The sequence below is a fragment of the Duganella aquatilis genome (genome assembly GCF_009674565.1).
Lineage (GTDB): Bacteria > Pseudomonadota > Gammaproteobacteria > Burkholderiales > Burkholderiaceae_D > Rugamonas > Rugamonas aquatilis.
Genome location: NZ_WKJL01000020.1, coordinates 1 through 106,514, shown reverse-complemented (window position 1 = coordinate 106,514; position 106,514 = coordinate 1). Strand labels below are relative to the sequence as shown.

Annotated in this window: 88 protein-coding genes, 2 tRNA genes and 3 pseudogenes; 43 read left to right on the top strand and 50 right to left on the bottom strand. The window is 64.0% G+C overall.

Features of this window, described 5'->3' with window-relative positions; translation table 11 throughout:
* Positions 1-338: 338 nt before the first annotated feature.
* Positions 339-1,115, bottom strand: a complete 777-nt coding sequence (locus GJ698_RS22825) for an enoyl-CoA hydratase (RefSeq protein ID WP_154360158.1) — start codon at positions 1,113-1,115, stop codon at positions 339-341.
* Between the two features lie 69 nt (positions 1,116-1,184).
* Here GJ698_RS22825 and GJ698_RS22820 point away from each other — a divergent pair, with 69 nt between their 5' ends.
* Complete coding sequence (locus GJ698_RS22820; RefSeq protein WP_154360157.1) at positions 1,185-2,477, top strand: MFS transporter; 1,293 nt, start codon at positions 1,185-1,187, stop codon at positions 2,475-2,477.
* 69 nt (positions 2,478-2,546) lie between these two features.
* A complete protein-coding gene (locus GJ698_RS22815; protein WP_154360156.1) occupies positions 2,547-2,984 on the top strand; it encodes a universal stress protein in 438 nt (145 codons plus the stop codon).
* Here GJ698_RS22815 and mltA read toward each other — a convergent pair.
* Complete coding sequence (gene mltA, locus GJ698_RS22810; protein WP_154360155.1) at positions 2,981-4,201, bottom strand: murein transglycosylase A; 1,221 nt, start codon at positions 4,199-4,201, stop codon at positions 2,981-2,983. The two genes, GJ698_RS22815 and mltA, sit on opposite strands and share 4 nt — an antisense overlap.
* A gap of 95 nt (positions 4,202-4,296) precedes the next feature.
* Complete coding sequence (apaG, locus tag GJ698_RS22805) at positions 4,297-4,671, bottom strand: Co2+/Mg2+ efflux facilitator ApaG/CorD (RefSeq protein WP_154360154.1); 375 nt, start codon at positions 4,669-4,671, stop codon at positions 4,297-4,299.
* 170 nt (positions 4,672-4,841) lie between these two features.
* Between apaG and rpe the strand changes: the two genes are divergently transcribed.
* The 7 genes from rpe to trpC all read left to right on the top strand — a co-directional run bounded on the left by rpe (position 4,842) and on the right by trpC (position 10,963).
* Positions 4,842-5,507 carry a ribulose-phosphate 3-epimerase gene (gene rpe / locus GJ698_RS22800; RefSeq protein ID WP_154360153.1) on the top strand — a complete coding sequence of 222 codons (666 nt, stop codon included), beginning with the start codon at positions 4,842-4,844 and terminating at the stop codon, positions 5,505-5,507.
* A 4-nt stretch (positions 5,508-5,511) separates the two neighbouring features.
* Positions 5,512-6,201, top strand: a complete 690-nt coding sequence (locus GJ698_RS22795; protein WP_154360152.1) for a phosphoglycolate phosphatase — start codon at positions 5,512-5,514, stop codon at positions 6,199-6,201.
* 204 nt (positions 6,202-6,405) lie between these two features.
* Positions 6,406-7,902: an anthranilate synthase component I gene (gene trpE, locus GJ698_RS22790; RefSeq protein WP_154360151.1), complete on the top strand. Its 1,497-nt coding sequence runs from the start codon at positions 6,406-6,408 to the stop codon at positions 7,900-7,902.
* 1 nt (position 7,903) lies between these two features.
* Positions 7,904-8,467 carry an anthranilate synthase component II gene (locus GJ698_RS22785; RefSeq protein ID WP_154360168.1) on the top strand — a complete coding sequence of 188 codons (564 nt, stop codon included), beginning with the start codon at positions 7,904-7,906 and terminating at the stop codon, positions 8,465-8,467.
* Between the two features lie 17 nt (positions 8,468-8,484).
* Positions 8,485-9,522: an anthranilate phosphoribosyltransferase gene (trpD, locus tag GJ698_RS22780; RefSeq protein ID WP_154360150.1), complete on the top strand. Its 1,038-nt coding sequence runs from the start codon at positions 8,485-8,487 to the stop codon at positions 9,520-9,522.
* A 2-nt stretch (positions 9,523-9,524) separates the two neighbouring features.
* Positions 9,525-10,160: a LysE family translocator gene (locus GJ698_RS22775; protein WP_154360149.1), complete on the top strand. Its 636-nt coding sequence runs from the start codon at positions 9,525-9,527 to the stop codon at positions 10,158-10,160.
* A 2-nt stretch (positions 10,161-10,162) separates the two neighbouring features.
* Positions 10,163-10,963, top strand: coding sequence for an indole-3-glycerol phosphate synthase TrpC (gene trpC / locus GJ698_RS22770; protein WP_154360148.1), 801 nt, complete (start codon positions 10,163-10,165; stop codon positions 10,961-10,963).
* On the opposite strand, the gene GJ698_RS22765 is transcribed toward trpC, so the two are convergent.
* The 7 genes from GJ698_RS22765 to GJ698_RS22735 all read right to left on the bottom strand — a co-directional run bounded on the left by GJ698_RS22765 (position 10,960) and on the right by GJ698_RS22735 (position 19,362).
* Positions 10,960-12,120, bottom strand: a complete 1,161-nt coding sequence (locus tag GJ698_RS22765; RefSeq protein WP_229260128.1) for a GGDEF domain-containing protein — start codon at positions 12,118-12,120, stop codon at positions 10,960-10,962. The genes trpC and GJ698_RS22765 overlap by 4 nt on opposite strands.
* A 151-nt stretch (positions 12,121-12,271) precedes the next feature.
* On the bottom strand, positions 12,272-14,092 hold the full coding sequence (locus GJ698_RS22760) for a M61 family metallopeptidase (protein WP_154360147.1): 1,821 nt from the start codon (positions 14,090-14,092) through the stop codon (positions 12,272-12,274).
* Complete coding sequence (locus tag GJ698_RS22755; protein ID WP_154360146.1) at positions 14,089-14,658, bottom strand: nucleotidyltransferase family protein; 570 nt, start codon at positions 14,656-14,658, stop codon at positions 14,089-14,091. The genes GJ698_RS22760 and GJ698_RS22755 overlap by 4 nt, the downstream gene beginning before the upstream one ends.
* Before the next feature lie 5 nt (positions 14,659-14,663).
* Positions 14,664-16,886: a xanthine dehydrogenase family protein molybdopterin-binding subunit gene (locus GJ698_RS22750; RefSeq protein WP_154360145.1), complete on the bottom strand. Its 2,223-nt coding sequence runs from the start codon at positions 16,884-16,886 to the stop codon at positions 14,664-14,666.
* A gap of 10 nt (positions 16,887-16,896) precedes the next feature.
* The gene (locus GJ698_RS22745) at positions 16,897-17,355 is read right to left on the bottom strand and encodes a (2Fe-2S)-binding protein (RefSeq protein WP_154360144.1); all 459 of its coding nucleotides are present in this window, start codon (positions 17,353-17,355) and stop codon (positions 16,897-16,899) included.
* Between the two features lie 28 nt (positions 17,356-17,383).
* A complete protein-coding gene (locus tag GJ698_RS22740; protein WP_154360143.1) occupies positions 17,384-18,112 on the bottom strand; it encodes a DsbC family protein in 729 nt (242 codons plus the stop codon).
* A gap of 29 nt (positions 18,113-18,141) precedes the next feature.
* Positions 18,142-19,362 carry an FAD-dependent monooxygenase gene (locus GJ698_RS22735; RefSeq protein ID WP_154360142.1) on the bottom strand — a complete coding sequence of 407 codons (1,221 nt, stop codon included), beginning with the start codon at positions 19,360-19,362 and terminating at the stop codon, positions 18,142-18,144.
* Between the two features lie 77 nt (positions 19,363-19,439).
* On the opposite strand from GJ698_RS22735, the gene GJ698_RS22730 reads away from it, so the two are divergent.
* Together GJ698_RS22730 and GJ698_RS22725 are read left to right on the top strand one after the other, a co-directional pair.
* Positions 19,440-19,515 (top strand) — tRNA-Phe (locus tag GJ698_RS22730).
* A gap of 63 nt (positions 19,516-19,578) precedes the next feature.
* Positions 19,579-19,797, top strand: coding sequence for a hypothetical protein (locus tag GJ698_RS22725; protein ID WP_154360141.1), 219 nt, complete (start codon positions 19,579-19,581; stop codon positions 19,795-19,797).
* Positions 19,798-19,848: 51 nt separating this feature from the next.
* Here GJ698_RS22725 and GJ698_RS22720 read toward each other — a convergent pair whose 3' ends face one another.
* From GJ698_RS22720 to GJ698_RS22710, 3 genes are all read right to left on the bottom strand, one after another.
* The gene (locus tag GJ698_RS22720; protein WP_154360140.1) at positions 19,849-20,388 is read right to left on the bottom strand and encodes an FxDxF family PEP-CTERM protein; all 540 of its coding nucleotides are present in this window, start codon (positions 20,386-20,388) and stop codon (positions 19,849-19,851) included.
* Between the two features lie 40 nt (positions 20,389-20,428).
* Positions 20,429-22,309 (bottom strand): S53 family peptidase, encoded by a 1,881-nt coding sequence (locus GJ698_RS22715; RefSeq protein WP_154360139.1) that lies wholly within the window; start codon positions 22,307-22,309, stop codon positions 20,429-20,431.
* A gap of 455 nt (positions 22,310-22,764) precedes the next feature.
* Positions 22,765-25,224, bottom strand: a complete 2,460-nt coding sequence (locus GJ698_RS22710; RefSeq protein WP_166454932.1) for a PD40 domain-containing protein — start codon at positions 25,222-25,224, stop codon at positions 22,765-22,767.
* Positions 25,225-25,633: 409 nt separating this feature from the next.
* Between GJ698_RS22710 and trhP the strand changes: the two genes are divergently transcribed.
* A complete protein-coding gene (trhP, locus tag GJ698_RS22705) occupies positions 25,634-26,989 on the top strand; it encodes a prephenate-dependent tRNA uridine(34) hydroxylase TrhP (RefSeq protein WP_154360137.1) in 1,356 nt (451 codons plus the stop codon).
* A gap of 15 nt (positions 26,990-27,004) precedes the next feature.
* Here trhP and GJ698_RS22700 read toward each other — a convergent pair whose 3' ends face one another.
* The gene (locus GJ698_RS22700; protein ID WP_154360136.1) at positions 27,005-27,277 is read right to left on the bottom strand and encodes a DUF2164 domain-containing protein; all 273 of its coding nucleotides are present in this window, start codon (positions 27,275-27,277) and stop codon (positions 27,005-27,007) included.
* A gap of 86 nt (positions 27,278-27,363) precedes the next feature.
* Between GJ698_RS22700 and GJ698_RS22695 the strand changes: the two genes are divergently transcribed.
* Entirely contained in the window at positions 27,364-28,227 is an 864-nt protein-coding gene (locus GJ698_RS22695; RefSeq protein WP_229260127.1) for a CAP domain-containing protein, read from the top strand.
* A 4-nt stretch (positions 28,228-28,231) separates the two neighbouring features.
* On the opposite strand, the gene GJ698_RS22690 is transcribed toward GJ698_RS22695, so the two are convergent.
* From GJ698_RS22690 to GJ698_RS22655, 8 genes are all read right to left on the bottom strand, one after another.
* On the bottom strand, positions 28,232-28,768 hold the full coding sequence (locus GJ698_RS22690) for a DUF2058 domain-containing protein (protein WP_154360134.1): 537 nt from the start codon (positions 28,766-28,768) through the stop codon (positions 28,232-28,234).
* 41 nt (positions 28,769-28,809) lie between these two features.
* Complete coding sequence (locus GJ698_RS22685; RefSeq protein ID WP_154360133.1) at positions 28,810-30,234, bottom strand: efflux transporter outer membrane subunit; 1,425 nt, start codon at positions 30,232-30,234, stop codon at positions 28,810-28,812.
* A 13-nt stretch (positions 30,235-30,247) separates the two neighbouring features.
* Positions 30,248-31,123 (bottom strand): efflux RND transporter periplasmic adaptor subunit, encoded by an 876-nt coding sequence (locus GJ698_RS22680; protein ID WP_154360132.1) that lies wholly within the window; start codon positions 31,121-31,123, stop codon positions 30,248-30,250.
* 2 nt (positions 31,124-31,125) lie between these two features.
* On the bottom strand, positions 31,126-31,332 hold the full coding sequence (locus GJ698_RS22675) for a DUF1656 domain-containing protein (protein ID WP_166455295.1): 207 nt from the start codon (positions 31,330-31,332) through the stop codon (positions 31,126-31,128).
* On the bottom strand, positions 31,329-33,386 hold the full coding sequence (locus tag GJ698_RS22670; RefSeq protein ID WP_154360131.1) for an FUSC family protein: 2,058 nt from the start codon (positions 33,384-33,386) through the stop codon (positions 31,329-31,331). The genes GJ698_RS22675 and GJ698_RS22670 overlap by 4 nt, the downstream gene beginning before the upstream one ends.
* Before the next feature lie 13 nt (positions 33,387-33,399).
* Positions 33,400-33,849, bottom strand: a complete 450-nt coding sequence (locus tag GJ698_RS22665) for a MarR family winged helix-turn-helix transcriptional regulator (RefSeq protein ID WP_166454931.1) — start codon at positions 33,847-33,849, stop codon at positions 33,400-33,402.
* A gap of 114 nt (positions 33,850-33,963) precedes the next feature.
* Positions 33,964-36,738 carry a M16 family metallopeptidase gene (locus GJ698_RS22660; RefSeq protein WP_208023870.1) on the bottom strand — a complete coding sequence of 925 codons (2,775 nt, stop codon included), beginning with the start codon at positions 36,736-36,738 and terminating at the stop codon, positions 33,964-33,966.
* Between the two features lie 96 nt (positions 36,739-36,834).
* Positions 36,835-38,472, bottom strand: a complete 1,638-nt coding sequence (locus GJ698_RS22655; protein WP_208023869.1) for a M28 family metallopeptidase — start codon at positions 38,470-38,472, stop codon at positions 36,835-36,837.
* 143 nt (positions 38,473-38,615) lie between these two features.
* Between GJ698_RS22655 and GJ698_RS22650 the strand changes: the two genes are divergently transcribed.
* From GJ698_RS22650 to GJ698_RS22640, 3 genes are all read left to right on the top strand, one after another.
* Complete coding sequence (locus GJ698_RS22650; protein ID WP_154360129.1) at positions 38,616-39,539, top strand: DUF2167 domain-containing protein; 924 nt, start codon at positions 38,616-38,618, stop codon at positions 39,537-39,539.
* A 4-nt stretch (positions 39,540-39,543) separates the two neighbouring features.
* Positions 39,544-40,260 carry a site-2 protease family protein gene (locus GJ698_RS22645; protein WP_154360128.1) on the top strand — a complete coding sequence of 239 codons (717 nt, stop codon included), beginning with the start codon at positions 39,544-39,546 and terminating at the stop codon, positions 40,258-40,260.
* 61 nt (positions 40,261-40,321) lie between these two features.
* A complete protein-coding gene (locus GJ698_RS22640; protein ID WP_154360127.1) occupies positions 40,322-41,122 on the top strand; it encodes a DNA-formamidopyrimidine glycosylase family protein in 801 nt (266 codons plus the stop codon).
* Here GJ698_RS22640 and GJ698_RS22635 read toward each other — a convergent pair.
* The 4 genes from GJ698_RS22635 to GJ698_RS22620 all read right to left on the bottom strand — a co-directional run bounded on the left by GJ698_RS22635 (position 41,064) and on the right by GJ698_RS22620 (position 45,654).
* A complete protein-coding gene (locus tag GJ698_RS22635; RefSeq protein WP_154360126.1) occupies positions 41,064-42,473 on the bottom strand; it encodes a GntP family permease in 1,410 nt (469 codons plus the stop codon). The genes GJ698_RS22640 and GJ698_RS22635 overlap by 59 nt on opposite strands.
* A gap of 69 nt (positions 42,474-42,542) precedes the next feature.
* Positions 42,543-44,324, bottom strand: a complete 1,782-nt coding sequence (locus tag GJ698_RS22630; protein ID WP_154360125.1) for a hypothetical protein — start codon at positions 44,322-44,324, stop codon at positions 42,543-42,545.
* A 3-nt stretch (positions 44,325-44,327) separates the two neighbouring features.
* Positions 44,328-44,714, bottom strand: coding sequence for a GtrA family protein (locus tag GJ698_RS22625; protein ID WP_154360124.1), 387 nt, complete (start codon positions 44,712-44,714; stop codon positions 44,328-44,330).
* The gene (locus GJ698_RS22620; protein WP_154360123.1) at positions 44,707-45,654 is read right to left on the bottom strand and encodes a glycosyltransferase; all 948 of its coding nucleotides are present in this window, start codon (positions 45,652-45,654) and stop codon (positions 44,707-44,709) included. The genes GJ698_RS22625 and GJ698_RS22620 overlap by 8 nt, the downstream gene beginning before the upstream one ends.
* An 88-nt stretch (positions 45,655-45,742) precedes the next feature.
* On the opposite strand from GJ698_RS22620, the gene GJ698_RS22615 reads away from it, so the two are divergent.
* Genes GJ698_RS22615 through GJ698_RS22605 form a run of 3 tightly spaced genes read left to right on the top strand, consistent with a single transcriptional unit; the run spans position 45,743 to position 48,368 of the window.
* Positions 45,743-46,891 carry a TIGR04552 family protein gene (locus GJ698_RS22615; protein WP_154360122.1) on the top strand — a complete coding sequence of 383 codons (1,149 nt, stop codon included), beginning with the start codon at positions 45,743-45,745 and terminating at the stop codon, positions 46,889-46,891.
* A 50-nt stretch (positions 46,892-46,941) separates the two neighbouring features.
* Positions 46,942-47,934 (top strand): hypothetical protein, encoded by a 993-nt coding sequence (locus tag GJ698_RS22610; RefSeq protein ID WP_229260126.1) that lies wholly within the window; start codon positions 46,942-46,944, stop codon positions 47,932-47,934.
* Positions 47,935-47,951: 17 nt separating this feature from the next.
* Positions 47,952-48,368, top strand: coding sequence for a hypothetical protein (locus GJ698_RS22605; protein WP_154360121.1), 417 nt, complete (start codon positions 47,952-47,954; stop codon positions 48,366-48,368).
* A gap of 127 nt (positions 48,369-48,495) precedes the next feature.
* On the opposite strand, the gene pepN is transcribed toward GJ698_RS22605, so the two are convergent.
* The 3 genes from pepN to GJ698_RS22590 all read right to left on the bottom strand — a co-directional run bounded on the left by pepN (position 48,496) and on the right by GJ698_RS22590 (position 53,551).
* Complete coding sequence (gene pepN, locus GJ698_RS22600) at positions 48,496-51,117, bottom strand: aminopeptidase N (protein ID WP_154360120.1); 2,622 nt, start codon at positions 51,115-51,117, stop codon at positions 48,496-48,498.
* Positions 51,118-51,130: 13 nt separating this feature from the next.
* On the bottom strand, positions 51,131-53,188 hold the full coding sequence (locus GJ698_RS22595) for a S9 family peptidase (RefSeq protein WP_154360119.1): 2,058 nt from the start codon (positions 53,186-53,188) through the stop codon (positions 51,131-51,133).
* Between the two features lie 111 nt (positions 53,189-53,299).
* Entirely contained in the window at positions 53,300-53,551 is a 252-nt protein-coding gene (locus GJ698_RS22590; RefSeq protein WP_154360118.1) for a hypothetical protein, read from the bottom strand.
* Positions 53,552-53,649: 98 nt separating this feature from the next.
* On the opposite strand from GJ698_RS22590, the gene GJ698_RS22585 reads away from it, so the two are divergent.
* The 6 genes from GJ698_RS22585 to GJ698_RS22560 all read left to right on the top strand — a co-directional run bounded on the left by GJ698_RS22585 (position 53,650) and on the right by GJ698_RS22560 (position 61,140).
* Positions 53,650-54,228 (top strand): TetR/AcrR family transcriptional regulator, encoded by a 579-nt coding sequence (locus GJ698_RS22585; RefSeq protein ID WP_154360117.1) that lies wholly within the window; start codon positions 53,650-53,652, stop codon positions 54,226-54,228.
* Positions 54,229-54,297: 69 nt separating this feature from the next.
* Positions 54,298-55,005, top strand: coding sequence for an SDR family oxidoreductase (locus GJ698_RS22580; protein ID WP_154360116.1), 708 nt, complete (start codon positions 54,298-54,300; stop codon positions 55,003-55,005).
* Between the two features lie 348 nt (positions 55,006-55,353).
* On the top strand, positions 55,354-55,905 hold the full coding sequence (locus GJ698_RS22575) for a hypothetical protein (protein ID WP_154360115.1): 552 nt from the start codon (positions 55,354-55,356) through the stop codon (positions 55,903-55,905).
* 91 nt (positions 55,906-55,996) lie between these two features.
* Entirely contained in the window at positions 55,997-57,400 is a 1,404-nt protein-coding gene (locus GJ698_RS22570; protein ID WP_154360114.1) for an MFS transporter, read from the top strand.
* 72 nt (positions 57,401-57,472) lie between these two features.
* Positions 57,473-59,842 (top strand): S9 family peptidase, encoded by a 2,370-nt coding sequence (locus GJ698_RS22565; protein ID WP_154360113.1) that lies wholly within the window; start codon positions 57,473-57,475, stop codon positions 59,840-59,842.
* An 8-nt stretch (positions 59,843-59,850) separates the two neighbouring features.
* Positions 59,851-61,140 carry an alpha-amylase family glycosyl hydrolase gene (locus tag GJ698_RS22560; protein WP_154360112.1) on the top strand — a complete coding sequence of 430 codons (1,290 nt, stop codon included), beginning with the start codon at positions 59,851-59,853 and terminating at the stop codon, positions 61,138-61,140.
* 96 nt (positions 61,141-61,236) lie between these two features.
* On the opposite strand, the gene GJ698_RS22555 is transcribed toward GJ698_RS22560, so the two are convergent.
* The gene (locus GJ698_RS22555; RefSeq protein ID WP_154360111.1) at positions 61,237-62,637 is read right to left on the bottom strand and encodes a M20/M25/M40 family metallo-hydrolase; all 1,401 of its coding nucleotides are present in this window, start codon (positions 62,635-62,637) and stop codon (positions 61,237-61,239) included.
* A gap of 122 nt (positions 62,638-62,759) precedes the next feature.
* Here GJ698_RS22555 and GJ698_RS22550 point away from each other — a divergent pair.
* Positions 62,760-62,835, top strand: a tRNA-Phe gene (locus GJ698_RS22550).
* Between the two features lie 39 nt (positions 62,836-62,874).
* On the opposite strand, the gene GJ698_RS22545 is transcribed toward GJ698_RS22550, so the two are convergent.
* Entirely contained in the window at positions 62,875-63,507 is a 633-nt protein-coding gene (locus tag GJ698_RS22545; RefSeq protein ID WP_229260125.1) for a hypothetical protein, read from the bottom strand.
* Positions 63,508-63,646: 139 nt separating this feature from the next.
* Between GJ698_RS22545 and GJ698_RS22540 the strand changes: the two genes are divergently transcribed.
* The gene (locus tag GJ698_RS22540; RefSeq protein WP_371865418.1) at positions 63,647-64,453 is read left to right on the top strand and encodes an FkbM family methyltransferase; all 807 of its coding nucleotides are present in this window, start codon (positions 63,647-63,649) and stop codon (positions 64,451-64,453) included.
* Here GJ698_RS22540 and GJ698_RS22535 read toward each other — a convergent pair.
* Complete coding sequence (locus tag GJ698_RS22535) at positions 64,450-65,322, bottom strand: substrate-binding periplasmic protein (protein ID WP_154360109.1); 873 nt, start codon at positions 65,320-65,322, stop codon at positions 64,450-64,452. The two genes, GJ698_RS22540 and GJ698_RS22535, sit on opposite strands and share 4 nt — an antisense overlap.
* Positions 65,323-65,343: 21 nt before the next feature.
* Complete coding sequence (locus GJ698_RS22530; protein WP_208023868.1) at positions 65,344-65,781, bottom strand: hypothetical protein; 438 nt, start codon at positions 65,779-65,781, stop codon at positions 65,344-65,346.
* Positions 65,782-65,967: 186 nt separating this feature from the next.
* On the opposite strand from GJ698_RS22530, the gene GJ698_RS22525 reads away from it, so the two are divergent.
* Positions 65,968-67,977 (top strand): alpha/beta hydrolase family protein, encoded by a 2,010-nt coding sequence (locus GJ698_RS22525; RefSeq protein ID WP_154360108.1) that lies wholly within the window; start codon positions 65,968-65,970, stop codon positions 67,975-67,977.
* Between the two features lie 9 nt (positions 67,978-67,986).
* Here the strand turns inward: GJ698_RS22525 and GJ698_RS22520 are convergent, their stop codons facing one another.
* Positions 67,987-69,000, bottom strand: a complete 1,014-nt coding sequence (locus GJ698_RS22520; RefSeq protein ID WP_371865417.1) for a LacI family DNA-binding transcriptional regulator — start codon at positions 68,998-69,000, stop codon at positions 67,987-67,989.
* Positions 68,987-69,802 (bottom strand): polysaccharide deacetylase family protein, encoded by an 816-nt coding sequence (locus GJ698_RS22515; RefSeq protein WP_154360107.1) that lies wholly within the window; start codon positions 69,800-69,802, stop codon positions 68,987-68,989. Before GJ698_RS22515 ends, GJ698_RS22520 begins: the two co-directional genes overlap by 14 nt.
* Before the next feature lie 249 nt (positions 69,803-70,051).
* Here GJ698_RS22515 and GJ698_RS22510 point away from each other — a divergent pair, with 249 nt between their 5' ends.
* From GJ698_RS22510 to GJ698_RS22490, 5 genes are all read left to right on the top strand, one after another.
* Positions 70,052-72,958, top strand: coding sequence for a TonB-dependent receptor (locus GJ698_RS22510; protein ID WP_229260124.1), 2,907 nt, complete (start codon positions 70,052-70,054; stop codon positions 72,956-72,958).
* A 96-nt stretch (positions 72,959-73,054) separates the two neighbouring features.
* Positions 73,055-74,587 (top strand): tryptophan halogenase family protein, encoded by a 1,533-nt coding sequence (locus GJ698_RS22505; protein ID WP_154360105.1) that lies wholly within the window; start codon positions 73,055-73,057, stop codon positions 74,585-74,587.
* A 14-nt stretch (positions 74,588-74,601) separates the two neighbouring features.
* Positions 74,602-75,303: a SapC family protein gene (locus GJ698_RS22500; protein WP_154360104.1), complete on the top strand. Its 702-nt coding sequence runs from the start codon at positions 74,602-74,604 to the stop codon at positions 75,301-75,303.
* Entirely contained in the window at positions 75,287-76,300 is a 1,014-nt protein-coding gene (locus GJ698_RS22495; protein WP_154360103.1) for a cupin-like domain-containing protein, read from the top strand. Before GJ698_RS22500 ends, GJ698_RS22495 begins: the two co-directional genes overlap by 17 nt.
* 10 nt (positions 76,301-76,310) lie before the next feature.
* Complete coding sequence (locus GJ698_RS22490) at positions 76,311-77,825, top strand: tryptophan halogenase family protein (protein ID WP_154360102.1); 1,515 nt, start codon at positions 76,311-76,313, stop codon at positions 77,823-77,825.
* Positions 77,826-77,938: 113 nt separating this feature from the next.
* Here GJ698_RS22490 and GJ698_RS22485 read toward each other — a convergent pair whose 3' ends face one another.
* Entirely contained in the window at positions 77,939-78,829 is an 891-nt protein-coding gene (locus GJ698_RS22485; protein ID WP_154360101.1) for a LysR family transcriptional regulator, read from the bottom strand.
* 107 nt (positions 78,830-78,936) lie between these two features.
* Between GJ698_RS22485 and GJ698_RS22480 the strand changes: the two genes are divergently transcribed.
* Positions 78,937-79,680 carry an SDR family oxidoreductase gene (locus GJ698_RS22480; protein ID WP_154360100.1) on the top strand — a complete coding sequence of 248 codons (744 nt, stop codon included), beginning with the start codon at positions 78,937-78,939 and terminating at the stop codon, positions 79,678-79,680.
* On the opposite strand, the gene GJ698_RS22475 is transcribed toward GJ698_RS22480, so the two are convergent.
* Together GJ698_RS22475 and GJ698_RS22470 are read right to left on the bottom strand one after the other, a co-directional pair.
* Entirely contained in the window at positions 79,677-80,348 is a 672-nt protein-coding gene (locus GJ698_RS22475; RefSeq protein WP_208023867.1) for an MOSC domain-containing protein, read from the bottom strand. The two genes, GJ698_RS22480 and GJ698_RS22475, sit on opposite strands and share 4 nt — an antisense overlap.
* 85 nt (positions 80,349-80,433) lie before the next feature.
* Entirely contained in the window at positions 80,434-80,970 is a 537-nt protein-coding gene (locus GJ698_RS22470) for a superoxide dismutase family protein (protein ID WP_229260123.1), read from the bottom strand.
* Between the two features lie 171 nt (positions 80,971-81,141).
* Here GJ698_RS22470 and pulA point away from each other — a divergent pair, with 171 nt between their 5' ends.
* The 3 genes from pulA (at position 81,142) to GJ698_RS22455 (ending at position 87,310) form a co-directional block, all read left to right on the top strand.
* Positions 81,142-84,279 carry a pullulanase-type alpha-1,6-glucosidase gene (gene pulA / locus GJ698_RS22465; RefSeq protein ID WP_154360099.1) on the top strand — a complete coding sequence of 1,046 codons (3,138 nt, stop codon included), beginning with the start codon at positions 81,142-81,144 and terminating at the stop codon, positions 84,277-84,279.
* Between the two features lie 75 nt (positions 84,280-84,354).
* Positions 84,355-84,645: a PsiF family protein gene (locus GJ698_RS22460; RefSeq protein WP_154360098.1), complete on the top strand. Its 291-nt coding sequence runs from the start codon at positions 84,355-84,357 to the stop codon at positions 84,643-84,645.
* A 214-nt stretch (positions 84,646-84,859) separates the two neighbouring features.
* On the top strand, positions 84,860-87,310 hold the full coding sequence (locus GJ698_RS22455) for a chemotaxis protein CheW (RefSeq protein ID WP_229260122.1): 2,451 nt from the start codon (positions 84,860-84,862) through the stop codon (positions 87,308-87,310).
* Positions 87,311-87,317: 7 nt separating this feature from the next.
* Here GJ698_RS22455 and GJ698_RS22450 read toward each other — a convergent pair whose 3' ends face one another.
* The gene (locus tag GJ698_RS22450; protein ID WP_371865419.1) at positions 87,318-88,547 is read right to left on the bottom strand and encodes an MFS transporter; all 1,230 of its coding nucleotides are present in this window, start codon (positions 88,545-88,547) and stop codon (positions 87,318-87,320) included.
* Between the two features lie 205 nt (positions 88,548-88,752).
* Between GJ698_RS22450 and GJ698_RS22445 the strand changes: the two genes are divergently transcribed.
* The 4 genes and pseudogenes from GJ698_RS22445 to GJ698_RS31505 form a co-directional block, all read left to right on the top strand.
* Complete coding sequence (locus tag GJ698_RS22445) at positions 88,753-89,394, top strand: head GIN domain-containing protein (RefSeq protein ID WP_154360095.1); 642 nt, start codon at positions 88,753-88,755, stop codon at positions 89,392-89,394.
* A 90-nt stretch (positions 89,395-89,484) separates the two neighbouring features.
* Positions 89,485-91,749, top strand: a complete 2,265-nt coding sequence (locus GJ698_RS22440; RefSeq protein WP_371865416.1) for a putative bifunctional diguanylate cyclase/phosphodiesterase — start codon at positions 89,485-89,487, stop codon at positions 91,747-91,749.
* A gap of 25 nt (positions 91,750-91,774) precedes the next feature.
* Positions 91,775-92,281 (top strand): annotated as a pseudogene (locus GJ698_RS31510) (MCP four helix bundle domain-containing protein); the annotation flags it as partial.
* A gap of 126 nt (positions 92,282-92,407) precedes the next feature.
* Positions 92,408-93,274 (top strand): annotated as a pseudogene (locus GJ698_RS31505) (methyl-accepting chemotaxis protein); the annotation flags it as partial.
* Here GJ698_RS31505 and GJ698_RS22430 read toward each other — a convergent pair.
* Complete coding sequence (locus GJ698_RS22430; RefSeq protein WP_154360092.1) at positions 93,275-94,144, bottom strand: head GIN domain-containing protein; 870 nt, start codon at positions 94,142-94,144, stop codon at positions 93,275-93,277.
* Between the two features lie 129 nt (positions 94,145-94,273).
* On the opposite strand from GJ698_RS22430, the gene GJ698_RS22425 reads away from it, so the two are divergent.
* Positions 94,274-94,624, top strand: coding sequence for a nucleotide pyrophosphohydrolase (locus tag GJ698_RS22425; protein WP_154360091.1), 351 nt, complete (start codon positions 94,274-94,276; stop codon positions 94,622-94,624).
* A gap of 15 nt (positions 94,625-94,639) precedes the next feature.
* Here the strand turns inward: GJ698_RS22425 and aroD are convergent, their stop codons facing one another.
* From aroD to GJ698_RS22395, 6 genes are read right to left on the bottom strand one after another with little or no spacing between them, the layout of a single operon-like run.
* On the bottom strand, positions 94,640-95,548 hold the full coding sequence (aroD, locus tag GJ698_RS22420) for a type I 3-dehydroquinate dehydratase (RefSeq protein WP_208023865.1): 909 nt from the start codon (positions 95,546-95,548) through the stop codon (positions 94,640-94,642).
* Between the two features lie 36 nt (positions 95,549-95,584).
* The gene (locus tag GJ698_RS22415; protein WP_154360090.1) at positions 95,585-98,419 is read right to left on the bottom strand and encodes a carbohydrate porin; all 2,835 of its coding nucleotides are present in this window, start codon (positions 98,417-98,419) and stop codon (positions 95,585-95,587) included.
* Positions 98,420-98,435: 16 nt separating this feature from the next.
* Positions 98,436-98,882: a PNPOx family protein gene (locus tag GJ698_RS22410; RefSeq protein ID WP_154360089.1), complete on the bottom strand. Its 447-nt coding sequence runs from the start codon at positions 98,880-98,882 to the stop codon at positions 98,436-98,438.
* A gap of 16 nt (positions 98,883-98,898) precedes the next feature.
* Entirely contained in the window at positions 98,899-99,615 is a 717-nt protein-coding gene (locus GJ698_RS22405) for a DUF554 domain-containing protein (RefSeq protein WP_154360088.1), read from the bottom strand.
* Positions 99,612-100,211, bottom strand: a complete 600-nt coding sequence (locus tag GJ698_RS22400) for a UbiX family flavin prenyltransferase (protein ID WP_154360087.1) — start codon at positions 100,209-100,211, stop codon at positions 99,612-99,614. The genes GJ698_RS22405 and GJ698_RS22400 overlap by 4 nt, the downstream gene beginning before the upstream one ends.
* A gap of 12 nt (positions 100,212-100,223) precedes the next feature.
* The gene (locus GJ698_RS22395; RefSeq protein ID WP_154360086.1) at positions 100,224-101,711 is read right to left on the bottom strand and encodes a UbiD family decarboxylase; all 1,488 of its coding nucleotides are present in this window, start codon (positions 101,709-101,711) and stop codon (positions 100,224-100,226) included.
* Between the two features lie 193 nt (positions 101,712-101,904).
* Here GJ698_RS22395 and GJ698_RS22390 point away from each other — a divergent pair, with 193 nt between their 5' ends.
* Complete coding sequence (locus GJ698_RS22390; protein WP_154360085.1) at positions 101,905-102,798, top strand: LysR family transcriptional regulator; 894 nt, start codon at positions 101,905-101,907, stop codon at positions 102,796-102,798.
* Here GJ698_RS22390 and GJ698_RS22385 read toward each other — a convergent pair.
* The 4 genes and pseudogenes from GJ698_RS22385 to GJ698_RS30540 form a co-directional block, all read right to left on the bottom strand.
* Positions 102,755-103,636, bottom strand: coding sequence for a CE1 family esterase (locus GJ698_RS22385; protein ID WP_154360084.1), 882 nt, complete (start codon positions 103,634-103,636; stop codon positions 102,755-102,757). The two genes, GJ698_RS22390 and GJ698_RS22385, sit on opposite strands and share 44 nt — an antisense overlap.
* Positions 103,637-103,726: 90 nt before the next feature.
* The gene (locus GJ698_RS22380) at positions 103,727-104,032 is read right to left on the bottom strand and encodes a hypothetical protein (protein WP_154360083.1); all 306 of its coding nucleotides are present in this window, start codon (positions 104,030-104,032) and stop codon (positions 103,727-103,729) included.
* Between the two features lie 58 nt (positions 104,033-104,090).
* A complete protein-coding gene (locus GJ698_RS22375) occupies positions 104,091-105,977 on the bottom strand; it encodes a DUF3857 domain-containing transglutaminase family protein (protein WP_154360082.1) in 1,887 nt (628 codons plus the stop codon).
* Positions 105,978-106,056: 79 nt separating this feature from the next.
* Positions 106,057-106,514, bottom strand: a pseudogene (locus tag GJ698_RS30540) (hypothetical protein); the annotation flags it as partial.

The following is a 106,514-nucleotide window of genomic DNA, read 5'->3' as shown; positions in this document are numbered from 1 at the left end:
AGCGTTCAATCTGAGCCAGGATCAAACTCTTTAGTTTAATCTCTGTTTATGGTCATTTCTGACCAGGTTCGCTCACTCAAAATACTGACAGTATTTCTTGTTGAGCATTTAATGCTTTTAGTTTCGCCGAACCGAAGTTCAGCGTGCACTTGCATCAAACGCCCACATTTATCGACTGTAAATTTTTAAAGATCATTCTGTACTGCGTTGCTGACAAATCGTTTTGCTCATCAGCGAAGAGGCAAGATTATGAGGCGTTTCGTACATCTCGTCAAGCTCTTCTTTTTCTCACTTCACTCTGCATTTGCATGCGTTGTTCTGCGAGGGACAGAATCATATCAAAGACCCTCGAAGTTTGGCAAGCGCTTTTCCAGGAAAGCTTTCATGCCTTCTTTTTGGGCAGGCGTACCGAACGCAGCCTGGAACAAGCGGCGTTCATAAGTAACGCCTTCCGACAGCGTGGTTTCGAAGGCGCGGTTGACCGCGTCCTTGATCTGCATCGATACCGACACCGGCATGGCGGCGATCTGCTTGGCCACCGCCAGCACTTCCTCGATCAGCTTGTCCGCCGGGATCACGCGCGACACCAGGCCGATGCGCTCGGCTTCCGCAGCGTCGATGGTGCGCGCGGTCAGCAGCATGTCCATGGCCTTGGCCTTGCCGATGGCGCGCGGCAGGCGCTGGGTGCCGCCGGCGCCCGGCGTGACGCCGACCTTGATTTCCGGCTGGCCGAATTTGGCGCTATCGGCCGCGATCAGGAAATCGCACATCATGGCCAGCTCGCAGCCGCCGCCCAGCGCATAGCCGGCCACGGCGCCCACCACCGGCTTGCGGACGCGCAGGATATGCTCCCAGTTGCGGCCGATATAGTTGTCGCGGTAAGTGTCCGGGAAGGTGTAGTCCACCATGGCGGCGATGTCGGCGCCGGCGGCAAACGCCTTCTCGCTGCCGGTCAGCACGATGCAGCCGATGGCCGGGTCGGCGTCGAACTTATATAGGGCATCGCCCAGCTCGTTCATCATGTTGTCGTTCAGCGCATTCAGCGCTTTCGGACGGTTCAGACGGATCAGGGCTACTTTGTCGCGCACTTCTACGATCAGGTCTTCATACGGCATGTGTTCCTCCAAGTGGAATATTTACCGGCCGATTGTAGCGCCTATCCTCGCCGCTGGTATGATTGAAAATTGGCAACCAGCCCTAAAGAGCTTCCCATTTTTAACGCCTTTCGCAACGACGAGCTTCTGCGCAACGTCGCCTTCCGCCGCTACTGGTCCAGCGCCATCCTGAACGACCTGGGCAGCTACATCAGCGCCCTGGCGCTGCCGCTGTGCTCGGTGCTGCTGCTCAAGGCCTCGCCCGCGCAGATGGGCATGATGGGGGCGGCCTCGGCCCTGCCCTATGCGCTGCTGTCCCTGCCGGCCGGCGTTTTCCTCGACCGCAATCGCAAGCTGCCGATCCTGTTGGCCAGCAAGGCGATCCAGGCGGTGTCGCTGGCCAGCATTCCGCTGGCGTGGTGGCTGGGCATGCTGACGGTGCAGTGGATGTATGCGGTGTCCTTCATTTCCGGCGCCTGCGGCGTGGTGGGCGGCGGCGCCGAACTGGTGTTCCTGACCAACCTGATCGGCCGCGACAAGCTGCTCGACGCCCAATCCAAGCTCGCCGCCACCGATTCCGCCACGCGGCTGCTGGCGCCGGGCTTTGCCGGCGTGCTGATCCAGTGGCTCAGCGCACCGTACGCGGTGCTGCTGAACGCCTTCGGTTTCCTCGCCTCCATCGCCCTGTTGCGCAACCTGAAGGCCAGCGATCCCAAACCGCCGCCCTCCAACAAGCATCCGCTGCGCGATATCCATGACGGCTTTTTGTTCATCTGGAACCAGTCGCTGCTGCGTACGCTGGCCTGGGCCTCCGGCTGCTGGCACATGCTGATCTACGGTTTCGCCGCATTGCACGTGATTTTCGCCACCCGCGAACTGGGCATGAGCGCCGGCATGCTGGGGATAGCGCAGATGATCGGCGGCATCGGCGTGCTGGTCAGCTCCCTGCTGCTCAAGCCATTATCCCGGCGCTACGGGCCGGCCGGCGCGATGTTGTGCGGCATGGGCTTTTGTGCGTTCGCGTTTATTGTCACGCCGCTGATCCCGGCCAATCTGTTTGGCCACCCGCTGGCCAGCGCGGTCGCCTGCGCCGCCATGTCCTTCTTCCTCGATTGCGGCGTGATGCTGTTCCTGATGCCCTACGGCGCCATGCGCCAGAAGGCGACGCCCGACGAATACCTGGGCCGCATCGTCTCCACCATGCGCTTCCTGACAGTGGCGACCGCGCCGCTGGGCTCGCTGACGGCCGGCTACCTGGGCGAGCATTTCAGCGTGCGCACCGGCATGGCCTGCGTGGCGGTAGGCGGCATTCTGCTGACGCTGTTCCTGTCGCTGTCGCCGGCCATGCGCCAGGCGCGCGTGGCGGCGCCGGCGGCGTCATAACGTGCGACGAAAAAGCCGCCAAGACATTAGGCTGACTCCAGTATTCATCCTCATCCAACGGAGTTCGTCATGTTCAAAACGATTTTGCTGCCTACCGACGGTTCCGACCTGTCGGACAAAGCCACCGCGACAGCGATGGAATTCGCCCGCCTGCACCAGTCGCGCATCATCGCGCTGACGGTGATCCAGCCGATGCTGCTGCCGGCCATGGGCGACGGCGGCGCCGTGCTCGACGCCGGCCAGTACGAAACGCAGATGCAGGACACCGCGCGCGACCATATCAACAAGGTGGCGGCGGCCGCCAGCGCGGCCGGCATTCCATTCGAGGGATTCATTGCGATGTCGGCCAGTGCCTCCGATGAAATCGTCGAGGCGGCCAAGAAACACGGCTGCGACCTGATCATGATGGCGTCGCACGGCCGCACCGGCTTGAGCAAACTGCTGCTGGGCAGCGAAACGCAAAGCGTGCTGTCGCACACCTCGCTGCCCGTGCTGGTCTTGCGTTAAAACTTTTTAGGCAACAGCACCCAGATAGCGCCGCGCTGCTTCATGCGGCCGGCGTTTTCCGCCGCCTCGGCGCCGAAACCGAAGAAATAGTCGACGCGGATGGCGCCGCGAATCGCACCGCCGGTGTCCTGCGCCATCACCAGCCGCTGCATCGGAATGTCGCTGTTAGGCTGGGTGGTGGACAGGAACATCGGCGCGCCCTGCGGCAGCTGGGTGGCGTCGATGGCGACCGAACGCTGCGGCGTCAGCGGCACGCCCAGCGAACCTTTCGGCCCCACCTTCGGGTCCGGCAGGCGCTCTTCCTTGAAGAACACATAGCTCGGATTCACATTGAACAGCTCCTGCATGCGGGTCGGATGGCCGGCGATCCACGCCTTGATGCCCTGCGCCGACGCCTGCTCCAGCGTCAGCTCGCCCTTCTCCACCAGGTATTTGCCGATCGACTTGTACGGATGACCGTTCTGGTCCGCATACGCCACGCGCACGGTTTCGCCGGTGTCGCTCAGCTGCACGCGGCCCGAGCCCTGCACCTGCAGGAAGAACGATTCGACCGGATCATCCACCCACAGCAGCTCCTTGCCGCTGAAGCCGGCCGATTCGATATCGGCGCGGGTCGAATACGGCACCACCTTCTTGCCCACCACCTTGCCGCGCAGACGCATGCCTTTCAGCTCGGGATAGACGCTGGCCAGGTCGATGGTGACCATATCGTCCGGCACCTTGTATAAAGGCGTCTGGTACGGGCCGCCCTTTTTGCGGGCGCCGTGCAGCAGCGGCTCGTAGTAGCCGGTGATCAGGCCGTCGGTGGCGCCGTCCGGCGCGATCACCTGGTTCGGCTCCAGGAAGGCCTCGAAGAAGGTGCGGATGGCCTTGTCGTCGTTGGCATTGACGGTGCGGGCGACGGTGCACGCCTCTTTCCAGGTCGCCTGCTTGACCAGCACCGAGCACGACGAGGTAAACGCCGGCCACGCCGCGCGCAGGTCGTCCTTGTCCCAGCCCGGCAGTTGGGCATAGGTGGCCGGCACCATTTGCAGCGCGGCCGGCTTGGGCGGCTGCGCCGGCGGCGTTGGCGGGACCGGCGGCACCGGCGTTGGCGGCGTCACCACCGGCGGCGGTGTGGCCGGCGTCTCGGGCGGCAGCGGTGTGGAAGTACAGGCGGCAAGCGCAATCGCGACTGCGCTCAGCGAAACGAGTAGACTACGGCGTGGAGATGACATAAAGGATAACTATGTGGGTATTGGGATTAGAAGCAGGCGTGGCCTTCTTCCTGCTGGTCTTCATCGTCTGGTGGACCATGAAGGGCAAGAAGTAATCAGTGCAAGGTGCGCGGCAGGGACAGCACGAACTCGGGGATCTTGGCTTCGAACTGGTGGCCGTCCTCGGCCACGCAGAAGTATTCGCCGACCATGGAGCCTTGCTGGGTTTGCAGCGCGGCGCCGCTGGTGTATTCGAACTGCTCGCCCGGCTGCAGCAGCGGCTGGTGGCCGACCACGCCCAGGCCGCGCACTTCTTCCACATGGTTGTTGGCGTCCGTGATGACCCAATGGCGCGAGATCAGCTGCGCCGCCACCGTGCCGGTATTCTTGATCGTGATCGAGTACGTAAACACGAAGTTCGTGCGCTCCGGGTCGGATTGATCCGGCAGGTACTGGGTTCTGACCGATACCGTAAATTCATAAGTCGACATCAACATTCCTCTAAAAAGCAAGCTTGACGATCATATATCGCCAAGCATCCATTGCACCGCAAATCCGCCCTGTATGCAAGGAGGACGCGGCTGAAAACAGGCGCAAGCGGCTGGAGCAGCGTAAAATAACGCATCTTTTTTAATGCAAGCCCAAGGGCCAGCCCAACGCCATGACCACTTTCCGCATCGCTCCCAGCATCCTGTCCGCCGATTTCGCCCGCCTGGGTGAAGAGGTCCGCAATGTCGTCGCCGCCGGCGCCGACATGATCCACTTCGACGTAATGGACAACCATTATGTGCCGAACCTGACCATCGGCCCGCTGGTGTGCCAGGCCATCCGTCCGCACGTGGATGTGCCGATCGATGTGCACCTGATGGTCAAACCGGTGGACCGCATCATTCCCGACTTCGCCAAGGCCGGCGCCAACCTGATCACCTTCCACCCGGAAGCCTCGGAGCACATCGACCGCTCGCTGCAACTGATCCGCGACCACGGCTGCAAGGCCGGCCTGGTGTTCAACCCGGCCACGCCGCTGAGCTACCTGGAGCACGTGATGGACAAGATCGACATGATCCTGATCATGTCGGTCAATCCGGGCTTCGGCGGCCAGTCCTTCATTCCGCACGCGCTGAAGAAGATCGCCGAGGCGCGCCGCCTGATCGACGACTCCGGCCGCGACATCCTGCTGGAAGTGGATGGCGGCATCAAGATCGACAACATCGCCGCTGCCGCTGCCGCCGGCGCCGACACCTTCGTGGCCGGTTCCGCCATCTTCGGCCAGCCGGACTACAAGGCCGTGATCGACGCCATGCGCGCCAACCTGGCCAAGATCTGAGACGATGAGCGTTCTGGCAGGCGTGCGCGCCGCAATCATTGACCTCGACGGCACCATGCTGGACACGATTCCCGACTTCCACGTCGCGATCAACGGCATGCGTGCGGAACTGGGCCTGGGCCCGATTACCCGGGAGCAGATCGCCCTGATGGTCGGCAAGGGCTCGGAGAACCTGATCCGCTCGGTCCTGGCGCTGGATTGGGACGCGGCGCGCATCGAGGCCGCGTTTGCATCAGCAATGGACGCCTACCAGCGCCACTACCTGAGCATCAACGGCAACCACAGCGCGCTGTATCCGGACGTGCTCGAAGGCCTGGCCGCACTCAAGGCGCAGGGCCTGCGCCTGGCCTGCGTGACCAACAAGCCGATCGCCTTCACCACGCCCCTGCTGAAACTGAAAGGGCTGGACGGCTTCTTCGAGGTGGTCTACGGCGGCGACTCGCTGCCGCGCAAGAAGCCGGATCCGCTGCCGCTGCAAACCGTGTGCGCCGATTTCGGCCTGCAACCGGCGCAGGTGGTGGCCATCGGCGACTCCTCGAACGACGCGCAAGCCGCGCGGGCAGCCGGTTGCCCGGTGCTGACGGTGCCATATGGTTATAACCACGGAGAATCTGTACACGATATCGATTCCGATGGTATAGTAAGCACGCTGCTAGAAGCGGCTAGCCTGATCCGTTCGCATACACACCATTAGCGAAATAACTGACCGAAATGTCTCTCACCAAAAAACACATCGTCAACCAACCAGGCTCGATTGAGGCCTGGCTTTGGCGACGCTGGCAATCCTGGCAAAACTAAGCCGAACTGATTGCTGTCGTCCGCATTTTCATGCGCGACAGGTTTTTTGAACACACCACCGCTGGCACACCTCCTCATTCCGGCGGCATGGAGAGCAGACATGACCGAACTCGAATTCAAATCGTTGGCCACCGACGGCTATAACCGCATCCCGTTGATCGCGGAAGCCTTCGCCGACCTCGAAACTCCGCTGACGCTGTACCTGAAACTGGCCCAGACCCAGAACGCCGGCAAGAACACCTTCCTGCTGGAGTCGGTGGTGGGCGGCGAGCGTTTCGGCCGCTTCTCCTTCATCGGCCTGCCGGCCACCACGCTGCTGCGCACCTTCGGCAACCGCACCGAGATCGTCAGGAACGGCACGGTGATCGAGACCCACGACGGCAATCCGCTGGAATTCATCGAGGCCTACCAGAAGCGTTTCAAGGTCGCCATCCGTCCCGGCATGCCGCGCTTCTGCGGCGGCCTGGCCGGCTACTTCGGCTACGACACCGTGCGCCACATCGAGAAGACGCTGGCCCACAGCCAGCAGAAGGATGACCTGGGCCTGCCCGACATCCAGCTGATGGTGACCGAGGAACTGGCCGTCATCGATAACCTGAGCGGCAAGCTGTATCTGATCGTCTACGCCGACACCACGCAGCCGGAATCGTATTCGAAAGCGCGCCAGCGCCTGAAAGACCTGCGCATGATGCTGCGCCGCGGCGTCGAAGCGCCGGTCACCACGGCCTCGGTGCGTACCGAAGCGGTCCGCGAATTCCCGAAGGAAGAGTACCTGAAGGCCGTCGCCAAGGCGCACGAATACGTGCTGGCCGGCGACCTGATGCAGGTGCAGATCGGCCAGCGCATCCGCAAGCCGTATGTCGATTCGCCTCTGAGCCTGTACCGCGCGCTGCGTTCGCTGAACCCGTCGCCGTATATGTACTTCTACAACTTCGGCGACATGCAGATCGTCGGCGCCTCGCCGGAGATCCTGGTGCGCAACGAGACCGCGCCGGATGGCGAGAAAAAAGTCACGCTGCGCCCGATCGCCGGCACCCGCCCGCGCGGTGCGACGCCGGAGCGCGACACCGAGCTGGCCAAGGAACTGCTGGCCGATCCGAAGGAAATCGCCGAACACGTGATGCTGATCGACCTGGCGCGCAATGACCTGGGCCGCATTTCGGAAATCGGCAGCGTCAAGGTCACCGACCGCCTGGTCATCGAAAAATACTCGCACGTGCAGCACATCGTCTCCAACGTCGAGGGCAAGCTGAAAGACGGCCTGTCCAACCTGGACGTGCTGCGCGCCACCTTCCCGGCCGGCACGCTGACCGGCGCGCCGAAAGTGCGGGCGATGGAAATCATCGACGAGCTGGAAATCTCCAAGCGCGGCATCTACGGCGGCGCCTGCGGCTACCTGTCGTTCGGCGGCGAAATGGACGTGGCGATCGCCATCCGCACCGGCGTGATCAAGGACGGCAACCTGTACGTGCAGGCCGCCGCCGGCATCGTCGCCGACTCGATCGCCGAGATGGAATGGCAGGAAACTGAAAACAAGGCGCGCGCCGTGCTGCGCGCCGCCGAGCAAGTGCAAGATGGCCTGGATGGGAAGTTCTAATATGCTGCTGATGATCGACAACTACGACTCCTTCACCTACAACATCGTGCAGTACTTCGGCGAACTGGGTGAAGACGTGCGCGTCTACCGCAACGATGAAATCACGATTGCGGAGATCGAGGCGCTGAATCCGGACCACATCTGCATTTCGCCGGGTCCGAAAGATCCGTCGCAGGCAGGCATTTCGATCGAGGTGCTGAAGCACTTCGCCGGCAAGAAGCCGATCCTGGGCGTGTGCCTTGGCCACCAGGCCATCGGCGAAGCGTTCGGCGGCAAGGTCATTCGCGCCAAGCAGGTCATGCATGGCAAAACTTCTTTAATCGCGCATACGGGTGTGGGCGTCTTCAAGGACATCCCTTCTCCCTTCACAGTGATCCGGTATCACTCGTTGGCCATCGAGCGCAGCTCGCTGCCGTCCTGCCTGGAAGTGACGGCATGGACCGACGACGGTGAAATCATGGGCGTGCGGCACAAGGAATACGACATCGAGGGCGTGCAGTTCCACCCCGAGTCCATTCTGTCCGAACACGGCCACCAACTGTTGAAGAACTTCCTCGTCCGCTGATTAAAGAAGGAACCGCCATGCCTATCACCCACCAAGAAGCGCTGGTGCGCTGCATCGAACACCGCGAGATTTTTCACGACGAGATGCTGCACCTGTTCCGCCAGATCATGTCGGGCGAAATGTCGCCGACCATGGTCGCCGCCCTGACCATGGGCCTGCGCGTGAAAAAAGAAACCATCGGCGAAATCGCCGCCGCCGCGCAAGTGATGCGCGAATTCTCCACCAAGGTGCCGATGGCCGACACCACCGGCCTGCTGGACATCGTCGGCACCGGCGGCGACGGCGCGCACACCTTCAATATCTCCACCACCGCGATGTTTGTCGCGGCGGCGGCCGGCGCGCGCGTCGCCAAGCACGGCGGCCGCAGCGTGTCGTCGTCGTCCGGCAGCGCCGACGTCATCGAATCGCTGGGCGCCAACATCAACCTGAAGCCGGAGCAGATCGCGCAATCGATCGCGCAGACCGGCATCGGCTTCATGTTCGCGCCCAACCACCACGCCGCCATGAAGCACGTGGCGCCGGTGCGCAAGGAGCTGGGCGTGCGTTCCATCTTCAACATCCTGGGACCGCTGACCAATCCGGCCGGCGCGCCGAACATCCTGATGGGCGTGTTCCATGCGGACCTGGTCGGCATCCAGGTACGCGTGCTGCAGCGCCTCGGCGCGCAGCACGCCATCGTGGTCTATGGCCGCGACAATATGGACGAGGTGTCGCTGGGCGCCGCCACCATGGTCGGTGAGCTGATCAACGGCGAGATCCGCGAGTACGAAATTCATCCGGAAGACTTCGGCCTGCCGATGATCGCCAGCCGCAACCTGAAGGTGGAGAATGCGGCCGAGTCGAAAGCGCGCATGATGGAAGCGCTGCGCGGCGAGCCTGGCGCGGCCTTCGATATCGTCTCGCTCAACGCCGGCACGGCGCTGTACGCGGCCGGCGTGGCCGGTTCGATCGAGGATGGCCTGAAGCGCGCGCGCGAAGCCATCACCTCCGGCGCGGCGCTGCGCAAGATCGAGCAGTTCGTCGACGTCACGCAAGTCCTCGGCCGGAATAACTGACCATGTTCGGCATCCACGACCTGACGCTGTTCATCATCTCGGGCCTGCTGCTGAACATCATGCCCGGTCCCGATTCGCTGCTGATCATGACGCGCAGCGCCACGCAGGGCTGGCGCGCCGGTTCGGCCGCCACGCTGGGCATCTGCGCCGGCACCATGGTGCACATCCTGGCGGCGGCGCTGGGCCTGTCGGCCGTGCTGTCGACGTCCGCCGCCGCCTTCACGGTGGTGAAATGGATCGGCGCGGCCTACATCGTCTACATGGGCATCGGCATGCTGCGCGCGAAGCTGCGCGACGAAGCGCCGCAGCTGCCGGCGGTGCAGCCGCTGGCCTGGCGTAAAATCTTCTTCCAGGGCTTTCTGACGAATGTGCTGAACCCCAAGGTGGCCTTGTTCTTCCTGGCGTTCGTGCCGCAGTTTATCTCGGCCGATTCCAGCAGCAAGCCGCTGGCATTCATCGTCCTGGGCACCATTTTTAATTTTAACGGCATGCTGTATTGCCACGGCCTGGCGCTGTTCACGGCCTTTGCCAGCACGCGCTTGAAGATCAAGCCGCTGGTGTCGCTGTGGCTGAACCGCACCATGGGCGGCCTGTTCCTGGCCCTCGGTGCGCGCCTTGCCCTCTCGGAGCAACACTAATCATGTCTGACATTCTGAACAAAATCCTCGCGGTCAAAGCCGATGAAGTGGCCGCCGCCAAAAAACACCGCAGCTTCGCCAGCCTGCGCGACGAGGTCGAGTCCAACACCGAACTGCGCGCCGGCCTGCGCGGCTTCGAGGCCAGCCTGCGCGCGAAAATCGCCGCCGGCAAGCCAGGCGTCATTACCGAAATCAAGAAGGCCTCGCCGTCGAAGGGCGTGATCCGCGCCGACTTCCGCCCGGCCGATATCGCCGCCAGTTACGAAGCCAATGGCTCCGCGTGCCTGTCGGTGCTGACCGACGAACAGTTCTTCCAGGGTTCCGTGGCCTATCTGCAGCAGGCGCGCGCCGCCTGCACGCTGCCGGTGCTGCGCAAGGACTTCATGATCGACATCTACCAGATCTATGAAGCGCGCGCGATGGGCGCCGATGCGATCCTGCTGATCGTCTCCGCGCTGGACCATGGCCTGATGGCGGAAATGGAAGCCGTCGCCCATGAACTGGGCATGGACGTGCTGGTGGAAACCCACGACGGCGACGAACTGACCGCCGCGCTGAAGCTGAAAACCCGCCTGCTGGGCGTCAACAACCGCAATCTGCGTACCTTCGAGGTATCGCTGGAAAACACGCTCGGCCTGCTGGACCGCATGCCGCCGGAGAAGCTGGTGATCACCGAATCCGGCATCATGGTGCCGGCGGACGTGAAACGCATGCGCGACGCCAACGTCCACGCCTTCCTGGTCGGCGAAGCCTTCATGCGCGCGCAGGATCCGGGCGCCGAACTGGCCCGCCTGTTCGACTAGGCCCGCACCCGCATCTGGGTGACGGTGTCCGGCGCGACTTCGATACGGTTGCGCCCTCTTTCCTTGGCAGAATACAAAGCTTTATCCGCGCGGACCAGGATGCCATCCAGGCTTTCCTCCGCGCTGATCTGGCACGCCACGCCGATGCTGACGGTGTACGGCGGCACGCCGACACGTGGCGCGCGCAGCGCCGCTTGGATGCGTTCGGCGATATGCAGCGCCCGGTCCAGCCCTGTGGACGGCAGCAGCACGACGAATTCCTCGCCGCCGAAACGGGCCACGTGGTCCGACACGCGCAAGGCTTTGCCTATCATTTGCGCCACGTCCACCAATACGCAGTCGCCGACGGCATGACCGTGGGCGTCGTTAATCTTTTTAAAGTAATCGATGTCGATATTCAGCATCGTCATGAATGTGCTTTCGCGGCGCATCAAGGCATGCTCTTTGGCGTAAATATCGGCGAAGCCGCGGCGGTTTAATACCTGCGTCAGCGGATCCATGGTCGAACGGCGCTCCAGCGTAATTTGCAGGCGGCGCGTGCAGACGGTCATAAAACCGACCGTCATCAGCAAGGTCATCAAATGGGTAATGGCCAGATACAGGCTGGCGAATACGCCGGTGCCCATCAGATTCACATCCGTGCTGCTGGTCAGCGCCAATATACCGCGCATCATCACCATAATGGATTCGATAAAAATCAAACTGCCGAAAAACCAGGTGGACGAGTGATTATCGCCATTTTTCCATATAACGAATAAGCCGCGCACATGCAGTATAAACACCAGCAGCGAAGCGACCGCCACGCGCGTGGTAAAACTTGGCTTTATCCACATCCAATAACCAAGTCCGAGTATCGTTAATATCCAGGCCGAATGAAATAAGCGCCATGATGGACGCAGTTGATAAAACCGCTCCGTGCCAATCACCATGAATCCCAAGCCCCAGACGATAAACACGTTGGAGCACAGGAGCAGGATATTGGAATTGCCATGCACGGCGAAAATGACGACGCCAGCCACCATGAGCACCAGCGCCTGCGCCCAATTTCGCAAGCCCTGGATTTCCTTGGGGAAGTTCAGATGGGCGGAGTACAGCACGACGCTCATGGCGCCGGCCATCAATGTGGCCATCAGAAGTATGGTGGTGGGATCGAGCATTATCATGTGCGGCGATTCTAAACCACATCCCCGGTGACGCGAAATTTATCCCCGGTACGCGCCGGAAATTGGCTAGTACATGCCAATAACTGGCATGGAACGCGCGAAAAAAAGGCCGCGCTCATCCGGCGCGGCCTTTTTGACAAGAATTTTAGCGGCTTGCGCTCGGACGCAGCGGACCGGCCGACTTCTTCACTGCGGCATCCAGCGTCAGGGTAATGCCTGGAACGCGGTCGCCTTGCAAGGTCAGATCGAAGGTCATTAACTCGTCGCGGCGGAAGGCGTGGACTTCCACCGTGTCGCCCACGGCGTAACGCGACAGCAGGCCGTCCAGGTTATTCGCGGTCACGCGCAGGCCATCCACGGCAATCAGAATATCGCCGGCGGATAAACCGGCCAGGTGCGCGGCGCCGTTGTTATGGACGGCGGACAGTTTGCAGTCATTGCCATCCTTGCCCAGATTCGCGTCGAAACTCGGTTTGGCGGATTTGCGTTCGTCGTTATATTTAACGCCGAATGGCGCCAGCAGTTTAGCCAGCGGTAAATCTTCGGTGCCGCGAATATATTTATCGAAGAATGGTTTAAAGCGGCCACCGCTGATTTCATCGAATAAGGCTTCCGCTTCCGCCGGCGTAACGCCACGGCCGCCGCCAATATAAAAATCGCGGCCATAACGCTGCCATAATGCGCGCATGACATCATCCAGCGACTTTTTGCCGCCGGTTTTGGCGCGAATACTCAAATCCAGCGCCAGGCCAATCAGCGAACCCTTGGTGTAATAACTGACGATGGCATTCGGCGCATTTTCATCCTGGCGATAATATTTACCCCAGGCGTCGAAACTCGAATCGGCCACGCTTTGCTTGGTACGGCCGGCGCCGCGCAATACGCTGCCCACGGTTTTACTCAGCAATTTGAAATACGCCGGCTCGGCAATCAGGCCGGCGCGCACCAGCATCAAATCGTCGTAATAACTGGTGAAGCCTTCAAACAGCCACAGCAGTGGCGAATAATTCTCGACTTGCAGGTTATACGGCGCAAACGCCGCCGGCTTGATGCGTTTCACATTCCAGGTATGGAAGTACTCATGGCTGCACAGGCCCAGGTATTGCAGGTAGCCGTCGCTGATCTCCTTGCTGCCAGAAGAGGTGGTCGGCAGGTCGCCGCGGTTGCAGATCAGCGCGGTCGAGGCGCGGTGTTCCAGGCCTCCGTAGCCGTCGCCCACCGCCATGGTCATGAACACATAGCGGTCCATCGGCGCCTTTTTGGTCTTCGGCTCGAAGAAGGCGATTTGCGTTTCGCAGATCTTTTTCAGGTCGGCGCTCAGGCGCGCCAGGTCCAGGTTCGGCACGCGGCCGGTGATGACGATGTCGTGCGGGACGCCATGCGCCTTGAAGGTGGCCAGCGCGAAGTCGCCCTGCTCCACCGGATGGTCGATCAGTTCATCGTAATTGGAGGCGATATAGGTGCCATAACCATAACGTTTCGCCTTCAGCTCCGGCAGCGAGGTCGCCACGCGCCAGCTTTGCGCCGCTTCGTGCTGCGGACGCTGGATGTCCACCACGTGCGGCAGCTCTTCCTGTCCCAGCACGCGCAGGAAGGTGCTGGTGCCGTTGAAGAAGCCGTGGTTCTGGTCCAGATGCGCGGCGCGCACCGACAGGTCCCAGGCGTAGACTTCATAGTGCACGGTCAGCGCCGCGCCGCGGTCGGCCAGCGGGGCCGCCTGCCACGAATGCTTATCCAGCTTGGTCAGTTCCACCGCCTCGCCCTTGGACTCGGCGCGGATGCGGATAATATTGCGAGAAAACTCACGGATCATATAGCTGCCGGGGATCCACGCCGGCAGCGCGAAAATCTGGCCGCCTTCGGCCGGTGCGGCCACCGTCACCGAGACGTGGAACAAGTGCGCCGCCAGATCATGGCCGACGATGGTATAGGCGATACCCGGTTGAGTTTTGCTCGGTTTTTTCATCTTAAATCCTGTTTTGTATCGATGTCACGCACCACGCCTTCGTCATCGACCACGACTTCGCTGACCGCGTGGCTTTTCAGAATCGCGCGCGCGCCCTGGTCGCCCTCCAGCGCCAGCAGCAACGGCAGGTGATAAGCACTGAAGGCGACCGGATTGCCGCGCCGTCCTTCATATACCGGCGCCGCAATGTGTGCGCCACGCTCTATTGTAGCGGCCAATGTACGCATGGTCTCCGGCCGAACGAGGGGCATGTCGCCCAGACCGATGACCCATCCTTCGGCACCCTTGGTGAATTCGATAGCGGTGATCAGCGATTCGGCCATGCCCAGGTCGGCGTCGGCGCAGACGCGCACCTCGCAACCCAGGCTGCCCAGCAGCGCGGCGACCTTGTCGTCGCCCTCGCGCACCACGGCCAGCACGCGCGGGAGCGCGGCCAGCATGTTCCTGGCGCTGGCGGCGACGACGATCTGTCCATCGGCCAGCGTTTGCAGCAGTTTGTTTTCCACGCCGGACGGGTCGAAGCGTCGACCGCGTCCGGCTGCCAGCAGAATGCCGACTAGCGCCATCCGGCTCAGGCGCTCGCCAGATCGAACGGCAGTTTGCGCAGGCGCTTGCCGGTCAATTTGAACAAAGCGTTGGCGAAGGCCGGCGCCAGCGGCGGCAGGCCAGGTTCGCCCATGCCTGTTGGCGGATCGTTCGACGGCACGATGTGCACGTCGATCACCGGCATGTCCGTCATGCGCGCCACGGTGTAGTCGCTGAAGTTCTGCTGCTCGACCACGCCGTCCTTCAGCGTGATGGCGGCGCCCGGCAAGGTCATGCCGAGGCCCATCAGCGCCGCGCCCTGGATCTGCGCTTCGATGGTCAATGGATTGACCGCCGTGTTGCAGTGGACGCCCGCCGTGACCTTGTGCAGCTTCGGCGTGCCGTTCTTCACGGACGCCACCACCACGTAGGCGATCACGGTGTTGAACGATTCATGCACGGCGACACCGTAGGCCTGGCCTTTCGGCAAAGCCTTCTTGCCGTAGCCCGACTTGGCGACCGCCAGGTCCAGCGCGGCGGCGTGACGCTTGCCCTTTTCGCCCATCAGCTTCTTGCGATAGGCCACCGGATCCATCTTGGCCGCATGCGCGGCTTCGTCGATCAGGGTTTCCATCACAAAGGCGGTGTGGGTCGAACCGACGGAACGCCACCACAGCACCGGCACATTGGTCTTGACGGTGTGCGCGCTCAGGTTCAGCGGCACTTCGTATGGCTCGCCCATGCCTTCCACCATGGTGGAATCGACGCCGTTCTTGACCATCATCGGCTCGAACGGCGTGCCGCTGGTGATCGACTGGCCGACGATGACGTGATCCCACGCCACGATCTCGCCCTTGGCATCGACGCCGATGTCGGCGCGGTGCACGTGCGACGGACGGTAGTAGCCGCCCTTGATGTCGTCCTCACGGCTCCAGATGACCTTGATCGGCTGCTTGTGGCCCGCCGCCTGCCACACCTTGGCGATGTTGACCGCTTCCACCAGATAGTCCGACGTCGGCACGGCGCGGCGACCGAAGCCGCCACCGGCCATCATCGTGTTCAGCACCACCTGCTCCGGTTTCAGGCCGGCGGTGGCGGCAATCGCGCCCTGGTCGACGGTCTGGAACTGCGAGCCGGCCCACACGGTGCAGCCGTCCTTGCGCAGATCGACCACGCAATTCAGCGGCTCCATCGGCGCGTGCGCCAGGTACGGGAACTCGTAGACGGCGGAGATTTTCTTCGCCGCGCCGGCCAGCCTGGAGGTGTCGGCGGTGCGCACCGGCGTGCCGGCTTTCTGCGCCAGCGCCTTGTACTCGGCCAGCTGCTTGTCGCTGCTGACTTTATCGACGCCGCTGGTGTCCCACTCGATGGCCAGCGCTTCGCGGCCGCTCTTCGCCGGCCAGTAGCCGTCGGCGATGACGACCACGCCGCTGCCGCTGCGGTCGGTCTTCACTTCCAGCACATCGATCACGCCCTTGATGGCCTTGGCCTTGCTGGCGTCGAACTTGGCGACCTTGGCGCCGAACACCGGCGGACGCGCCACCACGGCGACCTTGCTCTCCGGCGCCTTGAAGTCCATGCCGAACTGCTGCTTGCCGGTCGATTTCGCCTTGGCGTCCAGACGTTTGGTCGGCTTGCCGATCAGCTTGAAGTCCTTCGGATCCTTCAGCGTGACGGTGGCGGGCACCGGCTGCTTCATGGCCGCATCGGCCAGCGAACCGTAAGTGGCCTTCTGGCCGGCAGGGCCGATCAGCGTGCCCTTGACGGTCTTGACCTGGTCCGCCGGCACCTTCCACTGCTCGGCGGCCGCCGCGATCAGCATCGCGCGCGCCTTGGCGCCGATTTCGCGGTACTGGGTGTACGAGTGGGCGATACTGCCCGAGCCGCCGGTGATCTGGATGCCGAACGCCGGGTCTTTGTATTGATCGCCGGCCGGCGCCAGCGCGCCATGCACCTGCGACCAGTCGGCGTCCAGCTCTTCCGCGATCAGCATCGGCAGCGACGTCTGCACGCCCTGGCCGAATTCCAGGCGGTTGACCTGCACCGTCACGCTGTTGTCCGGCGCGATGTGCAGGAAGGCGTTCGGTTCGTAGACCTTGGCCGGCGCCTGCTGCGCATTGGCCCAGCGGCCCGCGCCCGGCATGAAGAAGCCCAGCACCAGGCCGCCGCCGGCAACCGCGCCGGCTTTCATGAAGCCGCGACGCGACACGCCTTCAGACGTCGCCGAGCCGCTGACCATCGTTCCTTGATTTAACCATTCGATACGCATGCTGGTCTCCTCAGGCAATCGCTTTGGCAGCGTCTTTGATGGCAACGCGGATGCGCTGATAGGTGCCACATCGGCAGATATTGCCGGCCATGGCGTTGTCGATTTCGGCGTCGGACGGATTCTTGTTGGTGCGCAGCAGCGCGGTGGCGCTCATGATCTGGCCGCTCTGACAGTAGCCGCATTGCGGCACGTCGATCTTGACCCAGGCATCCTGCACGGCCTTGCCGACCTTGTCGGTTTCCATCGCCTCGATGGTGGTGATCTTCTGGCCTTCGGCCGCCGAAATCGGCGTCACGCACGAGCGGATCGCCTGGCCGCCCAGGTGCACGGTGCAGGCGCCGCACAGCGCCATGCCGCAACCGAACTTGGTGCCGGTCATGTTGAGATTATCGCGCAAGGCCCACAGGATGGGCGTCGACGGATCGGCGTCGACCTGCACATCCTTGCCGTTGATGTTCAAAGTGATCATTCAAAACTCCCTGGTTTGGACTACGTTCTTACTGCTTGATTTTGCTGAATTTGTCTTCCAGCGCTTTCTGGTCGATCGCGCCAGGGATGCGCGAACCGTCGGCAAAGAAAATCGCCGGCGTGCCCTGCACGCCCAGCTTGTGGCCCAGCGCGACGATCTCCTCGTTCGGCGTGGCGCACGATGCCGGCGCGGCCGGCGCGGCCTTGCCGCTCACCATCCAGTCGTCCCAGGCCTTGCTGCGGTCCGGCGCGCACCACACATTCTTCGACTTGACGAACGAGTCATCCGACAGGATGTTGTACAGGAAGGTGTAGATGGTGACGTTGTCGGTTTCCTTCAGCGTGGTCTGGCGCAGACGCTTGCAGTAGCCGCAGTTCGGATCTTCGAACACCGCGATCACGCGCGAGCCGTCGCCCTTGACGGTCTTGATGGCCTTGTCCAGCGGCAGATCGGAGAACTTGATCTTGGTAAGGTCGTCGATACGGTCGCGGGTCAGGTCGGCGCCGGTGGTCAGGTTGAAGATATGACCATTCACCAGATAGGTGGCCGTTTTGTCGGTGTACAGGATGTCGTTGCCGATGCGGACTTCATACAGGCCGCTGTACGGCGTCTGCGTCACCGAATCGACCTTGACGTTGACGCCCAGGCGCGGCTCGATCAGCTTTTTGATCGCCTCGGTGCTTGGCGGCGTTTCCGCGCCCACGCAGGATGCCATCAGGACCGACAACGACAGCAAAACGGACTTACTCTTTCTCATGACTTCTCCGGTAAATGCTGGCGCGCTGCTCACTTGCCCATGGCGTGTGAGATCAGCCGGCGCTTCAGCACAGGTAATTTATCCAACAAGTTTAATCCGAAATTACGAACCACGCGCAAGGGCTCGATGTCGGTTTCAAATAAACGCGCCAGGCCATCGGTGGTGACTTGCATTAACAGCACGTCTTCCTTGCGCGCGCGCTCGTAGCGGGCCAGCACGCGCTGGTCGCCGATGCCGCGCTGCGGCTCGCGCTCCGACAGGGTCTTGATCAGCTGCGCGACGTCGCCGAAGCCGAGGTTCATGCCATGGCCGGCCAGCGGATGCACCACGTGGGCGGCGTCGCCGATCAGCGCCACGCGCGCCGACGTCATCGCGTGCGGACGAATCAGGCGCAGCGGGAAGTCGCGCACCAGCTCCGGTTGCAGCGGCGTCAGGGCGCCCAGCTTTTCCTGCGCGAAGACGGCCAGGCGTTCGGCGATCTGCTGCGCCGACTCGGTGCGCAGCGTGTCGGCCAGCTGCTCCGGCGCCGACCACACCAGCGATACCTGGTTCCCCGGCAGCGGCAGCAAGGCGACGATGCCTTCAGCGCCGGTGAACCATTGGTAGGCGGCGCCGTGGTGCGGCAGCGCACAGGCGAAGTTGGAGACCACGGCGCGCTGGTTATAGCTGCGGTAATCGAGGCCGATGTCGCACTGGCCGCGCACCCAGGACTGGGCGCCGTCGGCGCCGACCACCAGCGCGGCGCGGATGCTGTTGCCGTCGTCCAGGTGCACGGTGGCGTGGCTGTCGTCGCGCAGCAGGCCGGTGGCGCGGCCGGTGACCAGCTTGACGTTCTGGGCGAAGCGCAGCGCCGCGTCCAGCGCCTGGTTCAGGTTGCGGTCTTCCAGGATCCAGGTCAGCGTATTGGTGTGGGCGCCGTAGGCGTCGAAGGCCAGGCCGCCCGCGTGCGGGCCGTCGCCGTGGATGATCATCGCATCGACCGGCGCCACGCGGGCGTGGTCCAGCGCGTCCCACACCTTCAGCGACGACAGCAGATGGTGGGCGGTGTGATTGAGCGCGTAGACGCGCGCGTCCCACCCCTGGTCGGCGGCCGCCGGCGCCGGTGCCGGCATCGGCGGCCCCAGCAGCGTCACACTCAGGCCGGCCTGGGCCAGGCCCAGCGCGGCGGTCTTGGCAATCGCGCCATTGCCAACTATGCAAATCTCGCTGTCGATCACGCGCAGCGCTGCGGGAGAGGTGGGCTTATTCATCCGGCCATTATAGCGTTTGTCGGAAATGGAAATTGGCCCTTGCGCTTTTCCGGCGGGATGCTATAATTCTGCTCCTTGGCCTGGTAGCTCAGTTGGTAGAGCAGAGGATTGAAAATCCTTGTGTCGGTGGTTCGATTCCGCCCCGGGCCACCAAGATCCCATAAAAAAGCCAATCCTCGCGATTGGCTTTTTTGTTTGTGGCGTATGGAGACTGCCATGTTTTCTTCTGTCGCACCACGCTTGCTGGTCCTGTTTTGCCTGAGCGCCTGCGCGCCCAAGGTGCAGGCGCCGACGCCGCCCTCACCTCCCGCCACGCCCGCAGCCGGCGCCGCCTGTGCATCATCGGCTCCGACGCCGGCCGCCACCAGCAAGCTGCGGCACATCCCCGACGAAAACGATCCCTGCGCCAACTCGCGCGGCCTGCCGCCGCGCTGAAATAAAAAAAGGCCGCGATGATATCGCGGCCTTTTGCCATGCGTGAAAGACTCAGGCGCGGCGACGGCGTTGTGCGATGCCGGCCACCAGCGCCAGGCCGGCCAACAGCATCAGCACGGTCGCCGGCTCCGGCACCGCCGCCAGCGGCGAACCGAAGATCTGGCCGGCGTAGGCGCCGCCGTTCACCAGGTAGGTGCCGGCGACGTACAGGCCGTACACACCGCTATCGAGCTGGAACGGGGCGCCGACGGCGGAAGCAGAGCTGGTGGCATCGAACTCATACAGCGACGTGCCATCGCTGTAGGAAAACACAACGAAGCCGCCTTTGAGGAAACTGACGCCGGACGAACTGCCTTGCAGCAAACCGGTCAGCGACACCGAGATATTTTGCGCATCCGGCACGTTGAACAGGTAGTAATCCTCGAACGTCGTACCGGCGACGTGCGCAGTATCGCTCACGCCAAGAAAAGTCCAGGTGTTGGTAAACACGTTGGGCGACCCGAGGTCTTTCGGCACATAGTTATCCGCGTGGGCGGCGGCGCCAAACATGACCAGGGCGACGGTAACGATCAATTGCTTAAATAAATTCATTTTTTGCGATCCGTATCAAGAAGTTCAGGGAAGGTGCGGCTTATTTCACGCCCAGCGCTTTGGCCAGTGCGTTGACGTCCAACGAACCGAGGCCGGTGGCCGGGTTATAGGTGGCGGTCGACGAGTAGTACTGGTTGGTGCCGGCGGTGATCGGCTTGAACGGCGAGCCGGCGCCATAGCCGTAGGTTTTGAAGGCGCCATACAGCTGCGGGTTGATCGGGCCGATGCGGCCGTTCAGGCCGGCGCTGATCAAGGTCAGGATGCCGTTCAGCTGCGGCGCCACGAAGCTGGTGCCGCCCGAGCCGGTCGACCAGGCGCCGCCGAAGTAGACGGCGTAGCCGCTGTAAGGGTCGGCGTTCAACGACACGTCGGGCAGGTTGCGGCCGGCGATATTGGCCGGTACATCCAGGTAGTCGCCATAACCGCTGCCATTGTCGAACACGGCGTTTTCGCAGATCAGCGATTGCGCTGCGGCGGTCTTCTGCACACCCGCCAGGTTTTTCTGGAAGGTCGGCACGCTGTACAGGGCGCTGACGCCGCCACCGCCGCCCACGGCCAGATAATCGGAGTAATACAGGTCCGTGCCGTAGTTGGTGACGATGTAGTTCTTCAGGTAATCCCAACCCCAGGCGCGCTCGGTCGGCACCGTCACGTTGCCGAATTTGTGCGGCGCCGTGTTCGGCAGCGTGGTGCCGCCGGCCGCCAGCACCAGCGGATCGGCCGCCGGGAAGTCGACGCCCAGCAGCGTGCTGCAGTGCGGGTAAGGCAGGCCGCGGTTGATGTCGAACGCGCCGGCGTCGCCGGACGCCGCGATCACCGGAATGCCCTGAGCCGCCGCCTGCAGGAACACGGCGTGGAAGGCGGCCAGGGTGGCGTCGTCGGAATAGACTTCCGGACTGCCCCAGCTGACCGACAGCACGTCGACCAGATTCTCGTCGATCGCCTGTGTGAACACATCGATGAAGCCGGCGTCGGTGTTCGGCGCCAGGTACACGCGCAACTTCGCGCCCGGCGCCACGCCGCCCGACTGCTGCACGTCCAGCGTGGTTTCGCCGGCGCCGTCGGAGCCCGGACCGTCATCCGGCAGCGGACCGCCGTCCACCGCCACGTCGACGATACGGTTAGCGCTGATCGGCAGGCCAAGCTGCTGCCAGTAAGTGTAGGCGTCCGACTGCGCATAGCCGGCCAGCGTGGCGATGCCGATCGTCTTGCCGGCGCCGGTGACACCGCGCGCATACAGCGGATTGATGTTGTACTTGGCCGCCAGGTCCACGGTGGTGTATTGGCCAGGCGCGCCGCCGATCGCGCCGGCCACCTTGGTGCTGACATCGCCGGCCAGCGCGCCGGTGCGCGGAATCGCCGTCGAGCGCTTGTTGAACACCGAGCGGGTGCTGATGCCGTTGACCGACTTCACCACCGATGCCAGCGCGGCGGGTATCGCCGGCGCGGCGGCCGGCGCCTGGAAGCGCTTGCCCAGCAGCGAGTAGTTATGCACGCTGACGCCGAAGGCTGCGGCGATTTGCGCATTGGTGCCGCTCGCACTGATGTTCAGGTTGTTGGCGAACACCTTGTTGACGGTGAAGCCCTTGGATTTCAGGTAGCTGACCACCGCCGCCACCGATTCCGGCGTCTGGCCATACGTCGCGGCAAACTGCTGCGGCGTGATGAATTTGCGGAAATTCGGACTCGCCGGATCGGCCAGGCCCGCGATAAAGGCATCCAGCTGGTCGGCGTTGCGCAGGGCCAGCGACAGCGAGATGGTCTTCACATCATTCGATGCGGCGACGCCGAGATCGACAATCCGCGGGTCGGGCGCAACGCGTGGTTTGGCCAGCGGCGCGGCAACCGGCAGCGTAATCGCCTGCACGCCCCCGGTAATTGCCCCCAATGCGACACACAACAGCAAAAGCTTGGTCTTCATGTGATCCCTTCAGGCTGACGTAAATGTTAATTAATGTGGTGTTTTATGAAATTCCAGTCTAGCACCGCATTGTTGAAATTTATACATATTTTCCTGAGCTTCGATAGACGAAAAATTCTCTAAATTACTGAAAATAAACTGTTTTTACCTGAATGAAATTCATGCTGATCAGCTCGCCAGAGGAGAATAGCGATATTGAAGCGTATCGGGAGCGTCTATTAAAATGTTAAATTACGTGACGTTTGATGTCATATTACTGAAACAAAGTCGAAACAAATGTTGTATTCAAGCCAATGGCTGCAGCGCGTCCAGCCCCATCGGTTTTTTTTGAATTGAATCTGGTCATAAAAAAACCCCGAAAGTTGGTATTCAACTTTCGGGGTTCAGTCACTTCAGGTGGTGTTTTTTCGTTCAGTTGGCGGCGGCGATCACCTCGGCGCACACACCGCCCGGGCCTAGCGCGAAGCCGGCAACACCAGTCGGCGCATGGCGGCCGCTTGGCGGCCGACCAGCACCGCCGGAATCGGCGCCACGATCAAGCGCGCATCGCCCAGGAAGAACAAGGTCTTGCCATCGGGACTAATCGTTCCCAGAGCGCGCGTATCGCACTCGTAGCTGCTGACAGCGCAGGTCGGGTAATCCGCCAACTCAAAGTAACCCAGCAGCGGCAAGTCGGTACTGGTCACCATGCGCGTGCTGCTGTCAAACACATACACGCGCGGCTTGCTGGTGCTTCCCACGTAGAGGCCATTGCTGTCGTACGCCATCACATACAAGCGCTTGCCATCTGGCGAAAACACCGGCGTGCGGCCGAAGTACGTGCTATCCGGGATCGCCACCTTGCCGATGACATTGAAATCGTGGTCCCACACCTTGTAAGTGCCTTCCGCAAAGCGCTCGCCGCGCAGGCTTTGCGCGCTCTCGAACCAATGGCCCAGACCGCTAGGCGCCGGTTTCGCCACCTGGTCGCGGCCATCCAGCGACACGATGGGCGGCAGCGGCGTGTAGCTGGCCGACTGCACGATATTGATGTGCGATCCGTCGCCGGACACCGACGCCCAGCCAAAGACATAGGCGCCGCCGATATTGCCGAAACTCCGGCTGACCAGGTCGAAATACGGCATGTAGCCTCCATCGTCCTGCACGCCGGAGGCGCCGGAGAACAGCACTTTGCCGTCATTGCGCACCGCCATGCGGGGCAGGCTGTTCAGTGTTTCGCCGTACACGCCACCCGCTTTGAAGCTGCCTTGTTCGGTCAGTGTGGCCGGATCGAACAGCTTGATCTGGCCGCTGGTGACCGTCACGATCAGGCTCTTGCCATCCGGCGAGATCGCCACCTCGTCGACACTGGAGACCGGCGCGCTGCTGACATTCCAGTTGTTGCCGCTCTTGCTGAAGCGCATCAGCGAACCCAACGTCTTATTCACGGTAAACAGCGCCTGCCGCTCGGGGTCGAATACCAGGCCGCCCTTGTTGCCTTGCGCCGCCACTGCGGCATAGGTGAAGGCAGGCTGCGACACCGTCTTCAGCGTTACGCTGCCAGAACTGGCGCCCAGGGTGTTGGACAATGCCACCGTGGCATCGCCCTGCGCCGCCGGCAGGCTCAGTTCAAACTGGGTATCGTTGACGCGCACAATTTGGGCCGGCGTGGCGCCCTTTACCTGCAGCACCTGATTCAGATTGGTAATCGCATCGAAACCGCGGCCACGCACGATGTAATTACCGGCCTCGCCAGACAAGCGGGTATGCGGGCTAATGTAGCTGAGCTCCGGCAGCCGCTTGTCCAGCGTGACAGTAAACTTGGTGCCAGCGGTTTTGCCGCTGGCCAGGCTCAAGGTAATGTCAGCCGTGTAGGTGTGGAAATTGGCCAGCTTCAGCATTTGCGCGACATTCACCGATACGCCCAGCTTATCGGTCCGTAACGAACCGCTGCTGCGCGACAGCTGCAGCCAGGTGGCATTGCTGCTGGCCTGCCAGCCTTGCACCGGCAGATTCGGCACGTCGATGCTGATCTGTCCGCCCATGGTGGAGGTCGTACTCGCCGCATCGACCGTCAGGGTCGAGGTGCCGGTAACACTCCAGTCCGCCGCCAGCACATTCAGGGTGACCGGCACCGATACCGGCGCCAGCTCCGTGCCGCCGCTTAACACCAGGTCGGCCCGATAGGCGCCGGGACGCAAATTGGCCGCCGAAGCGACCACGCTGACAGCGCCGCCGGCGCCCGGCGTCACCACCAGCCAGCCGGCGTCGCCAGTACGGTATTGCACACTGGTGCTCAGCCCCTGGGCCCAGTTCGGCAGCGTCACCTTAAGTTGCTGGCCGCTGCTGGCATAGCCGGTCGGCGCCGAAAAGTCCAGACTGGCGCGGTCAGGAGTGATGCTGCTGACCGAGGAGGGATCGGCGGTAACACGATAGGTCACCGGCACGGTCACCGTGCGGCTCCCCGCACTGACCGTCACCAGCCCATTGTAAAGACCTGGCCCCTTGGCCCCGGCGATAATCGTCATGCCGCTGGATGTGATGTTCGCGACCTGCAGCCAGGCGGCGCTGGTCGCAGCGGAGAAACTGCTCACGCCGCCCGGCAACTGCACCGCCACCGGCACGGAGGCCGAAGCGCCGGTCAGCGAGCTCAAGTCGACACTGCCCGGCGTTACCTTCAGGCCCTTGCCGACGCTGACGGTATAGGCTACGTTGACCGGCGAGCCCTTGAAGTGCTCGCTGCATTGCCGGTCGGCGCACATCGACAGCTTCAACGTGCCGGTGTATTCACCGGCCGCCAACTGCATTTTGGGATAAACAAAGAACTGCGCTTGCGTACCGCTGATGCGGGCTTCCACGTGGTCGATGGCCGTGCCCATATCCTCGCCGCCGAAATAGGCTGTCGTCGGCACATTGTTGCCGCTGCCCGTGCCCATAATGAACTGCGACGGGATCACGCTGCCTTCATCACCGGAAAACCGCAGCTGGGTACGATCAATGCTAACTGAAAACCCCGGCGCTGGATCCGGGCCCGAACCACTGCCCCCAGACGCTCCCGAGCCCCCACCACCGCACGCGACCAGCAGGGACGACAGCCCGATCACCGCCAAATAGCGCATTGGATTGATTTTATAAACTAACAATATATTCCCTTTGGAAATTCTCAAAAAAGCAATTTTATCCCAAGATTGTAAATCTATGTAAAGATGCATGAGACCAGTATCATGCATTGCATGCTGGTAGCCAGCGAGCCTTCCGCTCCGGCCCTGAGTCGGCAATTTTTTGATCTGGCGCAAAGAATCGGCTGGACTGGATCACTAGAATCCACCACTTTGCCCGCCTTCCATGCTCAAAGCCCCCGAACTCCTCCTGCCCGCCGGCTCCCTCGACAAGATGCACGCCGCCTTCGACTTTGGCGCCGACGCCGTCTACGCCGGCCAGCCGCGCTACAGCCTGCGCGTGCGCAACAACGACTTTTCCACGCTGCAGGCGCTGCAGGAAGGGATCGACGGCGCCCATGCGCGCGGCAAACAGTTTTTCGTCGCCAGCAATATCTTTGCCCACAACGCCAAGCTCAAGACCTATCTGCGCGACATGGAACCGGTGATCGCCATGAAGCCCGATGCGCTGATCATGGCCGATCCCGGCCTGATCATGATGGTGCGCGACAAGTGGCCGGAGGTGCCGGTGCACCTGTCGGTGCAGGCCAACGCCGTCAACTGGGCCGACGTCAAGTTCTGGCACCGCATGGGCCTGACCCGCGTGATCCTGTCGCGCGAATTGTCGCTCGATGAAATCGAGGAGATCCGCCAGCAGTGCCCGGAAATGGAGCTGGAGGTGTTCGTGCACGGCGCGCTGTGCATCGCCTACTCCGGCCGCTGCCTGCTGTCCGGCTACTTCAATCACCGCGACCCGAACCAGGGCACGTGCACCAACTCCTGCCGCTGGGACTACAAGGTGCAGCCCGCGCAGGAAGACGCCACCGGCGATTTCGCCCAGGTGATTCCGCTGCAGTTCCAGAAAGCGCTGCAGGAAGCCGAGCAGCGTCCGTTCTCGTCGCTGCACCAGCAGCCGCGCCATCCGCTGGCCGCCCGGGCGTACCTGATCGAGGAAGCCGAACGTCCGGGCCAGCTGATGCCGATCATGGAAGATGAACACGGCACCTACATCATGAACTCCAAGGACTTGCGCGCGGTGGAGCACATCGAGCGCCTGGTCAGGATCGGCGTCGATTCATTGAAGGTGGAAGGCCGCACCAAATCGCTGTACTACGCGGCGCGCACGGCGCAGGTGTACCGTCAGGCGATCGACGACGCGGTGGCCGGCCGCCCGTTCAACATCGACCTGCTCGGCCAGTTGCAAGGCCTGGCCAACCGCGGCTACACCGACGGCTTCTACCAGCGCCACCATACGCAGAGCTACCAGAACTACATGCGCGGCGCTTCGGAAGCGAACCGCAGCCAGTACGTCGGCGATGTGTTGAGCGTGGCGGATGGCTGGGCGCGCGTGGACGTGAAGAACCGCTTCGCCGTTGGCGACAGGCTGGAAGTGATTCATCCCGGCGGCAACCGCGACGTCGCGCTAACGCGCATGCTGTCCGACGACGGCGCCGACATCCGCGTGGCGCCAGGCAGCGGCCATATCGTGCGCATCGCGCTGGACGCGTCGCTGGACCGCGCCCTGCTGGCGCGCTACCTGTAACCGATCAATGCTGGATCAGCGGCGGCGCGGCGACTGGTCGCATTTGCGCCAGTACTGGAATTCTTCTTCGTGCACTTCGAATTCCAGGTCCGCCACGCGGATCTGCAGGCGTTCCTGCACGTCGGCCACGGCCTTGTTGTAGATGACCGGGCCGATCTCCTCCAGCACAAAGCCCAGCAGGCCGCCAGCGGCGATGTTGCCGATCTTGTCGTCCATGTTCTCTTCGAAGTAGCGCTGGATCGACAACACCAGTTCGTCGCGCACTTCCTTTTTTAACTCTATCGCCATCTGTCGCTCCCGAAAGACATCAGCCATTGTAGCCTGCGCGCGGCTGTGACATCATGGACGGTCACGCCTATTCATCGGGAGCCGTCTTGTCCAAACTGCCATTGTTGATCGCCTGTCTGTTCAGCGCCGGCGCCGCGCCGGCCGCGCCGCAGGCGGACGCCGATCAGTTGACGGCGATGATCAACGCCTACCGCGCCGCGCCCGGCCTGTGCCAGGGTGCGCAGCCGGAACCGGCGCCGGCGTTGACGCCGCAGCCGCTGCTGGCCGCCGTGCGCCTCGCTCCCGGCGTGATCCTGTCGGCCGCGCTGGACCGCGCCGGCTATGCCAACAGCAAGGCGGACGCCATCTCGGTCGGCGGCGCCGCCAGCCCGCAGGACGCCATGGCCGCGATGCGCCAGCCCTACTGCCGCGCGCTGCTCAACGCCAGCTACACCGACATCGGCGTCGCGCACAACGGCAACGACTGGACCGTGGTGCTGGCGCACGCGGCCCCGCCGCTGCCGTCCGCCACCTATCCGGACTGGCGCGACGCCGGCATGATTATTCTGGAGGGAGTGAATGCGGCACGCGCCAGCGGGCGCACCTGCGGCGAGCAGTCGTTTCCGCCAGCGCCGCCGGTCAGCTGGAATCCGCAACTGGGCGCGACCGCGCTGGGCCACAGCAGCGACATGGCGCTCAGGCGCTACTTCAACCACACCGGCAAGGACGGCAGCAACGTCGGCGACCGTGCGCTCGGCATGGGCTACAACTGGAGCCGCATCGGCGAGAACATCGCCTTCGGCGCCTACACGCCGCAGGAGGCGGTGGCCGGCTGGCTGGCCAGCCCTGGGCACTGCGTCAACATCATGAATCCGGATTTCACCGAAATGGGCGCGGCCTACGCCGTCACGCCCGACCAGCGCGACGGCCTGACCTACTGGACGCAGGTCTTCGGCAAACCGCGCCGCTAAACGCTTACCACATCAGATCGTCGGGGATCTTGAAGGCGGCGTATGGATCGTCCTCTTCGACTTCGGTGGTGGCCTGCTTGACGCGCACCACGATGTCCGGATTGCGCTCGGCGATCTTGTCGGCGATCACGCGCGGCACCAGCTCGTAGCTGCCGCCCTCGCCCACGATCACCAGCCGGCCCGCCACCAGGTGCTCGCGCACCGCCGGCGTCACGTAGATACGCTCGATCCTGGTGCCGAAGGTGAAGTTGTAGGCGATGTCGCCGTTGTGGCCCTTGCTCTGCTTATTCTGCTGCACCATCTGCGTGATCTGCGCGGCGATGGCTTTCTGCTGCGCGGCGGCGTCGCGCTGGGCGTTGGCCAGGCGCGCCTTCTCGGCGTTCTGGCGCTGCAGCTCCTGCGCCGCCAGACGCGCCTCGTCCACGGTCTCGGTGCCGCTGCGGCGATTCTCTTTCTGCTGCTTGCTCTTGTTCTGATTGGTGACTTTGACTTTATTCTTGTCGACCAAGCCGGCTTTTAATAACTGATCCGCCAGTCCCATGATGCTAACTCCTTATGAACGAAGGCGATAGCATACCATTCTTACTGCGGTTCCCAGCCGCCGCCCAGCGCCAGGAACAGCGCGATCTGGTCGGTCGACAGCGCGGCGTCGGAGGCGGCCCAGGCGGCGTCGGTGGCGGCCAGCGTGCGGTCGGCGTCCAGCACCGACAGGAAATCGGTGCGCCCGTACTGGTACAGGCGGTGCGACTGCTCGGATGCCAGCGCGCTCTCGTCGCGCGCGGTCTTCAACGCGGCGTTGCGGTCCAGCTCACGCGCGTAGACTGTCATCGCGGTTTCCACTTCCTTCAGCGCGTTCAGCACCGTGCCGTCGAACCTGGCCAGCGCGCCGTCGGTGCCGGCTTCCGCCTGCGCGATGCGGCTGCGGGCGGAGCCGGTGTCCGGCAGCGTCCACGAAATCAGCGGGCCGAGACTCCAGCGCGAGGCGTTGGCGGCGCCGAAGTGGTCCAGCAGGCCGGTGCTGCCGACCGATGCGCCCAGGCTGATGCTCGGGTACAGGTCCGCCGTCGCCACGCCGATGCGCGCGGTGGCGCCGGCCAGAGTGCGCTCGGCCTGGCGAATGTCCGGACGGCGGCGCAGCAGCGCGGCGCCATCGCCCACCGGAATCTGCTGCGTGATGCGCGGCGCGGCCTGGCACTGCAGCAGGTTCATATTCATCTCTTTCGGCGTCAGGCCGGTCAGCGCGGCCAGGCGATAGTGCGCGGTGCGGTGCTGCGCCTGCAACGGCGGCAAGGCAGCCTGCATCTGCGCCAGCTGGCTGCGGGCACGGGCGCCGTCGATGCTGGTGCCGCGGCCGGCGCGGATGCGTTCATCCGTCAGCGCGACGAACTTCTGCTGCAACGCCACCGCCTGCTGGGCGACGGCGATCTGGCGCACCGCCGAACAGGCGTCGGCGTAGGCGCGCGCGGTGTCGGCCGCCACCGTCACGCGCACCAGATCCAGCCCGGCCTGCGCGGCCTGGGTGTCGGCGTTGGCCGCTTCCACGGCGCGGGCGATCTTGCCGAACATGTCGGTCTGGTAGGAGACGCGCACGCCGACGTCGTAGTTGAATTTGTCCGGCAGCGCCTTCGGCGAACCGATCGGCACGCCCGACGAACGGCCCACGCCCGGCGCGGCGCTGACGCTCACTTCCGGCTTGCGTTCTTCTTCCGCCTGATCCAGCACGGCGCGGGTGCGCGCCAGGTTGGCGGCGGCCACGCGCAGGTCGGTGTTGGCGGCAAACGCCTGCTGGATCAACTTGTCCAGCACCGGATCGTCGTACAGCCGCCACCAGTGCGCCGGCAGCGGCGCCGATTTATAGGCTGCTTCCTCGGCGCCGAGGAAAGGCGCCGCCGCTTCCGGGCGCTTGACCACGGCCTGCTCCGGCACTTTGTAATTGGGGCCGACGGTGCTGCACGCGGCCAGCGCGGCGGCCAGGGTCACGCCACTCAGGATTTTCAGGGAGTTCATCGCATCCTCCGCATCACGATTTCTTGGTGACGTCGACCGTCACGGTCTGGCCGGCGACCAGGCGCGCGCCAGCCGGCAAGGCGTCCAGCTTGATGCGCACCGGAATGCGCTGGGCCAGGCGCACCCAGTTGAAGGTCGGGTTGACGCTGGAGAGCAGATTGGCCGACGTGCTTCGGTCGCGGTCCGCCACGCCGCCGGACAGGCTTTCCACGTGGCCCTTGAGACGCAGCGATTCGCCCATCGGCAGCACCACCACCGCGTCGCCGACCTGGATCGCCGGCAGCTTGGTCTCCTCGAAATAGCCTTCGACATAGTAGGAATCGCTGTCGATCACCGCCAGCACGGCGCGGCCGGCACTGACGTAGGAGCCGCTGCGCAGGTCCAGGTTGGAGATGGTGCCGTTCACCGGCGACAGCACGCGGGTGCGTTCCAGATTCAGCTTGGCCACGTCACGGGCCACCACCGCCTGCGCCAGCGCGGCGCGCAGCTGGTCGACGCGCGACGAACCCTGCTCGCGGGTCTCGGCCGACACCAGGTCGCGCAGGTCGTTGTTGCGGCGCGATTCCTTCAGCGCCTGGTCCAGCGTGGCGCGCTGCGCCTGCTCGGCCGCCTCGGCCTGGCGCAAGGCCAGTTCGAAACGCGCGCGGTCCACTTCAAACAGCACATCGCCGACTTTCACCTGCTGGTTGTCGTGCACCAGCACATTGGTGACCTGGCCGGTGACATCCGGCGCCACCTGCACCACGTCCGCCTTCACGCGGCCGTCGCGGGTCCACGGTTCCACTTCGTAGTGCTGCCACAGACGCCATCCCAGCACGCAGGCGATGGCCACCGCGATCATGGTGACGATAAACCGGCCCAGGGCCAGCACGATATTTTTGAGGTTCATGTTTAGCCCCGGTTCATTAATAGTGTGGAGAAGCTGCCCAGGAAAATAAAGAACAGCGCAAATTCGAACAGCGCGGGATGCCATACCAGGCGGTAGAAGCCGACGCGCATCAGCAGCTTGCCCAGCACGCGCGTGCAGATCAGCGCGAGGATGGACAGCAGCAGCAAGGTGGGTACGTATAGTCCGTACAGACTCAGTTCAGCGATCACGATGCAATCTCCGGTTGATAGGCGGCGGCGCGCGGGAACAGGTCGCGCCGCATGCTGGCCAGCGCGGCGGCGGCTTGTGGGCGCGCCTCGGCAGCGGCGCCTTCGGTGGCCGCGCACACTGCGCGCAGCGTGCCGTCCAGCCGTTCCAGCAGCGCCGCCGGCGCCTGGCCGTGGGCATGGCCGCCGCTGCCGAAATAGCGGCCCAGCTTCTGCATCAGCGGCTGCAGCGTCACGCCGGCCTGCTCCAGCGATTGCTGCAAGCCGCACAGCTGCGCCACGTGCAGGCCGACGCGCAGTTCGCGCAGGCCATCCACCGCCACCGCGCGCGCTTCCGGCGTCGGATGGGCGATGGCCAGGCGCGGCATCAGCAGGCCGATGCGGTCCACCATGCGCGCTGAAATCTTCAGCAGCGGCTCGCGCGCCGTGGCCTGCGCCATCTGCGCCACTTCGCGGCGCGCGGTGCGCAGCATGCGTTGCGCCATCCAGTCGCCGCCCACCGTGCGGATCAGCGTGGTGATGACGGCGGCGGCGATGTAGCCGAACACCTGCGCCACCATGCTGTTCAGGAAGGTCGGAATGTCCAGCGTGCCGGTATCCTGCAAGGACAAGGTGCCGGCCATGCCGATCAGGAAGGCCAGCGCGCTGCCCGCCGTGGCGGGACGCGGCATGAAGGCGCCGCCGATCAGGAATACCGGCGCGATCGACAGCACCAGCATTTCGTAGCTGTGCACCGCCGGCAGCACGCACAGGATGTAGAACGCGCCCACCGGCATCGAGATCAGCGTCCATTTCAGGAACGCCAGGATGGCCGGCGCCGGATCGTCCTGCGTGGCGAAGAAGCAGCACAGCACGCCGGCCATCATCGGCGCGGCGGCGCCGGCCGGCCAGGCAGTCAGGATCCAGAACGCGCAGCACAGCAGGATGGTGATCACCGCCGCCAGCGCCGAGCGCAGGGCCATGCCGTGGTCGCGGTGCAGCACCGATGGTTTCAGGTGCGGCGCATAGGCCGAGGCGCCGCCGCGCGTCACGGCGTCGACGTTGCTGCGCAGTTCCAGGCCGTCTTCGCAGGCTTCGATCAGGGCGTCCAGCCGCTGCGCGAGGTTCAGGCGCAGGATCTCGCTCCAGCTGGCATTGACGGCCAGCGCCGGTTTCAGCTGCGCCAGTTCGGCGCGCAGCTGGGCGGCGCGCGCGGGATCGGCGTCGCGGCCGGCCCGTACCCAGGCAGCGGTGTCGTCCAGCAGCCTGGCCCACGGCGCCAGGCTGGCGGGATCGACTTCGCGCAGCGTGTTCAAACGGTCTTCCACCGCCAGCAGCAGCGGCACCATCACGCTCAGGCGGTCGTGCAGGCCGTGCACCATGCCGGCGGTCCAGCGCAGGTGCGAGGTGTCGAACGGCAGGTGGGTCGACATCACGCGCATTTCGCTGATCTCGCCGGCCAGCGCCAGGCGCGTGTGCACGGCCTGCGCCTTGTCGGCGCCCGGTTGCAGCACGTCGCGCATCCAGCGCTGCGCATCGGCGATGGCGCGGTCCAGGCGCCCCAGCAGCACCGGTCCCACGCCCTGCGGGAACACCAGCGAATGCACCACGGTGGCGGACAGGATGCCGATGGTGATTTCCTCCACCCGCGCCAGGCCGGTGTCGAAGATCGCCGACGGGTCGGTCACGGCGGGGAAGCCGATCAGGCCCGCCGTGTACCCGGCCAGCATGAAGATATAGGAGCGCGGCGTGCGGTCCAGCAGCGACACGTACAGGCACACGCCCACCCAGCACGCCAGCGCCAGCGACAGCAGCTCCGGCGCATTGGCCAGGCGCGGCACCAGGAAGATGGTCATGGTGCTGCCGATCAGCGTGCCGCAGACGCGGAACAGCGCCTTGGAACGCACCGCGCCGGAAAACGGGCTGGCGATGATGTAGGCGGTCATCATGGCCCAGAACGGACGTGGCAGGCCGGCGGCCAGCGAGATGTACAGCGCCAGCATGGAGGCGCCAAAGCACTTGGCCGAGAACAGCATCTCGCTCCCCTTCGGCATGATCGGCATGGTCGGCATTTTCATGGCGTCCGCCTGCTTAACCCGCGTGACGCCCGGCCAGCACCTGGTCAAGCTTGACCAGCACGCGCACACAGGCTTCCACGTCGGCCTGCGGTATCTCCTTGAACAGATCGCGGCGGAACGGCGCCAGCGCCTTCTCCAGGCGGTCGGCGATGCGACGGCCTTCCGCGGTCAGCCACAAGGTCTTGGCGCGGCGGTCGCTCGGGTCGTCCTGGCGCAGCACCAGGCCCGCCGCCACCAGCTGGTCGACGATGCGCACCAGCGACGGCGCCTCGATGCCGGCGGCGTCGGCCACCTGGCCCGGACGGGCGCCGTCGCCCAGGCGCGAAATCATCAGCACCGGCCAGGCGCTGGCGTGCGACAGCTCGAAAGTCGACGCCACCGCGTCGGCCGCAGCCTGGTAGGCGCGCGCCGAGTGGATCAGCGTGTGGGTCAGGGTCATCAGGGTTTTGTCGTAGCCGTTCATTGTGGACTCGCTCGGATATACTTAGGATGCTAAATATTAGCATCAAACGAAAATCCTTGCTGGCGGACGAAAAAAAACCGGCGCAAAGGCCGGTTTTCACGGGGCGGGAGCCGCTTACGGCAGCAGCTTGCCGTCGGCGTCGATCTTGCGCACTTCGCCGATGTTCAGCGAACGCACGCCCGCCTCCACCTTGCTCAAGTCGCCCACCACCAGCCACACCAGGCGTTGCGGCGTGATGGAGCGCGCCGCCAGCGCATTGGCCTGCGCCGGCGTCATCGCCGTCACTTTGGCGGTGTAGGTGTTGTAATAATCTTCCGGCAATTTGTAGCGAATGATATTGCCGTAGAAGCCAGACAGCTGGCCGGCGGTTTCCACCGATCCCGGCAGGCTCAGGGTCTCGTTGGTCTGCGCGTCCGCCAGTTCGGCGGCGGTGATCGGCTTGGCGCCGGCGATGTTGGCGTACTCCTGCACCAGCTCCTGCAAGGATTCCTTGGTCTTGTCGGTCTGCACCGGCGAAGAACTCAGGTACAGGCGCTGCCCCACCGCCGACCACAGGCTGGCGTTGACGCCATACGACCAGTGCTTGTCCTCGCGCAGATTCATATTGATGCGCGAGCTGAAGGTGCCGCCGAAGACGTCGTTCACCACCGACAGTTCCACCTCGTCCGGCGCGTTCGACGGCGGCGCCAGTTGCACGCCGTAGATCACGCTTTGCTGCGCGCCTGGCTTGTCCATCAGGTAGACCAGCGGCTTGGCTTGCGGCGCCACGGTCGCGATGTCCTTCTTCGGCGCCGCGCCGTTGGCCTTCCAGCCGCCGAAGGCTTTTTCCAGCAACGGCGTGATTTCGGCCAGCGTGGTGTCGCCCACCACCAGCAGCGTGGCGTTGTTCGGCTTGAACCAGTTCTGGTGGTAGTTCAGCAGATCGTCGCGCTGCAAGGCGCTGACCGACGCCTCGGCGCCGCTGCCGGTGACCGGCACCGCGTAGGCATGGCCGGCGCCATACACCAGCTGCGGCAGCACGCGCAAACCCATCAACTGCGGATTGGCCTTCTCGCGGGCGATCGCCGCCAGGCGGTCCTTCTTCAGGCGCTCCAGTTCATTCGTTGCGAAGGCCGGATGCTGGATCACGTCCGCATACACCTCCAGCGCTTTCGGCAGCGTCGCCTTCAGCGCATTCAGGTTGACGTTGGCGCTATCGAGGCTGGCGCCGACCGAGAATTCCGCGCCCAGCGCTTCAAACTGTTCGCTGATGGCGGAAGCGCTGCGGCTGGTGGTGCCCTCCTCCAGCATGCGGCCGGTAAGGCTGGCCAGACCCTGCGTTTTCGCCACGTCCGAGGCATAGCCGGCATCGACGATCAGCGAGAAGTTGACCAGCGCCGCCGCATGGCGCTCGGCCAGCACGACTTTCAGCCCGTTCGACAGCGTGGCGGTCTGCATCGGCGGCAGCTTCAGCGTCTCGGCCTTGCCCATGGCCGGCGGCTGGCTGCGGTCCAGCTTCGCGGTGGTGGCCAGGTTGGTCGGATACGGCTGCACGTCGAGCACATAATCACCATCGGTCAGCCAGGCCTGCAAGGCCTGCTTGACCTGCGCCGGGGTGGCGGCCTTGATCGCCTTCAGGTCGTCCTTGTAGCAGTCCGGATTGCCGGTGTAGGTGGCGCAGCCGGCCAGCAGGTCGCTCTTGCCGCCAAAGCCGCCGATGCGTTCGATGGTGCGCGTGGAGCGCGCCAGCATGGTGGTCTTGGCGCGCTCCAGTTCCGCAGCGGTCGGGCCGGATTTGATCAGCGCCTGCAGCTCTTCGTCGCCGGCGCGTTCCATCTTCGCACTATCGACGCCCGGACGCGCGGTCAGCACCATGTAGAACTGGCCGGCGATTTCGGAGGTGGAGTTGAAGGCGCTGGCTTCGGTCGCCAGCTGGTCCTTGTACACCAGGCGCTTGTACAGGCGCGAGGTCTTGCCGCCGCCAAGCACCTGAGCCGCCAGGTCCAGCAGCGGTTCGGTTGGCGTGTGCACGCCCGGCACGTTCCACACGCGGTAGATGCGCGCCTGCGGCACGCGGTCCTGCACCGTGCCGCGGTGGGTGCCGGTGCGCTTGGCGATCCATTCCTGCTGCTTGGCCAGCGGCGGGCCGGCCGGGATATCGCCGTAATACTTCTCGACTTTTTCACGCGCCTGTTCCGGCGTGATGTCGCCGGCCAGCACCAGCGTCACGTTGTTCGGGCCGTAGTTGGTCTTGAACCATTCCTGCACGTCGCTCATCGACGCCGCTTCCAGGTCGGCCATCGAGCCGATCGTGGTCCATGAATACGGATGGCCGACCGGCCAGGTGTTTTCGGCCAGCAGCTGGCGCGTGACGCCGTAAGGACGATTCTCGCCCTGGCGTTTTTCGTTCTGCACCACGCCGCGCTGCAGGTCCAGCTTCTTCTGATCGAGCACGCCGAGCAGGTGGCCCATGCGGTCGCTCTCGGCGAACAGCGCGTAATCGACCATCGAAGTCGGCACGTTCTGGAAGTAGTTGGTGCGGTCGCCGTTGGTGGTGCCATTCAGGTCGGTGGCGCCGATGCGCTCCAGCGCATTGATATAGGTCTGGTTGAAGTTTTCGCTGCCGCTGAACATCAGGTGTTCGAACAGGTGGGCGAAGCCGGTCTTGCCCGGCTTTTCATTCTTGGAACCGACGTGATACCAGGTGTTGATCGCCACCACCGGGGTCTTGTGGTCTTCATGCACCAGCAGCGTCAGGCCGTTCTTCAGCACGAAACGGGTGTAAGGGATATCGGGAATGGCGATATCGTTTTTGACGGCGGGCTTGCTGGTCTCTGCTGCGTGCAGGGCGCCAGCCGACAGCAGCGCGATCGATGCCGCGAGCATGGTGCGGCGGAAGGACATGGTCATGCGGTATCTCCATAAGAAGTGAACCTGCAAAAAGGGCGCCGGCATTGCAGCAGGCGCCCGACCATTCTATTAAGTTTTAGGCAAGGTTGGCTAGTTTTATTTTCGCTGCGCCGCCGTGGCGTCGCGCGCGGCGCGGAACTCGGCGTCCTGCGCCCAGTTCGGCCAGACCTTGGAGTCGGCCAGGTCGCGGCCCAGCGCATATAGCATGCCCAGGTCGTGCGTCATGCTGGCGAAGGTCCAGCTGGCGCTCCACTCGTCGGAAGGCTGGTGGTAGTTGTTGGTGGTGTAGTCGTCTTCCAGCTTTTTGCCGGCCGCCACGCCGCCTTCCACCAGGTCGTCGCCCGAACCATACGAGATGGCCGGCACGCCGCGCTTGGCGAACGAGAAGTGGTCCGAGCGGAAGAAGTGGCCCGCTTCCGGTTTCGGGTCCGGCTTGTACACCAGGTTCCACTGCTTGGCCTTGGCGATCAGCTCATCCAGCAGATCCAGCTTGGCGCTGCCGGAGATGGTGAAGTTGCGCGTCAGGCCGTGTGGGCTCAGGGCGTCCATATTGATCACGCCGACCGTGGTGGCCAGCGGGTACAGCGGATTGGCCGAATAGTACTCGGAACCCAGCAGGCCTTTTTCTTCGGCGGTCACCGCCAGGAACACCACGCTGCGCGCCGGCGCCGGGGCTTTGCCGTAGGCGCGCGCCAGTTCCAGCAGCGCGGCGATGCCGGTGCCGTTGTCGACCGCGCCGTTGTAGATCTTGTCGCCCTTGGCGTCAGGCAGGCCGACGCCCAGGTGGTCCCAGTGGCCGCTGTAGATCACGGTTTCCTTCGGCGCCGAAGCGCCGACGATGCGCGCCGCCACGTTCTTCGACACGATCACCTGCGCGCTCACCGCGTAGTTGGCCGACAGCGTGACGTTCTTCAGTTCCACCGGCTTGAAGTCGCGGGTTTGCGCCTGCTTCTTCAGCGCTTCGAAATCGAGGCCGCCGCGCTTGAACAGGTCGACCGCCAGGTCGCGCTGTATCCACGCTTCCATCGGCGCGTGCGCCTCCGCCGGCTTCTTGCGCACGATGTCGTACATGACGTTGGTGTTGGAGTTCTTCACCGTGTTCCAGCCGTAGGAGGCCGGCGCGGTTTCGTGCACGATGATGGTGCCCAGCGCGCCGCGGCGCGCCATCTCTTCGTACTTGTAGGTCCAGCGGCCGTAGTAGGTCATGGCCTTGCCGCCGAAATCGCCCTCGCCGGTTTCGAAGTCCGGATCGTTGATCAGCACCACCGCCAGCTTGCCCTTCAGATCCTGTCCCTTGAAGTCGTCCCACTTGCGCTCCGGCGCGTTGACGCCGTAGCCGACGAACACCAGCGGCGCGTTCTTGAAGTCCACCAGCCTGGAGCCGTTCATGGCGGCGCGCACGGACAGGTCGTCGCCCTGCTTCAGTGGCTGCACGGTCTTGCCGTCGCTGACGCTCAGCGTGACCGGGCCCTTGATCTCAAAACGGCCCAGCGGCACGTCCTGGGTCCACGAGCGCTGGCCCTTGACCACGTCGCCGCCCGGCTTCAGGCCGGCCGCCTTGAATTGTTCGATCAGGTAGGCGACGGTCTTGGTCTCGCCGGCGGTGTTCGGGCCGCGGCCTTCAAATTCGTCGGACGACAATACCTTGACGTCCTGCGACAGACGTTTGGCGTCGAACTCGGGGCCGGTCGCGGCGTGTGCGGCAAAGGCGGCAAGCAAGGATAATGCAAGCATGGTTTTTTTCAATCGGGCCTCCGTAAGGGCGATACATGGACCGGTCATACTGCCACGAATCAAACAGGACGACAATGTCATAAATAATTACCAAATACATAAATGTTTCCGGTAGGATATAGCCTTTATAACAAGGAGTATCCATGCGCCGCATCCTCACCGCCCTGCTCTGCCTGAGCCTGATCGCCGCACTGCCGGCCATGGCCGCCGATCCCGCCGCGTCCGCACCGCAGCTGACCGCCCAGCAGTTCCTCGCCGCGCTGACGTTCCGCGAAGGCCAGATCAAGCTGCCCGGCGACATCGCCACGCTGGACCTGCCGCCCAGCTTCCGCTACCTCGATCCAGCCGACGCCGAAAAACTGCTCACCGACGGCTGGGGCAATCCGCCCGGCGCCAAGACGCTGGGCATGATCGTGCCGGCCGACGTCAATCCGCTGAGCGCGTCCGGCTGGGGCGTGGTGGTCACCTACGACAAGGACGGCCACGTCAAGGACGACGATGCCGACAAGATCAACTACGCCGACCTGCTGAAGGACATGAAGGAAGGCATGGACGAAAACAACAAGGCGCGCAAGGAACAAGGCTACGCCGCCATGTCGCTGGTGGGCTGGGCCGAACAGCCGAGCTACGACAAGGATCAGCACAAGCTGTACTGGGCCAAGGAACTGCATACCGACGGCAGCCAGGAAAACGGCCTCAACTACAACATCCGCGTGCTGGGCCGCGAAGGCGTGCTGGTGCTGAACGCGGTGGCCGGCATGAACCAGATCGCGCAGGTCAAGCAGGAGATGAAGAAGGTCACCGCCTTCACCGACTTCACGCCGGGCAACCGCTATACCGACTTCAACGCCGGCACCGACAAGGTGGCGGAATACGGCATCGCCGCGCTGGTGGCGGGCGGCATCGCGGCCAAGCTGGGCTTCTTCGGCAAGATCTTCGCGCTGCTGCTGGCGTTCAAGAAAGCCATCCTGTTGGGCCTGGCGGCGGCGGGCAGCTGGGTCTACAAGCTGCTGGGCCGCAAGAAGGCAGAGAAAGCCGCCGCCGTCGACCTGAGCAAACCGGAGTAAGGCCATGGGCAAGCTGATCATCTGGCTGCTGGCGGCCGGCAAAATGGGCAAGCTGCTGACGACCTGCGGCACCATGCTGATTTCCATTGTCGTCTACAGCTGGGTGTTTGGATGGCGCTACGCGGCCGGCTTTGTGGCGCTGATCTTCGTCCATGAAATGGGCCATTACGTGGCGGCGCGCCAGCGCGGGCTGGACGTCGGCGCGCCGACCTTCATCCCCTTCGTCGGCGCCTGGATCGCGCTGAAGGAACTGCCGCACGATGTCGAGACCGAAGCCTACATCGGCTTTGCCGGGCCGCTGGCCGGCACGCTGGCGTCGGTGGCCTGCTACTTCATCGCCCGCGACCAGGACAGCAACCTGCTGCTGGCCCTGGCCTATTCCGGCTGCATGCTCAACCTGTTCAACCTGATACCGATGTCGCCGCTGGACGGCGGCCGCATCACCGCCATCATCTCGCCCAAGGTGTGGCTGGCCGGCGTGCCGCTGCTGGCGGCGCTGTTCTTCTACCATCCAAGCCCGATGCTGATCCTGGTGGCGGTGCTGGCCTACCCGCAGCTGAAGGAAGCCATCTGGGGCAATCCCGACAAGGCCGCCGCCGATTATTACAACGTGCCGCGCGACACCCGCATCACCTACGGCGTCATGTACCTCGGCCTGGTGGCCTTCCTGGCGATGATGAGCTACAGCATCCACAACCTGCTGGACGGCTCGGTGAACTAGCGTACAGTCCCGCCGGCGCGGGGCGGCGACACTGGAGGCCAGTATCCACGGGAGGCTGGCCATGCCGGAAGGACCATCAATCGTTATCTTGCGCGAACAGGCCGAAGGCTTTGTCGGCCGCACCATCACGCACGCCAGCGGCAACAGCAAGACGGTGGATGTCGATGCGCTGCCCGGCCAGAAAATCGTCGCGCTGCGCAGCTGGGGCAAGCACTTCCTGATCCAGATGCCCGACCTGGCGCTGCGCATCCATCTGCTGATGTTCGGCAGCTACCGCATCAACGAACGCAAGGATGCCGAACCACGCCTCAGCCTCGGCTTCGACGACGGCGAGGAATTCAATTTCTACACCTGCTCGGTCAAGCAGCTGCCGCCGGACCTGGATGCACAGTACGACTGGCGCAGCGATGTCATGTCCGACGAATGGGATGCGAAACTGGCGCTGAAAAAGCTGCGCGAGCAGCCCGACATGCTGGTGTGCGACGCCGCGCTCGACCAGGATATTTTTTCCGGCGCCGGCAACATCTTCAAGAACGAAGTGCTGTTCCGCATCCGCGTCCATCCGCTATCGACCGTCGGCGCGCTGCCGGCCGCCAAGCAGCGCGAGCTGGTCAAGGAGATGCAGGCCTACGCCTTCGATTTCCTGCGCTGGAAGAAAGCCTCCGTACTGAAGCAGCACTGGCTGGCGCACACCAAATCGATCTGCCCGCGCTGCCATATTCCGTTCCACAAGGCGCACCTGGGCAAGACCCGGCGCCGCAGCTTCTTCTGCACCAGCTGCCAGCAGCAGTATCCGCCCGCGCTTAAACCAGCCCGGTCAGATAGTAAACCGCGATCACCACGAACACAGCCAGCGTCTTGATCACCGTCACGCCGAAGATGTCGCGGTAGGACTGGCGGTGCGTCAGGCCGGTGACGGCCAGCAGCGTGATCACGGCGCCGTTGTGCGGCAGGGTATCCATGCCGCCGCTGGCCATGGCCACCACGCGGTGCATCACCTCCAGCGGAATGTGCGCGGCCTCGGCCGCCTTGATGAACTGGTCCGACATCGCCGCCAGCGCAATGCTCATGCCGCCCGAGGCCGAGCCGGTGATGCCGGCCAGCGACGTCACCGACACCGCCGCATTCACCAGCGGATCGGGCACGCTGCGCAGCGCCTGGCTGACCGACAGAAAGCCCGGCAACGCGGCGATGACGCCGCCGAAACCATATTCCGACGCGGTGTTCATCGCCGCCAGCAGCGCGCCGCCGACGGCGGCCTTGGTGCCCTCGGCAAACGCATCGCGGATGCGGCCGAACGCGGTGGCGACCGTCAGCAGGATGCCCAGCAGCAGCGCGCCTTCCACCGCCCAGATACCGATCACCGACTTGATGGCCAGGTTCACCGGCGCATGCAGGCCGGGCAAGGCGTCGGCGGTCAGCGCGTAGTTGTCGCCGTACCAGCCGGGAATCAGCTTGGTCAGCGCGAAGTTGGCCACGCCCACCAGCACCAGCGGCGCCACCGACAACAGCGGATGCGGCAACGCGCCGCGCGCCGCGCCGGCGGCCGCCACGCCGGACTTGCCGGCGTCCTCGCCATAGCCCTCGCCCGTGGCCATCGCCGAACGGCGGCGCCATTCCAGGAAGGCCAGTCCGGCTGCCAGCGTGACGATGGAGCCGATCACGCCCAGCGACGGCGCGGCCCAGCCGGTGGTCTTGAAGAAGGTGGTCGGAATGATGTTCTGGATCTGCGGCGTGCCCGGCAGCGTATCCATGGTGAACGAAAACGCCCCCAGCGCAATCGCGCCCGGCATCAGCCGCTTGGGGATATTGCTCTGGCGATACAGCTCGGCCGCGAACGGATACACGGCAAACACCACCACGAACAGCGACACGCCGCCATACGTCAGCAGCGCGCACACCAGCACGATGACGGCGTTGGCGCGCGAACGGCCGATGTACTTGATGGCCGCCACCACGATGGCCTCCGAAAAGCCCGACAGCTCGATCAGCTTGCCGAACACCGCACCCAGCAGGAACACCGGGAAGTACAGCTTGATGAAGCCCACCATCTTGTCCATGAAGATGCCGCTGAACACCGGCGCCACCGCACCGGGATCGGTCAGCAGCACCGCGCCCAGCGCGGCCACCGGCGCAAACAGGATCACGCTGTAGCCGCGATACGCGGCCAGCATCAGGAATACCAGTGCGGCAAGGACAATCAGAAACGACATGCGGACTCCAGAATAGGACAGATGCCGAATATTGTAGTGCTTATTGCAACACCATGCTGTCCTTTCCGCTTACCGTGGCAATTTTTCGACCCGACACCACTGGTAAGGATACGGCTCGCGTCCAACCGCCGCCTGGTAGACAACGCAGCTGGCGGCGTCAATGCCGAGGCCGAAACGCGCCATGTCTGCCGCCACGGCTTGCACCTGCACGCGGTCCTGCGCGGCGAGATCGATCTGGTATTCCGGCAGCAGGTCCAGCGTGCAACCGCCGGCGGGCAGGTCACGCAGGCTGGCCTGGAAGCGCACATGGCGCATCAGCCATGACAGCCGTCCGCAGCCGCCCACATCGGCGGTCAAGCCCAGCGACGTGGCGGCGGCCAGTTTGCGTTCCAATGCGGACTGTTTATCGTTCTTGCTGGCCGCCAGCATCACATAGTGCGGTCCCGGACGCTCGGCAATCACGTCATGCAAGCGCTGCAGATAGCCTGGCGACTCCGGCATGCCGCCCAGCCGTACAACCCGTGCCTGCGGCGGCATGAACATCGACATCCAGCCCATGGGCGGATGCAACTGGGCGATGAAGATAACGCTGGCCGCCGGCGCCGCAAGCGCCGGTGTTTGTGCACTGAAGCTGCGCTCGCCCCAGGCGGCATGTCCCCAGTTCGCTACCGGAAACACGGTCACCGCCAGCAGCGCCAATACCGCCCAGGCCACGCGGCGTGCCGCCGGCAAACCGCGCATCACGCCGTGCAGCGCGAGCCAGATCACGATCGGCGCCAGCAGTTCCAGCGGAATCAGGTAACGCTGGATGCTGAATAAACGCATCCACACCAGATACGAGATCGCCACAAACAGCAGCAGAAACACGCTACGGCGGTCAGCCGTCCGGCGCAGCACTTGCACGCCAAAAAACGCCAGCACCAGGGTGTACATCACCGGCCAGACAAACAGCTTCATGGACAGCTCGCCGACGCGCAGCGGGTCCAGCGCAAAGACGAAGGGCCATAGCAGGTTTTCCAGCAGCCCTTTCGGCAGGAAGATGCTTTCGATGACCCCGGCTTCCGGCGCCAGCGGGCTGTGGAACAGGTTGTTAAATTGGGGAAACAGCGGATTGCCGAACATATGCCACATGGTCAGGAACCACCAGCCCGCGCTCAATGCGATACCGCCGATCACCCCGACGCCGAACACAAACGCCAGCCGCAGCCGCTGCCACCAGAGCTGCGGCGTCACCAGCAGCGACAGGCACAGACCAACGGCATAGACGGCGTTGGTCAGCTTCATGCCGGTGCCGATGCCCATTACCAAGCCGGCGGCCAGCGCCGCCAGCACGGCGCGCAGGCCCCATTGCTGCATGACGGTCCAATGGCGCAACAGCAGGTAAACCGCTCCCAGCACCATCAACGCGGTCAGGTTGTCGCCCATGGTATTGCCAAGCTCGCTGAGGAATCCCGGCGTCATCAGGCCGGTGGCGGCCAGCAGCAGCGCCACGCGCGACTGGCCCGCCACATCGGGCAACTGCCGCGCAATCACAGCGAGCAGCACAAAGTTCAGGCCGTGCAGTACGCCCATCAGGAAACCGGCCAGGCGCGGCGGACACCACTGCGTCAAGAAATAGTAAGGCAGCTCGATAGTGGGATTGAAGTAGCTCTGAAAAGCCCCAGGGGCCATGTCAAAACCGATGCGGCCATGAAACAACGCATAGGCGTTATAAAGGTGATAGTTGCGCATATCCCAGCCATCGTCCTGTCCGCTCAGAAGCGACAGCAAGCCGCACAACACCGGGACAAACACGGCGGCCAGCAGGTCTGTACGCGGGTGGTTCAGGAAAGCGAAGCGGGGCAATTTCATGGATCAGGATTTGAAGACAAGGAATTTGGCGCTGAAAAAATTTGCCAGCATACCGGACAAGGAACCAATGGCCACGCCCAGTGCCGGCAGCCAGACGGCGGCTGGCATCAGCCACAGCGTCAGCGAGTAGGCCGCCAGATTCAGCAAGGCGCCACCGCTCATGGCGGCCAGGTAACGCCACCACTCGCGCCACTGCGAACCGGTCGACGTAAACGTGTAGCGGCGGTTGATGCGCCAAGTGACGCATACCGCCGCCAGGAAGGAGAGCAGCCGGCCCGGATACGGGCCGCAACCCAGCGCCATCGCGCCATATAACACCAGCACATCAGCGCCAAGGCCAATCACGCCGGTTACCGCAAAGCGGAACAACTGCACGGTGGCCTTAGTCATGTTCGGGCAACATCGGGCCGGGTTGGGCCAGGTAGGCAAAGCGCTTTTGCTCGACCCGGCCTTTGGTGACCGCATCCAGGATAATGCCGCACACTAGCAGGATCACGCCAAACAGCATCAGTGCGGCGCACAGGACGGCGGTGGGCAGGCGAGGCACCAGGCCGGTGCGCAGATAAGTGTCCGCCAGCGGTTCTGCCAGGATCACCGACAACAACGCAAACAGCGCCGCGCCGATCGAGTAAAACGCCAGCGGCCGTTCCGACTTGAACAGGCGGAAGATGGTGGTCAGGATGCGCGCGCCATCACGGTAGGTATTCAATTTGCTGACCGAGCCTTCCGGCCGCGATTTATAGGCGGTCGCCACTTCCGCCACCGGCATGCGCAGCTCCAGCGCATGGACAGTCAGTTCGGTTTCGATTTCGAAGCCGGCCGAATGGGCCGCAAAGGACTTCACGTAGCGCCGCGAAAACACGCGATAGCCCGACAAAATATCGGTGAAGGTGCGGCCAAAAATAAAGGATACGAAGCCGGTCAGCAGGGCGTTGCCGAAGCGGTGACCGGGTCGGTAGGCCTCCTGTTCGGTGCTGACGCGGTTACCCACCACCATGTCCAGCCCTTCGCCCAGCAGCCGTTCGATCAACTGTGGCGACACGCTGGCGTCGTAGGTGTCGTCGCCATCGGCCATCACATAGGCATCTGCTTCAATGTCGGCAAACATGCGCCGCACCACGCTGCCCTTGCCTTGCGCCGACACATTGCGCACGATGGCGCCGGCGGCACGCGCGATCTGCGCCGTGCCGTCGGTCGAGTTGTTGTCGAACACATAGATCTGCGCCTGCGGCACATAGGTCCGGAAGTTGTGCACGATGGCGCCGATGGTCAGTGCCTCGTTGTAACAAGGCAGCAGAATGGCAATACGGGCGGTGCGGGGAAGCGTCATAAGCTACGGATCACAAATAAAGGCGTTATTATAGTTCCAACCGACAACGTATTAATATAAAAGTAATGCGGTAGCAGGAGACTAGGGTATGACAGAATTACAACCCTCGCTCAAGGGCGCGGGCAAATTGTCGCTGAACTGGGGTTATCTGAACGCGATCGCCAACGGCACCTCGGCGATCGATCTTGGCGCGCTGGCCCTGCGCAACCTGGACGACGCCCGCCAGTTCGTGCGCGAATACGGCTTCGACCTGGACGAGCCGGCGGCGGCGGCGCTGATACGGCGCGCGCACCGCGAGGCGATCGAGTTCATCCGCAGCACCTTTCTGGAACCGGGCCAGGCCGGCTTGATCCCGGCCGAAGTCATCGAGCCCGACGACCCGCTGCAGCTGCTGGTGTATGCCTCGCTGCGCGGCCAGCAGGTCGATGCGCGGCGCATGTGGGCGTGCGCGGTGCTGAAGGTGATGCATGGGATCTTCTACATCGACAACAACCTCAAGCTGCGGCATTTCCACGCCATCCGCGCGCAGGTGTTCGGCACGCTGGACGAGGTGATCCGCCATGACGGCGAGCGCCATTACCTGACCGACGGAGAACTCTGCCTGCCGCTGCTGCACTACGACCGCAAGGACAACAAGGGCCGCGGCAGCATCCTGCTCAAGCTGCTGCAAAAAGCCGCTTATCTGGCGGCGGATATTTTCGACCACCTGGGCGTGCGGCTGGTGTTCGCCACCCGCTGCGAATGCCTGCTGGCCCTGCGCACCTTGCAACGCGCGCATCTGCTGTCGGTGACCAATGTCGACGCCGAACGCACCCGCAACACGCTGCTGGACCTGGATGCGGCCAAACAGGTTTTCTGCAAGTACCGCGCGCAGCTGGAGCATGCCGACGGCTATCCGCTGGACCTGCTGCGGCAGATGGATGCGGAACTGGCCGAGATCGCGCAGCCGCAAACGCGCTGCGACAATCCGCACAGCGGCTCCGGCTTCAACAGCATGCAGGTGACGGTGCGCAAGATGATCCACGTGCAGCAGCTGGATGCGGCGCCGGAGCAGGAGTACGACGTCGGCTTTTTCTTTGAGTACGAAATCCAGCTGATGGATGAAGCCAGCTACCAGCGCAGCCTGAGCGGCCCGGCCAGCCACGAAGAGTACAAACGGCGCCAGGTCGACACCGCCCGCATCCGCGTCTTCGGCCGCGACCTGTTGCGCTGGATCGCCGACCAGCAAACCGGCTGAACCCGCCAGCGGTGCGCCGCCGGCTGGCGCGATGCTTTACGCTAGCCCTCATGCGCATCCTGACGATTTTTCTCACGGCATGGTTGCTGGCAGCTGGCGTCGCCGTGGCCCAGACCGCACCCAGCGTCACCGTGGCCGCCACCCGTGATCCGGTCGACAAGTCCTACCGCAAGATGCTTGCCGGCATGGACATCTTCGAACGCAATCACGCGCTGGCGCCGCAAGCCACGCTGCGCTTCCAGCTGCTGCCGCGCCTGCCGACCACGCAACTGGACGGCATCACGCTGCGCGTGGCCGGCGACAGCATGTCGCTGCCGGTGACGGTTGCCGCCGATCACAGCTTCACGCTGGAGCGCAACGCGCAAGCGGCCAGGGAAGACGCCGCGCTGATCGCCAGCCGCAAGACCAGCACGCTCACCTGGCGCGCGCAGGTGCGCAGTCCCAATGTACCGGAGGGCATGCGCCGGCTCGGCGACCTGCGGCTTGAGTGCATGGTCGGCGTGGAGGCTGGCTTGCTGTCCAACAACGCGCAGATCTTCGCCTGGCTGGGCGAGATGTTCACCAGCCCTGAGCGCGTGTGCAACACGGCGGAAGGCAACTACCTGTTTTTCGCCGAGCATCCGGTGTTTGCCGTCACGCTGCGCGATGGCGGGCGCAGCGCCACGCTGCCGTTCCGCGCCTTGTACGCCGGTGGCACGCAGACGCCGTCCACCCTGCCCTACTGCGATTGCCAGGTACTGCTGGACCGCAGCTATTACGCGCCGGTCTGGGATCGCGGCTGGTCGGACGATACCTTGTTGTCTTTTGAGGATATGGACAGTCCACCAGGCGCGGAAGACAGTGCCGTCGCCGCCGACCACAACACCACCGCGCTGATGCGCGCCCGCCTCGGTGCGGCGCAGGTGGTCAGTTTTGATAACGGCTACCAGGCGTGGCGTTACAGCTATCCGCCGGCGCGCGATGGCGGCGAGCCGTCCGAGTTCATCGTTTTGTTCGGTCCCGATGGCGTGGCGCGCAAGGCGCGATTGCGCGAATCCCTGTAATGGATCATGATGAAGCCATGAACATCCTGCCCCGCCTCCGCTCCCTTCGCCTGGCCACGGCCAGCCTGCTGATTCTCAGCGCTTGTGCCGGTGCAAGACCGCCGGCGGCGGAGAACGCCAGCGTGTCGTTGTGGCAGCAGGTGCAGGCTGCCAACACCAGGCTTAGTTGCGACAATGACAGCCAGTGTCATAGCTTGGGTGTGGGCGCCAAGGCTTGCGGTGGTCCGGAGAACTATATTGCGTGGTCGAGCAAGGATGGGGATGGCGCCAGACTCAAGGCGCTGGTCGGGCAGCATGTGGCCGCGCGTCGGGCGGAGGATAACCGGCAGGGCATGATGTCTACTTGCTCGGTGGTCAGCGATCCTGGCGCCAGTTGCCAGGCTGGGGTGTGCGCGCTGAACCAGCGGACTGTCAGCGAGCCGCCTGCGCAATAGCGGGGTTGACGTTGCTTGCCGCTTTAAAAGCGTGCGGCACCCGCGAAACCCGCACACCGCTGCGGCCAGGGTCTGACCCCGCATGGGGTCAGACCCTTTCGTTAGGGGTAAAAAAGCTGTTACCCCGTTAGCGCACGGTCATCGCCTTCTTGATGGCCACACAACGCTCATCTTCCTGCCGCGTCACCAGCAACGCGCGACGCGTACCCGCCGACAAATCCGGCAAGCCGGCAATCGCCGCATCCAGACGCTCAACGCTGGCTGGCGTGCACGTCGCCGGTATCATCGACGCACCATAAGCACGCATGTAGACCGGACCCGCAGCCTTGTCCACCGCACCCAGCGTCGCCAGACGCTGCGCGGCAGTCTGCTCATTCAGCGCTTTCTGCTCGGTCGGGTACATGCTGCCCATCGCCGTGCGCACCTTGGAGAACGGCAGCTTGGTCTGCAGGTCGGCAATCGTTGCCGCCCACTCGGCCTTCACTTTCGCATCCGGACGCACCACGGCCGCCGAAATCGCCGCCTGCTGGCCGCTATCCGACTTGTCGCGTTCCTGCTCGGCAGCCAGCAACGCCTCGCTGCCTGGATAGGCAAAGCGGTTCAGACGACGGATGATGTCCCAGCGTACGTCCTGCGACACGTTCAGGCGCGGCACCACCAGCTTGCCGCTCAGGATATCGGCCAGCTGCTTCAACGCAGTCGGGCTGCTGGCCAGACCCAGGTAGGTCGAGAACCAGCGGCGCTGGAAGTTGTTGTCGGTGGCCGCCTTGGTGGCGGCAAACGCCATCTGCTCCAGCTGCACGCCAACCTTGGCGCTGTACGCCGACGGGCCCTGCGCTTCCAGATAGCCTTTGGAAGCACGCACCTTGTCGACGATGTCGCCCAGCAGCGTGTAGTCCTTCTCGGCCGGCGCGTTGGCCAGCGCGGTTTTCAGGAAGTCGTTCAGCGGCAGCTTGGCTGCACGCACGCCATCCCACAGGCTCTGCCACAGCATCGAACGCAGCAGCGGATCATCCACCTTGCTCAGGCTGGACTGCGCGGTCGCGAACGACTTCTTGTCCAGTTGTACCTGCGCGAAGCCCCAGTCCTGGTAGTTCGGATACACCAGGTCCGGGCAGGCGGCGCCCTGCAACTCCGGCACGGCGGTGGCCTCGCCCTTGTAGGTGATGGCGACGTTCTTGCTCAGGCTCAGGCCTTTCGCGCTCAGGTTGAACAGACCGATCTGCACGCGCTGCTCGCGCAGGGTCGGCAGTTCCTTGGTGGTCGCGCTCTGGCGCAGCGTGAAGGAGCTGACCTTGCCGCCGGCGCAGCTGAAGTCAGCCGCGATGGTGTTGACGCCCGCTTCGTACAGCCATTCCTTGGTCCAGCCGCTCAGGTCGCGACCGGCCGCTTCACCCAGGCTGCCGATGAAGTTGTCCAGCGTGGCGTTCTGGTACTGGTACTTGACCAGGTAGTTATGCACGCCCTTGCGGAACACTTCCTCGCCTAGCAGGTGGCGCAGCTGCTTTAGCGTCGACGCGCCTTTCGAGTAGGTGATGGCGTCGATATTGTCGAACGCGTTCGCGGTCGACGGCACCGGCGTTTCGATCGCGTGCGTGGTCACGCGCTGGTCCTGCACGTAGGCGGCCTGCTTGCCGCCCGAGTAGAAGCCCTGCCACGCATTGGTGAACTCGGTCGACTCGGCGGTCGCCAGCGTGCCCATGAAGGACGCGAAGCTTTCGTTCAACCACAGGCCGTTCCACCACTTCATGGTGACCAGGTCGCCGAACCACTGGTGCGCCATTTCGTGCAGGATGACGCCGGCCAGCGACTGCTTCTGCGCCGCCGTCATTTCTTCCTTGTGCAGGAAGCTGCCTTCGCCGAAGGTGATGGCGGCCGCGTTTTCCATGGCGCCGTACAGGAAGTCCGGCACCAGCAGCTGGTCATACTTCTCGAACTGGTACGGCACGCCGAAGTACTGGTCGAAGAAGGCCAGGCCCTGCTTGGTGTACTTGAACCATTCCTGCGGCGACACCTGCGACGCCACCGACTGGCGCGCGAACAGGCGCATCGGGTACTTGCCGCTGGTGTCTTCCCATACCTTGTACGGACCGGCGTGCATGGCGAAGTTGTACGGGCTTAGCTTCTTCGAGCGCGGGAAGGTCCACTTCTTGCCGCCGTCCACGTCCTGTACGCCGGTTTCGCGCATCGTCGACGACACCACCCAGTCGGCCGGCGTGGTCACGGTCACCTGGTAGGTGCCTTTCAGGTCGGGCTGGTCGAACACCGGGAACATCTGGTGCGCGGCGGCCGGTTCGAAGTGCGAATAGGTATAGACGCGGCCATCGACCGGATCGACCATGCGGTGCAGGCCTTCGCCGTTGGTGCTGTGCAAACGGGTGTAGGCGATGGTGACGGTGTTGCGGCCGGCGACCAGGTCGGCCGGCGCCAGCGTGATGAACCACTTGTTGTACTGCGGCGTCACTGCTTTACCGTTGACAGTCATGCTGCCGATGGTGGCCTTGTCCAGGTCGATGGTCAGCGGCTGCGACACGTCTTTCAGGTCGAAGCTCAGGGTGGTGGTGCCGCTGAAGCTTTCCTTGCCGGTCAGCGCGAACTCCAGCGTGTAGTCGACATTGCTGACGCGCGCCGAACGGGCGGCGGCGTCGGCTTGCGACAGGTAAGCGTTTTCGGCGCGCGGCGCCACGTCGGCGGCATGCGCGCCGCCAAAAGCCAGCGCCACGGCGCCAGCGATCAGATATTTTTTCATGTCTGTCCCTTGCTTATTTTTTGATGTAGGTATCGAGCCAGTCAATCACCGTGTGATGCCACAGCACCGAGTTGGCCGGCTTCAGCACCCAGTGGTTCTCGTCCGGGAAGAACAGGAACTTGCTCGGAATGCCGCGGCGTTGCAGCGCGGTGAACGCGCCCAGACCTTGCGCGGTCGGGATGCGGAAGTCCATGTCGCCCTGCACCACCAGCATCGGCGTCTTCCAGTTCTTCACCTTCAGCGCCGGGTTGAACTTCTCGTGCAGCTCGGGCACCTCGTAGTACGGGCCGCCGTTTTCCCACTCGGTGAACCAGATTTCTTCGGTGGAGTAGGCCATGCCGCGCGCATCGAACACGCCGTCGTGGTTGACGATGCACTTGAAGCCGTCCGACCAGTTACCCTGGATCCAGTTCATCATGAAGCCGCCATACGACGCGCCCAGCGCGCAGCTGTTGTCACGGTCCAGCCATGGGAATTTCTGCACCGCTGCCGCAAGGCCTTTCTGCAAATCTTCCAGCGGCTTGCCGCCCCAGTCGCCGCTGATCGAGTCGGTGAACTTCTGGCCGTAGCCGGTCGAACCGTGGAAGTCGATGAACACGGTCGCATAGCCGGCGCCCGCGTACACCTGCGGATTCCAGCGATAGCTCCACGAGTTGCCGAAGCTGCCCTGCGGGCCGCCGTGCACCAGGAAGGCGATCGGATATTTCTGGCCCGGCTTGGCGTTCCATGGCTTCATCACGTGGCCGTAGACGGTGTCGCCATTGGCGCCGGTGAAGGAGAACTGCTCGTACTCGCCGAACTTGACATCGGCCAGCGCGGCTTCATTCAGGTGGGTCAGCTGGTCGGCCTTTTCGCCCGATGCACCCAGCTTGAACTTGAACAGCTGCGCGCCCGACGACAGGCTGGCCTGCGCCATGACGATGGTGTCCTTGGCGACGTCGAAGCCGCTGACATAGCCCTTGCCGGTCAGCGCGCTGACCTTGCCGCTGGCGGCGTCGATCGAGAACAGGCGGTGCTGGCCGACGTCGTCGGCGGTGGCCAGGATGGCCTTGCTGTCAGGCGTCCAGCGGAAGTCCGCGATCGAACGGTCCCAGCTGTCGGCGACGGTGCGCTTCTTGCCGCTGGCGACGTCGATCAGCACCAGGTGGAAGCGGTCGGCCTCGAAGGTCGGCTTGTCCATCGCCACGTAGGCCAGCGTCTTGCCGTCCGGCGAGTAGATCGCCTTGGTGTCCCAGGCCTTGTTGTCTGCGGTCAGGTTCTTGGCTTCGCCGCCGGTGGCCGGCACGGTGTAGACGTCGAAGTTGGTCGACCAGGCTTCGGTCTTGCCGGCGATGCGCGCCGAGAAGGCCACGGTCTTGCCGTCCGGGCTGAAGTGATATTCATCGTGATCGCCGAATGGCTTGGATGGCACGTCGCCGTCCAGCTTGCCGCTCAGGCTGACCGGCTGCACGCTGACCTTGCCGCCGGCGTCGATCGGCGCCGAGTACAGCACGTTGGTGCGGCCGTCGGCCCAGGTATCCCAGTGGCGCACGAACAGCTTGTCGTACACCTTGCCGCTGGCCTTGACCTTGGCGTTGTCGTCCAGGCGCTGCTTGCTGCACGCCAGGTCGGCGCAATCGCGGAACACGGCCATGCTGAACAGCAGGCGGTCGCCCTGTGGCGACAGGCGGAAATTATCGACATCGAGCGGCAGGTCGGTGACCTTGCTGGCCTCGCCGCCGCCCAGCGGCAAACGCCACACCTGCGACGAGCCGGAGCGGCCCGACAGGAAGTACACCGCATCGCCGTTCGGCGACCATTCCGGATCGGAGCTGCTGGCGGCGGCCTGGGTCAGGCGCACCGGCGCGGCGTTCGGATGGCGCAGATCGAGCAGCCACAACTGGGTATTGCCACGGTTCTTGTCCAGATCGGTGGTGCGCACGGTGTACACCACGCGCGTCGCATCCGGCGACAGCACCGGGCTGCCGACCCGTTCCATCTTGACCATGTCTTCTACGGTAAAGCCGCGCGGCGCGGCCATCGCACTGGAAGCCGCCAAGGCGGTACCCAGCAGCAGCAAAGGGAATCTCATTCGCTCTCTCCGATGTTATAAAAAATACCCCGGCTTGTGGCCGGGCATCGGGGATCATACCAAGAGCGCTGGGTCTGGCGGGAAATTGTTACTTTACGCTACTTGATGCGATCAGCGGTTGAGGCCGCTCGGCATGGTGAAGCGGCGCTGGTCCAGCAATTGTTCCGCATTGGCGTTCTGCACATCGGGATTGGCCGAGCAGTCGCGGCGCTTGATCGAGCTGCCGGTCGGCGCATCGTCGTTATTAGGTTTGCACTTGACTGCCGCCGTGACCGGCGCTGCCGGATCGACCGCCACTTCAGGCTGCGACGCGCACGCCGCCAGCATCACCAGACAGACACCGCTGAACAAAACTGCCTTCATTTCTTCTCCATAAAAAGGTAACAGACTTTCGGTAATACTATCACTTTCATAGAAAAAAAGTGATTGACTATTTTAAGACGACCGGTCATATTACACACATGGCTAAAGCAAACGTTAAAGAGCAGATCGTCAGCACCAGTTTGGACCTGCTGCACAGCAAAGGGTTCAATGCGACCAGCGTCCAGGATATTACCGACGCTGCCGGTGTGCGGAAAGGCTCGTTCTACAACCACTTCACCAGCAAGGAAGCGCTGGGGCTGGAGGTCGTGCAACGTTACCTGGCCGCCGTCGGCGAGCTGGCTGCCGTGCTGCACGATGGCACGCTGGCGCCGCGCGCACGGTTGCAGCAGTATTTTGAACGCATGATCGCCGGCAATGCCGCCAACGATTTTCACTGCGGCTGCCTGCTGGGCAATTTCAGCACCGAACTGTCCAACCAGATTCCAGCCATGCGCAGCGCCATACAGCAGGCGTTTGCCGGTTCGGCGGCGGTGATGGCGGCGGTGATCGCGGAAGGTCAGCGCGACGGCAGCATCCGCAGCAGCGTGCCGGCAGCGGAACTGGCGGCCTTCGTCAACGACGCCTGGCAAGGCGCGGTGCTGCGCACCAAGGCCGAACAAAGCCGCGAGCCGCTGGACCGTTTTGCACGCATGATGCTGGATATTATTTTGTCGTAATTTTTTTTCGGCCATTTTTAAGATGACCGGTCATATTGCAGTTATTAACTCACCTCGAAAGGAATCATCATGAACTTCAAAAATGCCATCGTACTGGTTACCGGCGCTAACCGTGGCCTGGGCAAAGCCCTGGCGCAAGCCGCCATCCAGGCCGGCGCCGCCAAGGTCTACGCCGCCGCCCGCAAACCGGAAACCATCGACATTCCCGGCGCCACCCCGATCAAGCTGGACGTGACCAGCGCCGCCGACATCGCCGCCGTGGTGCAGGCGATTCCCGACCTGACCATCCTGATCAACAACGCCGGCATCCACGTGGTGGGCGGCGTCACCGGCCCGGACGCGCTGAGCGCCGCCCGCGCCGAATTCGAAACCAACTTCTTCGCCCCGCTGGCCCTGAGCCACGCCTTCGCCCCGGTACTGGGCCGCAACGGCGGCGGCGCCATCATCAACATCCTGTCGGCGTTGAGCTGGGCCAGCTTCCCGACCACCGGCACCTACAGCGCCTCCAAGTCCGCCGCCTGGGCCCTGACCAACGGCCTGCGCAACGAACTGCAGGCGCAAAACACCCAGGTGCTGGGCGCCCACATGGGCTATATGGACACCGACATGACGGCCAACGTCGACGCGCCGAAATCCAAGCCGGCCGACATCGCCCAGGCCATCGTCACCGCGCTGGAAGCGAACCAGGACGAAGTGCTGACCGACGAAGTGTCGAAACAGGTGCGCGCCAGCTTCGCCGCGCCGCGCGCCTTCTACCTGGGCGCACCGCGCGCCTGAACTGCCGCAGTGCAGCATTGAGGTTGCGGCCACAAGCGGCCGCAACCGATAGAAATTATTGTTGAACGCCGCAATAAATGGCGTATTTTCGGGCGCTGAAAAAGGGCATAATTATTTCCTCAGCCAGGTGAAAAAGCGCGCGTTGCGGCCGGCTTGACGTGTGCGCAATTCGTTTTCCCCGCCGGTAATGCTTCGCTTTGTATTGCCTCACAACCAGTTGTGAACAATTGTAAATCGGCGTTGTATGAGCCCGTTTAACGCGCTAAGGTGATAGCTTCACCTCGGGCGCGTCGGCTCCTCTGCGACGACCTCCGCGCAGCCGAAGTTACATGGAATACGGGAAACGCTATGCTAACTGCCACCTATGTCTTGTTGACACTGTCTATCGAGCAAAAGAAGGAACGCCATTTCATCTCGCGTCTGCTGCAATACGTGCAGTCGATCGCGCGCCGGCCACAGGAAATCGACCCTGTGTTCATCGAGTCCCAACTGAAAGAACTGATCAGCTTTGCCGAATCGCGTCATCAGCGCAAGGTGGAGGCCTGCCTGATGCCGGCCGTGCGCGCGGCCGAACCCAATTGCACGCCGTTGATGAACGACCTGGAATCGCTGAGCAAGCGTGGCAGCGCCATGCTCAACGCCGTCTACCGCTGCCTGCGGCGCGCCATGCGCCGCAGCGCGTCGCAGGGCAAGTTCCTGTGCCGCACGGTCGACCTGTATTGCCAGAACCTGCTCAAGCGGCTCGACAAGGAAGAACAGGAACTGCTGCCGCTGGCGCAGAAGGTCATTTCCAGCGAAGAGTGGTTCGAAATCGGCAGCAAATTCCTGGCGCAGGATGACGACGATGCGGCCTCCCGGCCGGAACTGCGTCCGCGCCGCACCGGCGCCGCCACGGCCTGATCAACGCGCCAAACTGGTGCAGATTCAGGCACTGTTGTTTTGCGTGCGCGAACGCTTGCCTCGGCAATATCGTGCGGATAATATCGTCAGTATGCAGACCCATCGCGCCACCGGCGCCAAGATACTGCATCTGCGCGGCGCCGCCGGCATGGATGCCATCTACCGCAAGATCAACTGGCGGCTATTGCCGCTGCTGATGCTGTGCTATGCGGTGGCGTATCTGGACCGCGTCAACGTCGGCTACGCCACGCTGCAGATGGGCGCCGATCTCGATTTCAGCCGCCAGACCTACACCTGGGGCACCGCCCTTTTCTTCCTCGCCTACTGCCTGTGCGCGGCGCCCTGCAATCTGCTGCTGGAACAACTCGGCGCGCGCAAAACCTTGCTGCGCCTGATGCTGTGCTGGGGCGCGACCACCGCCGCCGGCGCCTTCGTGCGCGAGCAGGTGGAGTTCTATGTGCTCCGCTTCCTGCTTGGCGTGTTTGAAGCAGGCTTCTTCCCTGGCGTGATTCTGTACCTGACATGGTGGTATCCGGCCGCGCGGCGCGCGCACGTCTTCGCCATCTTCGCCGCCGCCGCGCTGCTGGCCGGCGCGGCGGCCGGTCCGCTGTGCGACCTCACGCTGCAGGGCATGCACCAACTGGGCGGCCTGCAGGGCTGGCAATGGCTGCTGCTGACGCAAGGCCTGCCGGCAGCGTTGATCGGCGTCGCCGCCTGGTACTTCCTCGCCGACGGACCGCAGGACGCGCGCTGGCTGTCGTCGTTCGAACAGCAGATGGTGGAGCAGGATCTGGAGCGCGACGAACAGGCGCTCAGCGACGGCGAAGATGAGGACAGCGACAGCGCGCCGCCCTCGCCCTTCGCCACCGCCTGGGCCTTGGCGCGCCAGCCATCGATCGCCTTGCTGGCCCTGGCCAACCTGCTGCTGATGGCCGCCAGCTACGCGCTGATCTTCTGGTCGCCGACGCTGATGCAGCGCTGGGGATCGGCCAGCAATACGCAGCCTGGCCTGCTGGCCTTTGTGCCCGGCCTGGCCGCCGTGATCGGCATGATTTTGATCGGCTACGACTCCGACCGCCGGCGCGAACGGCGCGGCCATTTCATCGCCTGCATGGTGCTGGCGGCCGGTGGCCTGGGACTGGCCATCGCCGCCGACAATGGCCTGGCCTGGTCGCTGGCCGGACTGACGCTGGCAACGGTGGGCGTGGCGGCCGGCGCGCCGCTGCTGGTGGCCATCCTCACCGGCCTGCTGAACCGCCGCCGCGCCGCCATCGGCATCGCGCTGGTGGGCAGCATCGGCGTGATGGGCGGCGCACTGGGGCCGGCGCTCAGCGAGCGCATGCTGGCCTGGGGCGACAGCGCCGCCATGCTGGCCGGCCTGATCCTGCTGTATCTGGCGGCGGGCGCCATCCTGATGCTGGCGTTGCGGCTGGCGCCGCGCCGTGGCGGCCCCGATGCCGGCCATGGGCAAACCGACAAGATAGCCCGCAACTAATCCATGGGCTAGAATCTGGGACGCGCTGCAATCCGGTGCTCCCGTTCACCCAACCTCAAAGCGAAACTATCAATGCGTTTTGTACTGCCACTCCTGGCGACCGCCATCGCGGTCCATGCCACTGCCGCCCATACCGCCACCGCCGCACCAACGCCCATCACGCTCGATCAAGCCATGGCCAATCCGGACTGGATCGGCAATCCGGTTGAATCGGCATGGTGGGGCTGGGACAGCCGCCAGGTGTACTTCAAGCAGAAACGCAGCGGCTCCGCGCTGCGCGACACTTACCAGATCAATGGCGCCGCCGCCAAGGTCGTGGAAGAAAAGCAGCTGGCCAACCTCGATAGCGCCGATCCGCTCTACAACCGCGAACGCACGCGCGCCGTCCTGCTGCGCAACGGCGACCTGTTTGAACGCGACCTGAAAACCGGCGCGCTGACGCAGATCGTGCGCGGCACCACGCCGGCCGCCGACGCGCAATACGCCGCCGATGGCAACCACGTGCAGTTCCGCGTCGGCAGCGACTGGTTCAGCTGGAGCCGCAGCGAACGCCTGGTGTCGCCGGTCGCGCTGCTGCGCACCGCCAAGGATCCTGATGCGGCGCCGGACGCCGACTTCCGCCGCGACATGCAACTGCGCCTGATCTCCACGCTGGCGCAGCTGAAGAAGGACAAGGACGACACGCGCGACCAGCGCAACGCCGACCGCGCCGCCGACGCCACCCGCGCGCCGCAGCCGATCTACCTGGGCGACAAGGTCACCATCGAAACCAGCTCGCTGTCGCCGGACGGCCGTTACCTGCTGGTGGTCACCGCCGCCAAGGACGGCGACAAGCGCCGCGTCGGCAAGCTGCCGAAATACGTGACCGAATCGGGCTACGAGGAAACCGACGACGAACGCAAACGCGTGAGCGAAGCCGGCCCGCTGTCACACCATCTGAAACTGGTGGAAGTGGCGACGCGCAAGGTGACCGACCTGTCGCTCGACGACCTGCCGGGCATCAAGGAAGATCCGCTGGCCGCGATGCGCGCCGCACAGAAACTCGATGCGCTGAAAGGCAATCGCGCCGTGCGCTTCGAAGGACGCGAAGACTCGATCCGCTGGAGCGCCAACGGCGCCAGGGTCGCAGTCATGGCGCAGGCCATCGACAACAAGGACCGCTGGATCGCGTCTGTCGATTTGGCCGCCGCCAAGCTGCAACCGCTGCACCGCCTGAGCGACACCGCCTGGGTCAACAACCGCGGCAACGACTTCGGCTGGCAGCCTGACAACAGCACGCTGTGGTACGAGTCGGAAGAAAGCGGCTACGGCCACCTGTACCTGCGCACTGCCGACGGCAAGTCGCGCGCGCTGACCTCGGGCAAATGGGAAGAGTCCAACGTCACCTGGTCATCGGACGGCCAGACCGCCTACTTCATGTGCAATCCAAAACTGCCGGGCACCTATGAAGTCTGCTCGACCAGCACCAGGGATGGCGCGCTGAAGGAACTGACCTCGCTGGGCGGCGTCGAAGGCTTCTCGCTGTCGCCGGACGGCCACAAGCTGCTGGTGCGCTACTCCAGCGCCTACATGCCGACGCAGATCGGCACCGTGTCCAGCAGCGGCGGCAAGGTCACCCAGCTGACCGATACCCGCAGCGCCGACTACAAGGCGCGCGAGTGGATCGAACCGCAGATCGTGCCGGTGCCGTCGACCCACGGCGCCGATCCGGTCTGGGCCAAGCTGTATCGCCCGGCCACGCTGGAAGCGGGCAAAAAATATCCGGTGGTGATGTTCGTGCACGGCGCCGGCTACCTGCAGAACGTAACCAAGCGCTATCCGGTTTACTTCCGCGAGCAGATGTTCCACAACCTGCTGGTGCAGAAGGGCTACATCGTGCTGGACATGGACTACCGCGCCTCGCTGGGCTATGGCCGCAACTGGCGCACCGCGATCTATCGCCAGATGGGCCACCCGGAACTGGAGGACTACGTCGATGGCCTGAACTGGATGGTCGCCAATCAACAGGGCGATGCCAGGAACGTCGGCATCTACGGCGGCAGCTACGGCGGCTTCATGACCTTCATGGCGCTGCTGCGCGCACCGGACCAGTTCAAGTCCGGCGCAGCGCTGCGTCCCGTCACCGACTGGACCACCTACAACCATGAATACACCGCCAACATCCTGAACACGCCGGAGCTGGACCCGGAAGCGTACAAGGTGTCGTCGCCGATCGAATACGCCGACCAGCTGAAAGGCAATCTGCTGATCGCCCATGGCATGATCGACGATAACGTCTTCTTCCAGGATTCGGTGCGCATGGCGCAACGCTTCATCGAACTGAAAAAGGACAACTGGGAACTGGCGCCGTATCCGCTGGAACGCCACGGCTTCGTGCATCCTGAATCGTGGTACGACGAATACCGCCGCATCTACCAACTGTTTGAACGCACGCTGAAATAAGGGACTCTATGAAAAAGCTTGCCGCCTCGCTGATCCTGGCGACGTTATTCACCGCCGCCCACGCCGAACCGAAACACCCGGCGTGGTCGCGCAGCTCCAACGTGTATGAAGTCAATCCGCGCCAGTTCAGCAAGGAAGGCACGCTGAACGCGGTCACCGCCAGCCTGCCGCGCCTCAAGCAGATGGGCGTGGACATCGTCTGGCTGATGCCGATCCATCCGATCGGCCAGAAGAACCACAAGGGCACGCTGGGCAGCTACTACGCGGTGCAGGACTACACCGCCGTCAATCCGGACTACGGCAGCATCGACGACCTGCGCAAGCTGACCAGGCAGGCGCACACGCTGGGCATGCACGTGATCATCGACTGGGTGGGCAACCACACGGCGTGGGACAACCCGTGGGTGACGCAGCACCCGGACTGGTTCAAGAAGAACGACAAGGGTGAGATCTACTCCGTCACCTTCAAGAACGAAGCCGGCGGCACCGAGGAATGGAGCGACGTGGTCGGCCTCGATTACGACAACAAGGAGCTGTGGAAGGGCATGACGGACGCCATGGCCTACTGGGTCAAGGAAACCGGCATCGACGGCTTCCGCTGCGATGCGGCCGGCCTGGTGCCGACCGCGTTCTGGGACCAGGCGCGCGCGCAGCTGGACAAGATCAAGCCGGTGTTCATGCTGGCCGAATGGAACGAACCGGCCCTGCACGACAAAGCCTTCGACGCCAGCTACGACTGGCCGCTGAACGGCATCATGAAGAAGATCGGCAAGGGCGAAGCCGGCGCCGCCGAACTGCGCGCCTACGTCACCAATCCGCCGAAGACCTTCCCGCGCGACGCCTACCGCCTGCAGTTCACCAACAACCACGACATCAATTCGTGGGAAGGCGCGGACAAGGATCTGTACGGCCCGGCGTGGGGCGCGATGACGGTGCTGAGCTACACCCTGCCCGGCATCCCGCTGATCTACAACGGCCAGGAATCGCGGCTGGACAAGAAGCTGGAGTTCTTCGAAAAGGATCCGATCGACTGGAAGAACTACGAACTGGAAGGCTTCTACGCCGGCCTGAATGCGCTGAAGAAGCAGAACCCGGCGCTGTGGAACGGCGCCTCGGGCGGCGCGGTGCAACTGCTCGATGTCGGCAACGAACAGCTGTTTGCCTTCAAGCGCCAGCAGGGCCCCAACAACCTGCGCGTGATCGTCAACCCGACCAGCCAGGTGCAGAAGTACAAGCTGGCCGGCGAAGGCCAGGCCGTACTGAAGCCGTGGCGCTGGCGCATCATCGTTCCTGAATAAAAACCGGGGTCAGTTCTGCCAATCGCACACGAGCCCTGCCGTAGCGGTCGCTACGGCAGGGCTCGTGTGCGATTGGCAGAACTGACCCCGGTTTGTTTATTCCGTCGCCAGGCGCTTGCCGAGGCGGTACAGGTATTCCTGGCCGTCGTACAGCGACTTGACGCGAATGTGCTCATTCAGGCCGTGCGCGCCGCTGCCTTCCGGGCCGTGGAACATGCCGCTGATGCCGTAGGTCCAGATGCCGGCGTTGTTCAGGAAGCGGCCGTCGGTGCCGCCGGTGGACATGGCCGGCACCACCGGCACGCCCGGCCACATATCGTTGCTGATCTCCTCCACCGCCTTCATCAGCAGCGGCGTCATGGGCGGCATCGGGCCGTCGACGCCGTCGCCGATGCGGGTGATCTTGATCTTGTCGTCGGCCACCACGCGCTGCAAGGTCGCCTGCACCTCGGCGATCGGCTCGCCCGGCAGGATGCGGCAGTTGACCGCGGCGCGGGCGCGCTGCGGCAGCGCATTGTCGGCGTGACCGGCATCGACCTTGGTCGCCACGCAGGTGGTGCGCACGGTGGAGTTGTGTACCGGGCTGACCGCGTACAGCCGGTCCAGCGCCGCCTGATCCGGCGGATCCTGCAGGATGGCCTTCATGTCATCGGCCACCTGCCCCTTCTCAATCGTCGACATGCGCTCGTAGTAGGCGCGCGTCACCGGCGACAGCTTGAACGGGAAGGAGAACTGGCCGAGGCGCGACAGGCCGTCGGCCAGGCGATAGATCGCGTTGTCCTTGAACGGCGCCGAACTGTGGCCGCCGGGATTGGTCACCTCCAGCTGGAAGCTCTGGTAAATCTTCTCGCCGGCCTGGATGCCGTGGCGGACCGGCTTGCCGTCCTTGTCCAGCAGGCCGCCGCCGCCTTCGTTCAGCGCGATTTCGGCGTCGATCAGTGCCCGGTGGTGGTTGACCAGGTACTCGGCGCCGTCAAACTTGGATGGCACCAGCTCCTCGTCGCAGGTCAGCGCCAGGATGATGTCGCGCTTCAGCGGCAGCTTCTCTTTTTTATAGAGCAGCATATTGTTGACGAAGGACGCCGCCATGGCCTTGTCGTCGGACGCGCCGCGCGCGTAGAACATGCCGTTTTCTTCGACCAGCTTGAACGGATCGCGCTCCCAGTCCTCGCGCTTGGCCTCCACCACGTCGATGTGGGCCAGCAGCAGCAGCGGCTTCTTGCTGCCGTCGCCCTTCAGGCGCGCGATCAGGTTGCCCTTGGCCGGACCGCCGGGAGGAATCAGGATTTGCAGCTCGCTGTCCTTGAAGCCGCCGGCTTTCAGCCGCCTGGCCATCTTCTGCGCCGCCACCGTGCAGGAGCCGACCGAGTTGGTGGTGTTGGTCTCCACCAGCTCCTGGTAGATCGACCGCATCTGCTTTTGCACCGGCGTCAGCTCCGCGCCCTGCGCCGCGCCCGCCATCGCCAAACCCGCCAACCACCAAGCCGCCGTCTTCATATCGTCCTTGTCTGATGAGATTGTCTAATTGGCTAAATTAATCCCTCCGCCATGGGGCTGTCAACAAAATGGAGGCGGGCTCTTGCCAAACCCGGCCGGCGGTCGCTATAATTGCGGCCCTTGGCCTGGTAGCTCAGTTGGTAGAGCAGAGGATTGAAAATCCTTGTGTCGGTGGTTCGATTCCGCCCCGGGCCACCAAGAATTCAGAACGCCACCTTCGGGTGGCGTTTTTGCTATCTAAGCCGTCCCGTCGACATCCCTGTGCCCACCGCCCGGCGCCAACACCATTTCCATGCCGGCGCCAGCGTTGCCGCCGCCGGCCTGCTTGTTGCCGCTCTTCTCCGCATCATCCTTGCCGCGACTGCTGCTTTGCGCCCGGGCCGGCCCCTGCAGCGGAACAATAACGTCCTCCGGTATCGCCACCAGGTCAAGCGCGGTGCGGATAAAGCTGCGCAGGGAGATGACCAGTTCCGCCGTATGGATGGGGCGGCCCGCTGCCAGATCGGCCGCCGCCTGCCCTGCCAGCCGGCAATGTTCTTCAGTCCCGAGCAGCAGAATATCCGCCAAGGCGGCCTCGACTGCATCCCGTATGCGGCGCGAGCGCTCAGAGCCAGATTGCCCCGCGGCGCGCAAGTCGCGCAGATGGGTCGGATCGACGGTCAGTTGTCCGGTGAAAGAGCCGCCCAGGGTGCGGTAGGCGGAAATCAGCGTTTTCAGCCGTTCGTTGATCTGGCGATTCATGCGTTCGCGGCGTTGCTGAATGGAGTGCATCATCAGCAGGCGGATGCCCACGCCCAGCAGGGTGAATACCGCCAAGCCAACGATCGTGGTTATCGCCCCTTGCCACGAACTGAAATCGATATAGCGCATGTTGACCTCAACCGCCTTTTTGAATAGGGTCAGTGTACTTGCCTTGCAGGAGAAGGCGCTATAGTATTGCTGCGGAGTAAGGAACGCCGTGATGATCGCGGTTGATCAATCAGCCTAAATATGGATGGAGTGCACCAAAGTGAAAAATTTGCGGCCCATAGCTTTTGTACTAGCAAGCACAAACCACGGTTCTATGCTGGTTAACAGGCACGATTATCGCATCACGCAAAGTGGCGGCGGATATGGCGTTGGATTTCAATTATTGAACACGTCGGCATTTGATCCCCAGGAAATTGACTTCGCCGTTCAGTTGCTGATGAGCAGGCGGCAGAATTTTGGCAATGGGGTCGTGGCCATCGACTGCGGTGCAAATATCGGGGTCCATACGATTGAATGGGCACAGGCGATGCACGGCTGGGGCGAGGTCATCGCCTTTGAGGCACAGGAGCGCATTTATTACGCTTTGGCCGGCAATATCGCCCTGAATAATTGCTTTAATGCCCGGGCGATTTTCGCTGCGGTGGGCGCCAGCGAAGGCGAGATCTTTGTTCCGCTGCCCAATTACTTCGCTCCTTCGAGCTTTGGCAGTCTGGAAATCAAAAAGAAAAGCACCACGGAATTTATTGGTCAAGAGATCGATTACACCGAAGAGAATTGTGTCAGAACCAAAATGACCTCGATCGATCAATTGAATCTGAAACGACTGGATTTTATAAAAATCGATATCGAAGGCATGGAGATGGAGGCCTTGACCGGCGCCGCACAATCCATTGAAAAATATAAGCCGCAATTGATGATCGAAAAGATCAAATCCAATGAAGGCGAAATTCGCACCTTCCTGGAACAGTTTGGCTATCAAATATTCCCGTTTGGAATTAATTTAGTGTGCGTACACCAGGACGATCCTGTGTCCCAGCAATTGAGCAAGTTGAATTTCAACGTTTAACGTCCGCGCGGCGCCGGCCGGTACCACAGCTCCTTGCTGCCGAGCGGCGTGGCGGCCGACAGCAGCGGATTGCGCAGCTCGAACACGCGGCGCGCGGGCAGCGTCGAGCGGGCGATCATGTCGCCGAAGTATTCCTGGAACACGTGCACATAGCTGCCGTCGGCCAGCATGCCTTCCAGGCCCTGCTGGATGGCGGCCGCCAGCGTTGGATTCGATCTGTTGACGAAGAAATAGAACGCGCTCGGGTAATGCAGCGCCAGCCCCGGCGCCACCATCAGCCCCTGCTCGGCAAACGCCGCCGCCTCGTGCCAGACCTCGAACACGGCGCGCGGAAAATAATCGACCCGGCCGGACTCCAGCATCTTGAACATGCCGGCATAGTCGGACGCGGTCTGCACCCGGTAGTGGTTGGCGCGCAGGATGTCGGTGTCGGGCCAGTCGTGGCCTTGCAGCGCGTCCAGCGCCTGCAGGTCGGCGGCCTTGCGGACGGCGGCAAAGCGTGCCGCGTCGCGCCGGCGTATCAGCAGCAGGCGCCAGCCGATCAGCCCCATGTCGAGCGGAATGCGCACCGGCAGCAGCTCGCGCTCGCGCGTCTGCGAGGTCATGGTCCACAGCACATCGATCACGCGGCCGCCGCGCAGCTCGGCCAGCGCGCGGTTCTGCCGCATCATGACGGTGGTCGGCTCCAGCGCATAGTCGTCGCCGGAGCGCGCCAGCGCCATGCGCAGCAGGCGCACCGGGTAATGCTCGGCGCCGTTGCCATGCCCTTCCGCCTCCGATTGCGGATACCGTACCAGCGTGGCGGCGCGCGCCGGGGGGAGCCCCAGCGCCAGCGTACTGCCCAGCAGGAATTGTCGACGGTCAAGCATGGCTTGATATTAACTCAACTCTCAGCCATGGCGCCCGGCCAGCCTGGCGCGCAGTTCCTTGATTTCGGCGGCGTAGTTGTCGCGCGCGGTGACGGCGCCGACCAGCTCCATCTCGGCCGCCAGCCTGGCGTCGGACAGGGCGGCAGCGGCGGCGACGTTGCGTTCGATCTGCGCGCGCAGGTCGGCCAGCTGCGCATCCTTGCCTTCGATCGCCAGCTGGTCCTTGGCCTTGCCGACCAGCGCGTCGGTGGCGATGCTGCGGGCGTTGCGCAGCTCGGCCATCAGCTGTTCGATTTCCTCGTCGCGCTCGGCCATGCCGGCACGCGCCGCCTGCAGTTCCTCCTCGGTGCGCGCCAGCGTCTCGCGCGGACCGGCCACCGCCTCCTCCGCCGTCCGCTGCACCCAGTCGCCCAGCGCGGCAACGATGGCTTCGGGGATCTCCAGTTTCGGTGCGGTCATCACAGGCTCCAATCAGAATAGAACAGACACGATACCGCAGGAGATTGCCGTCAGGCAAGCATCAGGCACCGCCTGTGGCGTCCATTCCGCAGTTCATCGACGCCAGCCGCAGTTTGTCGCGATGGGCTTGCGCAGGCATGTTAAATTGTTACGATTGGTCTTCCATTCATCAACGATGAGGTATCCATGATTCGCTACGCCCTGCCTGCCCTGTTGTTCGCCGGTGTCATGCCCGCCCATGCCCAGTCCGCCGCCGACGTGCCGCTGATCGCGCGCACCAAGATCTTCGGCAATCCCAGCAAGACCGCCGCCAAGATCAGCCCGGACGGCAAGTGGCTGTCGTGGATCGCGCCGCGCGACGGCGTGCTGAATCTGTGGGTGGCGCCGGCCAGCGATTTGGCCAAGGCCAAGCCGCTGACGGACGAGAAAACCCGGCCGATCCGCAGCAGCTTCTGGTCGCCGGATTCCAAGGCGGTGCTGTTCATCCAGGACAAGGGCGGCGACGAGAACTTCCTGCTGTACGGCGTCAACGTCGACAGCGGCAAGCAGACCAATTACACGCCGTTTGAAAAGACCCGCGCCCAGGTACTGCACATCAGCCTCAAGGCCAAGGACCGCATCCTGGTCGGCATCAACAACCGCGACCCGCGCTGGCACGATGTCTACAGCCTGGACCTGGCCAGCGGCAAGCTGACGCTGGTGCAGCAGAACGACGGCTACGGCGGCTACCTGGCCGACGACCAGCTCAAGCTGCGCATCGCCATGAAGGCGCGCGCCGACGGCGGCACCACCTACTACCGCGTCACCGACGGCGCGATCGACAGCAAGCCGCTGGTGGAAGTGGGCCTGGAGGATTCGCAGACCACCAGCCCGTGGGCCTTCACGGTCGACGGCAAGACGCTGTACTGGACCGATTCGCGCAACCGCAACACGGCCGCGCTGGTGGAGCAGGATGTCGCCAGCGGCAAGACCACCGTCATCGCCCAGGATGCCCGCGCCGACATCGGCCAGACCCTGTTCGACGAGCGCACCGGCCGCGTGCAGGCCTACTCGGTCGATTACCTGAAGCAGGAATACGTGGCGGTATCGGACGACATCAAGGAAGACCTGGCGTTCCTGAAGAAAAACACCAAGGGCCAGTTCACCGTCACCTCGCGCACCGAGGCGGAAGACAAGTGGCTGGTGGCGGTCGACCCCGTCACCGCGCCGGCCTCGACCTGGCTGTACGACCGCAAGGCGAAAAAGCTGACCCAGCTCTACGTCAGCCGGCCGGAACTGGAAGGCGCGCCGCTGGCGGCCATGCATCCGCAGGAAATCAAGGCGCGCGACGGACTGACGCTGGTGTCCTACCTGACGCTGCCGAAGTGGGTGGACCCAGGCAGCAGCGGCAAGGCCAGCCGGCCGGTGCCGATGGTGCTGCTGGTGCACGGCGGGCCGTGGGCGCGCGACGGCTTCGGCTACAACGGCTATCACCAGTGGCTGGCCAATCGCGGCTACGCGGTGCTGTCGGTGAACTATCGCGGCTCGACCGGTTTCGGCAAGAACTTCATCTCGGCCGGCGATTTGCAGTGGGGCCGCAAGATGCATGACGACCTGCTCGACGCGGTGCAGTGGGCGGTCAGGAACGGCGTCACCACCGCCGACAAGGTGGCCATCATGGGCGGCTCGTACGGCGGCTATGCGACGCTGGCCGGCGTCGCCTTCACGCCGACCACCTTTGCCTGCGGCGTCGACATCGTCGGCCCGTCCAACCTGTTCACGCTGCTGCAGACCATTCCGCCGTACTGGGAAGCGGGCAAGCAGCAGTTCTACAAGCGCATGGGCGATCCGACCACCGAGGAAGGCAAGGCGCTGCTGAAGGAACGCTCGCCGCTGAACTTCGCCGGCGACATCCAGCGGCCGCTGCTGATCGGCCAGGGCGCCAACGACCCGCGCGTCAACGTGCGCGAGTCGGAGCAGATTGTCGACGCGATGGCGGCCAAGAACATTCCGGTCACCTACGTGGTGTTCCCGGACGAAGGCCACGGCTTTGCGCGGCCGGTCAACAACATCGCCTTCAACGCGGTGACCGAGAACTTCCTGGCCAAATGCCTGAACGGCCGCGCCGAGCCGATCGGCGACGCCGTCAAGGCTTCCACCGCCCAGGTCAAGCACGGCGCCGAGTTCGCCCCCGGCCTGGCCGACGCCATCAAGTAAGGGCTGAAGTCACACCTGCCCTGCGCGCGCCAGCGAGGCGCGCAGGGTCATCGTGACGGGATGGCTGCGGGTCACGGGGCGCTGCAAGCCATAGCAGCGGTTCAGCAGGTCGTTGACGCCGCTTTGCGTCATCTCGCGCCACGGCATGTGGACCGTGGTCAGGCGCGGTGCGGAAAATTCGGCGCTGGGCGTGTCGTCGTAGCCGATCACTGAAATCTCGTGCGGCACGCGGATGCCGGCTTCCTGGAAGTACGACAGCGCGCCGGCCGCCATCTCGTCATTGGCGCAGAACACGGCGCTGCAGCGCCGGCCCGATTCCACCAGCTCCTTGGCCGCCGCCCAGCCGCCGGCCGGCGAGAAGTCCTTTTCCACCGCCCACATGGCCGAGGTGTCGACGCCGGCCGCCGCCAGCTCGGCCTTGAAGGCCGCTACCCGCACCACGTTGTCCGGCAGGCTGGCCGGACCAGCCACCAGCGCGATCTCGCGGTGCCCGTGGTCGAGCAAGGTGCGCGCGGCGATCTTGCCACCCAGCTTGTGATCGACCGTGAAGCATTGCGCGGCGATGCTGTCGAAGTAGTGGTTCAGCACCACCATCGGCTTGGGACGCGGCCCCAGCGCGGCGATATCTTCCTCCAGCAGCACATTGGTCATCAGGATCAGCCCGTCGCAGCCGCGCTCGACCAGGAAGGCCATGCCTTCGATCGCCTGCTGCCGCGCGCCGCCGAGGCCGGCGCCGAAGGCCACCACCATGTGCAGTCCGGCCGCGCGCAATTCGGTGTCGATGATCTGCAGGATAGGCGTGTAGAACGTCCCGCTCAGCACCGGGATGTAGACGCCGATCATCTGGCTGTTCCCGGACAGCAGCGAGCGCGCCGCATGCGACGGCCGGAAGCCCAGCTGGTCGATCGCCGCGCGCACCTTGGCCAGCGTGGCCGGCGATACCGATCCCTTGCCGCTGACCACGCGCGATGCCGTGCCCAGCCCTACGCCCGCAAGGCGGGCCACGTCTTTAATGGTCGCCACGTTGTGTCTTCACGTAAGTCATGATGTTCAAGAAAGTGTCAGTCCAGTAGCGCTGCTTGTTGGCGGCCAGGTACTGCACCAGCTCCTCGTGCGCGGCAGCGCTGGTGGTGATGTAGTCGCCGCCGACGCCGTGGAAGGTGAAGTTGACCATCGTGCCCTTGGCCGCCGCCTGCTGCACCAGCGCGATCAGCTGCTGCCCGCTCAGGCCTTCCGGCGCATACACGCCGACCGCCTTCAGGTTCAGCGTCTGCATCGACGGCGTCACCGCCTCGCCGCCCACCTTGATGGCGACAAAGGATGGCGCGATCGCCGCAAGGTAATCGGCGCCGGCCGCCAGCGTATCGCCGCACGGCACAGTGTAGGTGCGTTCGCGCTTGCCGTCGATGGCGTACAGCATGGTGTTGGCGACCGTGACCTGGTCGAGCATTTGCGCCACGCTGGTGGTGTCGAGGTCGCGGTGCGGCTGCACCCAGCTGTGGCCGGGCGCCTTCAGCGAGCACTGGTGGAACAGGCTGTGGTTGCCCAGTTCGTGGCCGTTGCGCGCCGCCGCGCGCCAGTCCGCCATGCGCTTGTCCACCGCCGGATTCGACAGCTGCAGGTAGAAACTGCCCTTCAGCCCGTACTTGTCCAGGGTTGGTATCGCACGGTCGAGCTGGGAGTCGAGGGCGTCGTCGTAGGCCAGGCTGACCGCCGCCTGTTCGCCGTGCGGCCAGTGGAAAGGTAACCCATCGCCGGCCGCCGCCCAGCCCTGCCCGGACGCCATCAGCGCCGCCGCCATCACCCGCAAAGTCGTTATTTTCATCAAAAGTGTCTCTTTTTGGAAACGTTCCCAGCTCATGTTGCACTGCCTGATTACCTATGTCAACGAAAACAGGTGCACAATTTTATGGCACGCCAAATTGACTTTGAAATTCGTTCAATGCTATATTCGCATCATTGATTGGAAACCTTTCCAAACAACGCACGAAAGTAAGGCAGGACGGTACGCAGCAGATGTTTATAAAAAAACATAGGAGATGACATGCATTATCCAAAGGCACGACAAACATTAATGAGCCTGGCAGTAGCCAGCGCCTGCGCGGCAGCCGCCGCGCCGGTCTACGCGCAAGAAGCCCCGGTCAAGGCCGCCGAAGCGCAACCGGAAGTCCAGAGCGTGGTCGTGACCGGCCTGCGCCAGTCGCTGATTTCCTCGATGAACCTGAAACGCAATTCCGACGGTGTGGTCGACGGCATCGTCGCCGAAGACATCGGCAAGTTCCCGGATACCAACCTGGCCGAGTCGCTGCAGCGCATCTCCGGCGTGTCGATCGACCGCTCGATCGGCGAAGGCTCGAAAATCACCGTGCGTGGCGTCGGTCCCGACTTCAACCTGGTGCTGCTGAATGGCCGCCAGATGCCAACCTCCAACCTGGGCGACCTGAACGGCCGCGCCTTCGACTTCGCCAACCTGGCGTCGGAAGCGATCTCGCAGATCCAGGTCTACAAGACCAGCCGCGCGGAAAACGCCACCGGCGGCATCGGCGCCACCGTCAACGTGATGACCGCCAAGCCGTTCGACCGTCCGGGCCTGCACGCCAGCATCGGCGCCAAGGCCGTGTACGACACCTCGAACGACAACCTGCCGGCCGACGTCCAGGCCAACCGCTCGCTGACGCCGGAAGTGTCGGGCATCTACTCGAACACCTTCGCCAACAACACCTTCGGCGTGGCGCTGACCGGCAGCTACCAGGAACGCAACCTGGGCTACAACACCGCCGCGGTCTCCAACGGCTGGAAAGGCCCGTACGCCGGCAACGCCGGTCCGCTGACCGGGGTCGGCAACCAGGTCACCAACGGCCCCGGCGCGACCGACCTGTACTCGCTGCCGCAAAACTTGAACTACAACTTCAACGGCGTCAAACGCCAGCGCACCAACGCCCAGCTGACCCTGCAATACAAGCCGGTCGATTCGCTGGTCACCACGCTGGACTACACCTACTCGGAAAACAAGATCCAGACCAAGCGCAACGACATCTCGGCCTGGTTCAACTTCGGTCCGTCGGCCAGCTCGTGGACCAAGGGTTCGCCAACCAGCCCGCTGAGCTGGACCGAGTTCGTCACCGGCAGCGACATCGCCATGGGCGCCGCCGACTTCGCCACCAAGACGCAGAACAAATCGCTGGGCTTCAACGCCGTCTGGAAAGCCTCGCCGACCCTGCGCTTCGAACTGGACACGCACCACTCGACCGCCGAATCCGGCGCCGACAGCCCGTTCGGTTCCAGCAACACGCTGGGCACCGCCAGCTTCAGCCGCGGCACCACCACGGTCGACTTCAGCAAGGACTTCCCGGTGCTGAGCATCCAGGGCGCCGACTTCATCAAGGCCGGCCAGCAGGTCACCGGCTCGGTGTTCACCAACTCCTACATGAAGGGTGAAGTGGACCAGACCCAGGTCAAGGGTGCATGGAAAGTGCTGGAAGCGTCCGAGCTGAAATTCGGCGCCAGCTACAGCAAGGTCGACAACCGCTCGGCCTTCTCCAACCAGCAGCGCGACACCTGGGGCGGCGCCACCAGCCCGGCCGACTACCCAAGCAGCGTCTGGCACCAGAATTCGATCGGCCAGTACTTCGACCAGATCAGCGGCAGCGCCAACCCGAACCTGTTCAATCAGTTCTACACCTTCAACTTCGCTCAGGTGCGCCAGATCGCGGCCACCGCGTCCGGCCTGCCGGCGCTGTACCTGCCGAAGACCACCTTCGACAACGATGCCCGCACCGGCGAGAAATCGAAGGCCGCCTACGTCCAGTTCAACACCGACTGGGATACCGCGCTGCCGATCCGCACCGCGCTCGGCCTGCGCTACGAAAAAACCGACGTGGTCTCGACCGCGCTGGTGCCAGCCGCCACCGGCATCAGCTGGGTCTCGCAGAACGAGTTCCCGATCACCTTCGGCGCGCCGACCTTCACCACGCTGGGCGGCTCGTACCACAACCTGCTGCCTAGCTTCGACTCGGACATCGAGCTGACGCCGTCGCAAAAGGTCCGCTTCAGCGCCGGCGAAACCATCGGCCGTCCGCGCTACGACCAGATCCAGGGCGGCCAGACGCTGAACTCGCTGGTGCGCACCGACGGCGGCACCGGCTCGCAGGGCAACCCGGCGCTGAAACCGGTCAAGTCCAAGAATCTGGACCTGTCCTACGAGTGGTACTACGGCCAGCAAAACTTCTTCTCGATCGGCTACTTCAAGAAGAACCTGGAAAACTACGCCGGCCAGTCGCAGATCGACGCCACCCCGTTCAACCTGCACACGCCGGTCGGCGGCGCGCTGTGGAACGAGGCCATCTCGGCCGGCAAGTGCCTGGTCTCGGACACCACCTGTATTCGTAACTACATCTTCACCAACCATCCGACCGCGCCTGGCGTGACGGCGCCTGGCGTGAACGGCAACGTCAACGGCACCATCGTCGGCCAGCCGAGCGATCCGATCGCCAACTTCCGCATCACCTCCTTCTCCAACCAGAAGAAGGCCAGCCTGAGCGGCGTCGAGCTGAACCTGCAGCACATGTTCGGCAACAGCGGCTTCGGCGTGTCGACCAACTACACCTATGTGCACTCCGGCCTGCGTTACGACAACAACGCGGTGGGCGAGCAGTTCGCACTGGTGGGCTTGTCGAACTCGTCGAACGTGGTCGGCATCTACGAGGACAAGAAATTCACCGCGCGCGTGGCCTACAACTGGCGCGGCGAGTTCCTGTCGTCGACCTTCGACGGCTCCGGCCCGAATCCACAGTACGTGGAAGCGTACGGCCAGGTCGACATCAGCCTGGGCTACAACTACAACGACAAGCTGAGCTTCCAGCTGGAAGGCATCAACGTCGGCAACTCGATCCAGCGCGTGCATAGCCGCACGCAGAACCAGCTGGAATCGGTGACGCAAGCCGGTCCGCGCTACATGATCGGCGCGCGCTACAAGTTCTAAGACTGTTGTAGCAACACCACGAAAAGCCGCTGCCCGACGGATAACCGGCAGCGGCTTTTCATTTATACTTTAGGCAACTCATTGAAAAGGCAAGCTATGCTGAAAAGCATCGTGATTGTCGGCGGCGGTTCCGCCGGCTGGCTGACCGCCGGCCTGATCGCGGCTGAGCACCGCGCCGCGCCGGATGGCCTGCGCATCACCCTGATTGAATCGCCGGACGTGCCGCCGATCGGCGTCGGCGAAGGCACCTGGCCCAGCATGCGCGACACGCTGCGCCGCATCGGCGTGTCCGAATCCGATTTCTTCCGCGAGTGCGACGCCTCGTTCAAGCAAGGCTCCCGCTTCAACCGCTGGACCGACGGCGGCGACCGCGACGCCTACTTCCATCCCTTCTCGCTGCCGCAGGGCTATGGCGAGGTCAATCTGCCCGAGCAGTGGCAGGCCCAGCATCCGCAGATCCCGTTTGCCGACCTGGTCAGCTTCCAGCCGCACCTGTGCGTGCACGGCCGTGCACCCAAGCAGGTGATGACGCCGGAGTTCGCTTCGGTGGCCAACTATGGCTACCACCTGGACGCCGGCAAGTTCGGCGTATTCCTGCGCAAGCACTGCCTGGAAAAACTCGGCGTGCATTACATGCCGGACCACGTCACCGCCGTCAACGCGCAGGAGAACGGCGACATCGCCTCGCTGCAAACGGTCAAGCACGGCGCCGTGGCAGGCGACCTGTTCATCGACTGCACCGGCATGCAATCGCTGCTGCTGGGCCAGCACTACGGCGTGCCGCTGATCGAACAGAAGCACGTGCTGTACAACGACTCGGCGCTGGCGGTGCAGATCGCCTACCCGAGCGACAATTATCCGATCGCCTCGCAGACATCCTCCACTGCGCAGAGCGCCGGCTGGATCTGGGACATCGGCCTGCCGACCCGGCGCGGCGTCGGCCACGTCTACGCCAGCGGCTACATCAGCGACGACCAGGCCGAAGCCGAGTTGCGCGCCTACATCGTGCAGACCGGCGGCCCGGAAGAAATCCCGCAGCCGCGCAAGCTGAGTTTCAATCCCGGCTACCGCGCGCAGTTCTGGCACCGCAACTGCGTCGCCATCGGCCTGTCGGCCGGCTTCATCGAACCACTGGAAGCGTCGGCGCTGGCCATCGTCGAAATGTCGGCCGCCATGGTCAGCGAAGACCTGCCGGCCACGCGCGAAGCGATGGACATCGTCGCCAAACGCTTCAACGACACCTTCCGTTACCGCTGGGAACGGGTAATCGACTTCCTCAAGCTGCACTACGTGCTGAGCCGGCGCCGCGACAGCGCCTACTGGCGCGACAACACGGCCGAGGTGCCGGAACGCCTGGGCGAGCTGCTGACCTTGTGGCGCCACCGCGCGCCGTCGCGCAGCGATTTCAACCGCATCGAGGAGGTTTTCCCGGCCGCCAGCTACCAATATATTCTGTACGGCATGGGCTTCCGTAGCGACTTCAGCCGCTCGCCGAAACCCGAGGAGGCGGCCCGATCCGACGCCTATTTCCAGGAAGCTGCTACATTAACGAAAAAAATGATGAACGGATTGCCAGACAACCGTACACTCATCAACCATATCAAGCTGCATGGCTTGCAAAAAATATAGAACGAGAGACAAAGATGCCTAACCCGGTTTTACTGAACAATATCGACCACCAAGATCTGCGCATCATCACCCGCCGCGGCGCCGCCTATGGCGACCAAGTCATGTCGGCCGCCACCTTCCCGGCTGAATTCCGCGACGTGCAGGCCTGCTACCCCATCGTGTTCCGCAAGACCACCGACGGCCTGGGTTTCGAGCCGATCGCGCTGTTCGGCTTCCAGGAAGGCGAAAACCTGTTCCTGAACGGCGAGCGCTGGGAAGCCATGTACGTGCCGATGATGGTCGAGCGCCAGCCCTTTTTGATCGGCCTCAGCGGCAACGAGCTGATGGTCAACGTCGACCTCGACCACCCGCGCGTCAGCCGCACCGAAGGCCAGGAAGTGTTCAAGCCGCACGGCGGCAACACCGACTTCCTGGAACACGCCAATTCGCTGCTGTTCTCGATTCACCAGGGCTTGCAAACGATGCCAGGTTTCCTGGGCGCGCTGCTTGAAAACGAGTTGTTGGAAAGCTTTGCCCTCGACATCGAACTGAACGACGGTTCGCAGAACCGCCTGGTCGGTTTCTACACCATCAACGAAGACCGGCTGCAGGCACTGAGCGGCGAGGCCATCGTCAAACTGCACCAGACCGGCTACCTGCAGGCGATTTACCTGGTGATCGCATCCCTGTCCAACTTCCGCACGCTGATCGACCGCAAGAATGCCCGCCTCGCCTGAACCCATCCGTGAGATCGCCGGCCTCGGGCCGGCCGACCTCACGGACGACATCCTCACCGCCACCCAGCCGCTGGTGCTGCGCGGCCTGGCCGGCAGTTGGCCGATGGTGCGCGCGGCGCTGGAAAACGACCGCGCCGGCCTCGACTACCTGCGCCGCCACTACCAGGACGCCACCGTCGGCGCCATGCTGGGCGGCGCCGACGCGGGCGGCCGTTTCTTCTACAACGACGCCATGGACGGCTTCAACTTCCAGCCGGTGCACGCCAAGCTGACCGGCGTGCTGGAGGAAATCGAGAACAAGCTGGCGCTCGATCCGGCGCCCACCATCTACGTCGGCTCGACCACCATCGACACCTGCCTGCCCGGCTTCCGCGAGTACAACGATCTCGACCTGGGCGGACGCGACGCGCTGGCCAGCATCTGGATCGGCAACCGCACCCGCATCGCCGCGCACTACGACCTGCCGGACAATGTGGCGGTGGTCGCCGCCGGCCGCCGCCGCTTCACGCTGTTCCCGCCGGAGCAGTTGCAGAACCTGTACGTCGGGCCGATCGACTTCACGCCGGCCGGCCAGGCCATCAGCCTGGTCGATTTCCACCAGCCGGATTTTGAAAAATTCCCGAAATTCGCCGAAGCGCTCAACCACGCGCAAAGCGCCGAACTGGGACCGGGCGACGCCATCTTCATCCCCAGCATGTGGTGGCATCACATCGAGGCGCTGTCGCCGTTCAATGTGCTGGTCAACTACTGGTGGCGGCAGTCGCCCGACTACATGGACACGCCGACCAACGCGCTGATGGCCGCCTTCCTCACCATGCGCGACCTGCCGCAAGCGCAGCGCAAGGCATGGCAGGAAATCTTTCGTCATTACATATTCGAAGCCGACACAGAAACGGCCGCCCATATTCCGGCACACGCCCGCGGCGTGTTGTCGCCACTGACAGCCGACGGCGCCCGCGCGTTGCGCGGGCACTTGCTTAAAAAACTGAATCGCTAGAGGAGACAACATGCGAGATCCAAACAATCGTCAACCGGTGCGCCGGGTGGTCATCTGCGGCGGCGGCACCGCCGGCTGGATGGCCGCCGCCGGCATTTCCAAGGTGCTGGGCAAGCAGCTCGACATCAAGCTGATCGAGTCGGAAGAGATCGGCACCGTGGGTGTGGGCGAAGCCACCATTCCGACGCTGACCAACTTCCACAACGTACTGGAAATCAACGAGCAGGAATTCATGGCCGAGACCCAGGCCACCTTCAAGCTCGGCATCAGCTTCGAAAGCTGGCGCAACGTCAAGGAAGACTATATCCACTCCTTCGGCACCACCGGCATCGACCACTGGACCGCCGGCTTCCAGCACTTCTGGCACAAGGGCGTGCAGCGCGGCCTGGCCGGCGACTACGGCGACTACTGCCTGGAACTGAAGGCGTCGCTGGAGAACCGCTTCGCCCACCTGCCGAACAACGGCATGAACTACGCCTACCACCTGGACGCCAGCCGCTACGCCAAGTTCCTGCGCCGCCTGAGCGAGCCGCGCGGCGTGCAGCGCATCGAAGGCAAGATCGTCCGCTACAACAAGCACGACAACGGCGACGTCCGTTCGGTGGTGATGGAATCGGGCCAGGAAATCGAAGGCGACTTCTTCATCGACTGCACCGGCTTCCGCGCGCTGCTGATCGGCGAGGCGATGGACGAGCCGGTGGAAGACTGGTCGCAATGGCTGTTCTGCGACCGCGCCATCGCCGTGCAGACCACGGCCATCGCCGACGCCGTGCCGCTGACGCGTTCCATGGCGCACCAGGCCGGCTGGCAGTGGCGCATTCCGCTGCAACACCGCGTCGGCAACGGCATCGTCTATTCGAGCCGCCACCTGGACGAGGAGACCGCGCACAAGCAGCTGCTGGCCAACGTCGAAGGCAAGACGCTGATCGAGCCGCGCGTGATCAAGTTCAAGCCCTGCCAGCGGCGCCAGACGTGGAAAGGCAATGTGGTGGGCATCGGCCTGTCGAGCGGCTTCCTGGAGCCGATCGAATCGACCAGCATCCACCTGATCCAGCGCAGCGTGATCCGGCTGATGCAGATGTTCCCGTCGGACGGCATCCAGCAAGCCGACATCGACGAATACAACGCCCAGTGCAACAGCGAGATCAACCACATCCGCGACTTCATCATCCTGCACTACCACGCCAACAACCGCACCGACTCGCAGTTCTGGATCGACGTGCGCGAGATGAGCATTCCGGCGTCGCTGCAGCACCGTATCGACCTGTTCCGCGAAACCGGCCGCGTGTTCCGCGTGCCGAACGAACTGTTCGCGGAAAACTCGTGGATCCAGGTGATGCTGGGCCAGGGCATCATGCCGAAGTCGCACCATGCGACGGCCGACCTGATGGGCGACGAAGAACTCAAAGCCTTCCTCGGCGGCATCAAGAGCCGCATCGACCGCACCGTGGTGCAGCTGCCGACGCACCAGGCCTACGTCGAGCGCTACTGCGGCCGTCCCGATGCCGGCGCCAAAGCCGCCTGACCCGCACGCTTTAGTGATACGCAAACGTCACCACTTAGGGGTCTGACCCAGGGTCAGGAATAGGGGCTACGCCCTGCCCTCCCTGCGGGAGGGCCCCCAGCTGGCCGTGCGGGTTATCGACTGAGCTCAGTCACCAGCTCATCAAACACCAGCCGGATCCGCGCCGGCACCGGCCCGCGCTGCGGCCGGTAAATGTAGATGTCCCAGGGATCAGGCTGGTCCTTCTGCAGCACCGGGACCAGCCGGCCGGCGGCGATGTGCTCGTCGGCCATAAACCCCGGCAACTGGCCAAAGCCCAGGCCGGCCAGGATGGCGTCGAACTCCGCCTCCGAGTCGCTGCTCAAAAAGCGCGGATTCAGCGGCGAAATATGCTGCCCGCTGGCGAAATACCAGGGCCACGCCTTGCCGGTGCTCTGGTCGCGCAAGGAAGTGGTCGGCAGCTCATGCAAATGCTCGATATTTTTCGGCTTGCCATGCGCGGCGATCAGCTCGGGCGTGCCCACGGTGCGGAACGGCTGCGGCGCCACGCGCCGCGCCACGTAGCGGCTGTCGCGCATGGAGCCAAACCGCACGCCGATATCGATGCGGTCATCCACCACGTCCGCATGCGTGTCGCTGAACTGCACATCGAAGCGCAGCTGCTGATGCTTCCGCCCCAAGGCCTTCAACACCGGCACGATCAGCAAGCGCCCCAGCGCCACCGGCGCCGTCATCCGCACCACGCCCTCCACCTGCGACGGCTCGCTCTCGGTCGCCGGCTGGAACAGCACGTCCACCCGCTGCACGCTGTCGCGCGCCTGCGCCGCCAGGTGCTCGCCATAGGTGGTGATCTGGATGCCGCGCGTATTGCGGTGAAACAGCAGCTCGCCCTGCACCGCTTCCAGATCCTGCACCGCCCGCGTGACGGCCTGCGGCGAAATCCCCAGCCGGGCCGCCGCATCCTTGAAGCTGCGGGCTTCGGCCGCCGCCACGAAGATGCGCAACATTTCCAATCGGTTCAGCATGATCGATAGTTCCTGAAAATGGAATTCTCAAATCATATCATTTCCATTTATTTGCATAGCGGGGATTCCTATACTTGCTTCACTAACCAACCACAAGGAGTCCTGCCATGAGCACCAACATCGAAAACAAAGTCGTTGTCATCACCGGCGCCAGCAGCGGTCTGGGTGAAGCCACCGCCCGCCACCTGGCCGCACGCGGCGCCATCGTCGTATTGGGCGCGCGCCGCATCGACCAGCTGGAAAAAATCGCTGGCGACATCCGCGCCGCCGGCGGCAAGGCCGAAGTGCAGGCCACCGACGTCACCAGCCGCGAACAGGTGCAGGCGCTGATCGACACCGCCGTGCGCATCTACGGCCGCGTCGATGTGCTGATCAACAACGCCGGCCTGATGTCCATCGCGCCGATGGACGAGATCAAGGTCGACGAGTGGGATCGCATGATCGACATCAACGTCAAGGGCGTGCTGTACGGTATCGCCGCCGCGCTGCCGCAGTTCCGCAAGCAGAACAGCGGCCACTTCATCAACGTTGCGTCGGTGGCCGGCATCAAGGTGTTCAGCCCAGGCGGTACGGTGTACAGCGGCACCAAGTTCGCGGTGCGCGCGATTTCGGAAGGCCTGCGCCATGAAGTGGGCGGTTCGATCCGCACCACCACCATCGAACCGGGCGCGGTCGACACCGAACTGAAGCACGGCAGCTCGCACCAGCAAAGCGCGCAGTTCGTCACCGAGTTCTACAAGCTGGCCATCCCGGCCGACTCGGTCGCCCGTGCGATCGCCTACGCCATCGAACAGCCGGCCGACGTTGACATCAACGAAATCGTGCTGCGTCCGACGGTGCAGGAGTTCTAAGCAGCCCCCTGCCACAGGAAGGCGGCCAGATCCACCGTAGCGGCATCGCCGCGGTGGATCACGCCTTCCGCCAGCAGCTTCCCGGCCTGGCCGGGAATCAACGGCAACAGCTCGCCGCGCGCATTGACGATGCGGTGCAGCGGCAAGCCCAATCCCACACTGCGCCGGATGTAACCGGGCAGCACCCGCACAAAGACCTCCGCCACGCCCATCGCCACCGCCACATCGACGTAGCGGACCACGCGGCCGGGTGGAATCGTCGGCACAAACGCCAGGAATTTTTGATAGGGCGATTCCGGCAGCGGCGTGTACCGTTCGCCGATCAGGCGCACGGCGTCACCGATGCGGATCTCGCCGCCGGCTTCGAAGACGCCCAGCACGCCGCGCCGGCGCACCAGCCGGGAAAAGTCCGCCACCACAGGCGCGATACGCTTGCACGGCTCGCAGAACATGGTCAGCCGGATCTCGACGCCCGAGGCGGTGAGCAGCGCCGAACCGGGCCGGAACAGCTCCGGCCGGTCCGAAGAAATCACGATGTTTTCCAGCAGCGCGCCGGGCGCGATCCGCAGAGTGCGCAGCTCGCTGCCGAGCGTGACCAGCACCTGTCGCGGACTGAGGCGGTGGGCATGCACGTCGCCGTGAATGCCCAGCCCGGCCTCGCACCGCATGGCCGCATCCGGCGCCAGGGCGACGCCGGGTTTGCCCCGTACAGACTGAAGATAGAGGCGTTCGATGCGTCCGTTCAAGACCGGCTTATTTGCCGGCCACCACCACGCCGCAAGCGAGACGCTTGCCGGAGTTGCCGGTTGGCTGGGTGACGAAATCGTCCGCATCGGCGTGCACGATGACGCCGCGGCCGATGATGTTGCCCGGCGCGCCGGCGTCCAGCGAAATCTGGCTGGTCGGCACGCTCAGGTGCAGCGAGGCCTTGCCGCTGGCGTCGGCGGTGATGTTGCCGAAGTCGCCGCCGTGATGCGCCGCCGAGTCCGGCGCGCCGTGCTGGTGGCTGCCCGGATTGAAGTGACCGCCGGCGCTGGTGCCGTCCGGCGCGCTGCAATCGCCTTTCTCATGCAGGTGGAAGCCGTGCACGCCCGGCGTCAGGCCGGCGATGTCGGCGTCGATCTGCAACTGGCCATCCTGCTGCTTGAAGCGTACCGAACCGGTGGTGGTGCTGCCCACGGTCGGTTTCAGTTCCACTTCGGCGGTGGTGGGAGCGGCTTGCGCCAGGCCGGCGGCGGCCAGTGCCAGGCTCAGCGTCATCAGGCGGGCGGTCGAGGAAATACGCATCATCAGGGTCTCCGTAAAGATGGTCGAAAAGGCTATTGTGCATCGCTTGTGCCAGACGCGCCACACTCGATACAAATATTTATCATTCGCACATTTTTGAAGTAGTAATATTACAAACCCATCCAGTCCACAGACGATTGGAGGCAAAAACCCACTACAACAACGGAGACAAGCATGAAACTTAGCTGTAGTTTAGTTTCACAGCTGAAACGCACCCTGATCCTGGGCACGTTCGGCACCCTGGCCGCCTGCGGCGGCGGCAACGACACCGCCAGCACCACGTCCACCGCGCAAATCATGGCTGCCCGCACCGTCCAGGGCGGCGCCATGGCGGCGTCCGCCGCAGCCACCCCGGTCGCGGCCGGCGCCATCCGCATGCACTACCACCGCGCGCAGAACGACACGGCCCAGTGGGGCGTCTACTCGTGGGACGGCCCGGTCACGCCAAGCTCGGCCTGGATCACCGACCGCTTCATGATGACCCAGAGCGACAGCTTCGGCGGTTACGTCGACATCCCGGTCAACACCGCCAAATCGGCGATCTGGTTCCTGGTCACCGACGGCAGCGGCAACAAGAATTGCGGCAGCGACCAGTCGGCCGCCTTCAACAGCAACATCGCCACCGCCGGCCAGGAAGTCTGGATGCTGGAAGGCGACTGCACTGTCTACGCCAGCCAGCCGGCCGTCAGCTACGGCAACCTGAACAGCGCGAGCGCGCACTGGCTGAACGCCGCCACGCTGGCCTGGCCCGGCGCGCCCGTCACCGGCGCCAGCTACAAGCTGTACTACGCCGCCAACGGCGGCCTTGGTTCCAACGCCGATGGCGTCACCGGCGCCGACGGCAGCATCGCGCTGACCAGCGCCAGCGCCCTGCCCTCGGCGCTGCAGCAGAAGTATCCGCACCTGGCCGGCGCCACCGCGCTGACCATGTCGCCGGCCGACGCCGCCACCGTCGCGGCCAAGGCCAGCAACCAGTTCGCCATCGCCCAATTCGATGCGACGGGCAAGCTAGTGCTGGTGACGTCGTTGCAGGTCAGCGGCATGCTGGACAGCGTGTTTGCCGGCGCCGCCGCCAACACCACGCTCGGCGTCAGCTTCGAGCGCAACGGCGCACCGACCTTCCGCGTATGGGCGCCGACCGCCAAATCGGTCAGCCTCAACCTGTACCCGGATGCCAGCAGCGCCAGCACCGTCACGCGCGCGATGACCAGGAACGCCGCCAGCGGCGTCTGGAGCTACACCGCGCCGGATGCCAGCTGGGTCAACCGCTACTACTACACCTACAACGTGCAGGTGCTGTCGCGCTGGGCCGGCAACACGGTGGTCAGCAACACCGTCACCGATCCCTACTCGTTCAGCCTGAACGCCAACAGCCAGCGCAGCTTTGTCGCCAACCTCGACAGCCGCGCACTGAAGCCGGACGGCTGGGACCACCACCGCGTGCCGCGCCTCGACTACCCGACCGACATCGCACTGTACGAACTGCACATCCGCGACTTCAGCATCAGCGACGCCACGGTGCCGGCCGCGCACCGCGGCAAATACCTGGCCTTTACGGACGAGCGCTCGAACGGCATGCGCCACCTGCGCGACATGCAGCAGGCCGGACTGACCCACGTGCACCTGCTGCCGACCTTCGACATCGCCAGCATCAACGAAACCGGCTGCACCACGCCGACCGTGCCGAACGCCGCGCCGAACGCGCCCGACCAGCAGGCGGCGGTGGAAGCCACGCGCGGCACCGACTGCTTCAACTGGGGCTACGATCCGGTGCACTACACGGCGCCCGAAGGCAGCTACTCGTCCAACGCCAACGACGGCGCGGTGCGCGTGCGCGAATTCCGCGCCATGGTGCAGGGCCTGCATGAGCAGGGCCTGCGGGTGGTGATGGACGTGGTCTACAACCACACCAGCGCCTCGCAGCAAAGCCCGCTGTCGATCCTGGACAAGATCGTGCCGACCTATTACTACCGTTTGAACGCCGGCGGCGGCATCACCAACGACAGCTGCTGCGCCGACACCGCCGCCGAGAACGCGATGATGGCCAAGCTGATGATCGATTCCACCAGCACCTGGGCGCGCGACTACCAGGTCGACGGCTTCCGCTTCGACATCATGGGCTTCACGCCGCTGGCGGTGATGAAGCAGCTGCAAACCGCCGTCAACAAGGCGGCCGAGCGCGACATCTACCTGTACGGCGAAGCGTGGAACTTCGGCACCGTCGGCAACGACGCCCGCTTCGTGCAGGCGCGCCAGGCGAATATGTACGGCAGCGGCATCGGCTCCTTCAACGACCGCATCCGCGACACCATGCGCGGCGGCGGCTGCTGCGACACCGGCGATGCGCTGATCGCGCAGCAAGGCCTGGTCAACGGCGTCTACAGCGATCCGAACGCGCAGTCGACCCAGACCAAGGATGACCTGCTGCGCCTGGGCGACCTGGCCAAGGTGGCGCTGTCCGGCACGCTGCGCGACTACAGCTTCACCGACCGCACCGGCGTGGTACGCAAGAACTCGGAGATCGACTACTTCGGCCAGCAGGCGGGCTTCGCGGCGCAGCCGTCGGAGACCATCAACTACATCGAAGCGCACGATAACCAGACGCTGTTCGACATCAACGCCTTGCGCCTGCCGCAGACCACCAGCCTGGCCGACCGCGTGCGCGCGCAAAACCTGGGCGCCGCGTTCACCGTGCTGTCGCAGGGCGTGCCCTTCCTGCACGCGGGTCAGGAAATCCTGCGCTCGAAATCGCTGGACCGCGACAGCTACGATTCGGGCGACTGGTTCAACAAGCTCGATTACAGCTACCAGTCGAACAACTTCGGCGTCGGCCTGCCGCTGGCGGCGGTCAACCAGGCCAGCTGGCCGCTGATGTCGCCGGTGCTGGCCAATCCGCTGATCAAGCCGGACACCAGCGCCATCATCAGCGCCCGCAACACCATGAACGACCTGCTGGCGATCCGCCAGGACAGCAGCCTGTTCCGCCTGCGCACGGCCAAGGATGTGGCCGAGCGCCTGCGCTTCCACAACACCGGCCCGGCGCAGGTGCCCGGCGTGATCGTCATGAGCATCGACGGCCAGCATCCGCGCCGTTATGACGACGCCAGATACAAGTCGGTGGTCACGCTGTTCAACGTCACCAAAACGGCGCAGACCGTCACGGTGCCGGAACTGGCCGGCCGCCAGCTGAAGGTGCACAAGGTACAGCGCAAATCCAGCAGCGACACGCTGGCGCGCACCGCCACCTACAACAACGCCAGCGGCACCTTCACCATTCCGCCACGCACGACGGTGGTGTTTGTGGACGACTAGCACAGCCATTTGGACATTGCGGTGGAATGTCAGTATAGTCACTCGTACCACCACGTTTCACTTGCGAGGACTTCGATGAAAAAACTGTTGATAGCCGGCTTGATCCTGTCGCTCAGCGGCGCAGTGTATGCGGCCGAACCGACCGCCCAGCAAAACAAGATGAAAACCTGTAATGCGGACGCCGCCGGCAAAAAAGGCGATGAGCGCAAGGCTTTCATGAAGGAGTGCCTGAGCGCCAAGCCGGCCGCCGCGCCGGAACCCAAGCTGACCCAGCAAGAGAAAATGAAAAAATGTAACGCCGACGCCAGCGGCAAGAAAGGCGACGAGCGCAAAGCCTTCATGAAGGAATGCCTCAGCAACAAGTAAGCCGACCCGGCCGACGCAATCGCCACGCACGCCATCCCCCGCGGATGGCGTTTTTTATTGGCATTGATTATTGCCTTGGCACATTAATTGCTTAAACGTTAAATTTTAACTGACGAGCGTAATGACCACTTACCAAGTAGCCAACGCTGGCATATTTCTACCCCACATGCCCGACGTTGCCCGATGCGAACTCTCGCTGCGGGAATTGAACCAGATGTGGCGGCTTATCGAGTCGTCCGCCAAGATGAACTGCCCGGCCGAAGCACGCCTGCTGCTGCCCGCCATGGTGGCCACCCGCACCGGATTTGCGCACCTGGAACAGGCCCTGGTGGCCAATCTGGTGCAGGAGAAAGTACGCAATGTGCTGGCCGAACTGGGCACCCAGGCGCGCTATGCGATCGACATCCTGGTGCGCAACCTGTTCGAGCGCACCGCCGATGTCGGCTTCCTCGCCACCGATGCCGACCTGTGCCGCTTTGTCGCTTCCGGCGGCGATGACGAGGGCGATGTGCACAACGCCCGCCAGCGCCTGTCCGACTACCGCGACAAATACACCGTCTACGACGAAATCCTGCTGCTGGACCTGGAAGGCCGCGTGCTGGTGCAGGCCGATCCGGCCACGCCGGTGACGCATAGCCGCGACCCGCTGCTGCTGCAGACGCTGGACGCCGCCGGCTACGTCGAAACCTTCCGCGCCACCGACCTGCGTCCCGGCAAATCGCGGGCGCTGGTCTATTCGCACCGCATGCTGCATCCGGACACCGGCGAGCCGGCCGGCGTGCTGTGCCTGTGCTTCAACTTCGACCAGGAGATGGACGCCATCTTCGCCGCCTACCGCGACCCGTCGCACCGCGCCAACATGCTGCTGCTCGACGCCCAGGACCACGTGATCAGCAGCGCCGATCCGCTGTGGATACCGGCCGGCGTGCGCGTACCGACCAACGCCGACGGCGAACCGCAGCTGCTGATGTTCGGCGGCCGCGAATACCTGGTGCGCACCTTCAGCTCGGACGGCTACCAGGGCTATCCCGGCCCGGCCGGCTGGAAGGCGCAGCTGATGATCCCGATCGACCTGGCGTTCCGCACCAGCGGCGACCAGTCGCTGGCCGACGTCGAGCCGTCGCTGATGCAGGGGCTGCTGTCGCACGCCCAGGCCTTCAGCCCGTCGCTGCACGAGCTGATGAGTTCCGTCACCCGCACCACCCGCACCATCGAACGCATCGTCTGGAACGGCAAGGTCACCAGCGCCGCCAACGACCAGATCGGCGCCGACGGCAGCCATTCGGGCGGCATCAACAAGCTGAATACGGTGCTGGACCAGATCACCGAAACGGGCGAGCGCAGCGACGCGCTGTTCTCGCAGTCGATCCAGGATCTCTACCAGACGGTGCTGGCGTCCAGCATCAGCGAGGCGGAGCTGACCTCGCAGCTGCTGGTCGACATGCTGGACCGTAACCTGTACGAGCGCGCCAACGACTGCCGCTGGTGGGCCCTGTCGGCGCAGCTGCGGCGCGGCCTGGCGCAACCGTCCGACGCCCAGACCAAGGCCATCGCCGACGTGCTGGCCTACATCAACAGCCTGTACACCGTGTATGCGCGGCTGTTCGTCTACGACCGCGGCGGCCGCATCATCGCCAGCACCGGCGGCGACGAAATCGTCGGCCAGTACATCAGCGGCGACACGCTGAGCCGCGTGGCCGCGCTGCGCAGCGAGCTGGATCACTATCCGGAAAGCTTCGGCCCGTCGGCCTTCTACGGCGGCGAAGCCACCTATATCTACCACGCCGCCATCCGCCACCCGGAGCAGACCGGCAGCGTGGTGGGCGGCATCGGCATCGTGTTCGACTCCAAGCCGGAGCTGCTCAACATGCTCAACAGCGGCGTCGCCGGCCGCGCCAGCATGCGCGCCTACTTCGTCACGCCGGAAGGCCGCGTGCTGTCCAGCACCGACGCCGCCTGCGCGCCGGGCGACGTGCTGCACCTGGACACCGGCTTGCTGGCCCAGGCCGACGCCGGCAACGGCGCCAGCGTGTCGCGCATCATGCAGCACGACGGCCAGTACGTGATCGCCGCCTGTACCCGCAGCGCCGGCTACCGCGAATTCCGCGCGGTGGAAGGCGTCGAGCAGCCGGTCATCGCCGTGCTGCTGCAAGCCTTCGGCCCGGTGCGCAACGAGCTGCCGGCGCGCACCGCCGTACGCATCGAGCGCCTGCGCGACACCGGCCCGGACTTCGCCATCTTCTACGCCGGCCGCACGCTGATGGCACTGCGCGCGGCGCAGATCCAGGAGGCGGTGCCGTTCGCCAAGGTGCAGCGCACCACCAGCGGCGGCCACCCTGCCCGTCTGGGCATGCTGGACGTGCCGCTGGCCGGCGGCAAGAAGCACTTCGTGTGGGTGTTCGACCTGGCGCTGCTGGCCACCGGCAAGCCGGGCGCGGTCACCGAGAACAGCCAGGTGATGCTGGTGCACCTGGGCCAGAGCGTGATCGGCCTGCTGGTGGACGACCTGCATTCGGTGCAGCAGTTCGACACGGCCGACATGACCGATTCGCCGTTGAGCACCGGCGAATCGGCATTGGCGCCGCGCCTGATCAAGGCCAACCAGGGCAACCTGCTGATCGAGGAAATCGATATCGAGCGGCTGTTCGCGCGCCTGCGCGGATAAGGCGCCGTCAGGCGGCGTCGGCGGCGTGCAGCTGCTGGCGCTCCTGGCGGCGGTACAGCATCAGCGTGGCGAACAGGCCGCAGACGGCGGCCAGCGTCATCCACCAGCCCGGCGCGCTCTTGTCGCCGCTGTACTCGATCAATCCCGTGGCGATGGCCGGCGTGAAGCCGCCGAACAGCGCCGTCGCCAGGCTGTAGGCCAGCGAGAAGCCGACCGTACGCACGTCGGCCGGCATCACCTCGGTCAGCGCCACCACCATCGCGCCGTTGTAGCTGGCGTACAGGAAGGACAGCCACAGTTCCACCTCCAGCATGCGGCCGAAGCTGGGCGACTGCACCAGCCAGTGCAGCGCCGGATACGCGGTCAGGATGGTCAGCACGGTAAAGCACAGCAGCAGCGGCCGGCGGCCCACGCGGTCCGACACCGCGCCCATCACCGGCAGCCAGATGAAGTTGGAAATGCCGATCAGCGCCGTCACCACCAGCGCATCGGTGCTGCTCAGGTGCAGCACGCTCTTGCCGAAGGTCGGCGTGTAGACGGTGATCAGGTAGAACGACACGGTGGTCATGGACACCAGCATCATGCCGCAGATGACCAGGCCCCAGTTGTTCAGCATCGAGCGGAAGATTTCATGCAGCTCCGGGCGGTGCTTGCGGGCCTGGAATTCGGCGGTCTCCTGCAGCGAGCGGCGGATGACGAACAGCACCGGCACGATCATGCAGCCGACGAAGAATGGAATGCGCCAGCCCCAGGCGGCGATTTCGGCCGGCGCCAGCCACTGGTTCAGCGCGAAGCCCAGCGCGGCGGCCACCACCACCGCCACCTGCTGGCTGGCCGACTGCCAGCTGACGTAAAAGCCCTTGTGGCCCGGCGTCGCCATCTCCGACAGGTAGACCGACACGCCGCCCAGTTCCACGCCGGCCGAAAAGCCCTGCAACAGGCGGCCGGTCAGCACCAGCGCCGGCGCCAGGTAGCCGATGGTGGCGTAGCCCGGCACGCAGGCGATCAGCAAGGTGCCCATGGCCATCAGCGCCAGCGTCACGATCAGGCCCTTGCGGCGGCCGACGCGGTCGACATAGGCGCCCAGCAGGATGGCCCCCAGCGGCCGCATCAGGAAGCCGGCGCCGAAGGTCATGAAGGTCAGCATCAGCGAGGCCAGTTCGTCGCCGGAGGGGAAAAACGCGGCGGCAATGGCGTTGGCGTAGAAGCCGAACAGGAAGAAGTCGAACATCTCCATGAAATTGCCGCTGACGACACGGATCACGGTGCTGAATTGGCTGGCCACATTTACCTCGCGCGCAAAAGGCTCACTATAGTGGAAACAGTCGCGACTCAACAACACAGCCCCCGTTTTTTGCAGTTCGTCACAAAACTGTCGGCAGCGGCAGGCAAGTTCAGTAAAATCAAGATGTCGAATTTATTAACGTTACCGAGGAATTATCATGCGCCGTACCGCTGCCGCCGTCCTGATCCCCGCCCTGTTTGCCCTGAGCGCCCTGAGTCCGAATGTGCAGGCGGCCGAGTCCACCCGCACGCTGCCATCGTTCATCGCCATCAACGCCAAGGGCGCCTTCGCCATGACGGTGGAAGTGGGCAAGGCGCAGTCGGTGCTGGTCAGCGGCGAAGACCGGTTCGTGTCCAACCTGAAGACCGAAGTGGTCGACAATGAACTGCAGATCACGCTGCCGGACAAGAGCTTCAAGTCGAACAAGGGCGACCCGCGCATCACCATCACGGTGCCGTCGCTGAGCCGGGTGAAGGTGGAAGGCGCCGGCGAAACCATCGTCAACAAGGTCAACACCGACCGCCTGGACATCAGCTACCTGGGCGCCGGCCACCTGGAAGCCAACGGCAAGGTCAAGTACCTGCGCCTGAACGCCAAGGGTGTGGGCGAAGTCGACACCCAGAAGCTGCAGGCGGAACGCGTGGACGTCAATTTCGAAGGCGTCGGCAACGTCAGCGTGTACGCCACCGACCTGCTGAACGCGGTCGCCAAGGGCATCGGCGGGCTGACCTACTACGGCCATCCGAAAACGGTGAACAAGTCGGTGTCCGGTATCGGCAACGTCAAGGCCGGAGACTAATTGCCTAACTAATTGCCACAGTGACACAAGGTGCGAATGCGGGTAACATCAGCAGCACAACAACCGCAACGCACCCCTGGAGGCACCCCTGTGGCTGTGGCCAACGACATTGCGCACTGGCGCGCGCAGATCTTTGCGAAACTGCTGCTGGTCGTGTTCGTGCTCGGGCTGTTCACCGCCGTGCCCAGCGCCCTGCTGGCCGCCAGCGAGGGCATGTGGTCGATCGCCGTGGTCGATATCGTGGCGCTGGTCTGGATCGGCGTCATCTGGCGCTGGCGCAGCATGCCCTACACCGCGCGCGTCGTCAATTTCATCAGCGTGGCCTTCCTGGTCGGCATTGCGCTGCTGCTCAAGGTGGGACCGGTCAGCCAGATCTACCTGATGGCGGTGCCGGTGCTGGCGGCGCTGCTGCTGGGCCTGCGCCCGGCGCTGTGGACGCTGCTGCTGGCCGGCCTGAGCGTGATGGTGCTGGGCTTTGAGGACAACGCCAACCTGCACCTGGAAGGCCTGCCCGACTACGGCTTTCTGAAGGCCGCCATCATCTCCCTCAACTTCAGCTTCATCACGGCGGTGCTGACCCTGTCGTGCGCGGTGCTGCTGCGGCACCTGGAGCGCTCGTTCGACAAGCTGTCCGACCTCAACGCCGAACTGCGCCTGACCTCCGCCGCCGTCGCGCGCCTGAACGACATGGTGCTGATCGCCCAGGTGGACAAGGACGCGGCCCAGCACATCATCTTCGTCAACGAGGCCTTCGAACGCCACACCGGCTACCGGCGCGACGAAGTGGTGGGCCGCGACCTGCGCCTGCTGCGCGGCCCGGACACCGATCCCGGCGTGGTGGACGACATCGAACGCGCCATGGCCAACAGCGAAACCGTGCGCGCCGAGCTGCTGAACTACACCAAGGCCGGCCAGCCCTACTGGGTCGAGACGGAACTGGTGCCGTTCACCGACGAAGGCGGCATCAACACCCACTGGGTGGCGGTGGAGCGCGACATCACCGAGCGCCGCAAATCGCAGGACGACATCCACCGCCTGGCCTTCTTCGACGTGCTGACCGGCCTGCCCAACCGCCGCCTGCTGATGGACCGCATCGACAAGCTGCTGGCCAGCTCCGAGCGCGGCGCCACCTACAGCGCGGTGATGTTCATCGACCTCGACCGCTTCAAGACCATCAACGACGCGCGCGGCCACGCCATCGGCGACGCCCTGCTGTGCAACGCCGCCGGCCGCCTGAGCAAGTTGATGCGCAAGGCCGACACCGTGGCGCGCATCGGCGGCGATGAATTCGTGGTGCTGCTGGGCCACCTGTCGCACGAGCTGCAAGGCGCCACCCACGCGGCGCTGACGGTGGCGGAAAAAATCCGCAGCGCCATCGGCCAGGATTTCGAGATCGAAGGCCAGACCTACAATTCCACCGCCAGCATCGGCGTCACCATGCTGCCCCGCTTGGGCCAACCCGGCCAGACCGCGCAAGACCTGCTGCGCGAAGCCGACACCGCCATGTACCGCGCCAAGTCGGAAGGCCGCAACGGCATCGCCTTCTTCGAGGCGGCGATGCAGGCCGAAGTCGAACACCGCCTGACCCTGGAGCGCGACCTGGCCGCCGCCCTGGCCAACGACGAACTGCAGATGCACGTGCAGGCGCAGGTCGACCGCAGCGGCCGCGCGGTGGGCGGCGAGCTGCTGATGCGCTGGCCGCAGGCCGACGGCTCGATGATCGCGCCGGGCGTGTTCATCCCGGTGGCCGAGGAATCGGGCCTGATCGTCGAACTGGGCGCCTGGGCGCTGCGCCAGGCCTGCGCCGCGGTGCTGCAACTGCAGGCGGCCGGACTGGCGATGCCGCTGTCGGTCAACGTCAGCCCGACGCAGTTCCGCCAGGCCGACTTCGTGGCGCAGGTGCAGCAGGCGCTGGCCGACAGCGGCGCGCCGGCCTCGCTGCTGGTGCTGGAAGTGACCGAAGGCCTGTTGATCGACAAGATGGACGACACCATCGCCCGCATGCACCAGCTGACCGCCATGGGCCTGCGCTTCTCCATCGACGATTTCGGCACCGGTTATTCCAGCATGGCGTATCTTAAGAAGATGCCGCTGTATGAATTGAAGATCGACCGCAGCTTTATCATGGACACGCCGGAAGACCTCAGCAGCAAGGCGCTGGTGCAGTCGATCCTGGCGATGGCCGGCCATCTCGGGCTGCGCGTGGTGGCCGAGGGCGTGGAGACGCAGGCGCAGGCCGACTTCCTGATCGCCCACGACTGCGCCTGCATGCAGGGCTACCTGTACGCGCGGCCGATGCCGCTGGCGGCACTGATAGAACGGTTACACAACAACACGGCAGTGGCAGCCGCATAGCCACCAACACACAGCGGGAGGTGCAATGAAACTGAGCGTCGCACAAAAAATGGGGCTGCTGGCCGGCGCCGCCCTGGCGGGCATCGTGCTGCTGGCGGGACTGAGCCAGTACCAGATGGAAGAAGTCTACGATGCCGCCAACTACTCCACCGTCAACACGGTGCCCAGCCTGGTGGTGATCGACAAGCTGCGCGACAGCTTCCTGCGCATGCGCATCCGCGTCAACCAGCACGTGCTCAACACCGACGAGAAGAAGTTCGCGGAGCTGGACAACAGCGTCACCGACATGCGCAAGCTGGTCGACGACAGCATGAAGAAATACGAGCCGCTGCTGGCCGACGACAAGGACAAGGCCATTCTCGACAAGGAGAAGGCGTCCTGGGCCAAGGTGCAGCCGCAGATCGAGGCGGTGCTGGCCGAATCGCGCAGCAACCACAACGACAAGGCGCGCATCGCGCTGGAGGCGGCGCGGCCGGAAATCCAGGTGATGCAGGCGCTGCTCGACGAGCACTTCGACTATAACGTCGGGCTGGGGCAGCAAGGCGCCGACCACGCGGTGGCCGCCAAGAAGGCTGCGGTGCGCAACGCCATCATCATCGCCGTCTGCACGCTGGTGGTGGTGGCCCTGATCAGCGCCGTCATCACGCGTGCGCTGCTCAAGCAGCTGGGCGGCGAGCCGGATTACGCGGCCGACATCGTCAACCGCGTGGCCCACGGCGACCTGACGGTGACGGTGCGGATCAAGCCGGGCGACACCACCAGCCTGCTGGCGGCGATGCACAGCATGGTCGGCAACCTGTCGCGCGTGGTGGGCGAAGTCAACGACGGCGCCGAGGCACTGGCCAGCGCCTCGGAGGAAGTCAGCGCCACGGCGCAATCGCTGTCGCAGGGCGCCAGCGAGCAGGCGGCGGCGGCGGAGGAATCCAGCGCCGCCATCGAACAGATGTCGGCCTCGATTGCGCAGAACACCGAGAACGCCAAGGTCACCGACGGCATGGCCGGCAAGGCGGCGCAGGAAGCGGGCGAAGGCGGCGAGGCGGTGCGCTCCACCGTGACGGCGATGCGCGAGATCGCCAAGAAGATCGGCATCATCGACGATATCGCCTACCAGACCAACCTGCTGGCGCTGAACGCGGCGATCGAGGCGGCGCGCGCCGGCGAGCATGGCAAGGGCTTTGCCGTGGTGGCGGCAGAGGTGCGCAAGCTGGCGGAGCGCAGCCAGGTGGCGGCGCAGGAGATCGAACAGGTGGCCTCGGGCAGCGTCAACCTGGCCGAGAAAGCCGGCGCCCTGCTCGACACCATGCTGCCGAATATCAAGCGCACCTCGGACCTGGTGCAGGAAATTACGGCGGCGTCGGAAGAACAGTCGGCCGGCGCCGGCCAGATCAATTCCGCCATGAGCCAGCTTAGCCAGACCACCCAGATGAACGCCTCCAGCTCCGAACAGCTGGCCGCCACCGCCGAAGAGATGAGCGGTCAGGCCGAGCAGTTGCAGAGCTCGATGGCGTTCTTCAAGGTGCGCTGATTACTGGACGATGGTAACGCGCTTGCCGCTGACGTTGCGCTGCGCCGGATTGCCGTAGACCGTGACGCTGCCGGAGCCGTTGGCGTTGGCCACCACCGACTGCGTGACGGCGGCGGCGATGCTGCCGGAGCCGTTGCTGCTCAGTTCCGCGCGTTCGCTGGTCATGCCGGCCAGGTCGGCGCTGCCGGAGCCGTTCAGGCGCACCGTCATGTTGCGCACGTTGCCGCTGGCGTTGGCGCCGCCGGAGCCGCGCAGTTCCAGGTTCAGCGTGTCGCCGTTGACGCGGCCCAGGTCCAGCCGGCCGGAACCGTTCAGCTGGGCCACGGTGTTGCCGCTGTTCAGACCGGAAGCGTTCAAGCCGCCGGAGCCGTTCAGGCGTGCGTCGAGACGGTCGACGTTGCCGCTGACGCGCACCGAGCGCGAACCGTTCAGCGACAGGTCCAGCGGGCCGCCGCTCAAGCCGGTCACCGTCAATTGGCCCGAACCATTGGCCGACAGGTGGCGCAGCGTCGGCGTGGTGAACACCACCTTCAGCGGATTGCTGGTGCGGATATTGCCGTCGATCGAAATGCGCAGCGTGCCGCCGCTGGCGTCGGTGCGGACCAGCGGCAGGATGTTGCTGTCGCCCTCCACCTGGAGCGCGGCGGCTTCGCCGACCCGCACTTCCACCTGCATCGGACCATTGATGTCGATGCCGTCCAGCCGGGCGACCTGGCGGTTTTCGACCACGATATGGCCGTCGCCCTGCACCGCGGTGCCACTGAACGACGATTTGTACTGAACACTGCCATCGCCGTTGTCCGGCACCACGATAACGGCGCAGCCGGCGAGGATGGAAAGGGCGGCGAGAGCGATGATGGTACGGCGCATGATGGGGTGTCCTGGAGTTGGTAAAGTGTTGCCACTATAGCCAGCGCCCTGCCCGTTCGCCCGGGCGATGCGACAAACGGTCGAAAAAGGGGGATGAAACGCACAAACGGCGGTGCTACCATAGCGGCCATGACTACCGCCCCGCACTCCGACCTGCAAGACCTGCGCGACCGCACGCGCCAATTCGCCCAAGCCCGTGACTGGGAGCAGTTCCACACGCCCAAGAACCTGGCCATGGCGCTGTCGGTGGAAGTGGCCGAACTGGCCGAACACTTCCAGTGGCTGCCAACCGGCGCCGCCGCCGAGCTGGACGACGCCAGGCGCGCCGCCATCCGCCACGAGCTGGCCGACGTGCTGCTCTACCTGGTGCAGCTGGCCGACAAGATGCAAGTCGACCTGCACGCCGCCGCTGTCGACAAGATGGTGCTGAACGCCATCAAGTACCCGGCCGACCCGGTGCGCAGCGACCTCCGCAAATAGGACGCCTGGCAGGCGTTACTTGTTGCCGTCAATCGCGGCATGCACCGTGTTGAGCACCTGGCGCAACTGGCCGACGTCGACCTGGCCCGGCGCGGACGGCGTGCCGATCATGCCGAATGTCAGGTCGCTGCCGAAGGCTTCGCCGGACAGGCGGGTGACCGCGCCCAGGCCGCCCATGGACATCGTCAGTTGCGGCTTGTCCGAGTAGCTGGCGCGCATCTGTTCGGTGGCGTCCATCAGGCGCAGCACATCGGCGGGATTCTTCGGCATGACCGCGATCTTGAGCACGTCCGCGCCCAGCGCATCCTGGCGGCGCAGACGGGTGATGATCTCGGCGGTCGCCGGCGTGGCATGGAAATCATGGCTCGATATGACCACCTTGATGCCCTTGGCATGTGACTGCGCCACCAGCGCGCTCACCACCTCCGGCGCGCGAAACATTTCAAGGTCCAGCAGATCGATGAAACCGGCCGGTATCAGCGCGGCATACAGCTTGCCGTAGTCGGCGTCGCTGATTTCCTTGCTGCCGCCTTCCGCCTTGGTGCGAAAAGTGACGATCATCGGCTTGCCCTGGGCGGCCACGGCGACCTGCTTGCCCAGCGCCGCGATGCGTGCCGGGTCGGTGGCGAAGTCCAGGTAATCGAGACGGAACTCGATCAGGTCGGCGTTCGGATTGGCGCCGATGACCTGCGCCTGCTGCAAGACCTGCTCGGCGTTGGCGCCGGTGGTCGGCACGATGGTCTTGGGCGCGCCCTGGCCGATGGCGACGCCGCGCACGCTGAAGAAGGCGGCATGGCGCACCGAGACAGGCGCGGCCGCCGCACTGGTGGCCGGCGCGGCGGCGCTGGCGTGAGGAAGGCTGGCGGCCATCAGCGGCAAGGCAAGCAGGAGCGGTGCGGCGAAACGGCGGGAGTGGTTGTTCATAGGGTATCTCCGGATAAGAAGGGTTGATTGGGCTGGTCAGAACGTGATCTTGGCTTGCACGCCCATGGCCACCACGTTGTCGGTATTTTTGTAGCGGAAGGCGCCTGGCTTGGTGATGTACTGGAAGTCAGGGCGTACCGACAGCCATGGATTCACCTGGAAGGTATAAGCCACTTCCCACAGCGCTTCCGCCTGGTTGAGCTGCCAGTCAGGATCGGTGATCAGGCCGGCCGCCTGGTCCAGCAGCTGTTTCTGCAGCAGGTTGCGGTTGATCGAGGCGCGCACATATCCCAGCGCCACGCGATCCTGCGGACGGCTGTTCAGCAAGCCCTGGTAGACCAGGCCGGCCGAACCCCAGCGATGCATCACTGCGGTCTGCTGCGACTGCTCGGTGTACTGCGCAAACAGGCTGAGGCCGCCGTTGACGGCGTTGTTGGTGATTTTCTGGTCGATCATCACGTAGCCGCCTTCGCGATGACGCGCGGTTTCGCTGCTGCGGCTGCCGACCATCCTGGCGTCCGACGTGTCGTAGTAATAGCCGATCTTGTAGTGGCCCGGGTAGTTGCCATGGTCAGCCGTGCCCGGAGCCCATTCCGCTTCCACCGGATACAGGTGGCCGGTGGTGCCGGCTTCGTTCAGGCTCCAGCGGTTTTTTTCCAGGTTGTAGTTGGTGTTGACCAGCACCATGCCGCCGCGCACCGTGATTTCCGGCGTGGGATGCACGGTGAGATGGGTGGCCCAGCGCGGACGCGGGTAGTTGGTCCAGCCGGCGCTGGTCGACAGCGAGATCGGATGCGCGCACAGGGCGGCATTGACGAAGTTGGTCATGATCTGGTTCAGACCGAAGTCATTGCCCATGACATAGAAACCGGCCTTCCAGTTGAGCTTTTTGCCGAGGAAGTTCTGGTCGTAGCTCAGCTCGGTCAGGCGGGTGAACTGGTCGCTATAGATTTCCTGTACCGGCATGTAGTTGTTGCCCGCCAGTTCATCCGACGTACTGCGGCCACGGCGGTCGTTAATGGTCAGGTGAAAGCGCGCATCGCCCCAGTTGTCGCTGAGCTTGCCCATGTCCAGATCGACGCCGACCTGGGTCTGGAAGGCATTGCGCGCGCTGCGCCGGATGCCGCCGTCTACCACGCCCATGGCCTCGGTGATGAAGCCGCCGCGAAAGGTGACGCCTTGCGCCGCCCACTCGCTGCGTTTGCCGTTCCAGTCGCCGGTCATGGTCTTGCCGGTGTACAGATCCGGCGCCGCCTGCGCTACGGGAACGACGGCCACCGGCGCCTTGGCTGCTGCGGCGCCGGAGGACAGCGGCAACGGCAATGGCAGGCTCAGCGGCGAGGTGGCGCCATCGGCGCTGGTCACCGTCGCGGTGACGTTGGCGGTGATGGCCGCATCGGCCGAACTCAACTGGTAAATGAAGCTGGCGTGACCATGCGCATCCACCGGCACCTGGATATAGCCCAGATAGCGCTCGGCTTCCGTCATGCCCGGCTTGCTGTTGGCGAACAATTCCACCCGGTAGACCGTGTTGGCCGTGCCATCGAATTCGCCGCGCACGCCGATGCCGCCCTGGCTGCCGGCCAGCGTCGCCAGCAGTTTCGGCGCGCGCTGGCCATGGTTGGGACTCGGTTCGCAACCGGCCACCTGCCCATCCAGCGCGCAGATGGTTTCCAGCTTGGACGGATCGCTTTCGACACCGCCGCCGCGATTGCCGATGAAGCGGCCATGCTCCAGCCCCGGCACGTCGAACACGATCGCGCCCTTCAGTTCGGGCAGGCAGGAGCCGCCCGCGTAGCAGCGCAGGATGTCCTTGCCGTTGTCGATCATGACATTGGCGCTGATGGTGTTGATGGCCGGTCCGGTGACGCGGTTGCGACCCGGTGACGCGTCGGCGCCCGGTTCGGCTTGCGGACGCACCGACACGGCCACGCGGTTGCCGATCATGGTGTTGCCATCGACGATGTTGCCGCTGCCGCTCAGCGTGACGGCCGAGGAGATGCCGGTAAAGGTATTGCCGGAGATATAGTTGCGGTTGCCCCAGTTCAGTTGTACGCCGTCCGACAGGTTCTCCCAGTAATTGTGGACCACCACGTTGTCGTTGCCCCACAGGATTTCCAGACCCTGCGAAGGTTCCTCGTTGTCCTTGTCGTTGCTGGTGACGAAGTTGTCGGCAATCAGATTGAAGGCGGCGCCGCGCGTCATCTCCATGGCGTCGCCATTGTTGACGAAGCGGTTGCGCAGGATCTTGTTGTGCACCGTGGTGGTGGCGGTCGAGTTGCCCTTGCCGTCGTCGCCGGTGACCATGATGCCGGCTCCGCCCTTGTTGCCGACGATGCGGTTGTCGTGGATCAGGTTGCCGCTGGCACGGTTGACCAGGACGCCGATGCAGAAGTTGCTGATCTCAAGGCCGTGGATTTCCACCGCTTCCGTATCGCGCAGGATCAGGCCCGGCTTGGTGGTGGTGCGCACGTTGGTGCCGTACTGTCCCGGCACCGCGCCGGGACAGGCACGGGTGCCGGGGCCGACCACGTAGGCCGAACCGTCGATGGCGACATACGTACCGTTGCGCACCCAGTCGACGTTTTCAATCACCACCGGTCCCTTGATCGGCGGCAGTTCGCGGGTGGGCTTGATCACATACGGGCCGGGGCCGATCGCGCTCAGTTCGATGCGGTAGTGGCCGGGATTGGCGTTATTGCGCTCCAGGACGGCGCGCAGGGTGCCCTCGCCGCCGTCATCGGCGTAGGAAGTCACCTTCAGCACGGTTTGCGGGCCGCGCGGCAGCGCCGTGCCGGCCAGGGTCTGGGCGAACGCGGGGGATGCCAGCAGTGCAAGTGCCAGCAATGGAGTGGGACGGGGGATGCGCATTGTGTATTCCTTTTTATTATTGATGGTCCGGCTCGTGCCGGCTCCACAGGGTCTTGGCGCCAAAGGTGACGCGGTTGTCTGTGAACTTCAGGTGCAGCAGGCGGATCTCCCAGACCGGCGCGGTCATGCCGCGCGCCTGTGGAAACCGCCGGTAGTAAAGATCCAGCGCGGCCGCTGCGTCGGCCGGCAGATCCAGGCGCCGGGCAACGCCGGCGTATTGCAGTCCGTGGATCTGCGTGAGGTCGCTGAACTGGTCGCTGACGCAGCCCGCCACATGCGGATTCCTGGACAGCATGGCGCCGTGGCGGGTGTCCGGCGAGCCCAGGAAAAGCAGCCGCCCTCCTTCCTCATCCAGGGCGTAGAAGGCATTCGACGACCAGGGCAGGTCTTCGCAACTCACAGCCAGCGACAGCACGCTGTGGCCGTGCAGGAACTGGGTCAGGAGCGTGGGCAGGTTCGGCATGGTGGCGGCTCCCGGCTCAGAAGAAGTGCGTCCACAAGGCCGAGATCGGCATGGCCAGCACCAGGGCGGGCAGCATATTCGCCACCGGGAAGACCTTGATGCCGCAGATGCGGAAGCCGGTCGCCAGCATCAGCAGTCCGCCCACCGCCGAGAAATCGGCGATCATCGCCGGCGTCGTCAGCGGCAGGATCAGCGTCGCGCCGAAAGCCAGACCGAGCTGTATCGCCAGCTGCGGCACGGCGATGGTGGCCACCGCATAGCCGAGCGTGGTGGCAAAGATCGCCGCCGTGAACAGGTCGAGGAAGGACTTGGCGATCAGGATCGTGGCGTCGCCGGTCATGCCCTCGGTCATCGAACCGAAGATGCCGGTGCCGCTGGCGCAGAACAGCACCAGGATGGCGACGAACTTCTCCAGGAATTCTTCCTGCGACAGGCCACCGGCCTTGGCCGGCACCACCTTCTCGACCAGCGCGCGGGCAAAACCGCCGACCTTGCCGATGCCGCGCTCCAGGTACACCAGCTCGCCGATCAGGGCGCCGAGGATGCCCGCCAACACCATCACCGGCATATGCGCGGCGCGGTTGATCAGGATCACCGCCATCGCCATCGAGGCGGCGCCGAAGGTCAGCGGCATCGCTGCGCGCAGGCGCTCCGGCATGCGCTGCGCCATCGCGGCGCCGGCCAGACCGCCAAGCAGGATGGCCGAACCGTTGATGTAGGGTCCGATAATCATGCTTGCGCTCCTTCGGCCAGCGTGGCCGCCAGGGTTTCGCCCCAGCGCGGCAACGAGGGATGATCGAGGCCGAGCAGGCCGATGGCGCGCGCGGCGCTGTGGCTGATCATCTCGTCGATGGTCTGCGGGCCGGCATACAGCGACGGCACCGGCGGAAAGACGATGGCACCGTACTCCGTCACCGTGGCCATGTTGCGGATGTGGCCCAGGTGCAGCGGCGTCTCGCGCACCATCAGCACCAGCCGGCGGCGCTCCTTCAACACCACGTCGGCGGCGCGCGTCAGCAGGTTGTCGGTGATGCCGCTGGCGATGGCGCCCAGGGTACGCATCGAGCACGGCGCAACGATCATCCCCATGGTCTGGAACGAACCGCTGGCGATGGCCGCCCCCACCGCGCCGGTGGGATAGACCACATCGGCCAGGCTCTCGACCTCCTGCCGGTTGAACGCGGTTTCATGCTGGCGGGTGAGGCCGGCCGCCTTCGACATCACCAGATGCGTTTCGACATCCATCTCCCGCAGGAGCTGGAGCGCCTTGACGCCGTACTGGAAGCCGGTGGCACCGCTGATGCCGACGATGATGCGCCGTTTGCTCATGGTGGTTCTCCCTTAAACGAAGTCAGGCAGGAAGCGCTTGACGTCCACTTCCAGGAATTTCGAGCGCTCGAAATGGCTCTTCAGGTGGAACGGCACGGTGCAATCGAAAATGGTCTTGCACGAGGTGCCGGGCTGCAGGATCGACGGGCTGAATTCCGGGATCTGCGACGGGTCGAGCGGATGGCAGCGCACGCCCGGGATGAAGACGGTGCTGACATCGCCCTGGTAGCGGGTCTGCATGGCCCACAGCACATCGTTGGTATCAAAAATATCGACATCTTCATCCACCAGAATGACGTGCTTGAGTTCCGAGAACGCCGCGAACGCCAGCAAGGCGGCCTGACGCTGGCGGCCTTCGTCGGCAGGGCTGGATTTTTTGAATTGCAGCACCGCGAGATACTTGCCGCCGCCGGAGCTGTGGGCGTAGACGTTGAGCAGCTTGCCCGGCATGGCGCGTTCCACCATGCCAAGAATGCTGGCTTCGGTCGGAATGCCGGCCATGCTGACGTGCTCTTCGCTCGGGCCGATGCAGGTTTGCAGGATAGGATTTTTACGGTGCGTGACGGCCTTGACCTTGATCACTGGAATGGCGGCCTTGGCTTCGCCGGTGTAGCCGGGGAATTCGGGCATGGCCTTGCCGGTATTGGTGTTCTGGTCTTCGCGCACGCGCACGTCGGGCAGCAGTTCGCCTTCGATCACGATTTCGGCGTGGGCGATCGCCCGCTCATTGATGGTCTTGCACTTGGTCAGCTTGACCGCTTCGCCGCGAATCGCGCCGGCGATGCTCAGTTCATCGAAGCCCAGCGGCGTGGTGGGCGGTTCGAAGCAGGCGGCGATTTCGATGGCGGGATCGACGCCGATGCTGATCGAAATCGGCAGCGGTTTGCCGGCCGCTTCGGCCTTGATGCGGAAGGCGTCCAGATGGCGGCCAGGGACGAAGTACATGGAAATTTCGTCTTTGCTCTGCACGCACAGGCGGTGGATGGTGACGTCGGATTCGCCGGTTTCAGGATCGGAGGCGTAGCACATGCCCAGCGTGAAGTAGGGGCCGGCGTCTTCTTCGGTATTGGTCGGCGCCGGCAGCAGCGTGCGGATATCGAAGTCCGGGTCGGACGCCAGGTGCACGACTTCCTGGCAGGCGGCCGGACCGTTGTCGACCACTGGGGAAATCGGATTATTGGCCGCATCAAGCAGCAGGCTGCCCAGCTTTTCAGGACGGCAGTTGAGCAGATGGCCGACGCGTTCGCGCGACGCCAGCAGGCCGATCGCCACGCGGAAGTTATCGTAGCCCTTGACCGTGTTGAACATCATGGCCGGACCGACGCGGGTAGGACGCATGCAGGTGCCGCCTGCGCCGACGTAGCGATAGACGCCGGACAGTTCCGCGTGCGGGTTGACTTCGACGTCGGTGGAAACCAGCTGGTTCGGGAGGGTTTTGAGTAGTTCCAGGGCCGAACGCAGATCGTGAACGCGCACGGATTTATTTTCAGTGACAGACATAATCATCCTTTATGGTTTGCTAAATGGCGAACCATTGTCTGGCACTGAATAAAAATAATAAATGACTGTTTTGGTATCTGCTTAGATCAGATTGGTATCACCTGCCTAATACGGTAAAAATTGACACAGATCAAGGAATTGCCCCATCTATGCAAGTTAACATTAGCCGTTGGTGTATTCAGCAGGAGCTGGCATGGACTTGAAGCGGTTAAAATATTTTTGTGCTGTGATTGAGCATGGAGGAATAAACAAAGCGGCTCATATTTTAAATATCGCACAACCGCCGCTCAGTAAGCGCATTCAGGAACTGGAAGAAGAACTTGGAATATCGCTATTCCATAGAAATGACCGCAAGCTGGAACCGACCGTCGCCGGGCTGTATTTATTCGAAAGGGCCTGTTTCATACTGCAGGAGATAGGTGAAGCGGTGAAGAATGCGCAATCCATTGCGACAGCGCATCCAAGACAGGTGAAAATCGGCATGACCCACCTGTTTCAAAAGTTTTTCAACAGCCTGATTGTCGAAATCATCAACAGGAATAATGGTATTGAATTCGGCGTCTCCATCGCTGATTCCAGCCAACTGGAACAGCAGCTGCAAAAAGGGGAAATTGATATCGCCCTGGTTCAACGTCCGAATTTAAATGATAACTACGCATCCGTGCCGCTGGCGTCCATCGGAATGGTTGCGCAAATCGGCGCCGGCATCGACATACCGAAAGATAAAAAGAATATCTCCCTGGCGGAATTAAGTAAGCATCCGCTGATTTTAATAAAAAGGAATGCGGGAAAAGGCTCGTACGAGGCGTTGCAGGAACAATTTAAAAACCTGGGCGTCACGCCCAATATCATCATGGGTATTTCGCAGCCAGCCAGCATCGTCTCGCTGATTGATTCCGGCGTATGCGCAGTGAGCATCCTGCCGAAGACAGAGATCGACGCCAGGGAACTGAAAACCAGCACCATCATGGACATCACCGATGCGCAGGATGTCTTTTTCCCTGCCGCCGTCATGCTCAAAAAATCCTCCCCCATCGACGAAGTCATGAAGGTGATTTTCGACATTTACCCGGCGAGAGAACACTGAGCCGCTTATCGCGGAAAAATTCCCAGGCCGCTTCGGCGGTTTCCAGATCGGCGTTTTGCAAACCGGTCAGCCAGTTGATGAAGCGCGGATAGCGCTTCAGGCGGCTCGGTTCCGCGTGGCCGGCGCCGTCGATGCGGTACAAGCCGACCTGCATGCCATCCGGCGCCGTGCCCCACATGTAACGCGTAACGCTGCTTGAGATCTGTACCACGTCTGGCGTATCCGGCAGGCCGGCCAGCTCGCGCCAGGCGTGGACGGTATCTTCGATGCTGCGCACCGGTTCGGCGAAACCGAACGCGTACCATGGCTTGCCGCCGTGGTAGCGGATCAGCGGATCGGCGGTACAGCCGAAGATGAGCGCAGGCAGCGGCGTCGTGGGTTCTTTGGTGCGACCCGGCGGCTGCATCCCCGCCAGCACGACCGAGAACGCTGCCAGACGATGCGGCAGTTCGGTGGCGACCGCATAGGCCATCCAGCCGCCGCGCGACACCCCCATCAGATACACGCGTGCGGGATCGACGTCGTGGTTGGCGATGGCATGCCCGATCAGCGCGCCGATGAAGCCAACGTCGTCTTTTCTGTCCACGCGCTCAGCCGAGGCGAAACAGTCGCTCCAGCCGCCCTTGCCGGCATCCGGCGCGATGACAACGAGCTGCTCGCGCGCTGCGATGTCCAGCCACACGGATAATGGCGACGGCGGAAACGCCTGTCCCAGCACCTGCTCTGCCGAAGCGCCGGCGCCGTGCAACAACACGATCAGCGCACGTCCACCAGGCGATGCGCCGGGCGGCGCGGAAACCAGGTAGCGGCGCATTCCTTCCGGGCGGTCCAGCGTCATGCTGGCGGTGTCTTGAGCTTTTGGCCGAATTTGTTCAATCCCCACGCAACAGCCACGCCAGGGCGCACAGCAACCAGCCGCATATTTTTTTCATGACGCCGGCGCCGACATCCGGTACAGCGTTTCGCTGTACGGCAGGCGTGCGACGATGCGCGCCTTGCCGGCGACAACGCCCAGCGTGACGCGGCGGCACAGGCCGTTGACCATGCCGGCCTCGCGCTGGCAAATGCCATCCGGGCTGTCGAGGAACTCCGTCTTGCTCAGGCGCGGAAAGACCAGGATCATGCCGTCGGTGGTGGCGGCCATTGGCGGCACCACGAAAATCGTCATCTGGGTGTAGACACCGATACACACAGCAGCCAGCGCCACCACCGAAATAACTGCCCGTTTCCCCATGTCGCCATCCGCAGAATAGTTGATGCCGACATGGTAGTGCATTCCCTGAACAGCAATACTATCTGATTGTCACCGGCATGCCCATTTCCGGCACCTGCAGGATGAACTGGCTGCGCAGGTCGCGCACCATTTTCTTGATGTCGGCCTGCATCGCCGCATAGTCTTCCGGCGTGCAGACCTTGGTGCCGGCCTTGCCGCTCTTGAAGCTGCGGCCGATCAGCAGCTTGCCGTCCACCTGCCTGAACTCGGCGCGATACTGGAAGTACGGACTGGCGATATGCACGTCCGGCGGCACCGCCAGCAGCGCGGCGCGCTGCGGAAATTCGTAGGTCGCCTCTTCCTCGTAGTCGTTTTCCGGACAGACGAAAGGCTGCGTGCGCGTCGCCTCGTTGGTCAGGCCGAACACCTGCTGCGCCAGGCCGACATACAGGCTGGACGAAGTCGGCACGCCGACGGTGCCCGGCAGGTAAACCCAGTTCTCGCCCTGCCCGCGCAGGCGGTAGCTATAGCCCTGGCCGGCCGTCTTGTCGTCCAGGTCGCCCAGCAGCACATCGCCGCTGCCCTTGACGCCGGAGCTTTTCAGCAGCGACTCGACAAAGCGCTGCCGGTCCTCCTTGCGCCAGTTGCGATGTTCGTAGCGCACTTCCTCTTCCCACCAGCCCAGCTGGTCGCGCGTGAAATCGAACCTGGCCGAGCCGTCCTCGGCGATCTGGACGGTGTAGCGGTTTTTGATCTTGCCCAACTGCGTCACCGGTGTGTGGCCCAGCTTGCCGCTGCGGGTCAGGATCACCGTCTTGTCCAGATCCCACACCGGCAGGTAGCCGGCGCTGATGTTCTCCGCCGTCGAGTCCAGGTACAAATCCAGGCTCGGAATGTAGTTGATGGCGTGGTTGAACTGGCCCAGGCTGGCCACCGGAGCCAGCTTGTACGAGTTGCCGGCGTTGATCAGCACCGGCGTGCTGTCGATGCCGACCGCGCGCAGCAGCGCTTCCATCAGCGTCACGTGATCCTTGCAGTCGCCGTAGCGGTTGTCCAGCACCGCTTCGGCGTTGTGCGGCTCCAGGCCGCCGTTGCCGATGTAGACGGCGACGTAACGGATGTTCTTGCGCACCCAGTTGTCGATCGCCAGCGCCTGTTGGCGCGGATCGCTCAGGCCCTGCGTCAGCTCGCGCGCCTTGGCGCTGATGCGGGCGGTCGGCGTGGCGGCGACCGCGGCGGCGCGGTCGTAGGCCAGGCCGACTTCGGCGAAGTTGTTGAAGGTCGAAACGAACAGGTGGCGGCCATAGTCGGCATAGGCGACGGTGCCGTACTCGATGCGCGGATTGTCGGCCTGCTGGTAATCCCAGCGGTAGACGGTGCGGCCGTCATGCTGCGCCGGCGCGCTGGGTTTGAAGCCGGGATCGTCGGCGCGTAGCGTCATGTCGGACGGCAGGTCGTAGATCAGCGTCATCTGCGTGGTCGGACGGAACAGCGGGTAGGTGGCGTCGGTGAACTGGCCGGGAAACATGGCGGTGCGGCGGATGCGGCGGATCTTCGAATACAGCTTGTCGCCCACGGCGACGTCGGGATAGATCACCGACTTGATCTGCATGTCCTGGAACATCGGCGCGCCGCTGTAGGCGGGTTCCTGCTGCAGCTTGATCTGGTCCGGCTGCACCTGGATGCGGCGGCCGTCCGGCTTTTCGGTATACGCTTCGACGACTTCGATGTCTTCCAGCGTGCGGTTGAAATGAAACTGGCGCTGCGCCTGCACGCCCACGGCGCGCTGTTCGTTCAGCAGCACCAGGACTTCATGGTCCACCGTATAGCTGCCGTCGCGCTGGACCACGAAGACCTGCATGTCCTTCAGCGTGGTCGCCGACGAGTCGGTGCCGTCATCGGCGGCAAAGGCTGGCGTGGACAGCAGCGTGGCAGCGCACAACGCCGCGAGGAATTTCATTTTCATGGCAGACACAGGAAGATGCGGGAACACGCATTCTTGATAGCCTTTGCATTTTAGTCAAGTTACCGCCAAGTAAGCTTGGCTAGAAGCGCTGCGGGCAGCTCGACATGGTGGGCTGGCCAAAGCTGCCGCGCCCGCCCTTGGCGGCGGCGTTCTCGGACATGCTGGCTTTATCGGGATAGAACAGGCAGTACTCGCCGAAGGCCGTGATGACCTTGTAGATGCGCCTGGGATCGTTGGGAGCGCTGAACAGCTCGATGCGCGCGGCCTCGAACCATTTGGGGCCGACTGCCGCGTGGGCGGCCGCGATGCCCTTCGACAGGCGCGCGCCGGTCGAGTCGGACGGCGGCGCCGAGGTCAGGGCCTGGCGCTGCTCGGTGCGTAGCTGGCGGTCGATGGCGCCGACTGCCTTCAATGCTTGCTGTACCACGTCGGCAGGTGGCGCGGCCGGCGCCTCGGCCGTCAGCGCCTCCAGGCCGGGCGCCGGTTCCGCAGGCGCTGCTTCGGCAGCGGCCGGCCTTGAGGCGCTGACGGCCGAGG

What these genes read in the sequence shown, in the direction of transcription:
- GJ698_RS22765 (WP_229260128.1), bottom strand. Translation starts at nt 12,120, where the DNA reads ATGCTCGATCCCACCACCATACTTCTGATGGCCACATTGATGGCCGGC.
- GJ698_RS22515 (WP_154360107.1), bottom strand. Translation starts at nt 69,802, where the DNA reads ATGAAAATAACGACTTTGCGGGTGATGGCGGCGGCGCTGATGGCGTCC.
- apaG (WP_154360154.1), bottom strand. Translation starts at nt 4,671, where the DNA reads ATGTCGACTTATGAATTTACGGTATCGGTCAGAACCCAGTACCTGCCG.
- GJ698_RS22635 (WP_154360126.1), bottom strand. Translation starts at nt 42,473, where the DNA reads ATGTCGTTTCTGATTGTCCTTGCCGCACTGGTATTCCTGATGCTGGCC.
- pepN (WP_154360120.1), bottom strand. Translation starts at nt 51,117, where the DNA reads ATGAAAAAATATCTGATCGCTGGCGCCGTGGCGCTGGCTTTTGGCGGC.
- GJ698_RS22645 (WP_154360128.1), top strand. Translation starts at nt 39,544, where the DNA reads ATGGGCAAGCTGATCATCTGGCTGCTGGCGGCCGGCAAAATGGGCAAG.
- GJ698_RS22630 (WP_154360125.1), bottom strand. Translation starts at nt 44,324, where the DNA reads ATGAAATTGCCCCGCTTCGCTTTCCTGAACCACCCGCGTACAGACCTG.
- GJ698_RS22815 (WP_154360156.1), top strand. Translation starts at nt 2,547, where the DNA reads ATGTTCAAAACGATTTTGCTGCCTACCGACGGTTCCGACCTGTCGGAC.
- GJ698_RS22660 (WP_208023870.1), bottom strand. Translation starts at nt 36,738, where the DNA reads ATGACCATGTCCTTCCGCCGCACCATGCTCGCGGCATCGATCGCGCTG.
- GJ698_RS22425 (WP_154360091.1), top strand. Translation starts at nt 94,274, where the DNA reads ATGACTACCGCCCCGCACTCCGACCTGCAAGACCTGCGCGACCGCACG.
- GJ698_RS22470 (WP_229260123.1), bottom strand. Translation starts at nt 80,970, where the DNA reads ATGATGCGTATTTCCTCGACCGCCCGCCTGATGACGCTGAGCCTGGCA.
- GJ698_RS22445 (WP_154360095.1), top strand. Translation starts at nt 88,753, where the DNA reads ATGCGCCGTACCGCTGCCGCCGTCCTGATCCCCGCCCTGTTTGCCCTG.
- GJ698_RS22375 (WP_154360082.1), bottom strand. Translation starts at nt 105,977, where the DNA reads ATGAAAATGAAATTCCTCGCGGCGTTGTGCGCTGCCACGCTGCTGTCC.
- GJ698_RS22680 (WP_154360132.1), bottom strand. Translation starts at nt 31,123, where the DNA reads ATGAACCTCAAAAATATCGTGCTGGCCCTGGGCCGGTTTATCGTCACC.
- GJ698_RS22760 (WP_154360147.1), bottom strand. Translation starts at nt 14,092, where the DNA reads ATGAAAAAACCGAGCAAAACTCAACCGGGTATCGCCTATACCATCGTC.
- GJ698_RS22650 (WP_154360129.1), top strand. Translation starts at nt 38,616, where the DNA reads ATGCGCCGCATCCTCACCGCCCTGCTCTGCCTGAGCCTGATCGCCGCA.
- GJ698_RS22555 (WP_154360111.1), bottom strand. Translation starts at nt 62,637, where the DNA reads ATGAAGACGGCGGCTTGGTGGTTGGCGGGTTTGGCGATGGCGGGCGCG.
- GJ698_RS22560 (WP_154360112.1), top strand. Translation starts at nt 59,851, where the DNA reads ATGAAAAAGCTTGCCGCCTCGCTGATCCTGGCGACGTTATTCACCGCC.
- GJ698_RS22605 (WP_154360121.1), top strand. Translation starts at nt 47,952, where the DNA reads ATGAACATCCTGCCCCGCCTCCGCTCCCTTCGCCTGGCCACGGCCAGC.
- GJ698_RS22475 (WP_208023867.1), bottom strand. Translation starts at nt 80,348, where the DNA reads ATGCGGTGCGAGGCCGGGCTGGGCATTCACGGCGACGTGCATGCCCAC.
- GJ698_RS22500 (WP_154360104.1), top strand. Translation starts at nt 74,602, where the DNA reads ATGCCTAACCCGGTTTTACTGAACAATATCGACCACCAAGATCTGCGC.
- GJ698_RS22530 (WP_208023868.1), bottom strand. Translation starts at nt 65,781, where the DNA reads ATGACCGCACCGAAACTGGAGATCCCCGAAGCCATCGTTGCCGCGCTG.
- aroD (WP_208023865.1), bottom strand. Translation starts at nt 95,548, where the DNA reads ATGAACAACCACTCCCGCCGTTTCGCCGCACCGCTCCTGCTTGCCTTG.
- GJ698_RS22715 (WP_154360139.1), bottom strand. Translation starts at nt 22,309, where the DNA reads ATGAAGACCAAGCTTTTGCTGTTGTGTGTCGCATTGGGGGCAATTACC.
- GJ698_RS22620 (WP_154360123.1), bottom strand. Translation starts at nt 45,654, where the DNA reads ATGACGCTTCCCCGCACCGCCCGTATTGCCATTCTGCTGCCTTGTTAC.
- GJ698_RS22390 (WP_154360085.1), top strand. Translation starts at nt 101,905, where the DNA reads ATGGACTTGAAGCGGTTAAAATATTTTTGTGCTGTGATTGAGCATGGA.
- GJ698_RS22740 (WP_154360143.1), bottom strand. Translation starts at nt 18,112, where the DNA reads ATGAGAAAGAGTAAGTCCGTTTTGCTGTCGTTGTCGGTCCTGATGGCA.
- GJ698_RS22450 (WP_371865419.1), bottom strand. Translation starts at nt 88,547, where the DNA reads ATGGAGATGTTCGACTTCTTCCTGTTCGGCTTCTACGCCAACGCCATT.
- GJ698_RS22720 (WP_154360140.1), bottom strand. Translation starts at nt 20,388, where the DNA reads ATGAATTTATTTAAGCAATTGATCGTTACCGTCGCCCTGGTCATGTTT.
- GJ698_RS22405 (WP_154360088.1), bottom strand. Translation starts at nt 99,615, where the DNA reads ATGATTATCGGACCCTACATCAACGGTTCGGCCATCCTGCTTGGCGGT.
- GJ698_RS22415 (WP_154360090.1), bottom strand. Translation starts at nt 98,419, where the DNA reads ATGCGCATCCCCCGTCCCACTCCATTGCTGGCACTTGCACTGCTGGCA.
- GJ698_RS22485 (WP_154360101.1), bottom strand. Translation starts at nt 78,829, where the DNA reads ATGCTGAACCGATTGGAAATGTTGCGCATCTTCGTGGCGGCGGCCGAA.
- GJ698_RS22580 (WP_154360116.1), top strand. Translation starts at nt 54,298, where the DNA reads ATGAACTTCAAAAATGCCATCGTACTGGTTACCGGCGCTAACCGTGGC.
- GJ698_RS22460 (WP_154360098.1), top strand. Translation starts at nt 84,355, where the DNA reads ATGAAAAAACTGTTGATAGCCGGCTTGATCCTGTCGCTCAGCGGCGCA.
- GJ698_RS22575 (WP_154360115.1), top strand. Translation starts at nt 55,354, where the DNA reads ATGCTAACTGCCACCTATGTCTTGTTGACACTGTCTATCGAGCAAAAG.
- GJ698_RS22670 (WP_154360131.1), bottom strand. Translation starts at nt 33,386, where the DNA reads ATGAAAATGCCGACCATGCCGATCATGCCGAAGGGGAGCGAGATGCTG.
- mltA (WP_154360155.1), bottom strand. Translation starts at nt 4,201, where the DNA reads ATGTCATCTCCACGCCGTAGTCTACTCGTTTCGCTGAGCGCAGTCGCG.
- GJ698_RS22455 (WP_229260122.1), top strand. Translation starts at nt 84,860, where the DNA reads ATGTGGCGGCTTATCGAGTCGTCCGCCAAGATGAACTGCCCGGCCGAA.
- GJ698_RS22610 (WP_229260126.1), top strand. Translation starts at nt 46,942, where the DNA reads ATGCGCATCCTGACGATTTTTCTCACGGCATGGTTGCTGGCAGCTGGC.
- GJ698_RS22395 (WP_154360086.1), bottom strand. Translation starts at nt 101,711, where the DNA reads ATGTCTGTCACTGAAAATAAATCCGTGCGCGTTCACGATCTGCGTTCG.
- GJ698_RS22480 (WP_154360100.1), top strand. Translation starts at nt 78,937, where the DNA reads ATGAGCACCAACATCGAAAACAAAGTCGTTGTCATCACCGGCGCCAGC.
- GJ698_RS22755 (WP_154360146.1), bottom strand. Translation starts at nt 14,658, where the DNA reads ATGGCGCTAGTCGGCATTCTGCTGGCAGCCGGACGCGGTCGACGCTTC.
- GJ698_RS22665 (WP_166454931.1), bottom strand. Translation starts at nt 33,849, where the DNA reads ATGAACGGCTACGACAAAACCCTGATGACCCTGACCCACACGCTGATC.
- GJ698_RS22615 (WP_154360122.1), top strand. Translation starts at nt 45,743, where the DNA reads ATGACAGAATTACAACCCTCGCTCAAGGGCGCGGGCAAATTGTCGCTG.
- GJ698_RS22825 (WP_154360158.1), bottom strand. Translation starts at nt 1,115, where the DNA reads ATGCCGTATGAAGACCTGATCGTAGAAGTGCGCGACAAAGTAGCCCTG.
- GJ698_RS22595 (WP_154360119.1), bottom strand. Translation starts at nt 53,188, where the DNA reads ATGAGATTCCCTTTGCTGCTGCTGGGTACCGCCTTGGCGGCTTCCAGT.
- pulA (WP_154360099.1), top strand. Translation starts at nt 81,142, where the DNA reads ATGAAACTTAGCTGTAGTTTAGTTTCACAGCTGAAACGCACCCTGATC.
- GJ698_RS22655 (WP_208023869.1), bottom strand. Translation starts at nt 38,472, where the DNA reads ATGCTTGCATTATCCTTGCTTGCCGCCTTTGCCGCACACGCCGCGACC.
- GJ698_RS22745 (WP_154360144.1), bottom strand. Translation starts at nt 17,355, where the DNA reads ATGATCACTTTGAACATCAACGGCAAGGATGTGCAGGTCGACGCCGAT.
- trpC (WP_154360148.1), top strand. Translation starts at nt 10,163, where the DNA reads ATGTCTGACATTCTGAACAAAATCCTCGCGGTCAAAGCCGATGAAGTG.
- GJ698_RS22495 (WP_154360103.1), top strand. Translation starts at nt 75,287, where the DNA reads ATGCCCGCCTCGCCTGAACCCATCCGTGAGATCGCCGGCCTCGGGCCG.
- GJ698_RS22535 (WP_154360109.1), bottom strand. Translation starts at nt 65,322, where the DNA reads ATGCTTGACCGTCGACAATTCCTGCTGGGCAGTACGCTGGCGCTGGGG.
- GJ698_RS22775 (WP_154360149.1), top strand. Translation starts at nt 9,525, where the DNA reads ATGTTCGGCATCCACGACCTGACGCTGTTCATCATCTCGGGCCTGCTG.
- rpe (WP_154360153.1), top strand. Translation starts at nt 4,842, where the DNA reads ATGACCACTTTCCGCATCGCTCCCAGCATCCTGTCCGCCGATTTCGCC.
- trhP (WP_154360137.1), top strand. Translation starts at nt 25,634, where the DNA reads ATGCTCAAAGCCCCCGAACTCCTCCTGCCCGCCGGCTCCCTCGACAAG.
- GJ698_RS22380 (WP_154360083.1), bottom strand. Translation starts at nt 104,032, where the DNA reads ATGGGGAAACGGGCAGTTATTTCGGTGGTGGCGCTGGCTGCTGTGTGT.
- GJ698_RS22585 (WP_154360117.1), top strand. Translation starts at nt 53,650, where the DNA reads ATGGCTAAAGCAAACGTTAAAGAGCAGATCGTCAGCACCAGTTTGGAC.
- GJ698_RS22690 (WP_154360134.1), bottom strand. Translation starts at nt 28,768, where the DNA reads ATGGGACTGGCGGATCAGTTATTAAAAGCCGGCTTGGTCGACAAGAAT.
- GJ698_RS22700 (WP_154360136.1), bottom strand. Translation starts at nt 27,277, where the DNA reads ATGGCGATAGAGTTAAAAAAGGAAGTGCGCGACGAACTGGTGTTGTCG.
- GJ698_RS22685 (WP_154360133.1), bottom strand. Translation starts at nt 30,234, where the DNA reads ATGAACTCCCTGAAAATCCTGAGTGGCGTGACCCTGGCCGCCGCGCTG.
- GJ698_RS22490 (WP_154360102.1), top strand. Translation starts at nt 76,311, where the DNA reads ATGCGAGATCCAAACAATCGTCAACCGGTGCGCCGGGTGGTCATCTGC.
- GJ698_RS22640 (WP_154360127.1), top strand. Translation starts at nt 40,322, where the DNA reads ATGCCGGAAGGACCATCAATCGTTATCTTGCGCGAACAGGCCGAAGGC.
- GJ698_RS22565 (WP_154360113.1), top strand. Translation starts at nt 57,473, where the DNA reads ATGCGTTTTGTACTGCCACTCCTGGCGACCGCCATCGCGGTCCATGCC.
- GJ698_RS22430 (WP_154360092.1), bottom strand. Translation starts at nt 94,144, where the DNA reads ATGCGCCGTACCATCATCGCTCTCGCCGCCCTTTCCATCCTCGCCGGC.
- GJ698_RS22735 (WP_154360142.1), bottom strand. Translation starts at nt 19,362, where the DNA reads ATGAATAAGCCCACCTCTCCCGCAGCGCTGCGCGTGATCGACAGCGAG.
- GJ698_RS22785 (WP_154360168.1), top strand. Translation starts at nt 7,904, where the DNA reads ATGCTGCTGATGATCGACAACTACGACTCCTTCACCTACAACATCGTG.
- GJ698_RS22625 (WP_154360124.1), bottom strand. Translation starts at nt 44,714, where the DNA reads ATGACTAAGGCCACCGTGCAGTTGTTCCGCTTTGCGGTAACCGGCGTG.
- GJ698_RS22725 (WP_154360141.1), top strand. Translation starts at nt 19,579, where the DNA reads ATGTTTTCTTCTGTCGCACCACGCTTGCTGGTCCTGTTTTGCCTGAGC.
- GJ698_RS22795 (WP_154360152.1), top strand. Translation starts at nt 5,512, where the DNA reads ATGAGCGTTCTGGCAGGCGTGCGCGCCGCAATCATTGACCTCGACGGC.
- GJ698_RS22590 (WP_154360118.1), bottom strand. Translation starts at nt 53,551, where the DNA reads ATGAAGGCAGTTTTGTTCAGCGGTGTCTGTCTGGTGATGCTGGCGGCG.
- GJ698_RS22545 (WP_229260125.1), bottom strand. Translation starts at nt 63,507, where the DNA reads ATGCGCTATATCGATTTCAGTTCGTGGCAAGGGGCGATAACCACGATC.
- GJ698_RS22385 (WP_154360084.1), bottom strand. Translation starts at nt 103,636, where the DNA reads ATGACGCTGGACCGCCCGGAAGGAATGCGCCGCTACCTGGTTTCCGCG.
- trpE (WP_154360151.1), top strand. Translation starts at nt 6,406, where the DNA reads ATGACCGAACTCGAATTCAAATCGTTGGCCACCGACGGCTATAACCGC.
- GJ698_RS22525 (WP_154360108.1), top strand. Translation starts at nt 65,968, where the DNA reads ATGATTCGCTACGCCCTGCCTGCCCTGTTGTTCGCCGGTGTCATGCCC.
- GJ698_RS22750 (WP_154360145.1), bottom strand. Translation starts at nt 16,886, where the DNA reads ATGCGTATCGAATGGTTAAATCAAGGAACGATGGTCAGCGGCTCGGCG.
- GJ698_RS22710 (WP_166454932.1), bottom strand. Translation starts at nt 25,224, where the DNA reads ATGGGCACGGGCAGCGGCAACAATGTGCCGACGACAGCCTATTTCGGC.
- GJ698_RS22410 (WP_154360089.1), bottom strand. Translation starts at nt 98,882, where the DNA reads ATGCCGAACCTGCCCACGCTCCTGACCCAGTTCCTGCACGGCCACAGC.
- GJ698_RS22400 (WP_154360087.1), bottom strand. Translation starts at nt 100,211, where the DNA reads ATGAGCAAACGGCGCATCATCGTCGGCATCAGCGGTGCCACCGGCTTC.
- GJ698_RS22570 (WP_154360114.1), top strand. Translation starts at nt 55,997, where the DNA reads ATGCAGACCCATCGCGCCACCGGCGCCAAGATACTGCATCTGCGCGGC.
- GJ698_RS22505 (WP_154360105.1), top strand. Translation starts at nt 73,055, where the DNA reads ATGCTGAAAAGCATCGTGATTGTCGGCGGCGGTTCCGCCGGCTGGCTG.
- GJ698_RS22510 (WP_229260124.1), top strand. Translation starts at nt 70,052, where the DNA reads ATGAGCCTGGCAGTAGCCAGCGCCTGCGCGGCAGCCGCCGCGCCGGTC.
- trpD (WP_154360150.1), top strand. Translation starts at nt 8,485, where the DNA reads ATGCCTATCACCCACCAAGAAGCGCTGGTGCGCTGCATCGAACACCGC.